Raw genomic sequence first — 111,967 nt, 5'->3', positions numbered from 1 at the left:
CCGCTCGCGTGATCGCCTCGACCGGTGCCGACGTCGCCGCGGCGCTGTCCGGTGCGGTCGGCGCGATGTCCGGCCCGCTGCACGGAGGCGCGCCGTCACGCGTGCTCGGCATGATCGGCGACGTCGAGAAGACCGACGACGCGCGCACGTACGTCAAGGGTCTGCTCGACTCCGGTGAACGTCTGATGGGCTTCGGGCACCGCGTCTACCGCGCCGAGGACCCGCGCGCCCGCGTGCTCCGCCGTACGGCGCGCGAGCTCAACGCTCCGCGCTATGCGGTGGCCGAGGCGCTGGAGGAGGCCGCGCTCGCTGAGCTGCGTGAGCGTCGCCCGGACCGGGTGCTAGAGACCAATGTGGAGTTCTGGGCGGCGATCGTCCTCGACTTCGCTGAGATTCCCCCGCACATGTTCACGTCGATGTTCACCTGCGCCCGGACCGCCGGGTGGAGCGCGCACATCCTCGAGCAGAAGCGTCGCGGCCGCCTGATCCGCCCGTCGGCGATCTACACCGGCCCGCCCTCGCGCCCTGCCGAGAGCGTCGACGGCTGGGACCCGGCCTGGGCGTAGTTGCCCTGTCCGCCCCCGCGATTTGACGCCTTGTCCACCCTCTCGACAGCCGCCGAGGTGGATAGGGCGTCAAATCGCGGGGCTGCGGTCGAACCATCTGGCCCACATCACATTGAAGACGGGCGCAGGGCCGTCGTACCCGCGCTCCTGCAGCGCCCTGTGGACCCGCCACACCACCTGCCGAAGGCGCGGAAGGTCGTCATCGAGAACAACGATCACGATCCATCCGTCCCGCTCGAGGTTCTCACGGCGCGTACGGTCGTACGCGCGCTGTTTCCGCGAACGCTCGTGCCACGCGCCGTCGTACTCCACGACGACGCGGTAGGCCCAGTAGACGAGGTCGCACCGCCCGAGGAAGCGCCCGGCCGCGTCGCGTACGTCCGGGTTCGGTTCGGGCTCTGGCAGCCGGGCGAACACCAGCGCGAGGCGCACCAGAGTCTCCATCGGGCTCTCGACGTGCTCGCGCACGAGCGCGAAGGCACGCCGCGCGCGCAGGACGCCGTCGATGTGCGTCCGCTCGAGATACGCCTTCATCTCGTCGTACGACGTGTGTGCCGCGTGCAGGAGATGCTCGGCGGCCTGGACGAGTTCGACGATGCCGACGATCGTCGCGCAATCGACGTAGGTCCGATCCGGGCCGAGGCACGGAACACCGAAGCGGAAGAGCACGTTGAGCCGTCCGCGTCGCCGATGGAGCCTGAGGTCGCGGCGTCGCCGATGACGCGTCGTGTTCGTCGAGAAGTGGAGGGGGAACAGCGCGCGCAGCTCGAGGCCGTACAACCTCAGCGCGGTGAGGTGGCTCGCCGCGGCGTCGCTGGGAAGCAGCAGGAGTGCCGCACTGATCCAGCAGAGCAGGTCGGGTTCGACATCGGCAGGGATGTACACACCGCGAAACAAGCGGCGAAAGCCCGGGCCTTCAAGCCGGCGAGCACTGATGCCCGCGTCGCGACCCTGGGCTGCGGTGAACGGCAGCATCCCCGCAGGGTGACGGGTTTCGCGCCGGCGCCGTCAGCGCTGTCCACAGGCCCCGCGGCGCCCCCCGATTTGACGCCGCATCCACCTCACCAAGGCGGAATCGGGTGGGGCAGGCGTCAAATCGTGGGGCGACGGTCGTACGCGGCGAGGATCGCGTCAGCGGCACTCGTGGCCGGCATGTCGCCCGCAAGAACCCCGGCACGCACCTCGTCGAGGACGCCGCGTACGGAGTCCGAGCGGCGCAGGCGCTGGTCGAGCTCGTCGCGCACCAGCGCCCACATGAACTCCAGCTGCTGACCAGCACGCTTCTCGCGCAGGCCGACGGCGCCGAGGAACTCGCGATGCCGCAGCACCCGCAGCCACACCGTGTCGACCTCGGTGCCCTCGAGCCCCGAGCACGTGAGCACCGGCGGTACCCAGCCGGTCGTCCCGGCGTGCACGAGGCGGATCGCGCCGGCGAGGTCTCGGGCGGCGACGCGCGCCTCGGGCTCACGGTCGCCGTCGGCCTTGTTGACGGCGATGACGTCGGCGATCTCGAGGATGCCCTTCTTGATGCCTTGGAGCTGGTCGCCGGTCCGCGCGAGCGTGAGGAACAAGAACGTGTCGACCATCCCTGCCACTGTCACCTCGGACTGGCCGACTCCGACGGTCTCGACGAGCACGACGTCGAACCCGGCCGCCTCGAGCACGAGGATCGCCTGCGTGGTCGCGCGGGCGACGCCGCCGAGAGTGCCGGCCGACGGCGACGGACGGATGTACGCCTTGGGGTCCGCGGCCAGCTCCGGCATCCGGGTCTTGTCCCCGAGCACCGACCCGCCCGTACGCACGGACGAGGGGTCGACCGCGAGCACGCCGACCTTGTGGCCCGTCCCGGTCAGGTACGTGCCGAGCGACTCGATGAAGGTCGACTTGCCGACGCCGGGGACGCCTGAGATGCCGACCCGCACCGCGCCCCCCGCATGCGGGGTCAGCAGGGCGAGCAGCTCACGCGCCGCTTCGCGGTGATCGTCGCGACGCGACTCGACGAGCGTGATGGCACGTGCCACGGCAGCGCGCTCACCAGCCCGGACGCGCTCAGCGAGATCCGCGACGTCGACCATCAGTGCTGCAACGTCGCCCGGAGCTTGTCCAGCAGCTCCAGCGCCGACTCGGCGATGACCGTGCCCGGCAGGAACACCGAGGCCGCCCCCATCTCCTTGAGCGTCGCCACATCGTCCGGCGGGATCACGCCGCCGACGACGACGAGCACGTCCGGGCGCCCGAGCTCGGCCAGCGCGTCGCGCAGCGCGGGCACGAGCGTGAGGTGGCCAGCGGCCAGCGACGACACGCCCACCACGTGGACGTCCGCGTCGACGGCCTGCTGCGCCACCTCTTCGGGCGTGGAGAACAGCGGGCCCACGTCGACGTCGAAGCCCATGTCGGCGAAGGCCGACACGATGACCTTCTGGCCGCGGTCGTGCCCGTCCTGGCCCATCTTGGCGACCAGGATGCGTGGACGACGGCCCTCTGCTTCCTCGAAGGCGTCGGTCGCCGCGATCACGCGCTCGACGTTCTCGGCCTTGCCGGCCTCGGATCGGTACACACCAGAGATCGTACGGATGACCGCCTTGTGGCGTCCGTAGACCTTCTCCAGCGCGTCGGAGATCTCACCGACGGTCGCCTTGGCGCGGGCGGCGTCGACCGCGAGCGCGAGAAGGTTGCCGTCGAGCGAGCCGTCCTTGCTCGCGCCGCGACCCGCCGACTCAGTCAGCGCGTGCAGCGTACGGCGGACCTCGTCGCCGTCACGCTCGGCGCGGAGCCGCTCCAGCTTGGCCACCTGCGCGGCGTACACGGCACGGTTGTCGACCTTGAGGACCTCGAACGGCTCCTCGGTGTCGACGCGGTAGGTGTTGACACCGATCACGGCCTGCTGGCCGGAGTCGATCCGCGCCTGCGTACGGGCGGCCGCCTCCTCGACCCGCATCTTCGGGATACCCGCCTCGATCGCCTTGGCCATGCCGCCGGCCTTCTCGACCTCCTGGATATGGCCCCAGGCGCGCCGAGCGAGGTCGTGCGTGAGCTTCTCGACGTAGTACGAGCCGCCCCACGGGTCGATCGTCGCCGTCGTGCCGGACTCCTGCTGGAGCAGCAGCTGCGTGTTGCGCGCGATGCGGGCCGAGAAGTCGGTCGGCAGCGCGATCGCCTCGTCGAGCGCGTTGGTGTGCAGCGACTGGGTGTGCCCCTGGGTCGCGGCCATCGCCTCGATCGCGGTGCGCTGCACGTTGTTGAAGACGTCCTGCGCGGTCAGCGACCAGCCAGAGGTCTGCGAGTGCGTCCGCAGAGAGCTCGACTTCGGGTTCTTCGGGTCGAACTCGGCCACCAGCCGTGACCAGAGTGCGCGCGCCGCACGCATCTTGGCGATCTCCATGAAGAAGTTCATCCCGATCGCCCAGAAGAACGACAGCCGCGGCGCGAACGCGTCGATGTCGAGCCCGACGTCGAGGCCGGCGCGGATGTACTCGACGCCGTCGGCCAGCGTGTACGCGAGCTCGAGGTCGTTCGTCGCCCCGGCCTCCTGGATGTGGTAGCCGGAGATCGAGATCGAGTTGAACTTCGGCATCCGCTGCGCGGTGTAGGCGAAGATGTCGGAGATGATCCGCATCGACGGCGCCGGCGGATAGATGTAGGTGTTGCGGACCATGAACTCCTTGAGGATGTCGTTCTGGATGGTCCCCGCGAGCTGCTCCGGCTTCACCCCCTGCTCCTCGGCCGCGACGATGTAGAGCGCGAGCACCGGGAGCACCGCGCCGTTCATCGTCATCGAGACGCTCATCTTGTCCAGCGGGATGCCGTCGAAGAGCGTACGCGTGTCATAGATCGAGTCGATCGCGACGCCCGCCATGCCGACGTCGCCGACCACGCGTGGGTTGTCGGAGTCGTACCCGCGATGCGTCGCGAGGTCGAAGGCAACCGACAGGCCCTTCTGACCCGCCGCGAGGTTTCGGCGGTAGAACGCGTTGGACTCCTCGGCGGTCGAGAACCCCGCGTACTGGCGGATGGTCCACGGCTGCGTCGTGTACATCGTCGGGTACGGCCCGCGCAGGAACGGCGCGAGTCCCGGGTAGGTGTCGAGCGCGTCGAGACCGCTCAGGTCCGCGGCGGTGTAGAGCGGAGCAACGTCGATGCCCTCGGGTGCGGGCCACGGCTCGGCGCCGTCGGTGGCGCGGTCGTACGCGGCACGGTCGGCCTCGTACGGGGCCTCCGGGTCGAGCGGCAGTCCGGCGAAGGACTCGGGGATGCTCATGCGTCGGCTCCGTTCTCACCAGCGGCCGCGGTGGCCACCGATCCCGCGCCGAGGCGGCCGCGGGTCTCGTGCAGGAAGGTCAGCGCGTCGACGCCCATGGCTGCGGTGCCGTCGACCTCGAGCCCGTCGACCGGCTTGCCCGCGAGGATCACCCACTGCGCTCCGGCCTCGCGCAGCGCCGTCACGAGGTCAGCACCCCATGCGGCGTAGGCGGAGTCAGGCCCCGCCAGGCAGACCACCGGCGCGCCGTCGTACGCGGCGAGGACCTCGTCGACGCTGCTCGTCGCACCGGCGGCGACGGTCTCGATACCGCCTGCGGCCAGCAGGTTCGCGATGAACGTGACGCGGGCGGTATGCGCCGAGACCGGCCCCATCGTCGCGAGGAAGACCGGCGTGGCGACCGGGTTGTCGCGCAGCGCCTCGAAGGCGGCACCCCAGCGCTGGAGCGGCTCGGCGCCTTCGGGGTACGGGGTGCGCTCGGGCAGCACCTCGCGCAGGTTCGGGAACTCCGAGAGGCCGGTCATCGGACGCTCGCGGCGGGCGATCTGCGCTTCGCGCTCGCGTGCGACCGCAGCGTGGCGGGCGGTCAGCGAGCCGTCCTCGATCGCGTCCCGCACGCCGCCGACGGCCTCGATGCGGCCGAGCTCCTCCCACCCGGCACGCGCGAGGTCGTCGGTGATCCGCTCGACCGCGTACGCACCGCCGGCCGGGTCGGTCACGGCGGCGACGTGGGACTCGGCGATGAGCAGCGACGAGGTGTTGCGCGCGATCCGGCGGCTGAAGCCGTCGGGGAGACCGAGCGGGGCGTCGAACGGCAGCACCGTCACCGAGGCCGCGCCGCCGACACCGGCCGCGAACGCCGCCACCGTCGTCCGGAGCATGTTCACCCACGGGTCGTACTTGCTGAGCATCACGCGCGACGTGACCGCGTGCTGCACCTGGCCTCGGGAGACGTCGGCGGCACCGGACAGCTCCGTGAGCCGGTTCCACGTGCGCCGGGCGGCCCGGAGCTTCGCGATGGTGGTGAACTGCTCGTCGGTCGCCGCGAACCGGAACTCGACCAGCGCGAGCGCCTCGTCGACCGAGAATCCGGCGCCTGCGAGGATCCGCAGGTACGCAGCACCGACGGCGAGGGCGTACCCGATCTCCTGGGCGTCGGACGCTCCCGCGTCGTGCGCGGCGGTGGCGTCGACGACGAACGCAGCGATCCCCCGCCCGGCCGCCTTGCGGGCACCCTCGACGACGACGGTCTCGAGGTGCAGCCCGCTGCCGTACCCGCGCAGCGTCGCGCCGATCGGGTCGAGGCCGAGGTTCGTGCCGGGTGCCGGGGTGACGGCACGCTCATCGAGGTAGCGGCAGAACGCGTCGGCGGCGCCGAGGGCGTCGGCACGACCTTCGATGACGACAGGCGCCAGGTCGACGAAGACACGGTCGAGCACGGTGGCGAGTGCGGCCGGGTCGAGCGCCTCGGGCCCCAGCCGCAGCCAGAGCGAGGTCGCGCCGTTCTCGAGATCGGTGAGGATCGCCTCGGCGGCCTTGGTCGCGTCGGGATCCTCGTGGAGCACGCGCACGTCCCACGCTCCGTCGGTTCGGCGGGCCTGCGCCCCCCGGACGTACGGGGCCTGGCCGGGCAGCCCGGGATCGGCGACGTCGGCCACCAGCTCGGGCGTGCCGAGCGGCGTCACCGCGATGTCGTCGAGCGTGCGAGTCGCCAAGGCGTCCCACACGGCCGCGTCTGGCTGGTCTTCTTTCAGCCTCCCGGACTTGCGGAGGACGGCGGCCGCGGACTTCTCCCAGGCTTCACGGGAGTAGGTCGCGTCGCCGCTCAACGACAACTCGCTCATGGTGCGCATCGTACGGATGACGCTGGTGTCACAGCCACCCGTCGGAGTACGGTGTGACATTCCGCACCCCGACGGGTGGCATGACTCAGATCGTGCGCTTGACCTTCCAGATGCCGACCCACAGGCCGACGGCGCAGGTCGCGAACGCCGCGAGGAGGCCCCATGCGACGGTGGAGTCCCACATCGTGCCAGCGAACAGCGTCCGCTCGGCGTCGACGATGTAGGTGAGCGGGTTGAACTTCGAGACCGCCTGCATCCACTCCGGCCCGGCCTCGAGCGGCAGCATCATGCCGGCGAGCAGCAGCAGCGGGAAGATCAGCGACTGCTGCACACCCCAGAAGACCCACTCGCGGTTCTTCGAGGCCAGCCCGAGGGCGTACGACAGCGAGCCGAGCCCGATGCCGAAGATGCCCAGGATCAGCAGCCCGAGGAGCACGTGCGCCGGGTAGAACGACAGTCCGAACGGGATCGCGACGACGGTGATCAGCAGTGCCTGTACGACCAGCGGCGCGAACTCCTTGAGCGCACGCCCCACCAGGATCGAGGAGCGGTCGAGCGGGGTCGCGAGGATCCGCTCGTACGCGCCGGTCATCAGCTCGTACAGGAGGTTGCCGCCGACCATGCCCGTGCCGAAGATCGCGATCATCACGAGCACGCCCGGGAGGAACCACTGCAGCGCTGACTCGCCCTCGATGGACCCCTCGCCGAGCATCCCGTCGAGCAGCGGGCCGAACAGTCCGAGGAAGACCAGCGGTTGCAGCAGCGAGAAGATCAGCGTGAACGGATCGCGCAGGGTCACGAGGATCTCGCGGACGAACACCACGGTGGTGTCGTGGACCCACTTCGCGGCCCGCGTCCGCTGCGGAAGCGGGCTGGCGGTCGGGGAGAGAGTCTCGGTCGTGGCGGTCATGCTGCCTCCTCGCGCAGGCTCCGGCCGGTCAGGTTGAGGAAGACGTCGTCGAGCGACGCCTGCTTGACGTCCGCGGAGCCAACGGTGACGCCGACCGCCTCCAGCGCGCGGAGCACGGGCGGGACGAGATCGGGTCCGTGATTGGTGGCCAGCACCAGGCGTACGGAGCCGTCGGCGTCGACCTGGTCCTCGACCCGGCTGACGTCGCCGGGGAGCACCGAGCGCGCCTTCTCGAGGACGACCGCGGCGGTGTCCACTCCGGTGGCGAGCCCGAGCGTCACCACGTCGTCGGCGAACTCACGCTTGAGCTGCGTCGGTGTCGCATCGGCGATGACCGTCCCGTGGTCGATGAGCACGATGCGCTCGGCCATCGAGTCGGCCTCGTCGAGGTAGTGCGTCGTGAGCAGCATCGTCATCTTGTTCTCGACGCGCAGGCGCGTGATGTGCTCCCAGAGGTTCGCCCGGGCGTGCGGGTCGAGGCCGGTGGTCGGCTCGTCGAGGAACAGCAGCCGGGGATGGTTCATCAGCCCCATCGCGACGTCGAGCCGTCGGCGTTGGCCGCCGGACATCGAGAGGACGGTGCGCTTCTCCATCCCCGAGAGCTCGAGCGCCTCGAGGAGGTCGGCCGCCCGTTTGCGTGCCACGTCGGCCGGCACCGAGTAGAAGCGACCTTGGTTCATCAGCTCGTCGCCCACCCGGTACGAGTAGCCGCCCGCGTTGCCCTGCCCGATGTAACCGATGCGCGCCCGCACCTCGGCGGGGTCGCGGACCACGTCGTACCCGGCGACCGTGGCAGTCCCGGACGTGGGTCGCAGCAGCGAGGTGAGCATGCGCAGCGTCGTGGACTTGCCGGCACCGTTCGGGCCCAGGAAAGCCACGAGCTCGCCGTCGGCGACGTCGAGGTCGACCTCCTTGACGGCCTCGACGACCTCCTTCTTGCGCCTGAAGGTCTTCGTGAGACCCCGCGCGGCGACCATACTTGTCGTACGGCGTACTGAATCTGTCATGCTCGTAACGGTACGCTGTACGATAAAACGTGGCAACCCCTTTTCGAGGAGAGCGATGACGCACGAAGAACCGGACGCGGCACCCGGTCGCCCCGAGTCCGACCCTGAGCCCCCGCAGCACCGCTATGCCTCGCTCTGGAGTCCGCCTGTCATCTCGACCCGAGGCCGACCGGCTCGAGTGAGCCGTGCCGAGGTCGTCGACGCCGCCGTCGCGATCGCCGATGCCGACGGGCGCGACGCGGTCTCGATGCGCTCGGTCGCCCGTGCGCTCGGCGTGGGCGCCATGACGCTCTACTCCCACGTCCCCGGACGTGACGAGCTCGTGGACGCGATGGTCGACCGCGGGTATGCCGACTTCGACCTGCCTGACCCCGGTCTGCCGTGGCGGCCCGCACTCGAGCTCTATGCGCGGGGCTACTGGTCACTTCTGCGTCAGCACCCGTGGCTGCTGGACGTGAACCCGTGGCGCCTCCCGCTGGCGCCGCACGTGTTCACGGTCCAAGAGGCGGGATACCGGATCCTCGTCGACACCGGCCTCACCGCGAGCCAGGTCATCGAGACGCTCGACATCGTCAACAACATGGTGGCCGGGTCAGCCCGGTCGGCCGCCGCCGAGGATGCCGACCGGCGCACCCAGGGGACCGACTACGCCGCCTACTGGGAGGCGACGGGCGACTTCTGGGAGCGTACGTTCGACCCCACACGGTTCCCCACCATGACCCGGCTGTGGAGCGTCGGCGCGTTCGACACCGCCTCCACTCCCTTCGAACCGCAGGTCAAAGGCCTGCTCGACACGCTCGAGCTGCTGATCGAGCGTGCCCAGTCCGAGGGGGGCGCGACGATCCCCACGTTCGAGGAGTGCATGGACAGGTACGACGAGGCCGTCGCCCAGCAGCTGGGCGACGCTCAGTCGTGAGCGAGCACCTCGCGCAGCGTCGCGGCGAACGCGTCCGGCTCCCCGGTCTGTCCGTACTCGCCGCCGAGAAAGCCGGCGTGGTCGCCCGGAAACACCGTGACGCTCGTACCGAGCTGCTCGGCGAGCCCACGGGTGGCCCTGCACGCGAGCTGCTCTCCCGAGCCCGCTCCGACCGCCAGCACCAGACGCGCCGGGCTCGCCCGCAGCGCGTCGAGGTCGGGTTCGTAGTGCGTGCACGTGAGCAGGTTCTGCCCGAGCAGCACGTCGGCGCGTGACCCGTCGTCCTCGTCCGGCAGCCCAAAGGTCTGCGGGTCTGGCGCGGGCGTGTCCGTGAACCCGTCGGGGACCGGCCCCTCGTGGGTCACGAGAAGGATGAAGCGCACCATCGCGGCGCCGAGTCCCTCGGCGTCGTAGATGCGGCCGATCTGCTGGCACGCGGCGAGCGCTTGCTCGCGGTCCGGGACCAGCCTTGCGAGCGGAGGCTCGTGCGCGACCAGCGTGCGGACGTCGTCTGGGTAGCGGCTCACCAGTGCCAACGCGTTCACGGCACCTCCGCTGCTGGCCATGAGGTCGACCGGCCCGCCGACGGTCTCGATGAGCCGGTGCAGGTCGTCGGCATGCTCGTCCGGCGTCGTCTCGGTGGAGGGGTCGTCCTTGCTGCTGCGCTCCACCCCGCGCGGGTCGTACGTGATCACCGGCCGGTCGGTGAAGTGTCCCGCCAGCGTGCCGAAGCCCGCCGCCCCCATCGGCGACCCGATGACCAGCAGCGGCGTCAGGTCGCTGTCCGGTACGGGCCGCACGTCGTACGCCAGCGTGGCACCCGATACGTCCAGGCGGTCCTTCTCGATCTCGGTCTCGGTCATCGCCGTCTCCTCGTCATGGGCAGCCTTTGCACCCCCCGACCGTGTCGTACGCGAGAGCTCATTGCACCTCGCCCCGCCGCGTGGCTCGGGCAGCAGCAAGAATGAGTCCCGTGCAGATCCCGAAGAAGCTCCTCCCGTCCGACGGCCGGTTCGGCTCCGGGCCGTCCAAGGTCCCCCACGACGCCATGCAGGCCCTCGCCACGTCGCCGCTGATCGGCACGTCGCACCGCCAGGCGCCCGTACGCTCTCTGGTCGGCTCGATCCGTGAGCAGCTTCGTACGCTCTACTCGCTGCCCGACGACTACGAGGTCGTGCTCGGCGTCGGCGGGTCCACCGCGTTCTTCGACGCCGCGACCTTCGGGCTGATCCGCGAGCGCAGCCAGCACCTCTCGTTCGGCGAGTTCGGGGCGAAGTTCGCCAAGGCCGCCGCCCGTGCCCCGTTCCTCGAAGAGCCGACCGTGCTCGCCAGCGACCCGGGCACGCACTCCGACGCGGAGGCCGAGCCAGGCATCGACGTGTACGCCTGGGCCCACAACGAGACCTCGACAGGGGTCACGGCGCCCGTCCGCCGTGTCGAGGGAGCCGACGACGACGCGCTGGTCGTCATCGACGGGACGTCGGCGGCGGCGGGCATCCCGGTCGACATCACCCAGTGCGACGTCTACTTCTTCGCTCCGCAGAAGGCGCTGGCCTCCGACGCCGGGGTGTGGTTCGCCGTCATGTCTCCCGCGGCGCTCGCGCGGGTGGAGGAGATCGCTGCCAGCGGGCGCTGGATCCCCGCGTTCTTGGATCTCGCCGCGGCGGTCGAGCACTCCCGCAAGGACCAGACCTACAACACGCCGCCGCTCGCGTCGCTGGTCTGGACCGACCACCAGCTGCGGTGGATCCACGAGAACGGCGGGCTCCCGTGGGCAGTCGCACGCTGCGAGGACTCGTCGTCACGCCTGTACGGGTGGGCCGAGCAGACCTCGTACGCGACGCCGTTCGTCGCCGATCCCGGCAAGCAGTCACCGACGGTCGTGACGATCGACCTCGAGGGAGTCGACGCCAAGGCGGTGACCGCCGTCCTGCGCGAGAACGGCATCGTCGACATCGACGGCTACCGCGGCCTCGGCCGCAACCAGCTGCGCATCGCGACCTTCCCGGCGATCGAGCCCGACGACATCTCGCTGCTCACGCGGTGCCTCGACCACGTCGTCGAGCACCTCGCTTAACGCCTCGCGAGTCGCTCCGGCGCGGCACGCGCGGGTGGTCGCCGGCGACCCTCAGTCGAGGTCGATGACACCGCTCGCCGGCGCGAGCATCGCGGCACGCTGGTCCTCGGGCAGCGTCACGCGGCGGATCGGCGAGGGGAGCCCTTCGCTGCCGATGAGCACCGAGGTGCCGTCGGGCTCGACGGCGAGCGACTCGCTCTGGCCGGTCTCGGGGACCGTCGACGACCAGGTCTCCCCCCACGTCGCGGCGTCGAGGACGTGGACGCCGAGGTAGGTCCGCAGGACGATGCCGGCGCCGTCGGGGAGATAGTCGCCGTCGGTCACCAGCGCGGGCACCTGAGCATCGGCGACGGGCTCGGCGACATTCACCTTCTTGGGGTCGAGCGTCTCGGGCAGGTGGTAGAGCTGTCCGCCGAGCAGACCCTTGGAGACGATCGACATGCCGCCTGCGGGGTCGGCGAGCAAGGCCTCGGCATCGGTGTTCCCGTCGGCATAACGGACCCGGTAGCGCTTCGGCTTGACCTGCTTCGTCCCGACCACCGGCTCGGTGAGCGCATAGAGCGCCACGGTGGACCGTACGGCGTCGTTGTCACCGATGTCGGCAACCCAGAGCCTGCCCGTACGGTCGATGGCCAGCGCCTCCACGTCGACGACGTTGAACCCCACGAGCCGCGTGGACCCGACGACCTCGCCCGAGGCCACCTCGATCGTGAACACCACCGGCTCGTTGCCGGAGTCGTTGACGGTGTAGGCGAGCGACGGGTCGCGCTTGCTGATGACGAGGGCGCTCGACTCCCGCAGACGGGCGTCAGTGATCGTGCTGACCTGCTCGATCGGCGGCTCGTCTGCGCGCGCCTCGCGCGCCAGCGCGGTCACGAGGACGATCACGAGGAGGACGACGAGAAGGCCAGGGATCAAGGCCCTGCGGTGTCGCGGATTCATCGACTCGGGGTCACTCCTGCTCGTGCTCACCACTTCGGAACAAGCCACTACCCCCGACGAACGAGAATAGCCCCTGGGCCGCCCCTCCGTACAGCCGCCGCGAGGTGCCCCGGCGTCATGTCCCGGCCTCGGCGAAGCGTCCTTCGAGCTCCTTGAGCAGGTCCTTGCGCCCGTCGAGCACGAAATCGGCCGGCCCCCTCCCCCACAGCCAGAGGTAGACCGCGTGCGGCGAGCCCTCGAGGCTCAGGTCGACCGGTGCGTCGTCATCCTTGCGGACCACGACCTCGTGATGGGAGAGAGCGAGCGTCCAGGCCCGGTCGTCCGCCACGATCCGGATCCGCGCGTCGACGGGGAAGCCCGTGAGCTCCTCGTCGTCGTCCCACCAGGGACCACCGACGAAGATGGTCAGGAACTCGTCGATGCCGTCGAGCGCGACCTCAGGCTCTATCGGTGTCACCTCGGTGCCCGCCGCCTGCTCGGCGTCGACGCGATGGACCGTGGCCTCCAGGGCCATCCGTCGGAACCAGAACCCGTTGGACCGGTCGTCGGGGAACCACGTGTGCCGGACCTCTCGGGGGCCGCGCTGCTGGAGCTCGGCGAGCAGCGTCGCGGTCTCCTCCACAAGCAGGCGGCGTACGTCGCTCGTGTCGAGGCCGGTCAGCGGCCAGGGCGGCTCGCTCGCGGTACGCATCGACTCGACCTTGTGCCGGAAGACCAGCCCGATGTGCTCGAAGAGATCGCGCGCCGTCCAGCCAGGACACCCCGGCACCGCGGCGTCGAGGTCGTCGGTCACCTCGAGGGCGCGGTCGACCTCGATGCGGATCACCGCGAGGTAGAGGTCCCAGGGAAGGCGGTTCTCGGCGTCGTGCTGCCTCGGAGCCATGCCTCCAGCGTGCCACGCCGCTCGCGAGGCACCAGCCTTTCTCGCGTGCTGGTCAACGACGCGCGGAGCTCGCAGGCAACACGTCCGGTGCCGGATGGGGATCGTCCGCGGGCGCGGGCGGGCTCCCCGCCTCTCCGGCCTCGAGACGGCCGGCCTCGTCCAGCGCCTCGACCGCGTCCGTCGTACGGACGGCCGCACGGGGGTCGCGCGGGACGACGAGGATGCGGGGCCTGTGACGCAGGTCGACGTGTAGCTGCATGCCGGCGCGGAGCAGGTAGAAAGCGGTGGCCGCGAGGATGCCGACTCCGGCGACGAGCCCGCCGAGGATCAGCGTCCAGCGGGCACCAAAGGTCTCGCCGATCCATCCGATCACCGGGGCACCGAACGGCGTGCCACCCATGAACACCATGAGATAGAGCGCCGCGACCCGACCCCGCATCTGCGGGGTGACCGTGAGCTGGATGTAGGCGTTGGCCGCGGTGATCATCGTGAGGGCGCTCAGCCCGAGCAGGGGAAGGACGAGCGCGAACGCGAGGTACGTGGGCATGAGGCCGGAGGCGACCTCCACGACCACGAAGACGAGCGCAGCACCGACGACGAGACGGCGGGTCGGACGCTCGCGGCGGGCGGCCACCAGCGCACCGGCCAGCGAGCCGATCGCCATGATCGAGCCGAGCACCCCGTACGCCTGCGCGCCCTTGCCGAAGACCTCGGTCGCCATCAGCGCCGACGTCATCTGGAAGTTCATGCCGAAGGTCCCCACGAAGAACACCGTGGTGAGGATCAGGACGAGATCGGGTCTCGACCGTACGTAGCGGACGCCTGCACGCACGGCTCCCCTCCCGCGGGACGCGGGGGTCACCGGCCGCAGGTCACGGACCCGCAGGGCGACGAGCGAGAGGAAGACCGCGAAGTAGCTGATCGCGTTGAGCAGGATCACCCAGCCGGTCGCGACGACGCCCGAGCCCAGAGCGGCGATCATGAGGCCCGCGATCGCGGGGCCGATCATGCGGCCGGAGTTGAACGAGGCGCTGTTGAGGCCGACCGCGTTGGCGAGGTCCTCCTTGCCGACCATCTCGACGACGAACGACTGGCGCGCCGGTGCGTCGAAGGCCGTGCCGACGCCGAAGAGGAACGCGAGGACGTACACGTGCCACGCCTCGGCGACCCCGGTGATGGCCAGGATGCCGAGCAGCGCGGCCGGGACCGCCATCATGGCCTGGGTGATCATGAGGACGCGCCGCTTGGGGAAGCGGTCCGCGACGAGCCCCGCCACCGGCGAGAACAGCAGAGCCGGCAGGAGCTGCAGCCCGGTGGTGATCCCGAGCGCGGTGGCGCTGCCCGTGAGCGCGAGCACGAGCCAGTCCTGGGCGACACGCTGCATCCACGTACCGACGTTGGACACGAGGGCACCGCTGGCGTAGATGCGGTAGTTGCGGACGGACAGCGAGCGGAACGTGGGGCTCACTCGCTCACCACCAGCTTCTCGAGGAGCACGGTGGCATCGCGGAGAACCGCCCGCTCCTCGGTGGTGAGGGTGGAGAGACGGGCAGCCAGCCAGGAGTCGCGACGCGCACGCTCGGCGTCCAGCACGGCGACGCCTTCGGCGCTCAGGGACACGACGACCTGACGGCGGTCGGTCGGATGGGCCTGGCGCTCGGCCAGCCCCTTTTCGACGAGGCAGTTGAGGGTGCGGGTGGCCGATGGTGGCTGGACCTGCTCGATCGAGGCGATCGCCCCCGGGCTCAGCGGTCCGTGCTTGTGGAGCGTCGCCAGCACGGCCATCTGGTTCGGGGTGAGCTCGGAGTGCCGCTCCTGTCGGAGCCTGCGGTTCAGACGGGCCACCGAGGACGCAAGCTTCTGGGCATCGGTAGGCATACGACCATGATAGGTCGTTAGCGATGTTAATTAAACACGTTAACGAATGACCCTCCTCACGTACCATCCCCCGAACCACCCCGTCGGTGCGCGGGCGGCGCGGCCGACGAGGTGGTGCGGGTGGACGAGGGTCAGCTGATCCAGCGCGTGATCGGGTCGATCGCGAAGTAGAGCAGGAACATCGCCGCGACGATCCACATCAGCAGGTGGACCTCACGCGCCTTGCCTCGCACGACCTTGATCAGCACGAAGGTCAGGAACCCGGCGCCGATGCCGACCGTGATCGAGTACGTGAACGGCATCAGGGCGATCGTCAGGAATGCCGGGATCGCGAGCTCGACGTCCTTCCACGGGATGTCGATCACTTGCTGCATCATCAAGAAGCCCACGAGGACGAGAGCCGGCACGGCCGCCTCGTTCGGGATGTGCGCGACGACCGGCGAGAAGATCGTGGCCAGCAGGAACAGCACGCCGGTCACGATGGCCGCAAGGCCCGTACGCGCGCCGTCGCCGACTCCCGACGCCGACTCCACGTACGCGGTGTTGCTCGAGACGCTGGCAGCGCCGCCGGCGACCGCACCGAGCGAGTCGACGACGAGGATGCGCTGAGCGTTCTCGGGAGTGCCCTCCTCGTCGTTGAGCCCCGCCTCGGCACCGATCGCCGTCATGGTGCCCATCGTGTCGAAGAAGTCGGCGAGCAGGAGCGTGAAGATCAGCAGCACCGCGGTGATGGCGCCGACCTGCTCGAACGAGCCGAGCAGCGAGAAGTTGCCCAGCAGCGAGAAGTCAGGCAGATCGATGAACGAGTCGGGCATGCTCGGGACGTTGAGGTTCCAGCCCTTCGAGGTCGGGTCGCCGCCGGAGCCGCCGGTCTCGGTGATCGACTCGACGACGACCGCGATGACCGTCGTGACGAGGATGCCGATGAGGATCGCGCCGCGGACGCCGCGTGCATACAGGCCGATCATGAGGAGCAGGCCGATGCAGAACACCAGGACCGGCCAGCCCGAGAGCGTGCCGCCGACGCCGAGGCCGATCGGGGGCGAGGCGTTGCCGGTCGTACGGACGACGCCGGCGTTGACGAGTCCGACGAGGGCGATGAAGAGGCCGATGCCGACCGAGATCGCCGTCTTCAGCGGCAGCGGCACCGCGTCGAAGACCGCCTTGCGGAAACCTGTCAGCACGAGGAGCAGGATGATGAGGCCCTCGAGCACGACGAGGCCCATCGCATCGGCCCACGTCATCTGGCTGGCGATCGAGTACGCGACGAACGCGTTGAGCCCGAGCCCCGCCGCCATCGCGAGCGGGAAGTTCGCGACGGCACCCATGAGGATGCTCATCACGCCGGCGACGAGCGCCGTACCGGCCGCGACGAGCGCGAACGCCTGGGCCTGCGAGCCGCCACCGAGGTAGTTGCCCTCGGCGTCCTGGACCCCGGCGATGATGATCGGGTTGAGCACGATGATGTACGCCATCGTGAAGAAGGTGACGACGCCGCCGCGGATCTCGCGGCCGACGCTCGACCCTCTCTGCGAGATCTTGAAAAACCGGTCCAAGGTTCCGGTCGCGGTCTGGGTGGACATGACGCTCCTGACGGTACGAAGTAGGACTGTTCCCCCAGGGGGGTACTGTAAAGGCGTGGCTTCAGGCAAGCGAAAGTTGACATCGGACGCGTCATCGAAGCGTGGCCGTGGTCACAATGAGTCCCGCCGGGCCGGGGGCCGCCGCGCCGATCGTCCCGTGCCCGACGCCTCTCCCGCAACTCCTCCCGAGACGGTGGCGGTGACCCCGCCCAAGCCGGTGGCGGCGACTCCGCGCGTCGAGGCGCGCGAAGAGCGCGAATCCGCTCCACGCCGCCGCACCCGCGGCCTCGACAAACCTCAGGTCACTGAGCTCGAGATCGGGAGCACGGTCCACAAGGTCGTGCCCGATCCAAAGCCGCTGGACGTCGACGGCATCCGCACGATGACGGTCGGCTCGATCCTGTGGCTCGCGGCGCTGCTCGGGCTGCTCCCCTTCCTCGGCACGCTGCAGCGCAACGGTGACGTGTGGTGGCTGTGGACCTGTCTGGCCGGTTTCGGCCTGGGCCTCATCGGCGTCGAATACTGCCGCCGCCGCAAGGTCGCGCTCGACTCCGATACCGAGGCCGACGCCGACGCTGAGTTCGACCGCTCCTGACGCGGCACCGTCCGCACCCGCACCCCCGACACAACGAAGGGCCGCTCCCGTGCTCGGGAGCGGCCCTTCGTACGGCGTGCGTCAGGCGACTGGCTCGCGCTCGCGCTCGGCGTCCACCGGCTCCTCCTTGCGGAGCGTGGTCCGCAGCGGGACCTCCTTGATGAACGAAACCGCGATGAGCGCGATCACGGCGACACCGGCGGCCACGAGGAAGATCTCGCCCGTCGCGTCGCCGTACGCCATCCGTACGACGTCGGCGATCGGCTCGGGCATGTGGGCGAGGTCGAGCGTGCCGCTCGCGGCGGACTCCGACGCAGGGATGCCCAGCTGGTGCAGTCCGGCGGCGATCTTCTCCTTCACGCTCGAGGCGAGGATCGCTCCGAGGACGGAGACGCCGATCGTGCCGCCGAGGGAGCGGAAGAACGCCACCGCACCCGACGTCATCCCGACCTCGGTGATGTCGACCGTGTTCTGCACCGCGAGCACGAGGTTCTGCATGAGCATGCCCATGCCGAGGCCCATCAGCGTCATGAAGATCCACATCTGCCACAGCGGCGTCGCGTGGTCGATCGTGCCGAGCAGGCCGAGTCCGCCGATCAGCAGCGCGGCACCCGAGACGAGGAAGATCTTCCACTTCCCGTGCCGGACGATGAGCTGGCCCGACCCGATCGTGCCGACCAGCGATCCGAGCATGATCGGGATCGTGATGAGGCCTGCCTCGGTCGGCGAGTAGCTGCGCGCGACCTGGAGGTACTGGCCGAGGAAGACCGAGCTGCCGAACATCCCGATGCCGACCGCGATGCTCGCGACGATCGCGAGCGTCGTGGTCCGGTCGGTGAAGACCTTGAGCGGGACGAGCGGCTCGCGGACCTTCGACTCGACGAGGACGAACGCGGCGGCCGCGACGAGCGTCCCACCGACGAACAGGGCACTCTGCCAGGAGACCCACTCGTACGAGTTGCCCGCGAAGGTCACCCACAGCAGCGGGAGGCTGGCGGCGATGGCGATGAGGACGGCACCGACGTAGTCGACGCTCACGTCCTTCACCAAGGTCGTCAGCTTGAGGTAGCGCTGGAGCACGAAGAGGCTCACCACGGCGAACGGGACGCACACGAAGAACGTCCATCGCCAACCGAGGGAGGAGTCGACGATCACGCCACCGACGAGAGGGCCGCTGACCGTGGCGAGGGTCATGACCGCACCCATGTAGCCGCTGTAGCGACCGCGCTCACGCGGCGGGATGATCGAGCCGATGATGGCCTGCGCGAGCGCCGTGAGACCACCCATCGCCAGACCCTGGAGACCGCGTGCGACGAGAAGCGTCGGCACGTCGTGGGCAAAGCCCGCGAGGACCGAGCCGACGACGAAGGCGATCAGCGCGATCTGGACCAGGAGCTTCTTGTTGAGCAGGTCCGAAAGCTTCGCCCAGATCGGCGTACTGACCGTCATCGCCAGCAGCGAGGTCGTGACGACCCACGTGTACTGCGACTGGGTGCCGTCGAGGTCGCCGATGATCGTCGGCAGCGCGTTCGCGACGATCGTGCTGCTGAGCATGGCGGTGAAGAGCGCGGCCAGCAGGCCGACCATCACCTCCATGATGGCGCGGTGGTCGAGCTCGTCTGGACTCTTGGGTGGAGCGGTGGTCACGAGGTGCGGTTCCTCTCGTTCGTACGGTCGAAGGCCGCAGCGGCGGACGCCACGACCGGGTCAGTGTCGAGGTGTCCCTCGAAGTGCTCGAGATCTAAGGCCAACCGATCCGCGAACTCGTTGATCAGGTCGGCCATGCGCGCGGCCTCGGCGTCGTCCCAGTCGGCGAAGACCGACCTGACGAAGCCGGCGTACCTGCGCGTGGCGTCCTCGAGGCGAGCGCTGCCGTGGTCGGACAGGCGGATCAGGCCGACGCGCGCGTCGGCGGGGTCGCTCCTTCTCTCGACCAGGCCTTCCTGCTCGAGGGCGGCGATCTGGCGGCTGATGACCGACGCGGTCACGCACTGCGCATCCGCGAGGTCGCTCATGCGCTGCTCGCCGTGACGCTGGAGTCGTCGCAGCACGGTGTGATCCTGGCGTCGCATGCCGCCGTTGAGCCGCTCCCAGCGGTGGCTGGACGACCGCAGCGCCCGGCTGAGCTTGCCGAGGACGCCGACCATCCGTTCTGCCGTCTCGGTCGTGAGCATGCAGGGCCCGCCTCAAGGTTAGTTGGTTTTGCTATGCAACCTTAAAACGAATGCTTTCAGCACACAACTAATGAGGGCGCGATTCGTGTCACACCGACCCTGGCGGGCCGGAACGGACGAGGGGTCAGACGGGCTCGACGTCCGAGACGTCGTCGACGGTCACGGTGTCGTGCACCGGCGCCGGCCCGGGGCCAGTCTGGCGCTTTACGCGCGCCTCTGAGTGGGCACCGCAGCCGTGGTCGAACGACACGACCTGGCCGTCGTCGTTCGCCATGGCGTTGGCGCACACCCCGAACAACGATCCGAGCGGGGGGCTCAGCCAGACCATGAAGCCGCACGTGCGGCAGCGTCCGGGCGCCTGCTGGGTCAGGAGTGTGTCGGGGCCTCGAGAGCCGTCGTACCAGCGCTGAGCGGCAGCGTCGCGACCCTCGAGCGAGAGCACCTCGACGCGGCCGAGCCCGACCTCGTCCGCGATCGGGCGCACCGACGTCGGATCGACCTCGGCGTCGACCGCGTCGTCGCCCACGAACCATGCCGGCGCGAGGCGAGGATCGTTCTCCTCGGGCGGCAGGAGGTCACCGGGGTTCATGTCACCCGACCGCACGCGGTCCTTGTAGGGCGTCCAGACCGGCGAGACGATCGCGTCCTCACCCGGGAGGAGGACCACCTCGTCGACAGTGATCTTCTTCTGGCGCAGGGCGCGCGCCACCGTCACCGACCAGTGCCAGCCCCGGTAGCCGGGCATCGCGGCCGCGAACAGGTGCGTGACCACCCGGTCACCCTCGGCACGAGCACCGAGGTGCTCACCGACCTGCTTCTCCCCCACCTCGTCGACGAGCGCGGCACGCGCGACGTCGATCGCACCCGCCGCGACCGCGTCGAGCTTCGGCGCGCGGGCCGAGGACGCACGGGTTGGCGCAGTATGAGGGGCAGACATATGACCATTCTTCCGTACGTGGCAAGCCACCACCACGCAGGGTCGCCGGGCTGGGGTCAGGTCGCGAGCTCGTCGGCGAGCGCCCTCAGGAGCGCCGCCGTCTGTTTGGCCGTACGGCTCTCGGGGTGGCGGCCGGCACGGTACGTCTCGCCGACCCCGTCGAGGAGCCGGATCGTGTCCTCGACGATGACCGCCATGTCCTCGGCGGGCTTGCGGCGCGCCTTGGCCTGCTGCTTGGAGACCGAGGGCGTCGGGTCGAGCACGCGGACCTGAAGCGCCTGGTCGCCACGGCGTCCGGCGACGATGCCGAACTCCACGCGGGTGCCTGGCTTGAGCGTGGTCGCTCCCGCGGGCAGCGCGTCGGCACGGACGAAGACGTCCTCGCCGCCCTCGCGGCTCAGGAATCCGAACCCCTTCTCAGGGTCGTACCACTTGACCTTGCCAACAGGCACGGCTTGACCTCACCTTCGTCGCGCGTGGGCGGCGGTGCCGCGGGGACCAGGCCAAGCCTAGGCCACCTCGGTCGCAGGCCACACCGCGTCCAGATGGTCGGGCAGCTCGAGGAGCGTGGCGAGCACGATGGCCGCCCCTGCGGCGCCGAGCTCGTCGCGCGAGCACGGTCCGGTCGTGACGCCGACACCAGGGATCCCGACGAGCTCCGCCGCCTCCATGTCGTGCACGTGGTCGCCGATGTAGGCGACCGCTCCGAGCTCACGCAGGGCGTCTGCCTTGCCCGTACGCCACGCCCTCCCCCGGACCTCGTCGGCCTCGAGCCCGAGGTGGTCGAGGTGCCGCTGTGCGTCGGCAGAGTTCTTGGCGGTGATGACGGCGACCCGGCCGCCGCGTTGGCGGACCGCGTCGAACGCCTCGCGTGCTCCACCGAGGGGGGCGATCCGCGCCACGGCGATGTCGGCGTAGAGTGCACGATAGAGATCGGCCATCGCCGGGACGTCCGCGTCGGGGAACCAGTGCGCGAGCTCAGACTCGACGGGTGGACCGAGCCGCGAGACGACCAGGTCGGAGTCGAGGGGCACGCCGGTCCGCGCGGAGAGCTCGTCATAGACGGCCTTGATCCCCGGACGCGAGTCGATCAGCGTCATGTCGAGGTCGAAGCCGAGGAGCGGGGAGGTCCCGAGATCGTGAGTGGGCACCCCCGCAGGCTACGCGGCCCTGCGCGCCATCACGACGACGCTAGCCTCACGACGAAGACTTGGGCTCCCTGCCCGCCGTGCGTTCCAGGCCGCTGGCAGTCGCGCGCCTGAGCGCGACGAGCTGGGCGATCCGGAGCCGTGCGGCCCGTCTTTGGCGTTCTGCAAGATCGATGTGCGACATCAGTGCCCCCTACACCTTGTGCCGTACCTTGTGACCACTGTAGACGTCGGTGCTACTCAGAATGTTTCCGTTCTCCGGTAACGGTTGCGTAACAGTGGGTGACGGGCTAGTGACTTCCAGCGTCATTGCGCGAGCCTCCGGGTGAGCGGAACTCGGCCGCGGGTGACGATCGCCGATGCCCCTGCGGCGATCAGCGGGACCACGAAGACGAGGGTCGCGAGGATCCCCCAAGGAATGTCGATGACCGGCCCGCTGCCGGTTCCCTCAAGCGCTCCCCACCGCTCGGAGGTCAGCGGCCAGGCCGCCGCGAGCCCGGGCGCGAAGCCCACGAGGACGCCGAGCAGTGCCCCGAGAACGCCGAGCACCACTGCCTGGGCGGCAGCGACTCCCCGACGAGTCCGAGGCCCGGCACCGACCGCCGCGAGCGTCGCGAAGTCCGGACGGGCGTCGGCGAGCGCCAGCCCGGTCGCGCTGAGCGTGCCGATGAGAACCGCGATGCCTCCGGCGCCGATCAGGAGCAGCAGCTGCACGGTGAACGTCCCGCCGAACCCCTGCTCGGTCCATGTGCTCTGCTCCCCGGGCAGCTCACGCAGGGCCGCACGGACGTCGCGGAGCTGCTGGTCCGAGAGGATGGAGTCGGCGATCGCCCTGCTCCGCTCGTACGGGACGGCCTGGGCCTGCGCGGTCTGCGGGGCGATCACGGCGAGCGCGACGACCGGCTCGCGCCCCTGCGGCACCGCCCCCATGCCGAGGTCGGCGGGAGAGGCATCGAGCGAGACCGTGCGCGAGTGGCCCGATGTCCCGTCGGCTGGTTGCTCGTCTACCGCAACCCTGACCCGCCCGCCCGCATCGAGCACGGAGGGTCCTGCGACCAGCGCGCCTCCCGTACGAAGGGTCTCGATCTGATCGGGCGTCAGCTCGACACCCCACGCAGCAAGCTCCTCGGCTGTCGCGACGGCGACCGACGTCGTCGCCCAGGGACCCCACTCCTCGGTCTCCACCGCGACGTCGGTCCACCAACCCTCGCCGGCCCTCTCGTCCCCGACTCGCCCTGCTGTCCCGATCGGTGTGAAGGCGACCCCCGCGGCTTCGCCGGCAGCTCGCGCTACCGCGTCGATCGGTCTCCCACCTTCGCTGAGCACCGTCGTCCCGACCGGATAGGTGAACTCGTACGACCGGCGGTCGTGCTCGAAGTCGCTCGCGTTCGCGATCGCGAGCGCGGTGAGACCGGCGACGGTCGCCATCACGGCCGCGATGGCAGGCGTGCTGCGGGATCGCTGTCGGGCAGTGTCGCGCACCGCCAGGCGAAGCGTCAGCGGCAGGCGTCCACCGACCCTGCCCACCAGCCCGATGACCAACGGCGTGAGGAACACGGTGCCGAGGACGATCGCGACCGTGCTGGCGGCGACCGCCGTCTCGCCACCAGGCTGGATCCCTGCGGTGAAGCAGACACCCAGCCCGACGGCCACCAGCGCGAGACCGACGAGCGGCCACCCGTTGCGCCGGCTCGGCGCCGCGCGGTGGCCGACGAGGGCGGCGGTGACGTCCTGGTTCGCGACCTGTCGCGCCGGGACCAGTGCCGCGAGCAGCGAGGCCACCACGCCAAGGACGACCGCCGCGGCAACCGCCGGCCACATCACGTCGTACGGCCCGAACCCCTCGTCGAACCATCGCGGCAGGACCGCGACAACGAGCGGAGACGCCGCGAGCCCGAGCGCGGCACCGACGACGGACGAGCCCGCGCCCAGTACCGCCGCCTGAGCGAGCACCGTACGGCGGACGTCGGCCGGCGTCCCGCCCGCAGCGGCCAGGAGCGCGAGGTCGCGGCGCTGGCGTCGCACTCCGACAGCGAACGCCGGACCCGCGAGCAGCACGACCTGCAGGAGCACCGCGGTCACGATGATCACGAGGACGGCTTGCTCGGTTGTGTCCTGCCCCGCGTTCCACGCGTCGAGGTCGTACCGGGCCGACGCGGGCGGCGGGTTCTCGAGGACGTGCCGCGAGATGACCCAGAAGCCTTCGCTGTTGAGGCGCTTGACGTCCTCCCAGGTGACGGGCGCGTCGCGGTCGACGAGGTACTCGTTCTCCACGCCGTTGCCCTCGCCGAGGTCGAACGTGCCGGGGAACCCGACGGCGCCGGACGCAAGGGGATACGGGTCGACCGACCCGAACGTCCCCACGCCGACCACGGTCACGTCCCGGCCGGCGACGTCGACCGTCGCGCCGAGCGCGGCGTCGAGGCGGTCGCGCAGGTGCGGCGTCAGGACGACCTCGCCGACACGCTCCGGCGTACGCCCGTCGGTGAGGTCGACGAGGCCGTCGGCCATCGGAGGTGTGGTGTCGACCTCGCGGAGCGGGCCGTCGGCGCGCCCGACGAAGGTGACGAACCTCGACCGCACCTCGAGGACCTCGGCTCCCGGCAGGACCGCGCGGACGCCGTCCGGGCCCGGGTCGGGCTCAGGGGCGCGGTCCTCGGCGCTCGAGCCGCCACCGTCTTGGCCGTCCGGCGACTGCTGGACGGGGAAGCCTTTCCACCACAGTTGCGCCTCGGACGATCCAAGCTGTGCGGGCATGGCCTCCAGCGGCGTCACGTCGTCGGTCGCATAGAGCGTGGACAGCATCACCGCGAGCATCACCGGCGTCCCGACCATCACCGCGACGAGAGCGCTGCGGCCCTTGGAGCGACGGACGTCGCGACGCGCCATGCGCAGCGCGAGCCGCCAGCGGGCGAGGGCGCTCATGCGGGGGCCACTTCACCGAGACCGGCCAGACGGTCGCGCGCGGCGCCGTCGTCGACGACCAGTCCGTCACGCAGGAAGACGACCCGGTCCGCCCACGCGGCATGGCGTGGCTCGTGGGTGACGAGAAGCCCGCCCGCGCCTGCGTCGACGCGGCGGCGGAGCACGGCGAGCACCTCCTCGCCGGTCTCGGAGTCGAGCGCCCCGGTCGGCTCGTCCGCGAGGAGGACACGGCGCGGCCCGACGAGCGCACGCGCGATCGCGACCCGCTGCTGCTGGCCGCCGGACATCTCATCCGGGAAGCGGTCGGCAAGGTGGGGCGTACCGACGTCGTCGAGGGAGCGCAGCGCCTCCGTACGGGCCTCGCGTGCGCGGACGCCGTCGAGCTCGAGCGGAAGCGCCACGTTCTCCGCGGCCGTCAGGGTCGGGATGAGGTTGAGGTCCTGGAAGACGAACCCAAGCCGGCGTCGACGTACGCGGGCGAGCTCGCTGCGGCCGTACGAGCGGAGCGCCCGCCCCTCGACGACGACCTCGCCGGAGGTCGGCGAGTCGAGACCACCGGCGATGTTGAGCAGTGTCGACTTGCCGGAGCCCGACGGCCCCATGACAGCGACCAGCTCGCCGGCACGCAGCGTCAGGTCGACGCCGCGCAGCGCGTGGACGGCGGCGGGCCCCTCGCCGTGGGTGCGGTCGACGCCGCGCAGCTCGAGCAGGACCTCCGGGTCCAGGGGTGCGGTCATCGCGCGGTCTCCTCTACGGGGTTGGTCGTACGGCGGCGGGCCCGGCGGATCCGGGCCTCCATGTGGTCGAGCCAGCGCACCTGGGCCTCGGTGGCGAAGATGGAGCGCTCGAGGACCAGCTCGCGGGCGAGGTCCTCCTTATCGAGGGCATCGCGCTTGAGGCGCGTGAGGGCTTGGAGGTGGCGCAGCGAGTCGGCCCGTTGCGCCTGCACCACGGCGGTGACGTCGACGTCGGGGAGGCTGATGCCCATCGCGACCTTGATCGTCAGCTCGTCACGCGGTTCGGAGTCTGGCGAGACGGAGGAGGTGAACCACTCCCCCACGGCGGTCCGCCCTTGCGCGGTGAGGCGGTAGACGATCCTCCCCTCCTCGTCCGCCTCGCCCTCGGGCTCCACGAGCCCGTCGCGCTGCAGTCGGCCGAGTGTCGTGTAGACCTGGCCGACGTTCAGCGGCCACGTGCCGCCCGTACGTCGCTCGAACTCCGTACGCAACTGTGCGCCGTACATCGGCTCGTGCGACAGCAGCGCGAGCAGCCCTTGCCGGATCGACATCCGACCCCCTATACCGAGTATTCATCCTGGTAGAGAGATGTATACCGGGTATTGCACGGTCCGCGCAAGACGTGTGAGGCGTTCCCACCCGAAACGCCGCGATCCCGCCTCCGAGCGGAGACGGGATCGCGATACGTGAGGATCGTCAGGCTGCGGCCTGCGAGACCCCTTCGGCCGCCGGCTCCAACGCCTGGGCGACGATCTCGGCCACGTCCGTCATCGGACGGACGTCGATCGCCTCGCGGACCTCGACGGGGACCTCATCGAGATCGGGCTCGTTGCGATGCGGGACGAACACCGTCGTGAGCCCGGCCCGCTGAGCGGCGAGCAGCTTCTGCTTCACGCCGCCGATCGGCAGCACGCGCCCGTTGAGCGTGACCTCGCCAGTCATGCCGACCTCGGAGCGGACCTTGCGGCCCGTCGCGGCCGACACCAGCGCCGTCACCATCGTCACGCCCGCGGACGGACCGTCCTTGGGGATGGCCCCTGCCGGGACGTGGATGTGGACGTGGTGGTCGAAGAACGCCGGGTCGACCCCGAGCGCCTCGGCGTGCGAGCGGACGTAGGAGTGTGCGATCTGCGCCGACTCCTTCATCACGTCGCCGAGCTGGCCGGTGAGCGTGATGCCGGGCTTGCCGTCGGTCGGCGTCGCCTCGATGTAGAGGACGTCACCGCCGAACCCGGTGACCGCCAGGCCGGTCGCCACACCGGGCACCGCCGTACGCTCGTCGGACTCCGGCGTGAACCGCGGACGGCCAAGGTATTCCTTCAGGTCCGGCTCATCGACCACGACGGTCTCCTGCCCCGTCGCGCCTGCCAGCTTCGTCGCCACCTTGCGGAGAATCTTGGCCAGCAGCCGCTCGAGCTGCCGCACACCCGGCTCACGGGTGTAGTCGGCGACGATCTTCGCGAGCGCCGCGTCGGTCAGCGAGACCTCGTCGGCGTCGAGCGCAGCGCGCTCCAGCTGGCGGGGCCAGAGGAAGTCGCGAGCGATCGCGGCCTTGTCGTCGGCGGTGTAGCCGTCGAGGGTCACCAGCTCCATGCGGTCGAGCAGTGCCTGCGGGATCTGCTCGACAACGTTGGCCGTCGCGAGGAACAAGACGTCGGACAGGTCCAGGTCGAGATCGAGGTAGTGGTCGCGGAACGTGTGGTTCTGCGCCGGGTCCAGGACCTCGAGCAGCGCGGCCGACGGGTCACCCCGGAAGTCGGCGCCGAGCTTGTCGACCTCGTCGAGCAGCACGACCGGGTTCATCGAGCCGGCCTCGTTGATCGCACGGACGACACGGCCCGGGAGCGCCCCGACGTATGTCCGCCGGTGACCGCGGATCTCGGCCTCGTCGCGGACGCCACCGAGGGCGACGCGGACGAACTTCCGGCCGAGGGCGCGGGCGACGGACTCACCGAGCGACGTCTTGCCGACTCCGGGCGGCCCGGCGAGCACCATGACGGCACCCGAGCCGCGACCTCCGACGACCTGCAGACCACGCTGGGCGCGGCGCGCACGGACCGCGAGGTATTCGACGATGCGGTCCTTCACGTCGTCCAGGCCGTGGTGGTCGGCGTCGAGCACGGCGCGGGCGCCGTCGACGTCGTCGTTGTCGTCGGTCTTCACGTTCCAAGGGATCTCGAGGACCGTGTCGAGCCACGTACGGATGTAGCCGGTCTCCGGGTTCTGCTCGGAGGACCGCTCGAGCTTGTCGACCTCGCGCAGCGCCGCCGTACGGATGGTCTCAGGCAGGTCGGCGGCCTCGACGCGCTCGCGGTACGAGTCGGCGCCGTCGGGCTCGTCCTCACCGAGCTCCTTGCGGATCGCGGCGAGCTGCTGACGGAGCAGGAACTCGCGCTGCGTCTTGTCCATGCCTTCACGGACATCCTCGGCGATCTTCTCGGCGACGTCGGCCTCGGCGATGGCGTCCTTCGTCCAGGCGAGGAGCGTCTCGAGCCGCTCGGCCGTGTCCGGGGTCTCGAGGAGCTGACGCTTCTGGACCTCGGTGAAGTACGGGGCATAACCGGCCATGTCGGCCAGCGTCGAGGGATCAGTGACCTTGTTGACCATGTCGACGACCTGCCACGCGTCACGGCGCTGCAGGTTGGCGATCACAAGGGACTTGTACTCCTTGGCGAGCTCGGGGATGCGCTCGTCGTCGAGACCCTCGTCGACCTCCTCGGCCTCCACCCACAGGGCAGCGCCGGGGCCGGTGACGCCGGTGCCGATACGGGCACGACGGTGGGCCTTGAGGACGGCGGCGGACTCACCGGTCTGGGTCCGCCCGATCTGCACGATCTCGGCCACGACGCCGAACGAGGCGTAGCGGTCCTCGAGCCGGGGGGCGACCAGGAGCCGGTCGTCGGAGCTGGCACGCGCGGCATCCACCGCGGCGCGGGCGGCCTCGTCGAGCTCGATCGGGACGACCATGCCGGGAAGAAGGACGGGCTCGGTCAAGAACAGGACGGGCAGCTGCTGGGGGGCGTGAGCCTCAGTCATGAGCAACCTTTCAAAGTTGAGCGTGCTCTACTCAACTTCAATGAGGCTTGGCTTGTTCCCCTTCGGCGGTCGATTCCGTTCGCCGCGGGCGAACACGGTCGTGGCGCTCCGGACTCGGCGGCGGAAGCTCGACGCGGTGCCGCTCCTCGGGCCGGCCGAACATGACCCGGATCGACTCGAAGCCCTTGTGACGCTGCGCCTTGGCGTAGTCGGAGTATGCGCGCTGGTCGGCCTTGGTGAGGGTGACGTTGTCCGTGAACGGCGTGAGCAGCGCGCGCGGATAGAGGCGCTTGGTGCGGACGACGTTGATCTGGACCCCGATCATGGCCATCACGGCGCCGATGTAGATCAGTCCCATCATCCCGAGGACGACGGCGAAGACCTGGTTGAGGTTGTTGGAGCGGGCGATCACGTTCTGGACGTACGCAGTGCCGGCCAACTGCAGCCCCTGCCAGAGGATCGCCACCGCGAACGCGCCCGGTGCGGCCGACCGGAAGCTGTGCTTTCGCGCCGACGCCATGAGGAAGAGGACCGTGAAGGCGAGGCCGCTCAGCACCAGCGTGCCGCCACGCGCCAGCCACCCGGCCCATTCGTGCTCGTCGGAGAACCACGGGTTGGTCGACAAGAATGCCGTGAGGCCCGCGATCACGAGGATCGAGAAGCCGGCAAAGCCAAGCATCACCAGACTGCGCCCGCGGCCCACGAACGGGTTGGGGCGAGCGTTGCGCGGCACGGCCCACGCGACGTTCATGGCGAACTGCGAGGACTGACCGAGCCCCAGAACCCCGTACAGCGCAACGAGAGCACCGAAGATCACCGCCGTCGCGGAGCCCGTCAGCCCCTCGGTGCTCTCGATCTGGTCGCCGATGATCGGGAAGCTGCCGATCGCGGTGTCGAGGAGCTGCTCACGCAGAGCCTCATCGTTCTGGAGAAAGAAGCCGAGAATGCTCGACCCGATGAGCAGCAGAGGGAAGATCGCAACGAAGGCGTAGTAGGTGACGGCCGCCGCGAGGTAGTTGCTCGAGTCGTCGAAGAACTTGTAGACGACCGCGATGGGGAAGCCGACGAACGGGTGGGTCCGCTGGTAGCGGTCGATCCGGTCGGCAACTGACACTCCGCAAAACTACCCGCTCGGAGGATCGCGCGGGTTGACACCACCCCTTGGCCGCCGCTAGGACGCCGGCATGCAGGTGCAGAGACAGAACGGATGGCCCGCAGGATCGGCGTAGACACGGAAGTCCCGATCCTCCAGGCCGCTCGGCGGGGTGACCGGATCGAGCGGTGTCGCGCCGAGGGAGATCGCGAGCGCGTGCGGACCCTCGTACGCGTCGACGAAGAGGTCGAGGTGCGCCTGCTGCGGGGCTCCATCGGGCCACTGGGGCGGCTCGTGGTGGGCGACACGCTGGAAGGCCAGCCCCTTGCCCGGCCCGTCCAGCTCGACCCAGCCGTCGCCGGAGTCCGCGATGAACTCCGCCCCGAGGAGGCCGCCGTAGAAGGTCGCGAGCGCGCGCGGGTCTGCGCAGTCGAGCACGTACAGGCCGAGGCGGACGCCGGTCTCGATGTGCGCGCCGACGCTCATACGACGCATCCCCTCGCGCGCAGCGGCCGCGGCGCGCGTGCCGGGCTGACCCCCGCACGGCGGGCGTCCGTCGGAGCCGGTCGCTGAGCGACCGTGCGCCGCCGCTCGTCTCGCTCCAGGAAGTCCTTCGTGATCAGGTACGACGCCCAGGGATGCATGGTCTCCTCCTCGATCCAGTAACTCCTTAACTCACTTTGCCAGTTACGGGGTCAAGATGCAACCGTCTAACGCGTTATGCTGGTTTCATGAGCCCGTACGCGCAAGCAGCCGGCGATCCGGCCGACCGGGTCGTGGCCTTCCTCAACACGCTCGACGTCGAGGACGGGATCGACGACCTCGAATCCGTCGCGTCGTACGCCGCGTGGTCGGGCCGCGACCAGACTCGGACGACTCTCGACCAGGCGCGCCGCCTCCGCGACCAGCTGCGCACCCGGGCCGCGGGCGAGCCCCCCGTCGACGCCGTCACGATCGGGGTGGACGTGGTGCTCGACGACGAGGTCGCGCTGCGGGGGGACACCGTCGCTGCCGAGATCGCCATCGCCGTCGCGCAGCTCTCGATCGAGGGACGCCTCGGCAGGGTGAAGATCTGCCCGGCCGACGACTGCCGGTGGGCCTTCTACGACCACTCGCGCAACCAGTCGCGCCAGTGGTGCTCGATGCAGGTCTGCGGCAACCGCGCGAAGGTCCGCCAGCATCGCGAGCGGTCGGCGGCGCCGACGCACGGCTGACCGTACGAGAGGCCGTCTCAAAAGGCTGTTCGGGCTCGTACGGACAAAAGTCCGCGCACAGATCCGCTGACCGCTCAGCGCGCGTCAGCGTGCTGACGGACGCCCGCCACGACCTCGTCGAAGCGCGCCCGGTCCAGCACTGCGCCCTCGCGGCGCACGGCTGTGGCATCGACCGTGATCAGACGGTCGAGCCGCACCTCGCTGGGCCGGCCTTGCCGGTCCCAACCGCCGGACCCGATGTCGATCCAGTAGCGACCCCACCGCGCCTCGTCGGCGGCGTCACGGTCGTGGTCCTTGCTCGTGAGCATGACGCCGACGAGCGCGGCGCCGCGTCGGCCGACGAGCAGGACCGGCCGGTCCTTGCCCTGGCGCGGATCGTCCTCGTACGGGACCCACGTCCACACGATCTCGCCGGGATCGGGCCGGCCGTCGGGCTTCGGGTCGTACTGCATGACGAGGCCGGACGACCCCGGCGACGGACGACGGGAGGGAGCAAGCACCGACGCGAGCCGACCGAGAAGGTCGCGAGTCCTGGACATGACCGCACTGTAGTGCGGGGCGGCGCCCGCGCCCGGACTACCGTGGTACGGATGAGCGAGATCGACACCACCCCGCGTACGCTCGCCGACGACCTCCGGGCTCGCGGCGACGATGCGCTCGCGGTGCTGCTGCGGGCCCGCCCCGATCTCGCCACCCCGACGCCGTCCGACATCGGACAGCTCGCCTCACGGGCCGCGTCCCGACCGTCCGTCGCGTGGGCGCTCGACCGGCTCGACCTCGCTCACCTGTCGACCCTCGCGGCGATGTCCGCACTCGAGCCTCCCGTCACCCTCGCTGCGCTGCGCCGCCAGGTCGACGCCGACGACGCCCGCATCTCCGCGATCGTGGCGAGACTGCACGCGAGCGCGCTCGTGTGGGGCAGGCCTGGCGGCTGGCACGTGGTCCGCGAGGCGCGCGACGCGCTGAGGGTGCTCGGACCGCGAGGCCCGTACGACGGCCCGCCTGCGCTGCGGACCCGCGAGGTCGACGACCGGCGCATGCGGCACGCGAGCGCCGGCTCGGTCATGGAGCTGCTCCAGCGCGTCGAGCACCTGCTGGCGACCTGGGGCGAGCAGCCGCCTCCCGTGCTGCGCTCGGGCGGCCGCGGCGTACGCGACGTGCGCAACGCCGCTTCACTGCTCGGCGTCGGCACCGACGAGGTCGAGTTCCTGCTCGACCTGACCCAGGCGGCACGCCTCCTCGGCCGGGCCATCCATGCGGCCAACGGCGAGGTGTGGGCGCCGACGACGGTCTTCGACACGTGGCGGGAGAAGCCGCCGGCCGACCGCTGGATCGCCCTCACCTCGGCCTGGATGAGCCAACCGGGCCGTCGCGTGCGCGCGCAGGTGCTCCGGACGCTCGCCTCGGCCGACGGCGCCGCGTACACCGACGTCGAGGACGTCGTCGATGCCGTCGCGTGGCACCTCCCCCGCGCCGAAGAGGGCCGCGATGACCTCGTACGGCGCACGCTCGTCGAGGCCACGTGGCTCGGCGTGGTCGCACTGGACGCCCTCTCGCCCGCCGGGGCCGTCCTCGGACTGCCAGACGCACGCGACGTCGTCGATCGCCTCTTGCCCGGCTCCGTCACCCATGTCCTCGTCCAGGCCGACCTCACCGCGGTGGCCCCCGGCCCGCTCGAGCCCGCACTCCGCGCCCGGCTCGAGGACGTGGCGGTCGTGGAGTCGCGTGGCGGCGCCACTGTCTACCGGTTCACGACTGCCTCGCTGCGCCGCGCTCTCGACCTCGGCTGGCCGGCCAGCGAGATCCACGCGTTCCTCACAGAGATCTCGGCGACGCCGATCCCGCAGCCGCTCACCTACCTCGTCGACGACACCGCACGGCTGCACGGACGGCTCCGTCTCGGCGACGCCGCCTCCTACCTCCGCGCGGACGACCCCGCCGAGCTGGACGCGCTGCTCGCCGACCCGACGCTCGGCCCCACGCTCCACCGGATCGCCCCGACCGTGGTCGTCAGCACCGTCCGCGCCGAGCTCCTCGCCGAGCGTCTCGCCGCGGCGGGACGCCAGGCGGTGGCCGAAGAACCCGGCGGGGTCCTGCGCGTCCACCGCCGCGACCTCGTACGCGCCGAGGCCGTCGACGTCGGCCTGCGACCGCCGCCGGACCCAGCCGAGGCCGTCGCCGCCCTCCGGGCGGGAGAGATGGCCGCGTCACTGCGCCCCGCCGACGGCCACGACGATCAACGAGGCTCGCTCGCGACGATGGCGCAGCTGCGCGAGGCCGCCGAGGCCCAACAGCGGATGTGGGTCGCCTACATGGACCAGGCAGGCACCCGTACGGAGCGCGTGGTCGACCCCTTGCGGGTGGACGCGGGGTGGCTCACCGCCTTCGACCACCGCACGCAGAAGGTGCAGCGGTTCGCGGTCCACCGCATCGTCCAGGTAGCGTCCGCGCCGTGACCTCTGCCACCTCACCAGCCGCCGTCGCGCTCCCCGACCTCCCCGCCGACAGCTTCTACGAGCAGGTCGGCGACGCCAGCTTCCTCTCGACCGCGGCGACCGAGAGTCCCTGGGACGCCCGGGCACAGCACGGCGGCCCGCCTTCGGCGCTGCTCGGACGCTGTCTCGAGGCGAGCATCGGCGACGAACCCTTGACGGTTGGCAAGATCGACGTCGACTTCCTCGGCCCGATCCCTCAAGGGATGTGCGACGTCGAGGTGACGGTGCTCCGCCCGGGCAAGCGTGTCCGGCAGGTCCAGGCCACGATGAGCGCGGACGACCGCACGGTCGTCACCGCTCGCGCTTGGCTCGTGGCGTACGAGGAGGGCCGGGCGCCGAGGTCCGGAGTCGCGGTGCAGCCACCTGAGTTCCCTGACCCGCAGCCCCAGCTGACGGTCCCGGGCACTCCGGCCGCGTGGGGGTACGGCCGCGCGGTGGAGTGGCGGTTCGTCGAGGGGCGCCTCGGCGGAGGCGACGAGGAACGCGCGCGGGTCTGGGGACGTATCCGCGTGCCGCTGGTCGCGGGCGAGGAACCGACCGGGCTGCAGCGCCTGCTCACGCTGGCCGACTCGACGAACGGGATCAGCGCGCAGCTCGATGTGCGCGACTGGCTGTTCGTACCGCCGGGCATGGGGGTCACCCTCCAGCGGGTGCCTGCATCGGACTGGATGTACTTCGACGCCACGTCGCACGTGCAGCCGCGCGGCACCGGGGTGGCGCACGCCGTCGTGTCGGACGGGGATGGCCTGTGCGGCTACGTCAGTCAGCCGCTGCTGGTCGCTCCCCGCAGCTGACCTGACCTGGACAGACATCACCCTCGCCGCGCCGGGGGGAACAGCGGCGAGGGTGACGATGTGGGTAACAAGCATTGATCTTGCTACTGCTTACATCTTACCGACGGGGCCGTCATGTCCAAAGTGATCTACAGCGCTTACCGATCTCCGTCCCCCGGCTACCATGGCCGGATGGACTTTGTGGGCTACGCCGAGCGCGCGGCAATGCTCGCCAACGCGTCACTGGGCTCGGTGGACGACGTCCGCGACCACCTCGCCGAGCGCGAGTGGCTCGTCCCGCAGGTCACCGACCGCGACGTCCGCACCCTGCAACGGTTCCAGCGGCGCCTGCGACCGGTCTTCGAGCACGGTGGAGCGGGCAGGGCTGCGGACGTGGTGGTCGCCGTCAACACCCTGCTGGCCACCCACCGCATCACGCCGCTCATCGTCCCCACCGACATCGCCGCCACCGACACCGGCACGAGCCCGAGCGGGTGGCGTCTGCACGTCGCCGACCGTGCCGCCTCGGTCGCCGATCTGCTGGTCGCGGAGTCGCTGATGGGCATCGCGATCCTGGTCTGCGACCTCGACCCTGGACGCCTCGGCGTCTGCGCGGCGCACGGCTGCGCCAACACCTACGTCGACACCTCCCCCAACCGCTCGCGCCGCTACTGCTCCGATCGCTGCTCCTCCCGAGCAAACGTCGCGGCGTACCGTGCACGGAAGCGGGCAGGCGCCGCCGCAAACCCCCGAGGAGACGTATGAACGACGGTCCCCTGATCGTCCAGTCCGACAAGACGCTCCTCCTGGAGGTCGACCACGACCAGTCGGCCGCGTGCCGGCGCGCCATCGCACCCTTCGCTGAGCTCGAGCGGTCTCCGGAGCACATCCACACCTACCGCATCACGCCGCTCGGCCTGTGGAACGCGCGCGCCGCCGGCCACGACGCCGAGCAGGTCGTCGACGCGCTGATGGACTACTCGCGCTATCCCGTGCCGCACGCGCTCCTGGTCGACGTCGCCGAGACGATGTCGCGCTATGGGCGCCTGCGGCTCGAGAACACCCCGACCCACGGGCTCGTCCTCGCCACGACCGATCGGCCGGTTCTCGAGGAGGTGATCCGCTCCAAGCGCATCGCGCCGATGCTCGGGGCGCGGATCGACGACGACACGATCGTGGTGCACCCCTCCGAACGCGGCGCGCTCAAGCAGGCACTGCTCAAGGTCGGATGGCCCGCGGAGGATCTCGCCGGCTACGTCGACGGCGAGGCGCACGCGATCGCCCTGTCGGACGGCGAGTGGCACATGCGGCCGTACCAGGCCGAGGCTGTCGAGTCGTTCTGGCACGGCGGGTCCGGCGTCGTCGTCCTCCCGTGCGGTGCGGGCAAGACGATCGTTGGTGCTGGCGCCATGGCACAGGCGCAGGCGACCACCCTGATCCTCGTCACCAACACCGTCTCGGCACGTCAGTGGAAGGACGAGCTGCTGCGTCGTACGACGCTCACTGAGGACGAGATCGGCGAGTACAGCGGGGCCAAGAAGGAGATCCGACCCGTCACCATCGCCACGTACCAGGTGATGACGACGCGCCGGAAGGGCGTCTATCCGCACCTCGAGCTGTTCGACGCCCGTGACTGGGGCCTGATCGTGTACGACGAGGTCCACCTGCTGCCAGCGCCGATCTTCCGGATGACCGCCGATCTCCAGGCACGGCGCCGGATCGGCCTGACCGCCACCCTCGTGCGCGAGGACGGCCACGAGGGCGACGTGTTCAGCCTCATCGGGCCCAAGCGGTACGACGCGCCGTGGAAGGACATCGAGGCACAGGGCTACATCGCTCCCGCCGACTGCGTCGAGGTGCGCGTGACGTTGAGCGACTCCGAACGGATCGTGTACGCGACGGCGGAGGCCGACGTCCGCTACCGGCTCGCGGCGTCGACCGGCCGTAAGACCGAGGTGGTCCAGAGGCTGGTCGAGGAGCACAGGGGTGAGCCGACCCTGGTCATCGGCCAGTACATCGACCAGCTCGACGACCTCGCCGAGCGCCTCGACGCTCCCGTGATCAAGGGCGAGACGTCGGTCAAGGAGCGCGAGGCGCTGTTCGCGGCGTTCCGTACCGGCGAGATCGACCTGCTCGTGGTCTCCAAGGTGGCGAACTTCTCGGTCGACCTGCCGGAGGCGTCCGTCGCGATCCAGGTGTCGGGCTCGTTCGGGTCGCGCCAGGAGGAGGCGCAACGGCTCGGCCGGCTGCTGCGTCCCAAGGGCGACGGGCGTACGGCCCGCTTCTACGCGGTGGTCGCCCGCGACACCGTCGATGCGGAGTTCGCCCAGCACCGGCAGCGGTTCCTGGCCGAGCAGGGCTACGCCTACCGGATCGTCGACGCCGCCGACGTCTGAGTACACCCGCCGAACGTGAGGAGGGCTCGTGATCGAGAACGGTGACATCGAGGTCGTGGTGTTCGACGTCCTGGGGACGCTCGTCGACGAGCCCAGCGGCCTTCGCGCGGCGATCCGCGAGGCGGTGCCGTCGTCGGAGGCGACGGTCGACGCGCTCCTCGCCGCGTGGCAGCAACACATCGAGCGCGAGCAGGAGGGCATCACCCGAGGCGACCGCCCGTACGCCAGCACCGACGTCCTCGACTGCGAGGCCGCTCGGGTCGTGGCGGACCTGGCCGGTGTCACCGACGTGGCCACGCTCGCGCGGCTATCCACAGCCGGCCGGCGCCTCTCCCCGTGGGGCGACTCCGTCGCTGGGCTGGAGCGGCTCGCCGCCCACTACCCGCTGATCGGACTGTCCAACGCCAGTCGTACGACGCTCCTCCACCTCAACGCCCGCGCCGGACTGCGGTGGCACCAGGCACTCTCGTCCGAGACCGTCCAGGCGTACAAGCCGGCACCAGAGGTCTACGGGCTCGCCGTCGAGACCGCGGGCTGTGCCCCTGAGCGGATGCTGATGGTGGCCGCCCACGCCTGGGACCTTCGCGGAGCGCAGGCGATCGGGATGCGGACGGCCTTCGTCGAGCGGCCGGTCGGAGATCCGCCGACGAGCTCCGACACGTTTGACGGGCAGTTCGGCAGCCTCGACGACCTGGTCTTCGCACTCACACCGTCGACACCTCGATGAGTTCCTGCGTCGGTCGTGGTCTGACCTTCGACAGATCCGGACGACGAAAGGCCCCCGAATGCCTGACCTTCTCGATCTCGGCCCCTCGACCCGGCGGGTGGCAGCACTGCTCGACGGCGTCGGCGACGACGACCTGACCCGGCCGACCCCGTGCGACTACGACGTCGCGACCCTCCTCGAGCACCTCGACGGCCTCTCCCTCGCCTTCACGCTCGCGGCCCGCAAGTCCGACGACCCGATGCTCGGCGCCGCTCCCGCACCGTCCGGCGCCGCACTCTCCCCTGGATGGCGACAGCGGATCCCCGAGCGCCTCGACGCGCTCGCCGAGGCCTGGCGCTCGCCCGAGGCGTGGGAGGGCGAGGCGACCGCCGGAGGCGTCACGATGCCTGCCGACATCGCGGCGACGGTGGCGCTCGACGAGGTCGTGCTGCACGGCTGGGACCTGGCGCGCGCCACGGGGCAGCCGTACGAGGTCGACCCAGGCGATCTGGCCGTCGTGCACCGCTTCGTCGAGGAGTCCGCGAAGCCGGAGCAGGCGCAGGCCCGCGAAGGGCTGTTCGGACCCCCGCTGCCCGTGCCGGGGGACGCCCCTCTGCTCGACCGGGTCGTCGCGCTCGCCGGACGCTCGCCTTCCTGGCCGCACTGAAATCCGGCGCTGCGGACCTGATGAGAGGCCTCTCATCGGGGACTTATGCATGCCTCACGGTCCGAGGGTTACCTGAAGTCGTCACCCCGACGGTTTCGGACAAAGGAGACATCATGCCTCGCGCCACCGCGCGCCGTACCCTCGCACTCGGAGCCGCGTCCCTGCTCGGGATCGCCGGCATGGCTCCCACGACCGGCTCGGCCGAGGCCGCGCAGGCCGCCACCTGCGGGGGCCTGCGGGCCACGATCATCGTCACCCAGGGTGACGACAACCTGCGCGGGACCAGCGGACGGGACGTCATCGCCGGGCTCGGCGGCGAGGACGACATCGTGGGCCTCGGCGGCAACGACGTCATCTGCGGCGGGGCCGGAGAGGACGACATCGAAGGCGGCGCGGGCAACGACCGCATCCGCGGCGGCTCAGCCGGCGACGACATCGAGGGCAACGCCGGCAACGACCACATCTGGGGAGGGTCGGGCAACGACGACATCGAGGGCAACGCCGGCAACGACCACATCTGGGGCGGCTCCGGCAACGACGACCTCGAAGGCAACCGCGGTCGCGACCACCTGTGGGGCGGCCCGGGCAACGACACGCTCGTCGGCGGACCCGGCAGGGACATCCTGCGCGGTGGCCCGGGACGCGATCGCCTGTTCCAGGGTCAGGAGCCCGACGACGACTGAGCCTTCAGCCGACGTACGTCGTGAGGCCGTGCACCTCAAACTGCTCCCGAACCCGCGCCACGAGCTCGGGTGAGGGCGGCGTGACATCGGCGAGATCGTACGAGGCACCGAGCCGCTCCCACTTCTCGCGGCCCATCTGGTGGAACGGCAGCACCTCGACACGGCTGACGTTCGGCCAGCGCTCGACGATGCGGGCGACGTTCTCGACGTTCTCGTCCGCATCGGTGAGACCGGGGACGAGGACGAACCGCACCCACACCTCGGTCCCGCGCGCGGCGAGCCGGTCGCCGAAGTCGAGCGTGGGCTGGAGCGAACGGCCGGTCACCCGCCGGTAGGTCTCCTCGTCGCCCGACTTCACGTCGAGGAGGACGAGGTCGACGTCGTCGAGCATCTCGTCGGTCGCTGCGGTCCCGAGGAAGCCGGAGGTGTCGAGCGCGGTGCGGACGCCGAGCTCCTTGGCACCGCGCAGCACCTGCGCGACGAAGCGAGGCTGCATCAGCGGCTCGCCTCCCGACAGCGTGATGCCGCCGCCGGTCGCGGCGAACACCGGCCGGTAGCGGGCGATCCGCGCGACAAGGTCGTCGGCACGCACCTCCGTACCGTCGCGCATCCGCCACGTGTCGGGGTTCTGGCAGTACAGGCAGCGCAGCGGGCAGCCGGTGAGGAACGTCGTCATCCGCGTCCCCGGCCCGTCGACCGCGGTCACGAGCTCCCACGAGTGGACCGCCCCGACCTCGCCGGAGCGCATCGCCACCATCCGCTCCCCGCGGTCGAGGTCGGCCGCGGGGACGTCGGCGAGGAGGGCGGCGGTCATCAGACGGCTCCGTGGAACGTCCGCGAGAGCACGTCGAGCTGCTGCTCGCGGGTGAGGCGGACGAAGTTCACCGCATACCCGGAGACCCGTACGGTGAGCTGCGGGTAGTTCTCCGGGTGTTCCATCGCATCCTCCAGCGTCTCGCGGTTCAGGACGTTGACGTTCATGTGGTAGCCCTCGGAGCCGGTGTACGCGTCGAGCAGACCGACAAGGTTCGTCACCTGCTCGTCCTTCGTACGCCCGAGCCCGGACGGGACCACGGTGTTCGTCAGCGAGATGCCGTCCGGCGTGTTGCCGGTGGCCTTGCCGTAGACGACGTTCGACGTGATCGTGAGGACCGACTGGGTGTGCAGCGCATCGCGGTACGTCGGGTAGGCGCGCACCTTCTCCATGAACCGCTCGACGAGGTCGCGGGCGATGTCGTCCACGCGGTCGTCGTCGTTGCCGAACGTCGGGAAGTCGCCGGTGGTCTCGTAGTCCACGACGATCCCGCGCGCGTCGAAGACGGGCACCACCGTCGCATACTTGATGGCCGACAGCGAGTCCGCCGCCACGGACAGGCCCGCGATGCCGCACGCCATCGTCCGCAGCACGTCGGAGTCGTGCAGCGCCATCTCGAGCCGCTCGTAGGCGTACTTGTCGTGCATGTAGTGGATGACGTTGAGTGCCTCCACGTACGTCGCCGCGAGCCAGTCCATCTCGGCGTCGAAGCGGCGCATGACGTCGCCGTAGTCGAGCGGCCCCTCGCCGACCGGAGCGGTGGCCGGGCCGACCTGCTTGCCGGTGATCTCGTCACGGCCGCCGTTGATCGCGTAGAGCAGCGTCTTGGCGAGGTTCACCCGCGCGCCGAAGAACTGCATCTGTTTGCCGACCCGCATCGGGGACACGCAGCACGCGATCGCGGCGTCGTCGCCCCAGTGCTCGCGGATGTGGCGGTCCGACTCGTACTGGATCGCCGAGGTGTCGATAGAGACCTGCGCGGCGAACCGCTTGAAGCCCTCAGGGAGGCGGTCGCTCCAGAGCACCGTCAGGTTCGGCTCCGGCGCGGGACCGAGGTTGTAGAGGGTCTGCAGGTAGCGGAACGTCGTCTTGGTGACCAGCGGCCGCCCGTCGTCGCCCATGCCGGCGAGCGACTCCGTCACCCAGGTCGGGTCACCGCTGAAGAGCGCGTCGTACTCGGGCGTACGGAGGAAGCGCACGATGCGCAGCTTGATGACGAAGTCGTCGATCAGCTCCTGCGCCTGCGACTCGGTGAGGTCACCGCGGGCGAGGTCGCGCTCGAGGTAGATGTCGAGGAACGTGGCGGTGCGTCCGAGCGACATCGCGGCGCCGTTCTGCTCCTTGACCGCGCCGAGGTAGGCGAAGTAGGTCCACTGGACGGCCTCGCGGGCGCTCGTCGCGGGACCGGAGATGTCGAACCCGTACGAGGCGGCCATCTCCTTGAGCTCGTTCAGCGCGCGGATCTGCTCGCTGTTCTCCTCGCGTGCGCGGATGACGTCCTCGGAGGCAGGCTGCATGTCAAGGGCGGCACGGTCGTTGCGCTTGTCCGCGATGAGGGCGTCGACCCCGTACAGCGCCACGCGGCGGTAGTCGCCGATGATGCGGCCGCGGCCATACGCGTCGGGGAGCCCCGTGATGACGTGCGCCGAGCGGGCAGCGCGTACGGACGGCGGGTAGGCGTCGAACACGCCCTGGTTGTGCGTCTTGCGATATTCGGTGAAGACCTTCTTGAGCATCGGGTCGACCGGGTAGCCGTAGGTGTCGAGCGCGGTCTCCACCATGCGCCACCCACCGTTCGGCATCATCGCGCGCTTGAGCGGAGCATCGGTCTGGAGCCCGACGACGACCTCGTTCTCGCGGTCGATGTAGCCGGGCTCGTGGGCCGTGATGCCGGCCGGCGTCTGCCAGTCGACGTCGTAGACACCCTTCTCGCGCTCCTCGGGGAACATCGCGCTCAGACGCTGCCAGATCCGGGTCGTCCGCGCTGTCGGGCCGGCGAGGAACCCACTGTCGCCCTCGTACGGGGTGTAGTTGCGCTGGATGAAGTCCCGCACGTCGACGCGGTCCCGCCAGGGCCCGTCGGCGAAACCCACCCAGCCACGGGCGGCGCTCGTGTCGAGCCGTGAGTCGGTCGCGATGCTCATGTTCCCTACCCCTCGATGGAGACGATGCCTTCGCCTCCAGTCAACGCCTCATTTTTGTTGTTTGGGCCATCAAAGGGTGTCGTCTTGGCCACACTGCGCCCATGTCAACAACCGACACACGTCTCCCCTGCGCCTGCTTCCGACCCCCCGTAGGCTGGACAGAGTGCACCCCCGCATCCGGCTCGAGCTGGCGAAGCGCTGGTCAGAGCCACACCGCGAACATCACGACATCGATCACCTGTCCGAGGTGATCGGTGCGCTCGACACGCTCGCCGTTGAGGGCCTTGCGTTCGACGTCGAGCTCGCCCGCGCCGCGGCGTGGTTCCACGACGCCGTCTACGACGTGCACCGCGCCGACAGCGTCGAGCGCTCGGCGCTCCTCGCTCAACGGTGGCTCGGCCCGGGCTACGGCGACCGGGTCGCCGAGATCGTCCTCGCCACGCGCGACCACCTCGCCGCACCCGGCGACATCGAGGCGGCCGCAGTCTGCGACGCCGACCTCAGCATCCTCGGGCAGGACGAGGCGCGATACGACCGGTACGCCGCGGCGATCCGTACGGAGAACGACTACCTCCCGGCCGCGGACTACCGCCAGCTGCGCGCCATGGTGATGTCGCGCTACCAGAACCGTCCGCGGATCTTCGTCACCGAGCCCGGCTACCGACTGTGGGAGTCCAGCGCCCGCGCCAACATCACCCGCGAGCTGACCGCGCTCGGACGACCGGTGCCCGTGTGACGTCGGGCCGCGCGGCTTGCCCTCGACACTTACTCTGGACGCCGTGACGGAGTACCTCCTCGAGGCGCGCGCCCGCGTCCTGCATGACCTGGCCGCTTGCCGCATGGCCGACGCGACCGCGGTCTCCGTTCTCGAGGACGCGCTGAGCCAGCGCGGCTGGTGGGTCGCGCAGTGGCCGGACGGCGCGCCGTTCCTCGTCGGGCTCGTCGCTCAGGACGTCCAGGACGCCCTGCTCGACGCCGGCAGCCGCTGGCCGCGCTGCACGTCGTGCGAGGAGACCGCCGAGCACACCCTCGGCGTCGAGCCCGAGCTCGGCGACGCGCCACGCTGGGTGTGCACCGAGTCGGGCATCGACGTCGCACCCCTCGGCGCGCTTCGGGTGCATCCCACGCGCCCGTAGGGCGCGGATGATCTTTGACGACGTGGGAGTGACCTTCCCCGATTCCAGCCGCCCCAGGAATGGACGCAACGTGCAGGCTTCCCGTACGGGGTCGGTCGAGCCAGTCTCAACCAACGAGATCAATCAGGTCGGGCACTCACGCATGCGTTCCAATCGACCTGACCTGGTCCAAGTGACGGTCTCGATGGGGTCGTGACCTCAAGGGTGAGGAGGCGTTTAGTTGCTCGCGTTTGCGCGACGTAGAGGTCGCGGAGACCTGCCTCGTTGGCCGATCGGATGCCGACCGGGTCGATGATGATCACGGTGTCGAACTCCAGCCCGCGCGTGTCGGGCGCGGCGATGATCGTGGCGTCGGTCTCGCTGACCTCAGCGTCCAGTGTGGCGGAGCGGTGTGCGGTGGCGATGACGCCGATCAGTTCTCCCGGATGCGTCTGCCGGATGCGTGTGATGAGCTCGTTGAGAACGGAGACAACGTCTTCTCCAGCGACTGTGAGGGCGGTCGGTGGTTCGCCGTGTCGGATCGAGCGAGAGAGCCGCTGTTCGGGGGCGATGCGGGCGAGTAGGCCCGCTGTCGCCTGCAGGATCTCCGCGGTGGTGCGGTAGTTGACTGTGAGCGTGTGGTGGGCGAACCTCTCGTCGACGAATGGTTCCAATGCCTCACTCCACGTGCGGATGGTCGTGGTGGGACCGGCCTGGGCGAGGTCTCCCACGATGGTCATTGAGCGTTGCGGGCAGCGGCGCATCAGCCCCCGCCATTGCATTTCGGAGAGCTGCTGGGCCTCGTCGACGACGACGTGCCCGTACATGGTCTCGGGGAGGCCATCGATGAATGTGCGTGCTTCATCGAGCAGTGCAAGATCGGCGCTACTCCACCCCGTCTGGGCGAGGCCGACCAGTTGCGCGAGATCCTCCTCCGGCACATCGGGAAGCGCATGGGCGAGTGCGGCGTGGTCCCCGAGGAGACCTCGGACGACGTCCTCGGATCGAAGCCGGGGCCAGACTGTGGCAACAATCCGGTCGATTCCGGGATCGTCGAGAAACTCTTCACGGAGCTGATCCCAATCGATGTCCAGACCGTCCGCGGACACGTCAGCATCGTCGGAGCTGACGCGCCGTGGATTCCCCGCGAACATGCGATCGAGGTCGATGCCGAGGAACTCCTTGATCTCGGCTTCGAAGTCCGTGAGTTCCTTCGCGGTCTGCTGCTCCAGTTCGTTCACCAGCTCAGCGACGACGTGTTCGGTGAACAGTTCCCGGGCACGGTTGTGTCCGATGCCGCCCTGGAGGGCGCTGCGCCGCGCGGCGTCGACCCGGTCGGAATCAAGGACAACCGTGCCGTGCGCGGTCTGAAATTCGAGCGGTACGCCGTGAGGCTGACGTGCCTGCACCCAGCGTGCGAGCCCGTCAGCGAACTCCGCACGGCCTTTGAGGCGCGCGACTTCGTCTGGTTCGGTTTTCGTCGCTTCCGCGCCGATCAGGTCGGGCAGCGTCGCCAGCTGCACATCGTTCTCCCCGAGCGAGGGGAGCACTTCGGAAATGTAGGTGAGGAACCGTCTGTTCGGGCCGAACACGAGGACCCCACGATCAGCGATCTGGGAGAACGCATAGAGCACGTATGCCGCTCGGTGCAGGGCGACAATCGTCTTGCCGGTTCCTGGGCCGCCATCGACCACCATGATTCCGCGATGCGGTGACCTGACGATCTCGTCCTGCTCGGTCTGGAGAGTCGCCGCGGCCTCTCGCATCCGCCCCGTTCGTGTACCGCTCAGCGCAGAGACGAGAGGGCCATCGCCGACGACGTCCTCGGCGGTCGGTGTGGTTCCGTTAAGGATCTCGTCACTGACGTCGACGACCGTGCGGCCATCCGAGCGCAGATGTCGACGCCGGCGAAGACCCAGTGGCGAGGCCATCGTGGCCGAGTAGAACGGCCGTGCGGCCTCCGCCCGCCAGTCCACGAGCACCGGTTCTCCCGCGTCCGTGCGCAACCCGATCCGGCCGACATGCAACGATTCGCTCTGCTCGGCATTGTCGATGCGTCCGAAGCACAAGGACCGTTCTGCCGAACGGAGCTGGCGAATCTTGTCGGACAGCCGCGAGGCCTCAAGATCCCTTTCGTAGAGCTCTTCCGGCCCTTCAACGCGCGCGGCCATCGCCCGCGCATGTGCGGATAGGCTCCCGCTCAGGTCAGCGTCAAGACGCGCGTACATCGCATCAAGAGACCGCTGTTCTTCTTCGATCTGTTTCGCCTTGCTCGCACCCATATCCATGTGCATCGTTCTCCCTCATCCGGCGTCTACTATGGGGCGCAGGTTCGGCAAGAACAACTTTGACTTTCCGGGATAATTTTGGCCTTCCGAGAACCTGCGTCACACAGAAAGGCGATTGGGTGACGCAATGTCGCGTCAGATGTCACGCGGTCGGAAGCCACTCACCTCCCTGTTGGAAGAAGAAGCGGGAATGACCGTTTCGAACGGGCTGGCGTCGGTCCCGGCTGCTGGTCACGATTCGCTGTTGCCGGTGTCGTGAGTGCGACGGGCACTCGAAGGGATCGTGGTCGCGTGGAACACCGACGACGACGCCGTTCTCGCCGAGGGCAGACGGGTCCCCCACGCCGCTTCGACGGCGTCCAGGTCCTGGGCGTCGACGTCGGAGTGATCGTCGTCCCCGGCCACACGTGCGCGATCTCTAGCCAGGATGGGTACGCAGCGATCTGCGCTCAAGGATCCAGGTAACTGGCACCGCGATTCTCGCGCGAGATCCCGCGTGGTCCGGAGCATGTGCTCCGGACCGGACTCGCGTCAGCCCCTGCGCCGCCGCACGAGCCGCCAGACCACGAACCCGGCGACCGCGCCGACCGCGAGCCGCGCCCCATACCGCTTGAGCAGCACTGGGAGCACCGTGGCTCCGAGGTCGAGCTCGGCGGAGTCACCCGCCGGGCCTGCGGCCGAACCCCCGACCAGGCCCGGAGCGGGAGTCGGCACCGGCACCGGCTCAGCGAGAGGCGGCTCAGGTGCTTCCGCGGCGTGCCGCCCGCGCTCTGGCGGCGCCTCGGGCACGACGACCTCCTCCTCGACGCCCGGCGGAGGCGCCGACAACCGATCGCTGATGCACCCGACGAACTGCGACAACAGCTTGTCGCTCACGTCCTGGATCACCCCCCGTCCGAACTGTGCGGGCTTCCCAGTGATCGCGAGGTCGGTCACCACCTCCACACGGGTCCCCTCGCCGTCAGGGAAGAGCCGCGTGGTCACCTTCGCCCCCGCTGTGCCCTGGCCGCGCTTGTCCTTGCCCTTTGCATCGATGACGACCCGACGCTCGGCCTCGTCACGCTCGACGTACGTCCCCGACCCTCCGTACACCAGCGAGATCGGCCCGAGCTTGATCTTGATCGTGCCGGTGAAGTCGTTCTCGTCGACCACCTCCACCGTCGCCCCCGGCATACACGGCGCAATGGACTCCAGGTCGTTGAACGCGGCCCAGGTCGTCTCGATCGGTGCAGGGACGGTGAAGGTGTGCGAGAGATCCATCAGGCACCCGCCGCCCGGACCACGGCCCGCCGAGTCAGGACGCGCGCGAGGTGGCGTCGGTAGTCGGGCGAACCGTTCAGGTCGTCGGGTGGCGTGGTGCCGTCGGCGACCCCGGACACGGCGGCCTCGACCGCCTCGGCGACGGGCGAGACTCCGATGAGGGCCTGCTCGACCGCCTTCGGGCGTACGGGCGTCGAGCCCATGTTGGTGAGCCCGAGCCTTGCCTCGGCGATCGTGCCGCCTTCGAGCCGTACGGTCGCCGCGACCGCGACGATCGACCACTGCTGGGAGACGCGGACGAACTTCTCGTACGCCGCGCCCCACCCGGTGCGCTTGGGGATGCGGACGGCCGTGAGGATCTCGTCCTCGCCGACGGCCGTGGTGAAGAGATCGACGAAGAAGTCGGACGCCGGCACCGTACGGGAGCCGGACGGGCCGGTGATCTCGAACGACGCCCCGAGCGCCAACGCCGGAGCCGGCAGGTCACCCGCCGGGTCCGCGTGCACGAGCGCACCCCCGAGCGTGCCGCGGTGTCGCACCTGCGGGTCGGCGACCGTCGACGTCGCCTCGGCGATCAGCGCGGCGTGCTCGCGGACGAGTGCGCTCGCCGCGACCTCGTGGTGCGGCGTCATCGCGCCGATCACGAGGTCGTCGCCGTCCTCGCGGATGCCCCGCAGACCGTCGATGCGGCCCAGGTCGACGATCAGCTCGGGCCCGGCGAGCCTCATCTTGAGCACCGGGATCAGGCTCTGTCCGCCGGCGAGGACCTTCACGTCGTCGCCACCCTCGGCGAGCAGACGCACCGCGTCCTCGACCGTGTCCGGCGACTCGTACTCGAAAGATGTCGGAATCACTGTTCATCCCCCTGGGCCGTACCCGTCTGGACCGCGCCGGTCGACGCGATGTCGCGGTCAGCGACCTCGGGGCTGTTCACCGTCGGTGCGGCGGCGTCGGCCCCCCGGCCCTTCTCCGCTCCCTGCAGCGCCGCCCAGACTCGGCTGGGCGAGCATGGCATGAGGATGTCATCGACTCCGAGATGTCGCACGGCGTCGATCACGCCGTTGACGATCGCGGGGGTCGATGCGATGGTGCCTGCCTCGCCCACACCCTTGACGCCGAGGACGTTGGTAGTCGACGCCGTCTCCGTACGGTCGGTGACGAAGGACGGCAGGTCCGCCGCGCTCGGCACGAGGTAGTCCACGAACGAGCCGGTCACGAGGGTCCCGGACTCGTCGTGCACCGCTTCCTCGTACAGGGCCTGCGCGATGCCCTGCGCGAGCCCACCGTGGACCTGGCCCTCGACGATGAGCGGGTTGATGACGTTGCCGATGTCGTCGACGCAGACGTACTTTCGGAGGGTCACCTGCCCCGTCTCGGTGTCGACCTCGATCGCCGCGAGATGGGTGCCGTGCGGGAAGGAGAAGTTGTCCGGGTCGAACGTCGCGTCCGAGTCCAGGCTCGCCTCGACACCGTCGGGCAGGTCGTGCGCGGCGAAGACCGCGAGCGCGATGTCGCCGAGCGCCACGCCCTGGTCGGTGCCTCGTACGGTGAACGTGCCCTCGGCGAACTCGAGATCGTCCTCGGACGCCTCGAGCATGTGGGCCGCGATGACCTTCGCCTTCGCGATCACCTTGTCCGCCGCCGCGACGACCGCCATGCCACCGACGGCCAGCGAGCGAGAGCCGTACGTGTCGAGGCCACGCTGGGCGATCGCCGTGTCGCCGTGCAGCACCTCGACGTTCTCGAACGCGACTCCGAGCCGGTCGGCGACGATCTGGCTCCACGCCGTCTCGTGACCCTGGCCGTGCGGGCTGGTGCCCGTGACGACCTCGACGTTGCCGGTCGGGAGCATGCGCACCTGGGCGTATTCCCAGCCGCCCGCGCCGTAGTCGAGCGACCCGAGAACCCTCGAGGGCGCGAGACCACACATCTCGGTGAACGTCGAGATGCCGATCCCCAGCTGGACCGGGTCGCCCTCGTCGCGTCGCCGCTGCTGCTCGGCCCGCAGCTCGTCGTACCCGAACAGCCCGAGCGCCTTCGCCGTCGCCGCCTCGTAGTTGCCGCTGTCGTACTCGAGTCCACAGACGCTCGTGAACGGGAACTCCTCGTGCGGGATCCAGTTCTTGCGGCGCAGCTCGATCGGGTCCATGTCGAGCTCGGCGGCCAGGTCGTCCATGAGGCGCTCGATCGCGAACGTCGCCTCCGGTCGGCCGGCGCCGCGGTAGGCGTCGGTCCAGACCTTGTTGGTGAACAGGTTGGTGCACTCGAACCGGTACGACGGGAACTTGTAGATGGCCGGGAACATGAACGCCCCGAGGATCGGCACTCCCGAGGTCACGAGCCCGAGATAGGCGCCCATGTCGACGAGCAGCTGCACCTTGAGCCCGGTGACCTGACCGTCGCGCGTCGCGGACAACGAGAGCCGCTGGACCTGACCCCGGCCGTGATGGGCGGCCATCAGCGACTCGGAGCGGGTTTCGGTGTACTTGCAGGGCTTGCCCGTACGCCGCGCCACGATCATCGTGATGACCTCTTCGGGCGTGACCTGGAGCTTGCCGCCGAAGCCGCCGCCGACGTCCGGCGCGATCACGCGAACCTTGGACTCGGGGATGCTGAGCGTGAGCGCGAGCATCAGCCGGAGGATGTGCGGGACCTGGGTCGACGACCACATCGTGGTCTGCTCGCCGGTCGGATCCACGACGGTGGAGCGCGGTTCCATGGACGCCGGGATGAGGCGCTGCTGGTAGTACGTGCGTTCGACGAGGATCTCGTCGTCGGCCTCGCGTGCCTGCGACAGCGCCTCCTCGACGTTGCCACCGGTGCCTGCCTCGCCCGAGTCGAAGATCCAGAGGGCGGACCTGTTGGTGCCGAGGTCGGGATGCGCAAGGATCTCGTCCTTCTCCGCCTCCTCGAGGTCGAGCACGACCGGGAGCTCCTCATAGTCGACGTCGACCATGTCGGCCGCGTCCTGGGCCGCGGACTTGCTCCGAGCCACGACGACGGCGACGATCTCGCCGGCGAACGCGACGTGGTTGACGGCGATCGACGGGTGGTGCGGGGACTTCTGGTCCGGCGTGATGGGCCAGGCGTTCGGGAGCGTTCCGCAGAGATCCTGGATGTCGGCGCCCGAGAGGACGGCGACGACGCCGGGCGCCGCTGCGGCGTCGGAGGTGTCGAGGTTGGTGATGCGGGCGTGGGCGAACGGGCTGCGCACCATCGCCAGGTGCAGCATGCCCGGGAGCACGATGTTGTCGGTGAAGCGCGAGCGGCCGGTGATGAGGCGCTGGTCCTCCTTGCGGCGGCGTGGCGAGCCGATCTCGGTGACGGTCATGCCGCACCCGCCTCGGTCGACTCGGGCGTACCGGCCATCTCGCGTGCGCCGGCCTGCACGGCCTTGACGATGTTCTGGTAGCCGGTGCAGCGGCAGAGGTTGCCCTCGAGGTTCTCTCGTACGGTCGCCTCGTCGGGGTCGGGATGCTCGTTCACGAGATCGATGGACTGCATGATCATGCCCGGCGTACAGAACCCGCACTGCAGGGCGTGGGACTCGTGGAACGCCTTCTGCATCGGGTGCAGCGCGCCGTCCGCAGCCGTGATCCCCTCGATGGTGGTGACGTCGTGGCCGTCGGCCTGGACGGCGAACATCGTGCACGACTTGATGCTGCGGCCGTCGAGGTGGACGGTGCAGGCGCCGCAGTTCGTCGTGTCGCAGCCGACCAGCGTGCCGACCTTGCCGAGCTGCTCGCGGAGGTACTGGACGAGAAGCGTCCGGGGTTCGACATCGTCGGTGTACGTGACTCCGTCGACGGTGAGGGTGATCGGTTTCTTGGCCATGGACTTCACTCCGCTCGGCGTTGCACGTGCCCGACTGGTTGAAGCCTTTCCTACACCCGCGTGACGTAGATCACAACGCGATCGCAGAAGCTCGTACGGTTTGCCACGCCAACGTGGCTGCGATCGGTTGGCGCGGCGTGCCAGCCTCGCTAACAGAGGTCTCCCGCGCCAACGTGGCATCCAGTCTCCCGCCGTCGCCCACGCTGGCGTGGCACACCGTGCGGGGCGGCAGGGCGACGCCGAGGGTCACTCCGTCTCGTGGTGGATGCGTCCGTCGCGGGCGCTGAGGCGGTCGCCGCGGCCGCCCCACTGGAGAGCGATGATCTCCGCGGCGATCGACACCGCGGTCTCCTCGGGCGTACGGGCGCCGAGGTCGAGACCGATCGGGCTGGACAGCCGCGCGATCTCCTCCTCGCCGACCCCTGCCTCGCGCAGCCTCGCGAGGCGGTCGTCGTGCGTACGCCGCGAGCCCATCGCCCCGACGAACGCGGGGCGGTGCGGCGGATCGAGGCGCAGCGCGAGCTCGAGCAGCGGCACGTCGAACTTCGGGTCGTGGGTGAGCACGCAGATCACGGTGCGCTCGTCGATCGCGCCCGCCTCGACCTGCTTCTGGAGGTACTTGTGAGGCCACGAGACCACGACCTCACGCGCGTCGGGGAAACGCGCCGCCGTGGCGAAGACGGGCCGGGCGTCGCACACCGTCACCTGGTAGCCGAGGAACGCGCCCTGCCGCGCCACCGCCGCCGCGAAGTCGATCGCGCCGAACACAAGCATGCGTGGCTTCGGCGCGTACGAGGCCACGAAGACCCGCATCCCCTCGCCGCGCCGTTCTCCGTCGGGGCCGTACGTGAGCGTGGCCGTACGACCGGCCGCGAGCAGGCCACGCACGTCGTCGGCGATCGCGGCATCGGCGCGGCCAGAACCCAGCGAGCCGCCGAACGCGTCGGGGCGGACGATCGCACGGCGCCCGACCCACGAACCGTCCGGGTGCGCGATCACCGTCGCCACAGCCACCGGGCGGCCGGACTCGATGTCGGCGGCGACCTCACCGAGCTCGGGGAACGTCTCCTGCGACACCGGCTCCACGAACACGTCGAGGATGCCGCCGCAGGTCAGCCCGACGGCGAAGGCGTCGTCGTCGCTGACCCCGTACCGCTGGAGCACCGGGTCGCTAGCGCCGACGACCTCCTGGGCGAGCTCGTACACGGCGCCCTCGACGCAGCCGCCCGACACCGACCCGTACGCGCTCGCGTCCGGGGCGACGACCATCGACGCACCGGCCGGGCGCGGCGCCGAGCGGAAGGTGGCGACCACGGTGGCCACACCGGCGGTCTCCCCCGCCTTCCACGTCTCCATGAGCTCGTCGAGCACGTCACGCATGTGATCCAGACTACGTTCTGGCCGTACGGAGTGGCTGCGCCGGCAGGTCGCACGCCGTGCTGGAGGCACACCGCGGCGACCCTCAGCGCCCGACCTCGTCGAGAAGGGCCTGGAACGCGGCCAGCGAGTGACCGGCGACGAGCGCGTCGAGGTGCGGGTGGACCGCCGCGATCCCGCCCTGCACGGGCGCGTAGCCGGGTCGCCCACGGTGGGGGTTGGCCCACAGGACCCGGTACGCCAGCCGGCGCAGGCGCTCGACCTGGGCCCCGAGCAGCACAGGGTCGCCCCGCTCCCAGCCGTCCGACGCGATCACGACGACCGCGCCCCGCGCCATGCCCCGCTGCCCCCAGCGATCGGCGAACGCCCGCAGCACCTCACCGAGCCGCGTGCCGCCAGACCAGTCGGGCACCGTCGCCCCTGCCGCGGCGAGTGCCTCCTCGGGGTCGCGCAGCCGCATCGCCGCCGTGACCCGCGTCAGCCGCGTACCGAGCGTGAAGACCTCGACGTCCCGCGGGGACACGCTGACCAGGCGGTGCGCGAGCCGCAGCAGGCTGTCCGCGTACGCACTCATCGATCCGGAGACGTCGATCAGCAGCACGACTCGCCGGGGCCGTCGCCGTGGCGCGCGGTAGCGGAGCGGCCCCGGCTCCCCCGCCCGGCGCAGCTGGTCGCGCAGCGTCCTCGTCGGGTCGAGGTCACCCCGTCGGTGCGGCGTACGGCGTGGGCTGCGGCGCAGCGGCACCCGTACGGTCAAGCGGTCAAACATCCGCGCCACCTCGACCCGCTCGGTCGGCGACAGCGAGGCGACGTCGCGGTGTCGCAGCGTCTCCGCGCGGCTCGCGATCATCGCGACCTCCTGCGTGTCGTCGCTCGCGCCGACACCGCCGTCGTCGCCCTCGTCGAGCCCGGCCTGGACCACGACGCGGGGCGGCGGCTGTGTCCTCGTTCGCAGGCGCGGCTCGTCGGGACTGAACCACGCCGCGAACACCTGGTCGTACACCCCGAGGTCGTCGGGCTCCGCGCACAACGTCGCACGCCCCGCCCAGTAGACGTCGTGACGACGCTCGGGACCGAGCAGCGACACGGCCTCGACGAACGCCTGCGTACGGTCGGGCGTCACGCCGAGGCCCGCCTCGCGCAGGGCGTGGGCGAAGCCGACGAAGATCGCGACGTCCGCCACGGGTCAGGCCAGCATCGTCGAGAGCGCCTCGCGGACGCGGTCGATGTCCTCGCGGTACTTGCAGACGGCGCCGATCGTCGCGGCGGCAGTCATGAGGTCGAGCTCGTCACGGCCGAGACGGTCGAGCGCGGCCGTCCAGTCGAGCGTCTCCGCCACGCCCGGCGGCTTGAGCAGGTCACCACGGGCACGCAGCTCCTGCACGACCCCGACCACCTGCTCGGCCAGTCGCTGCGAGACCTCCGGCATCCGGGTCCGGACGATCTCGACCTCGCCGGCCATGCCCGGGTGCTCGATCCAGTGATAGAGGCAACGTCGCTTGAGCGCGTCGTGGAGCTCGCGCGTGCGGTTGGAGGTCAGGACGACGATCGGCGGCTCCACGGCGCGGATGGTCCCGAGCTCGGGGATCGTGACCTGGTTTGTCGACAGGACCTCGAGCAGGAACGCCTCGAACTCGTCGTCGGCGCGATCGATCTCGTCGACGAGCAGCACCGCCGGCGCCTCGCGCAGCGCCCGCAGGATCGGGCGCGCCAGGAGGAACCGCTCGTCGAACAGCGACTGCTCCACCGCATCGGCGTCGACCGGTCGGCCCGGATCGGTGATCGCCTCGACGGTCCGCAGGTGGAGGATCTGGCGCGGGAAGTCCCAGTCGTACAGCGCCTGGGTCGCGTCGATCCCCTCGTAGCACTGCAGGCGGATCAGCGGGACCTCGTACGCGGCCGCGAGCGCCTCCGCCAATGCGGTCTTGCCCGTCCCCGGCTCGCCTTCGAGGAGGAGTGGTCGGCGCATCGCGAGCGACAGGTACGCGATGGTCGCGAGCCCGTCGTCGGCGAGATAGCCGACCCCGTCGAGGTCGCGGACGAGGTCGTCGCTGGTCTGCGGCTGCTTCACGCGCTCAGCCTATGCCGGTCCTGAGGTGCCGGGCGGCGTGTCCTGATCTCGCCCGGCCGCGAGGTCGCCGCACTCGATCGCGGTCGCGTCGTGCGCGTCGAGGTAGCGGCGACCGCCTTCGTCTCCCGACAGCGTCGCCGCCATCGCCGCCCAGTGCCCACGCCCGACGAGCACGGGATGGCCGGGGCGTCCGTCGTACGTCGCCCGCGCAAGCACGTCCTGTGCGGCGCCGGCGCCGTCGGCGTGGTCGAGCACCCGGCGTACGACCGGTGCGCCGACGTCCGGCAGGTCGACGAGCATGATCAGCGCCGCGTCAGCCCTCTCACCTGCCCCGGCCGCCAACGCCTCGAGGCCCGCCCGCAGCGACGCCCCCATCCCCGAAGCCCAGTCCTGCGCGAGGACGAACGACACGGGCGGACCCTCGTACGAGGCCCGGACCCGCCGCTCCTCGGCACCGACGACGACCAGGAGGTCGGTGCACCCAGCGGCCGCGATCTCCCGTACGGTCCGAGCCAGCCAGGTCGAGCCGTCCCCCGCGTCGACGAGGGCCTTCGGCATGCCCATCCGCCTGCCCTGGCCGGCGGCGAGGACCACTCCCGTCACCCGTGCGCACGTCGTCATGTCGCCAGATCCTGCCACCTGGACCCGGCGGCGAACCGGTGACGCACACTGGTGGCGTGACTGCTGTGCCCGACGCCGCCACCGTCCTCGCCCATCTCGATGAGGACGCCATCGCGGCCGACCTTGCGGAGCTCGTGGCCCTGGCGCCTGTCGACGGCACGGTCGGCGAGATCGCCGCCAGCCACTGGGCGGCCGATCGCCTCGCCCGCCTGGGGGCCGACGTGGACCACTGGGAGATCGACCTGCCGGTCCTTCGCCAGGAGCCCGAGTTCCCGGGGATGGAGGTCGAGCGGTCGGAGGCCTGGGGAACCGTCGGGATCTTCGGGGCAGGCTCTGGCGACGTCCCCGCGCTCGCCTTCAACGGACACCTCGACGTGGTACCGGCGGGCGACCCGTTTCTGTGGGCCGACAACGACCCGTTCACCGTCCGCCAGCGCGACGGCCGCTGGTACGGACGCGGCGTGTGCGACATGCTCGGCGGCGTCGCCGCCCTCTTCGGCGCGGTCCAGGCGCTGCGCGCCTCGGGAGTCACGCTCGCCCGTCCGCTCGCGATCCACGCCGTCATCGGCGAGGAGGACGGCGGCCTCGGCGCGTACGCGACGCTGCGACGTGGACACACCGCGGACGCCTGCGTGATCGGAGAGCCGACCGCCCGGCAGGTCGTCACCGACAACGCGGGGTCGCTGACCTTCCGGCTCGTCGTCCGCGGACGCGCGGCGCACGGCTCGATGCGGTCGAGCGGGATCAGTGCCCTCGACGCCTTCGACACCGTACGGGAGGCACTGCGAGAGCTCGAGCGTGCGCGCAACGTCGATCCCGGCGAGCGGTTCGCGCACCTCGTGATCCCGTACCCGCTCTCGATCGGCACCGTCCACGCCGGCGACTGGGCGAGCACCGTGCCGGACCTCTGCATCGCCGAAGGCCGGTACGGGGTACGCCCGGGCGAGTCCGTGGCGGATGCACGTGCGGCTCTGATCGCGGCCGTCGGCGAGGCGTCTCGTGCGGACCTGTGGCTGCGCGACCACCCTGTCGAGGTGACGTTCCCCGGCGGCGTGTTCGCCCCGGGGCGGCTCCCCGACGACCACGAGCTGCTCGGCGTGGTGTGCCAGGCGGCAGCCGAGGCGGGCGCCCCGCGGCCGGTGCCGATCGGTGCCCCGTACGGCTCAGACCTGCGGCTCTACGCGGCCGCGGGCGTCCCGACGCTCCAGTACGGGCCAGGCAGCATCGGCGACGCGCACGCGGTCGACGAGCACGTCGAGATCGCCGACGTGATGGGCTGCGCGAGGGCGTACGCACTGACGGCACTTCGGCTGTGCGGCTGAGCACCTGTGCGGGTGAGCGCCGTCAGGAGGTGAGCTCGATCGACAGGAACGGCCGTGACTGCGCCCCGGCACCGATCGGCTGCAGCGAGAGCTCGGCCTCGAGCCCGCCCGCGAGGACCGCGTCCGACCAGCGGGTGCCCGCCGCGGTGCCGAGGCCGATCGGGCGTGCGCCCAGCGCGTCGGCCCAGCCCTGGACGACTGCCACCGCGTCCTCGGTCGGCATCGCCCGGTCGCTGAGCTGCACCGACGTGACCTGGTCCCCGTCGGCCCACAGCGTCGCCGTATAGACGTCGGTCGCGAACCGGGAGCCGTCGGGCAGCACCAGCGCGACCCGGTCGGAGTCGTACTCGAACGCGCCGGGGAACCCGGGCATCTCCTCCTTGTCGAGCGAGGCGACCGTGACCGGCTCCCTGACGTCGAGGCGCAGCGTCCCGGGATCGCCGGAGAGCCGCGCCCAGACGACCGTCGCGATCACGGTGACTGCCACGGCGACGAGCACACCCCCGCCCGACCAGAGCAGGGAGGTGGAGCCGCGGCGCTGGCGCGCGAGCACACCGGCGACGACGAGGGCGAGGCCGATGGCGGCGAGCGCGGCCAGCCCGAGAAGCGCGAGGACCACGAAGATCCCCGCGGCGAGACCGGAGGCCCCCATAGGGACTAGCGGTCGCCCTTGCGACGCTCGAGCATCCGGCGCACGCGGGCCTCGTCCTGTCCGAGCACCTTCGACAGGAGCTGGACGCGATAGACGTAGGCAAGGACGACGATCCCGATGATGATCAACAGCCACAGCATGTGCTCAGCGTACGGGGCGCCGCGCAACGTGGGCAGTCTCAGCGTCGGGCGAGCTCGATCTTCCAGGCGATGAGCGACAGAGCCCCGAGGACGAGCGGGACACCCAACGAGATCACGCGCCAGATCAGGAACGCCGCGACGAGCTCTGGTTCGAGGCTCCTGTCGACGTCGACGTGGTAGAGCAGCGTCGCGATCACCACCGCGTCGAGCACGCCGAGGCCGGAGAAGAACAGCGCAGTCAGCGGATAGGCCACGAGGAACGCCGTCAGCACGGGGACAGCCGAGAGCTGGTCGGCGGGAACCCCGACGAATCGGATCGACAGCACGATCAGGCCCGCGTCGACGACGACCATCGCGACGAGCGCGAGAAGGGAGCGCGGGAGCGCCGAGCTGACGCGCCGGTACGCCGCGTGGCGGAACGCGACGACCGAGTCCCGCCACGCGTCGATGTCGATCCCCCGCTTGAACCTGCCCACCACCCGCGCGGCCCAGCCGCCGATCGAGGCAGCGAGCCGCTCGTCTCGGAAGCCGAGCCAGATCGCCAGCAGGATGGCGACGCTGATCAACGCGCTGAGGAGTGCCGGCACGATCTCCGCGGAGTCGTACATCCCGGTGACGATCATGACGAGGACGCCGAGGAGCGGGGCGCCAAAGCGGATCACGTAGAAGCTCAGGGTGTTCATCACGGCACCGGCGGTCGCCGCGGGCAACGCGATGCCCCACGAGCCGAACATCGCCATTCGTGTCACGTAGTCCGCCGGCGGGGGTGCAACGGCGTACATCACGGCCGAGGCCTGGTCGTTCTGGAAGGCACGCGGCACGCTGCATCCGTCGATGAACCACACGAGGGGCAGGCAGTTGAGGAGCTGCCTCATCAGCAGCCCGAGCACAAGGACGGCGAGCTGCCACCAGTGCAGGGTGGTGAGCGTCTCCCACACCTCCGCCCACTCCAGCCCTTGCGCGAGGGTGACGAGGACGACCAGGATCAGGGCGGTCAGGATCCACGGACCGACGGTGCGGACCGTACGACGCCACCTAGGCTGCGACGGATCGGCGGTGTCGCCGACACCGTCCGGGAGGGGGCGAGCCGACCCCGATCGTCCGGCGTCCGCGGCTGGCATGCCCACAGCGTGCCAGATCGGGCGGTGTCCGCACGGCACACGCGACGGCGACCTCGCGATCCGGGTAGCCTCCCAGGATGCGCTTCTCGCCCGCGTTCGTGGTCGCCTGCGTCGGCGCTGCCCTCGTCGCAGCTCCTGCCCAGGCTCCGCAGACGAGACCGACGGCGAGCGTCCAGATCGGCGCGGCCATCGTCCCGGCCGCCTTGACCGTCGTCCCGGCCGCCGCCGCTGCACCGCTTGCGGGCCGGACGATCGTGATCGACCCCGGCCATCAGCTCGGCAACTCCCGGTTCCCGCGCAAGATCAACCGGCAGGTGAACGCGGGCGGTCTGCGCAAGGCCTGCAACACCACGGGCACCGCGACGGCCTCCGGATATCCCGAGGCGACGTTCACCTGGCGCGTCGCCGTCCGGCTCCGTTCACAGCTGGAGGCGCTGGGCGCGACGGTCGTCATGACCCGAAGCCGCAACAGCCGGCGCCTGTGGGGGCCGTGCGTCGACGTCCGCGGCAAGCTCGGCAACGCGGGCTACCGCGGACGCGAACGAGCCGCCGACCTCAAGATCAGCATCCACGGCGACGGTGCGACCCGGTCGGGACGCGGGTTCCACGTGATCACCACGAAGCGTCGCGGCGCGGTCGTACGCTCCGCCCGGTTCGGCCGCGAGGTGCGCGCGGCGCTCGAGCAGCGTGGCTTCCACCGCTCGACGTACACGGCCGGCGGTCGTGGTCTGGTGCGTCGCGGCGATCTCGGCACCCTCAACCTCAGCCGCATCCCGACCGTGATGGTCGAGCTGGGCAATATGCGCAACCGCCGCGACGCCCGCACGATGCGCTCGGCGGCCGGGCAGCGCCGCTACGCCCGGGCACTCATGACGGCGGCCGTCGAGCACCTTCGGTGACCTAGGCTGCGTGGGGTGCCGACCACGCATCGCCTCCTCCACCTCTCCGACACCCACGTGAGCCGTACCGGTCCTGACGAGGACGGTGTCGACGCGGTCACCGCGCTCGAAGGGCTGCTCCACGACGCACGCCACGTCCCCGCCCTCGACCTCGTCCTCGTGACGGGCGACATCGCTGACGACGGCTCGTACGAAGGATGCGTCGCCGTCCGCGAGATGGTGGGCGCGTTCGCCGCGGAGCGCGGCATCCCGCACGTCTACACGACCGGAAACCACGACGACCGCGGTGCGTTCACGCGGGCGCTCGGCTCGGGGCACCTCGACGCCGACGGACGCGACGTGGGGCGGCTCGCCGGCGGCTCAGCCGGCAAGCGCGCCGCCGTGAGCGACGTCGGCGGCCTGCGGGTGATCACGCTCGACAGCCTCGTGCCCGGCGCCGTCCACGGCGAGCTGAGCGGCGGCGAGCTCGCGTGGCTGCGGGGCCAGCTCGCGACGCCCGCGCCGTACGGGACGATCGTCGCGCTCCACCATCCCCCGCTCTCCCTCGACTCGTCGCTGATCATGAAGGACGTCGGGCTGCACGATCGCGACCTTTTGGCCGACGCGGTCGCAGGGACAGACGTCCAGGCGGTGCTGTGCGGGCACTTCCACCACCAGCTGTCGGGCACGATGCGCGGGGTCCCCGTCTGGGTGACCCCGGGTGTGGTGACCCGCATCGACCTCACCGCACCGCCGTCGCGCACGCGCGCCGTGCTCGGTGCCGGAGCCACGGTGGTCGACCTCGGGGGGCCGTTCTCGCCGGCTTTCCACGTGCTGCAGGCGCGGGAGCCGCGCGCGGGTGAGCTCGTCTACCTGGTCGATGCCGTGTCGTGGGCCGACGTCGACGAGGAGTGAGCTGACATCGCGTCGGCGACCGCGCGCGGCTCGGCACCACCCTCTGCCCGCATCCCGGCGATCACCCCGGCCTGATCGGCGGCCGAACGGTTCTGGCTGAGCTTGGCCTTGGCCTCGACAGAGGTGACCGCGATCTCGATCCCGACGATCCCCCGCAGCTGCCCCTCGACGAACGGCTCGGGCGCATCCGTCACCGCCCACGGCTCCGCACGCGGCTGCTCGTGGAGATCGGTCAGCCGGGTGACGGCGGCGCGGAGCCATGAGGCGTCGCGGTGCACACGGACCGTGCCGCGCAGCTCGACCCGCGTGTAGTTCCAGGTCGGGACGACACGTCCATGCTCGGCCTTGGCCGCATACCAGGACGGCGACACGTACGCCTGCGGTCCCGTGACCACGATCAGCGCGGGCGCATCGTCGGCAAGGGTGCGCCAGTGTGGGTTCGCGAGCGCCATGTGCGCGATCACGCGGTCCTCGTCGCGCAGCCAGACCAGCGGCAGCGCGTCGCGTACGGGATGCCGTCGGCGTCCGCGGTCACGAGATCGCCGGCAGCGACCGTACGGATCAGCGTGTCGATCGCGGCGTCGTCGTCGAGGGCGTTGAAGCGGGGCACGTACACCTCGCCACCGTACGACCCTGCGGCAGCTTTCTCGGAACGCGAGTGAACCGATCTTGCGCCCGCTAGCGTCCCTAGGATCATGACCCCCCAAGAGCGCGACGCCTTTGAAGCGTTCGTCACCGCGCGCTGGACGCCGATGTTCCGGCTCGCACACGCCTTGACCGGCAACCGCGACGACGCTGAGGACGTGGTGCAGTCCGCGTTCGCGAAGGCGTTCACAGCATGGCAGCGAGTCCGAGCCGCCGACAGCCCCGACGCGTACGTGCGACGCATGATCGTCAACGAGGTGCGCGACGGGTGGCGCCGGCGCTGGCGCCACGTGGAGCGGTCGGTGCCGGACGTGCCCGAGCGAGCCAGCGGCGGACACGATGACGCGGTCGCAACCTCCGACATCGTGTGGCGCTGTCTGCAACGGCTCCCCGCCAAGCAGCGCGCCGTCGTCGTTCTCCGCTACTTCGAGGACCTGAGCGAGCGCGAGGTCGCCGCTGTCCTCAAGATCCCACCGGGCACGGTCAAGAGCCGGACGAGCGCGGCGATGCGGATGCTGCGCACCGAGCTCGCCGCGCGCGGCCACGGCCTCGACCCAGATCCCGACCAAGGCGACACCCCGCGATCCACGATCGACCTCGGCAGGAGCCCGGCATGAACCTCGAGACCCTCGTCCGCGACTCCGTCGCCGACCACACCTCTGGCCCCGTACCGGAGCCTGACATGGTGGCGCTCACGCGTCGCCACCTTGCACGTTCTCGACCGCGGGCCGGCATGCTCGTCCCCGCCGTGGCCTTGGCCGCCGCCGGGGCCATCGCCGTCGGCAGCATCCTCGTCCGACCGCTGATCGCCGACGACCAGGCGCCGCTGGCCGTACAGCCGACCGACGGCCTCCACGTCTATCTCGCCGCAGCCACGCAGGTGGCGATGGACGGCACCCTGCACACGCGCACCCACGGCGGCCCCAAAGGCATGGCAGTGGCCACCCCCGAGGGAGTCGTCTATCTGGGCGACGACCGCCGGCCGTACCTGATGACGCCAGAGGGAGAGGAGACGCCGATCGGCGACCTGGTCAGCGACGATCCCGACTGGTCCCCGAGCCTGGCCGCGGACGTGGCGTCGTCGACGGTCGCCTGGACGAGCCGAGCCGACGGTCGTACGACCGTCCACGTGTACGACCTCGTCGACGGCAAGGAGCAGCGGCGACGTATCCCGCTCCAGAAGTCCGACACCGACACACCTGCGAGCGACGGGGTCATCCACGGTGTCGCGACCGGGATCGTGGTGATCGCGATGCGGTCGGACGCCGGCACCGAGTACCGGATCTGGAACACGATGACCGACGCCGGGTTCTTCGAACCCGAGGTGACCGGCGACCTGATGGTCTCGGGTGTCGCCGGCCGAACGATCCTGACCTACGGGCCGGGCGAGCTCGGCCGAGGTGGACCAGGTGGCGGTCTCGACGGTTGGGCGGTCGTACGCCTGGAGGGCGAGCACGACGGTGAGCAGCAGTACCTCTCCCCTGACGGGCGGCTGAGGCTGATCGCCGGGAACTCGGTGCACCAGGACGGTCGCCCCGGCGATCCCGTCGTCGTGGAGGACGTCGCGACGAAGCAGCGCACCGAGCTTCGGATCGAGGAGGATCGGCGCGACATTCCCCAAGTCTCCTTCGACACCGACGGGAGTCCGATGGTGCTCACGAAGCTAGAGGGGCGGAAGGGCTGGACCTTGTACGACTGCGAGGTCCCCGAGGAGGGCGAGGAGTCGTTGCCGTGCCACGTGCAGGCAACCGAGATCCGCCAGGCGTCCTTCCCCGGAGAGGACACCTTCTGAGGACCACGTGACGCGACGGCGCCCCGCCGGTCCGAGGACCGACGGGGCGCCGCGTGGTGCTGAGCCGAGCTCAGACGGTGGGTTCTGAGATCAGAAGCCCATGCCGCCCATGTCGCCCATGTCGCCGCCCGGCATGGCCGGAGCGTTCTTCTCGGGCTTGTCGGCGACGACGGCCTCGGTGGTGAGGAAGAGCGCCGCGATCGAGGCTGCGTTCTGCAGCGCCGAGCGGGTCACCTTGGCCGGGTCGAGGATGCCTGCAGCGATGAGGTCGACGTACTCGCCGGTCGCGGCGTTGAGGCCGTGACCCAGGGGAAGCCCCTGAACCTTCTCCGCCACGACGCCGCCCTCGAGGCCGGCGTTCACGGCGATCTGCTTGAGCGGAGCGGTCGAGGCCGACTTGACGATGGCCGCGCCGGTCGCCTCGTCACCCTCGAGCTCGAGCTTCTCGAACGCCGCAGCGGTGGCCTGGACGAGTGCCACGCCGCCACCGGCGACGATGCCCTCCTCGACGGCCGCCTTCGCGTTGCGCACGGCATCCTCGATGCGGTGCTTGCGCTCCTTGAGCTCGACCTCGGTGGCCGCGCCGACCTTGATGACCGCAACACCGCCGGCGAGCTTCGCCAGGCGCTCCTGCAGCTTCTCGCGGTCGTAGTCAGAGTCGGAGTTCTCGATCTCGGCACGGATCTGGTTGACCCGTCCGGTGATCTGGTCCTCCGAGCCGCCACCGTCGACGATGGTGGTCTCGTCCTTGGTGACGACGACCTTGCGCGCGGTGCCGAGCAGCGAGATGTCGGCGTTCTCGAGCTTGAGACCGACCTCCTCGCTGATGACCTCGCCACCGGTGAGGATCGCGATGTCGGTCAGCATGGCCTTGCGGCGGTCACCGAAGCCCGGAGCCTTGACGGCAACGGACTTGAAGGTGCCCTTGACCTTGTTGACGATCAGGGTGGCCAGCGCCTCGCCCTCGATGTCCTCGGCGATGATCAGCAGGGGCTTGCCCGACTGCATGACCTTCTCGAGGACGGGGACGAGATCCTTGACCGAGGTGATCTTGGAGTTCGCGATGAGGATGTACGGGTCGTCCAGCACCGCCTCCATGCGCTCAGGATCGGTGTAGAAGTACTGCGAGATGTAGCCCTTGTCGAAGCGCATGCCCTCGGTGAGCTCGAGCTCGAGCCCGAAGGTGTTGCTCTCCTCGACGGTGATGACGCCTTCCTTGCCGACCTTGTCCATCGCCTCGGCGATGATCTCGCCGACGATGGGGTCAGCAGCGGAGATCGCGGCCGTCGAAGCGATCTGCTCCTTGGTCTCGATGTCCTTGGCCATCGAGAGCAGCTGGGCGGAGACGGCCTCGACGGCCTTCTCGATGCCACGCTTGAGCGCGATCGGGTTGGCGCCGGCCGCGACGTTGCGCAGGCCCTCGCGCACGAGCGCCTGAGCGAGCACCGTGGCGGTGGTGGTGCCGTCGCCCGCGACGTCGTCAGTTTTCTTGGCGACCTCCTTGACGAGCTCGGCGCCGATCTTCTCGTAGGGATCCTCGAGCTCGATCTCCTTGGCGATGCTCACACCATCGTTGGTGATGGTCGGAGCGCCCCACTTCTTCTCGAGGACGACGTTGCGGCCCTTGGGGCCGAGGGTCACCTTCACCGCGTCGGCGAGGACGTTCATCCCTCGCTCGAGGCCGCGGCGGGCTTCCTCGTTGAATGCAATGGTCTTAGGCATATCTCCCGCGATTCCTCCGCGTAGAGGTGGATGGTTCAGGGCGATGCCCGCGACGGACGGCCCGCGTCCGCGGCGATCCCTTCTCGCCGTGACCTTCGAACCTCATCGACCTGTCCCGTTCGTACGTTGGCACTCGTACGAGACGAGTGCTAACGCCCTTTCTAGCACTCGGGCCCAGCGAGTGCAAAGACTGGGGCACGCGATGAGTTCCCCAGGGACGGCCGGTCCCCCCTTCCGATCCCGACCGAAGGACCTGCCCATGGCGACCTCGCTCTACCACTCCACGGCCTCGCTCGACGGCTTCATCACGGGCCCCGACGAGGAGATCGGCTTCCTCGTCGAGCCCGCGATGGGCGACAACGCCCTCGTCGACGCGCTCACGGCCCGCCCGTACGGCGGTGCGTGGGAGGGGCCGATCGTCGTGCACACCCACGACCCGGACGAGCCTCCCGCCGAAGGGATCGTCTTCGTCACCGGCACGGTCGAGGACGCCTACGCGGTCGCGGCGGAGGCGGCCGGCGACAAGTACGTGGTCGTGCTCGGTGCGGTCACCGCGAGGCGTCTTCTGGAGGCGGGCCTGCTGGACGAGGTGATGCTGCACGTCGTGCCCCGGTTCGTCGGCGCCGGCACCCCGGTCCTCGACGCCCCCGAAGGTCTCCCGGTGAGGCTGGACTGGATCAGCCGCTCGACGTCCGGCGAGATCCAGAACCTCTGGGCGCGCGTCATCGGCTGACGCGCGCGGCGAGCTCGCCGGCCACCACCTCGAGGTCACTCAGCACGGTTCGGACCGCTGCACGCTCGGCACGGTCGGGTCGCGCCAGCGCGAAGACGTGCCTGCCCGCTCGCACACCGTCGAGCCCGAGCAGCCGGACGTCCCGCGGCTGTGCCGCCGTCGCCCACAGGCGCGGGAGGAGCGCGATCCCCTGCCCCGACGCGACGAACGCCGCGACGACGTGGTTGTCGAGGAACCGCTGGACGACCTGGGGCGCCTGTCCGTCGACGGCGAGCATCGGGAGGAGCAGGTCGAACGGGTGCCCCTCCGGCACGCCGATCCACGGCTCGCCGGCGAGGTCCTCGGGGCGCACCCGCTCCTGCGTCGCGAGCCGGTGGCCCTCCGCGACGGCGACGTCGAGCGGCTCACGCAGGAGCGGCGTGACGTGCAGGCCCGTCGTACGGGCGTCGGGCACCGCCACGACGGAGTGGCCGATGACGACGTCGTGGTCGGCGGTCGCCGCCGCGAGGTCGTGCTCGGCGAGGTCGAGGTCGCTGAGCCGTACGGTGACGCCAGGCGCGTGGGCGGCCAGACGAGGGACGAGCGGCGCGAGCAGCATCTCGGCGCCGCTCGGGAACGCCGCCACGGCGACCTCGCCGCGCACGTCACCACGGAACTCCTCGAACCGTGCCCGGGTCCGTGCCACCACCTGCGCGATCTCGACGGCTCCCTCCGCCAGGAGGTGGCCCGCCTCGGTGAGCCGTACGCCGCGGCCGTCGCGCTCGACGAGCACCGCCCCCAGCTCGCGCTCGAGCGCCTTGAGGGCCTGGGAGATCGCCGACGGCGTCCGGTACGTCGCGGCGGCGACCGCCGTGATGCTCCCGCGCTCGGCGAGCTCGCGCAGAACCGCGAGCTTGTCGACGTCGAGTCCGTCTCCATTCATTGAAGCAACGCTACAAGGTGACAAGAGAAATAGTCGCTTGTGCTACATCCAAGAAGGCCCGCACGCTGGGACGCGTGACCTCCCGTGACCGTTCCCTCGCCGTGCTCGTCGCGGTCACCTGGGGGCTGAACTTCCTCGCCATCCACGCCTCGCTCGAGCACTTCCCGCCGATGTTCTGCGTAGCGCTGCGGTTCGGCCTGATGGCGATCCCGACGATCCTGCTCGTCCCGCGGCCGGACGTGGAGCTGCGCTGGCTGATCGGGTACGGGGCAGGGTTCGGGATCGCGCAGTTCGTCTTCCTCTACGCCGGGATGAACGCCGGCATGCCTGCCGGGCTCGCCTCGCTGGTCCTCCAGGCGTCCGCCCCGTTCACCGTCGTCCTCGCCGGCGTCCTGCTCCGCGAGCGCCTGAGCGGCCGTCAGGTCCTCGGGATCCTCCTCGCGATCGCCGGGCTCGCCGGAGTCGCGTGGCACCGGTCGCAGACGGCGGCGCTCCTCCCCGTCGTACTGACCCTGCTCGGCGCCCTCGGATGGGCCTTCGGCAACCTCGCGAACCGGCAGGCCCGTCCGTCGAACCCGTTGCACCTAACCCTCTGGATGTCGGTCGTCCCGCCGATCCCGATGCTCGCCCTGGCACTGCTCGTCGAGGGCCCCGGGCGCGTCGGCACCTCGATCACGACCGCGTTCACCGCCGAGGCGCTCCCAGCAGTCCTCGGTATCGCCTACACGATCGTGATCGGCACGGTCGTCGGCTCGGGGCTGTGGACGATGCTGATGACCCGCTATCCGTCGAGCACGGTCGCGCCGTTCTCGATGCTCGTCCCGGTGGTCGGCATGAGCACGAGCGCCGTCGTCCTCGGGGAACGCCTCCACCCGTTCGAGCTGGCCTCGGGGGCGGTCGTCATCGCCGGTGTCCTTCTCGGGTCGACCCGGCGCAAGACGACGACAAGCGATCAAGCCGGGACGACTTCGCGCGCCTCGCGACCCTTGGGGCCGTCCGAGATCTCGAAGACCACGGCCTGACCGTCCTCGAGGGTCTGGGGTCAGCAGCCGCCGGCGACCGCCGGGATGATCGAGACCTGCTGGCCGGCCGGGACCGAGGTCTCGAGGCCCTCGGCGAAGCGCACGTCCTCGGTGCCGACGTACACGTTCACGAACCGCCGGATCGCGCCGGTCTCGTCGACCACGCGCGCCTTGATCCCCGGGAAGGAGGCCTCGAGCGAGTCGATGACGGCGGCGACGGTCTCGCCGTCGACGTTCACCTCGGAGTCACCCTTGGTGTAGGTGCGCAGGATCGTCGGGATGCGGACGGAGACGCTCATGGGTGTCCTCTCGGATCAGACGAGGTTGGCGGCGGTGAACGCCGTGTAGGTCGGGTCGATGGTCGCGGCCGGGCCGACCCGGTCCGCGATGGCATCGAGGGTCTTGAGCCCGTCGCCGGTGTTGAAGACGACCGTCTCCGCCTCCGGGTCGAGCTGCCCGCTCGCGAGGAGCTTCTTGAGCGTCGCGATCGTGACGCCGCCGGCGGTCTCCGCGAAGATGCCCTCCGTACGGGCGAGGAGCTGGATGCCGTCGCGCACCTCGTCGTCGGAGACGTCCTCGACCGCACCGCCCGTACGGCGGCAGGTGTCGAGCACGTACGGACCGTCGGCGGGGTTGCCGATCGCGAGCGACTTGGCGATCGTGTCCGGCTTGACCGGGCGGACGACGTCGTGGCCCTCGCGGAACGCCTGTGCGACGGGCGAGCAGCCGGTGGCCTGGGCGCCGAAGATCTTGTAGGGCGTCGCGTCGACGAGACCGAGCTTGCCGAGCTCGGTGAAACCCTTGTCGACCTTGGTGAGCTGCGAGCCGGACGCGACCGGGATGACGACCTGCTCCGGGATGCGCCACCCGAGCTGCTCGGCGGTCTCGTACGCCAGCGTCTTGGAGCCCTCGGCGTAGTAGGGCCGGACGTTGACGTTGACGAACGCCCACCCGTCCTCCTCGCCGGCGATCTCGCTGGCGAGCTTGTTGACGTCGTCGTAGTTGCCGCGGACGGCGACCAGCGTGCCGCCGTACACCGCGGTCGTGAGGATCTTGGGCCGCTCGAGGTTCTCCGGGATGAAGACGACGCTCTTGATGCCGGCGCGGGCGGCGGCCGCGGCGACGGCGTTGGCGAGGTTGCCCGTCGAGGGGCACGCGAGGACCTTCAGGCCGAGCTCGCGAGCCGCTGACAGTGCGACGGCGACGACGCGGTCCTTGAAGGAGTGCGTCGGGTTGCCCGAGTCGTCCTTGATCCACAGCGTCTTGATGCCGAGCTCGCGGGCCAGGTTGTCGGCCTTCACGAGGCGGGTGAAGCCGGGATCGGTGTTGGGGATCGCGGCGATGTCGGCCGGCACCGGCAGCAGCGGCTGGTAGCGCCAGATGCTCTTGGGCCCCGCCTCGATCTGCTCGCGGGTGATCGCCGGGAAGTCGTACGCCACCTCGAGCGGGCCGAAACACTCGAGACAGGCGTAGTGGGGACCGAGCTCCTGGTGGGCGCCGCACGCGCGGCACACCAGGCCGGTCGCGTTGCCGAAGGCGCCCTCGCGAGGCTGTCCTGAGCCCGTCGAAGGGCCGGTCGTACGGTCAGGGTTTTGCAGCGTGCTCGCGCTCACGAGGCCTCCTCGTCATCTTCCCTGCACGCGACTTTCGCCACAGGACGGACTTGGCACCATGCCTGGCGGCGGCCTCGCGGGATCGCGAGTTCACGTCAGCTGGTTGCCGGGGCTTCGTCGGGCCGTGTCCCTCCGCCCCTCGTGATGAGCTGCGTTCAGCCTACGTGTCCGTCTCACATACCGTCCACTCATTCCACCATGTGGACAGCCCTGGCCCCGCACCTCAGCGGACCCCGCGCAGCCTCTCGCGCAGCGCCTCCACGCGCTCGTCGTCCCAGTCGGCCTGCGGCAGCATCGCTCGCCAGGCGTCCAGCGGCTGCGTCCCGTACAGGTGACCGTTGCCCTCGTCGAAATCGTTGCCGCCCGCCATATCGAGCGCGAGCGCGAAGAACGTGCCCGTGGGCCACCACCGCAGGTACGGGGAGACCGCGGGGTCGCGACGCTCCTGCATCCAGTCCGGCTCGCCCCACGCCAGCGACGGCTCCCACCAGACGATCGGGTCGTCCGCGTTCTGCAGGTACGTGACGCGCGGCGAGGCGCCGTCGAGGTCGCTGATGCGGTTCGCGAAGCGGATCGTGCCGCCGTCGCCGACCACCGGCGCGACCTGCCGCGAGCCGCGGACGCGCTCACGCTCGGCCGTCCGACGAAGCTCGGTGAAGGCGGGCGACCCCACCCACAGGGCGCGGTCGACCTGCGCCGTCATCGCGTCGAGGTCCGCGAAGGCACCCTGCCCTCCGTACGCGCCGAGGCTCTCGCCGGTGACCACCAGCAGCGGACGCTCGGCCTCCGGGACCGCGGCGAGCCGCTCACGCACGGCGTCGAGCATCGCGCGCGCGGTGACGATCGCGGCGTCCTGCTCCATGAGGTAGGCGATCGGGCTCGGCAGGTGGGAGTACTGGATGCCGACCACTGCGGAGTCGCCGTCGTAGAAGTACTCGAGCGGCACGAACAGCTGCTCGTTCATCCAGCCGGTGCCCGTCGGGACGTTCACGACGACCACGCTCCGCGTCCAGGCGTCCGTACGGTCCATCTCCTCCAGCAGCACGTCGACGCGCTCGTCGACGCTGTCGGCGGTGCCGCGCCCGACGTACAGCCGGATCGGCTCGGCCGCCGGCTCCCCCGTCAGCTCGGTGATGCGCTCGGCCGACGGCCGCCGTCCGAGGAACGTACGGCCCTGGTCGCCGAGCCCGTCCCACGCGACGTCGGAGCCGGGACCGGACGTCACGTACGAGGTCTGCGGCGGGTCGGGGTCGAACGGGGTGAGCACGGTGTCCGACAAGGACATCGAGCTGTTGAGCCCGTCGATCGTGCGCTGATAGGCCCACGTGTTGAGCGCCGCGATCACCACCACCGCCGTCAGCACCGTCGCGAGGACCGACGCGACCACCGGGCCGAGGAACCGACGCCCCCGCCGCGCGAGCACGTTGCGGACCGCGCGGAGCGCCAGCGCCACGCCGACGACCACGAGCAGCACCAGCGCCGCCACGAGCGGCACTCCTAGCAGCGGCCACCCGGGCTCGTCGACGCCCAGACGCTCGTACGTCCACGCCTGACGGTCGAGGCTCTCGCCGTACGTCAGGACGACGACCACGGCGGCGAGCGCGGGGAGCCACAGGCGCATGTGCCGGCTGCGCAGCACGACGACCGCTCCGGGGCGCACCCGCGCGAGGACCGTGCGGACCACCAGGCCGATCAGCGCACCCAGCCCGTAGCCGATCGCGGTCAGGAGGCCGCTGAGCACCCCTTGCAGCACCCACGTCCGCGGGAGCAGCGACGGCTGAAGAGAGAACCAGAAGAACGCCGCCGCGAGCAGGAGACCGGCCGGGCTGCGTCGCAAGACCCAGGACGCGACCGCGCGGGCCGCCCGCTCAGCAGCCGAGCGCATCGGCGAGCCGCTCGAGCCAGCCGGCAAGCTCCTCGGGACCGTGGACGACGAGGTCGGCGCGCGGCATGAGCGCACGTTGCTCGTCGGAGGCGACGGCGATGAGCATGACCTCGGCCGCGCCGTGAGCCCGCATGCTCTTCAGCGCCGCGTACGCAGGGAGGTCGCCCAGGTCGTCGCCGGCGTACACGATCGTCCGCGTGCCGGTCTCGGTGACGAGGGCCCTCAGCGCCGCGCCCTTGTCGACGGACGAGTCGCGGACCTCAACGACGTAGCGACCGTGCTCGGCCGACAACCCGTGGAGGCGGGCGAGCTCGGCGAGCGGCTCGGCCAGCAGGTCCTGCGCCGATGCGGGGTCGGCGAGGCCACGCGTGTGGACCACGACGGCCCGACCTTTGTCCTCGAGCCGAGCCTCTTCGATGCCCAGGCGTGCGAGCAGCGCCGGGATCTCGGCGCGGACGAGCGCGACGGCCTCCGGCGGTGGGGGTACGGAGGACTCGCGCGTCTCGGCGTCCCAGCGCTCGGCGCCGTACTGACCGAGGATCGTCATCCGCGACAGTCCCTCGCGGTCGGCGAACCCGCCCAGCCGCAGCGCCGTCTCGACCGGCCGTCCGGTGACGACGGCGATCTTGCCGACGCACGGACCGATCCGTTCCAGCGCGTCGACGGACCGGGCGCTCGCGTGCGCGTGCTCCGGGTCGTCGACGATCGGGGCGAGCGTGCCGTCGAAGTCGAACGCGAGCATCGCCTGCTCGGGATCGGCCAGCAGCGACGCCAGCGCCGAGGCGCCTGCGTCGGTGCGCGGATGCGGCTCGAGGACCGCGGGGAGGGACATGCTTCCCATCCTTCCAGGCGTTCAACGCCGGCGGTGCGGGAGTCGTGAACCCTACGATGGTCCCGTGACCCGGGGCCGTTCGTACGCCGTCGTCGTCGGCGCGATCGTCGTCACCGGCGCGCTCCTCGCCGTCCTGCCGCTCGCGGTGTCCACGATCGTCGCCGTCGCGGCGACCCTCGTCTTCCTCGGTCTCGCGCGGCGGCTCCTCCTGACGGCCGACGACCTCGGCCTCGCGCGCGGCCACCTCGGGTCCGGCGCGCGATGGGCAGCGGCCTCCGCCGGCGGGTTCGCGCTGGTCTACGCAGTCGCCCTCGTGGTCCCCGCGACGCACGACCTGCTCGTGGACGACCGGAGCCCCGACTCGCTCGCGGACCTCGCCGTACGGGTGCTGCTCGTGATCCCGCTGCACACGGTGGTGCTCGAGGAGCTCGTGTTCCGCGGCGTGGTGCAGGGGATGGTCCGGCGCGACCGCGGCGTCCGTACGGCGACGGTCGTGTCCTCGCTGCTGTTCGGGTTGTGGCACCTGGGCTCGGCCTCATCCGCGCTCGCCGGCAACCAGGCCGTGTCGGAGACCCTCGGCGCCTCGCCGCTGGTCACCTTCGCCGGCATGGTCGCGATCGTCTCCGGCACCGCGCTGGCCGGGGTCGTGCTCGCCTACGCCCGCGAGCGCAGCGGCAGCCTGCTCGCGCCGATGGGCCTGCACTGGGCCGCGAACGCCGCAGGCACGATCGCTACGTACGTCGCGACCCGCTGAGGCGGCGCTACGGTCGCTCGTCCTGCGTCACCAGCGCGCGCAGCTGCTGCGACTTCTCGGTCGACCAGTCCGGCGTCCGCAGGATCGTCGCCCACGCGTCGACGTGCTCGCCCGCGTAGTTGTGCCCGTACCCCGGCGGCACCTCCGTACCGAGCGCCATGTCGGCGGTGACCTGCCAGAACGTGACGAGCGGGATCCACTGCACCGACGGCAGCACCTCCGGGCCGCGCTCCTCGCGCAGCCAGTCCGGCCGGGTCATGAGGAGCTGGGTGTTCCACCACACGATGGGGTCGGACGCGTGCTGGAGATAGAGGACCCGAGTGCCGTCCCACGGCTCGCCTGCAGGCGCGATCGGTTCAGAGGTACGCCGCGCGAACCGCACCGTACGACCGTCCTGATAGACCGGCAGCACCTCCGGCGTGCCTGCGTCGCGGTCGCCGACGAAGCGGCTCCACAACGGGTTGAAGCTCGGCGGCCCGACGAAGAGCGCGCCGTCTGTGCGGTTGGCGACGTCGTACGCGCCCGAGAACGCGGCCTCTCCCCCGAACGACCCGAGGCTCTCCCCGAACACGTACAGCTCCGGACGCGCGTCGACGGGCATCGCCGACCAGTGCGCGAACACCGCGTCGAACAGCTCACGACCGGAGTTCTGCGCCTGCTCCTGGTCGACGAGGTAGGAGATCCACGACGGGAACGACGAGTACTGCATGCCGACCACGGCGGAGTCGCCGTCCGCGAGGTACTCGAAGCTCGACGCCGACGTCTCCTCCACCCACCCCGAGCCCGTCGTGGTGACGACGAGGAGCCGCTGGCGCGCGAACCCTCCCGCGCGCACGAGGTCCTCGACGGCGAGTGCCGCCCGCTGCGAGAAGTCGTCGCCCGACTCCAGTCCCGCGAAGACCCGCACCGGCTCGCGGGCAGGGCGGCCCGTGTACGCCGCGATGTCGTCGGCCCGTGGACCTGACGCGGCGAACACCCGGCCCTCACGGCCGAGTGTCTCCCAGGCGACCAGCGAGTCCGGGCTCCCGGAGCGCTCCGGGTTGGTCGGCTGCTCGACCCCGTCCGGCGTGATCGTGTTGCGGTACGAGAAGACGTCGTCCGCCGTGGCGCGCAACCGGTCGAACAGCACGCCGTCGATCGCACCGACCAGGAGCCAGGCGACGACGAGGAGGCCGAGCGCCTTGGCGGCCCGCTCACCCAGCGCACGGTCGAGCAGCCGGACGAGCTTGTGGTAGAGCCACCGAAGGCCGCGACCGAGCTGGATGAGCAGCAGCGCGACGAGTGCCCAGGCCAGCGGGATGGTCAGCAGCCACGGCCACGGCTCGCGGTCCATGCCCATCAGCGCGCGGATCTCGTCCTGCCACAGCCGGCCGGCCACCAGCGAGGCAGCGACGGCCACGGTCGCGATCGCGGCGAAGACCGCCCAAGAGCGGCGCTGTGCCGGATGGGTGTCCCGATCGACGAGCTCGCGCCAGACGTACGCGGCGAGCACCCCGAGCCCATACCCGAGCGCCGAGCTCACCCCGGCGACGAGGCCCTGGAACACCGCGGGCCGTGGCAGCAGCGACGGCGTGAAGGCCAGGCACCCGAGGAGGACGGCACCGTACGCACCAGGGAGCGTGTAGAGGGAGAGGCGGCGCACGCGCCTGAGCGTAGTGGCCCCCGTGGCGTCAGCCCTCGGTGAGACTCAGCCCTCAGTAAGGATGAGCGTCAGACGGTCGAATTTCATCGGCTCGATCGCCGGCTTGACCCGGTCGATCTTGAGGTCGGCGGCGAGCCGCTTGGCCTGGTCCTCGAGCTTCTTGGGGTAGTAGACGGTCGACTCGGGGATCTTGCCGTACCAGTTGTCGACGCCGACGACCTTCCAGCCGGCGTCCTCGATACGCGCCGCGGTGGCGTCGGCCAGGCCGCTGACCTTCGAGTTGTTGTAGACCTCGACGAACGCGCGCGGGACCTCGGCAGTCGTCGGGGCCGCCGTCGTCGGGGCAGGGGTGGCGACCGGTTCAGGTGTCGGCGCGGCGGTCGTCGCCGTCGGGGTGGGCGCTGCGGCGGGCGCCTCTTCGGGGTCGTTGCTCACGAGCAGCCCGAGGGTCGCGAGAGCGAGGACGACCAGCGCGCCGACGACGGCGACCGACGGGACCGCTCGGGGTGAGATCCTCGTACGCTGCGTGACCCGGCGTCGTTCGTTCACGGCTTGCCTCCTACGCGTCGGCGTCCAGGCGCCGCGCCGAGCGGGTGCGACGACGCGCCGTGCGCATTCTCCGCAGCCGCTTCACGAGCAGCGGGTCGTGCGCGAGCGCGGGCTCGCGGTCGATCAGGGCGTTGAGAACCTGGTAGTAGCGGGTGGCCGACAGTCCGAACTCCGCGCGGATCGCCTGCTCCTTGATGCCGGCGTACTTCCACCAGGTCCGCTCGAACGCCAGGATCGCCCGCTCACGCTCGGTGAGGTCGGAGGCCTTCTCCGGTCGCGACGACGCGGTCGGTGACGGCGACTCGGTGGCGGCATCCATGTGTCCATCGTAGGCGGGCGAATCACCTCCGTGTCATTCGCTGCCTCCCGGCGTGGCGCGCACGGTTCGCGGGCGCGAGGATGGCGGACATGACATCCGACACCTCGCCGGTCGAGCCTGGCCCCTCGCCGGTCGAGCCTGTCGAGACCCGCTGGGGCATCCTCGCCACCGGCGACATCGCCCACTCGTTCGCGCGGGACCTCGCCCTGCTCGACGATGCCGTCCTGCACGCCGTCGGCTCGCGCTCGCTGTCGTCGGCCCGCGCGTTCGCCGACGAGTACACGACCGGCGACACCCGCCCGCGTGCTTACGGGTCGTACGAGAGCCTCCTCGCCGACCCCGACGTGGACGTCGTGTACGTCGCGACGCCCCACGGACGTCACACCGAGGACGTGCTCGCGTGCTTCGACGCCGGCAAGCCGGTGCTGTGCGAGAAGGCGCTCACCCTCGAGGCCGCGTCGGCGCAGCACCTGGTCGACGAGGCGCGCAGACGCGGACTGTTCTTCGCCGAGGCGATGTGGATGCGCCTCAATCCGAACATCGTCCGGATGCGTGAGATGGTCGCCGAGGGCGCGTGCGGGGAGGTGCGCCAGGTTCGTGCCGACCTCGGATTCGTGGCCCCGACCGACAAGGCACGCCTGTGGGACCCCACCCTCGGAGCGAGCGCGCTGCTCGACGTCGGCATCTATCCGCTGACGTTCGCCTATCTTTTCCTCGGCAAGCCTGCCCACGTCAGCGCCGCGGCGACGCTCAGCGACGCCGGTGTCGACCTGAACGGCGGCGCGACGCTGCGGTACGACGACGGCGCCGTGGCGTCGCTGTCGTGGACCCAGGTCGCCTGGTCCGACGGGCGGGCGTCGATCGCCGGTGACGGGGGACGGATCGAGGTCGCGGGCCGGATGAACAACCCGCGCGGCTTCACGTACGCCCGCTACTGGGAGTCCGACGAGATCACGGTGCCCGTCCTCGGCGAGGGGTACGCCCACGAGATCGTCGAGGTCGGCCGCTGCCTGCGTGAGGGCCTCACCGAGTCTGCGCTGCTGCCGCTCGACGAGACCGTCGAGATCCTCGCGATCATGGACGAGATCCGCGCACAGGTGGGCTCGACGACGGGCTGAGGTCCGCCGCCCGCTGACTCCGTCTCCGTTCGCGGATAGGGTCGATCCCATGAGCGACGTACGCAGGTCCGACACGGTCACCAAGAGCCTGCGAGGGCACGAGGGGTCCGCGTCGTTCGTGGTCGCAGCCAACCGTCTCCCTGTCGATCGCGCGCAGTTGCCGGACGGGTCGACGACGTGGCGCACCTCGCCTGGCGGGCTCGTCACCGCGCTCGAGCCCGTGCTGCGCAAGCAGGGCGGCGCGTGGATCGGGTGGACCGGCGCCGCTGACGAGGAACTGGCGCCGTTCGACCACGAGGGCATGCAGCTGGTGCCGATCCCGATCCACGAGCAAGAGGTCGAGGAGTACTACGAGGGCTTCTCCAACGCGACCCTCTGGCCGCTCTACCACGACGTGATCGCGACGCCGGAGTTCCACCGCGAGTGGTGGGACTCCTATGTCGCGGTCAACCGCCGCTTCGCCCAGTACGCCGCCGCGATCGCCGAGCCGTCGGCCGTGGTGTGGGTCCAGGACTACCAGCTCCAGCTCGTCCCGCAGATGCTGCGCGAGATGCGTCCCGACCTGCGGATCGGCTACTTCCTGCACGTGCCGTTCCCGCCGGCCGAGCTCTTCACCCAGCTCCCGTGGCGCCGACGCATCCTCGAGGGCCTGCTCGGCGCGGACCTGATCGGCTTCCAGACGACCGGGGCCGCCCAGAACTTCGTCCGCCTCGTACGCCTGCGCGTCGGCAACAAGACGCACCGCGACACCATCTATCTCGAGGACGGTCGTACGGTCGTCGCCAAGGCGTTCCCGATCTCGATCGACTCGCACTCGTTCGAGCAGCTGGCGCGTCAGCCCGAGACGCAGACGCGGGCCGCCGAGATCCGCGAGAGCCTCGGCAACCCCAAGTTCGTCCTGCTCGGCGTGGACCGCCTCGACTACACCAAGGGCATGCCGCAACGCTTGCGTGCGTTCGGCGAGCTCGCCCAGGAAGGGCTCCTCGATCCGGCCGACGCCGTGTTCGTCCAGGTTGCGCCGCCGTCGCGCGAGCGGGTCGACCAGTACCGCCGCCTGCGCGACGAGATCGACCGCCTCGTCGGGCGCATCAACGGCGACGTCGGCCGGATCGGACAGCCGCCGATCACCTACCTGCACTCCTCTTACCCGCGCAGCGAGATGGCCGCCCTCTACCGTGCCGCCGACGTGATGGTCGTGACGCCGCTGCGCGACGGGATGAACCTCGTCGCCAAGGAGTACGTCGCGTGCCGCTACGAGGAGACCGGGGCGCTGGTGCTGAGCGAGTTCGCGGGGGCCGCCGCGGAGCTCAAGCAGGCCTACCTGGTCAACCCATACGACATCAACGGCATGAAGGCCACGATGCTCAAGGCCATCACCGATCCGCCCAAGGAGAAGGCCAAGCGGATGCGCGCCATGCGCCGCCAGGTGATGGAGCACGACATCGACAAGTGGGCGCAGAGCTTCCTCGAGGAGCTCGAGCTGATCCGCGAGCCGCACGGCAAGCGGACCCGCCCCATCGACTGAGGCATCCCGCCCGACGCGCTTTTGGGTCCCGTTAGGGTCGAGCGCATGCGACCGAGTCAGTGGTACGAAGCCCAGGACATGTTCGGCGATCACATCACCCTCACGCAGCTGCGCCCGCACCACGCGGAGGGCGTGCTCGCAGCGTCGGAGGACGACTCCGTGTTCCAGTGGATGTCATTCGACCGTCCGACGACCCTCACCGAGGCCGAGGCCGTCGTGGGGCGCTACCTCGCGATGCCGGACACCAACGCCTGGGCGCAGGTCGATACGAAGTCTGGCGAGGTCGCCGGCATCACCACGTTCTACGAGATCAACCCCGAGCGCCGTTCACTCATCATCGGCGGCACCTGGCTGGGCGAGCGGTTCCAGCGCACCGGTGTGAACACGGAGTCGAAGCTCCTGCTGCTCACCCACGCCTTCGGCACCCTCGGCGCTGTCCGCGTCGCGTGGGAGACCGACGAGCACAACATGCAGTCGCAGACTGCGATCGAGCGGCTCGGCGCCACGAAGGAGGGCCTGCTGCGCAAGCACAAACCGCGCAAGGACGGGTCGTACCGGACGACGGTGCTCTACAGCGTCACCGACGACGAGTGGCCGCAGGTCCGCGACGGTCTCCGTACCGCCCTCTCCCGCTGAGGGCCCGTCAGCGCTGAGGGGCGCGGCTGAGGGTGCGCTGCGCGACGAGGGCCATGATCAGGGCCAGCCACGCGGCCGTGACGGTGACACCGAACGCAGGCCCGTAGCCGCCCGCGTCGGCGAGCCGCCCCGCGGTCGTCGACCCCACGGCGTAGCCGATCCCGGTCGCGCCTGCCAGCAGGGTCATCGCCGCACCGACCCGGCTCAGCGGCACGATGCGCTCCCCGAGCGTGAAGTTGCTGATCATGTACGGGGCGACAGCGAAGCCGAGCACCAGCACGACAGCGACGAGCGCGGGCAGGCTGTGCACGAGCACCAGCGGCGAGGACAGCACCGCCAGCGCGGCTGCGGCGACGAGGATGCGTCGCTCGAAGCCGATCCGTGCAGGCACCCACGCCATCGACAGCCCGGCGACCACCGAGCCCACACCGAGCATCGCGTGCACGAGTCCGGAGAGCCCCGGCGTCCCCTCGGCGGTGGCGAGCGCTGTCGCGCCGGTCTGCACCGACCCGAACAGCACACCCACGAGAAGCTGGGCGACGACGATGAACGCGAAGGCCTTCGTGAAGATGCGTCCCTTGACGGCGTTCGCGACGTGGGTGAGACGGGTGAGCGTCGCCGTCGGGTGGAGCCCGAACCATCCGCCGAACACCACGAGCAGGGCGGCCGCGACCAGCAGCGACCCCGCCGGGTCGACGAGCACGGCGACCGCGCCGACGAGGGCGGGTCCGAGCACGAACGAGGCCTCGTCCGCGGCACCCTCGTACGAGAAGGCGGCGTCGACGAGCTGCGGCGACTCACGTCCCGCCCGCCCCGTGATCGGGCGCCAGCGCACCCGGGCCAACGGGCCGACCTGTGGCATCGCGGCACCGGTGAGCGCGGCGATGGCGATCAGCCACCCGTCAGCAGCACCGGCCTGGGCGAGCAGGACCAGCACCGCGAGTCCGGCGCCACCGGCGAAGGACTGGACGAGGACCACGGGCCGCTGTCCGGTCCGGTCGGCGATCGCACCTGCGATGGGAGAGACGACCGCGTTGGCGATCGCGAGCGCGCCGGCAGCCAGACCGCCCGTCGTGTAGGAACCGGTCGTGGACGAGACGAGCAGGAGCGTGCCCATCTGGCTCATGGCCAGCGGGAGTCGCCCGAGAAAGGCGACAACGACGTACGCAGGGCCGACCATCGCGAAGAGTCGGCGGTACGAGGCAAGGGGTGACACAGAGGTCCTCAGGGTAGGCGTCATTGGCGCGCCTACCCTCCACCAGAACGCGCCAGGAACCCTGTGCCCGTCCAGTGTATCCGGCGTCGCGGAACGGCCGGACGCCTTCGCGTCGCTAGCCTCCGACGCGCTCCACCCGCACGACGGTCCCGACATCGACGACAGCTCCCGGCGCCGGGGTCACCCGCAGCTTGCCGGAGCCCCTCGTACCGACGCTCGTCCGGATCTGCGCCCCGAGCCCGACGCGCTCGAGACGCGCCTCCATCTCGCGCACGCTCGGCAGCGCGGCGTACCCCTTCTTGCCTCCGCTCACGCCGAGCGTCAGCTGAGGCACGGTCACCTCGTCAGCCGGCAGCAGCCGCAACGTCCTTACCACGGCGTCGACCGCCTCGGGCGATCCCTTCACGATGAGGCGTACGTCCTCCGAGGGCACGACGATCACGTCCCGCGTCACCCCGTCGACGATGCTGCGTTCCTGCCCGTACGCGACCCCGTTGAGCGAGCTGTCTGTCAGCGTCGGATCGCCCTCGACCTGCCCGGTCGCGGCGAGCGAGTCGATGCGCAGGGTCGTGATGGTGGTCGAGCTCGGGGACGCGCACGCCTTGAAGACGCCGACCGTGAAGAAATAGGCGCTGTGGACCGGCTCGTCGCACTGAGGTGTCTCCCAGCGCCATGTCTCGGGCACCGACACCACGATCCGTCCGCGACCGACTTCGCGCAGCGCGGCCCCGGGAGCGCCGAGGATCTGCGACACGCTCGTGTCGTCACCGCGACCCGCCACGCGGGCGCTGTCTGACGGCGCCTCGGTGGTCGCGGAAGGCGCGGTGGCCTGCGGGGCGTCACGCGGCACGTCGTCGCCGAGGCCGGAAAGCCCGACCCCGGCGACGACCAGCACCGCTGCCGCGGCAAGGACCGCGGCGACGGGCGCCACCCGACGCGACACCACCCCCGTGTGTCGCGTGCGGGAAGCCGCCTCCCACCGTTCGCGGAGCTCGTCGCCCTCGGGCGCGTACGCCGCGAGGTCGTCGAGACGCCGCCGAATCTCGTCGTCATTCATGGCGTGCTCTCCTCGAACGGGTCGGTCAGGTCCTCACGCAGCCGTGCGATGCCCCGCGACAAGAGACTGCGTACGGTCGCGGGGCGACAGCCGAGCGCCTCGGCGATCGCCGCATCGTCGAGGTCGACCCAGAAGCGGAGCACGATCGCGCGCCGCTGGCGGTCGGACAGGGCGTCGAGCCCCTGCCGGAGCGCGTCGACCTCCTCGTAGGCGAGGCCGCTGGGCGCATCGGCGTGCACCGCCGGTTCGTACGGCACCTCTCGCAGCTTCTTGCGTCTCCAACGGCTGCGCTGGAGGTTGGCCATGATCGTCGCGACGTAGGCCTTCGGATCCTCGGCGGTGGAGACGCTCGGCCAGGACTTCCACACCCGGGTGCAGGTCTCCTGAGCGAGATCCAGGGCATCCTCGCGACTCCCGACGAGCAGGTAGGCCAGACGGGACAGCCACGTGGCGTGCTCGCGCACGAACGCGTCGGCGTCAGCCAGCTGCCCGGAGTCGGTCATGGTCACACATCATGGACGCAGGTGGGGGTCCTCGTGTTGCACGCGCGTTCGAGTGGCGCGTCACATCGAGCGCCCCGCCGTGCCACACTCACCGCATGAGCAACGTCCAGCTCGTCCTCGCCAACGAGCGCACCTACCTCGCGTACATCCGCACTGCTCTCGCGCTCATGGCCGCGGGCGTGGCGATCATCCAGTTCGGTGACAACCTGGGCGGAAAGGTCAGCACCCGCGCCGTCGGAGGCGTCATCCTCGGGAGCGGCATCGTGCTGGCGTACCTGGGCTACTCCCGGTGGCGCGACAACGACCGGCAGATCGCGGAGACCCAGCCGCTCCACGCGACACGAGCCCCTTTCCTGCTCGCGCTCAGTGTCGCCGCGTTCGGGATCGCGGTGCTGGCCCTCTCCCTCTTCTGACGCGGCAGGAGTGACTCGCGAGTGCGCGGAGAGCGACTCGCTACGCTGACGGGCGTGCCTGCCCCGCTGAGCCAGCTCGTCGCCCCCGACTGGGCCGAGGCCCTCGCGCCCGTCACCGACCACGTGACGGCGATGGGCGACTTCCTCCGCGCCGAGGTCGCCGCCGGCCGGACCTACCTCCCCGAGGGCGGCCACGTGCTCCGTGCGTTCACCGAGCCGTTGGGCGCGGTCAAGGTGCTCGTCGTCGGCCAGGACCCCTACCCGACCCCGGGCCATGCCGTCGGCCTGTCCTTCTCGGTCGCCCCGCACGTCCGGCCCGTCCCGCGGAGCCTGAGGAACATCTTTGCCGAGATGTGCACCGACCTCGGCGTGACCGAGCCGACGTCGGGCGACCTCACGCCGTGGGCGAAGCAGGGCGTCCTCCTGCTCAACCGCGTCCTCACCGTCCAGCCGGGCAAGCCCGCCAGCCATCGCGGCAAAGGCTGGGAGCCGGTCACCGAACAGGCGATCAAGGCGCTCGTCGCGCGCGACCGGCCGTTGGTCGCCCTGCTCTGGGGCCGTGACGCCCAGTCCTTGCAGCCGTGGCTCGGCGACACCCCGGTCATCGCCTCTCCTCATCCGAGCCCGCTGTCGGCATCTCGGGGGTTCTTCGGCTCCCGTCCGTTCACGCGGGTCAACGAGGCACTCGTCGCCCAGGGCAGCACCCCTGTCGACTGGCGCCTCCCCTGAGAACATTGACCGATGCCCTAGCCTCGGTCGCGTGACCCGAGAACGCTCCGCCGTCCTGGCCAGTGGCTTCAGCAAGCTCGCGCGCTGGTCCTGGCAGCTCATCGCCATCGCTGCCGGCCTGTTCGTCCTCGGCTGGATCATCGGCAAGTTCTGGATGATCGGCTACCCCGTGATGCTCGCCCTCGTGGTGACCACGCTGCTCGGTCCGCCGGCGGCATGGCTCCGCGCACGCGGCGTGCCGGCCGCGCTGGCGGCCACCATCACGGTCGTCGGGTTCCTCGCGACGCTCTCCGGCGTGGTCGCCGTCCTGGCTCCGCAGATCACTGGCCAGGCGGGCGAGATCGCGGCCGAGGCCGCACGAGGACTGCAGGTCCTCCAGGACTGGGTCCAGGACGGACCGCTCGGCGTCACCGACACCCAGCTCGAAAACGCAGTGAACGCCGTCGAGGACTGGCTCCGCAACAGCGCCGCGTCGATCAGCGCGGGCGCGATCTCGACGATCGGAGCCGCCACCGGCGTCCTCATCAACACCGTCCTCGTGCTCATGCTGACGTTCTTCTTCGTCAAGGACGGGCACAAGTTCCTCCCGTGGATTCGCCGTACCCTCGGCGGCAGCGCCGGTGTCCACGTCAGCGAGGCGAGCAGCCGTGCATGGGACACGCTCGGTGGCTTCATCCGTACGCAGGCCCTGGTGTCGTTCGTCGACGCGGTCTTCATCGGCATCGCCCTGGTGGTGCTCGACGTGCCGCTGGCGATCCCGCTGGCCGTGATCGTCTTCTTCGGTGGCTTCATCCCGATCGTCGGTGCTTTCGTCACCGGAGCGCTGGCCGTCCTGGTCACGCTCGTCACCAACGACTTCGGCGACGCGGTGATCATGCTCATCGTGATCGTCGCCGTCCAGCAGCTCGAGGGCAACGTGCTGTCGCCGTGGCTGCAGGGCAAGGCGATGAACATCCAGGCCGCCGTCGTGCTGCTCGCCATCACGGCCGGCAGCTCGATGTTCGGGATCACCGGCGCGTTCCTCGCGGTGCCCGTCGTCGCGACCGTCGCGGCGGTCTTCCGCTACGTCAACGAGCAGATCGCCATCGCGGCCGGCGATGCGCCGCCGGAGGGCGGGGTCGCTCCTCCCGGCCAACCCGTCCCCGAGCCGGACGAGGACGGCGCCACCGCAGGAAAGCAGCCGCCGGAGAAGGTGTGACGATGCGCCCAACGGGTACCTCACGCGAGGACTGACCTTCTCGTGCCCAGGAGCTGTCGATGCACCTTCCCGCCGCCCGCGGTCCCCTCAGCGAACGGCTCATCCACCTGCTGCGACGAGATCAGGACGGCGACTCGGGCCGGCTGGCGAGCGCCGCGGTGTCCGAGGTCACGGACGAGGATCCCTCGCCGCTGACGGACGCGGACCATCAGCTCAGCCTCTGGATGCTGTACGAGTTGAGCTTCCGTGGGTTCGACGACGTCGACGACCGGTGGGAGTGGGCGCCCGAGGTGGCCGGCCTGCGCGCGGTCCTCGAGGCGCCGTTCGAGCGGGCGCTGCGCGAGGCCGCCGCGGACTGGCTCACCCGAGCCGAGGCGTACGAGGGCGGAGTCGCGGAGCAGATCTTCACGCTCACCGAAGACTTCGACGAGGGGCCCGACCTCTCCCGGTTCATCCGCCGGGAAGCGACGCCCGAGCAGGTGCGTGACTTTCTGCGCGAGCGCAGCGTCTACCACCTCAAGGAGTCCGACCCCCACACGTTCGTCATCCCGCGCCTGAGCGGCCCCGCGAAGGCGCACCTCGTCGAGCTGCAGTACGACGAGTACGGCGGCGGCCGCGTCGGGCGCCTCCACCACGAGCTCTTCGCCGCGACCCTGCGCGCCTCCGGGCTGGACGACGCGTACGGCGCCTACGTCGACGACGCAGGCGCGTCGACCCTCGCCGGGTCGAACGCCATGTCGCTGTTCTGCCTGCACCGCCGGCTGCGTGGTGCTGCGATGGGACACCTCGCCGCCTTCGAGGCGACCAGCTCGATCCCCTGCCGTCGGATCGCCGCCGGGCTCCGGCGCGTCGGGTTCGGCGAGGAGGCGGCGCACTACTACGACGAGCACGTCGAGGCCGATGCCGTGCACGAGCAGCTCGCCGCTCGGGAGATCTGCGGCACGCTCGTGTCGTCCGGCGACGTCGACCCCGCGGAGGTCCTGTTCGGCGCCGTCACCTGCCTCACCCTCGACGCCCGTCAGTCGGAGGCGCTGACCGGCAGGTGGAGCGACGCTGAGGCGCGCGACGAGGCCGTACCGGCAGGAGCCGGCGCATGACGCGCCGTACCGACCGTGAAGCGCCGGTCGAGGTCGTCCTCTGTCCCGACGGGCCAGCCCTCGTACGCGGCACGGCGTCCCCTGTGGACGTCGTCGTCCCCGACGGCGCGGCGGCGAACGCCCGCCCCGTCAGCGCACTCTGTCGTTGTGGTCGTACCGGCCGCGACCCGTGGTGCGACGGCACACACAAACTCGCCGGCCGTCGCCGCCGCGCCTCGACCGATCGCGAGAACGGGAAGGACGAGACATGAGAGCAGTGACCTGGCAAGGCCGTCGCGACGTCCGCGTCGAGACCGTGCCCGACCCCCAGATCCACGAGCCGACCGACGCCGTCATCCGCGTCACCAGCTCCGGCCTGTGCGGGTCGGACCTGCACCTGTACGAGGTCCTCACCCCGTACATGACGCCGGGCGACGTGCTCGGTCATGAACCGATCGGGATCGTCGAGGAGGTCGGCAGCGCGGTCGACCGCCTCGCCGTCGGCGACCGCGTGGTCGTCCCCTTCCAGATCAGCTGCGAGGCCTGCTGGATGTGCGAGCGCGGGCTGCAGAGCCAGTGCGAGACGACGCAGGTGCGCGCGACCGGCAAGGGTGCCGCCCTGTTCGGCTACAGCTCCCTCTACGGGCAGGTGCCAGGGGGCCAGGCCGAGCTGCTCCGGGTCCCGCTCGCGGACACCACCGCCGTACGGGTCGAGCACGGACCGCCTGACGACCGGTACGTGTACCTCTCGGACGTGCTTCCCACCGCCTACCAGGGCCTGGAGTACGCCGCCGTCCCCGACGGAGGGACGCTGGTCGTCCTCGGCCTCGGCCCGATCGGGCAGATGGTGGCACGCCTCGCCGTGCATCGCCAGATCCGGACGGTCGGTGTCGATCTCGTCCCCGACCGACTCGCCCGCGCCGCCCAGCACGGTGCCGAGGTGCTCGACGCGACCGACGGCGGAGTGGCCGAGCGCATCCTCGAGCTGACGGCTGGTCGTGGGCCCGAGAGCGTCGTCGACGCCGTCGGGATGGAGGCGCACGGCTCGCCGGTCACCAAGGCCGCCCAGACCGTCGTGGGGCTCCTGCCCGACGTGCTGGCGAGACCGCTGATGGACCACGTCGGCATGGACCGCCTCTCCGCCCTCGTGACGGCGATCGAGATCGTCCAGCGCGGAGGGACGATCAGCCTGTCCGGCGTGTACGGCGGTGCCGCCGATCCCCTCCCCATGCTCGACCTCTTCGACAAGCAGGTGCGGCTGCACATGGGACAGGCGAACGTTCGCCGGTGGATCCCGGAGCTCCTCCCGCTCGTGGAGGACTCGGGCGACCCCCTCGGCGTCGAAAGCTTCGCAAGCCACCACCTGTCCTTGGACGAGGCTCCCGAGGCGTACGCGACGTTCCAGCGCAAGGACGACGGCATGCAGAAGGTCCTGTTCCGGCCATGAGCCGAACGGAGGGACCGCGCCCACTGCCCGCCGTACCGTTGACGCATGCCTGACCCGGCGCTGCATCCCGAAGAATCGCGGGACGCGCGGCTGACCCGCAACTGGAACGAGCTGCTCCAGGAGCTGCGCGTCGCACAGACCGGTGTCCAGATCCTGACGGCCTTCTTGCTCACGCTTCCGTTCACCTCCCGCTTCGAGGAGCTCAGCGACGCACAGGAAGGTGTCTATCTCGCCGTGCTGTCGGGCTCGGTGGCCGCGACCGCCCTGCTCGTGGCCCCGGTCGCGATGCACCGCGCCCTCTTCCGCAAGGGGCAGCGGCCCTGGCTCGTGACGGCCGCGCACCTGTGCGCGATTCTCGGGCTCGTGGCGCTGGCGCTGACGGTTTCTGGAGTGATGTGGCTCGTCTTCGACGTCGTCGTCGGCCCGCCGGGGACGTGGATCGCCTTCGTCATCACCCTCGCGCTGTTCGGAAGCCTCTGGATCGGGCTGCCGCAGCTCAATCGCCGCACACGGTGACTAGGTGATCGGCGGCAGAGTACGGGTAGAGACGAGCATCTCGGCGACGGTCCGTAGCTTGAGGTTGTGATGCTGCGAGTAGCGTCGAAGCACCTCGAAGGCCCGCGTGTCGTCCAGATCGAACCGCTCCATGAGGATCCCCTGCGCCTGGCCGATCAGCTTGCGGGCGTCGAGGGCATAGCCGAGGTTCGCCTGGTGCTCCGCCTTGGCGATCGCGAGTGCGGCGTGCCGGGCGAACATGTGCGCGAGCGCCGCGTCGTCCTCGTCGAAGAACCGGCGCTCCGTGGAGTAGAGGGACACCACGCCGATCCGCTTGTTGTCGGGAGCGAGGCTCACCCCGAGAAGACTCGTGTGGCCGAGATCCGCGACCGCGCTCGCCCACCTCGGCCACCGCTTCTCCTCGCCCAGGTCACCCGAGCGCAGGGTCTGGTCCCAAGAGTCGGACAGGCACGGGCCCTCGCCGAGCTCGATCTGCAGCTCGTCCGCCTTGACGGCGACGTCTCCGGTCGCCGCGACCGTCTCGAGCCTGCCACGGCCACGGATCATCGTCACGGCCGCATGGTCCATCTCGAGGATCTCGCACAAGTACTTGATGACCTGCTCGGCCGTCTCCTGCGGGGAGTCCGCCGTGTGGAGCTCTTCGACGATCTCCAGCAGCTGCTCGTGTTGTTCGAGGCGTTCGTCGTTCACGGGTTGTGCCCTCCTGATGCGCGTCGAGGGCTGTCCTCTTCTGAGACGAGCGTAGTCCCCCCTCGGGCGCGCGAATACCACGGAGTGGTAGTTCCTGCACGCCCGACGTTAAACCGTGTGCTGGCTCACGCCTGCCTTGCTCGGTGTTCGAGTCCCGGCAGTCCGCGTTCGGAGACGAGGTCGAGGATGCGGGCCTGGGTCTCGGTGTCGGAGCCGACGGTCCGGCGCCGCGCCATCGCCCGAGGCAGGCGGAGTACGGCGTCGAGGACGCCGAGGGCGCTCCCACTCCCCTGTCGCACGTGCCGCCATGCCCTCCGCAATGCCACCCGCACAGGACGACGCATCACCGCGGTCAGGACCTCGTTGCGCGCCAGCCGACGCGTCAAGGCACCGCCGGCGCACTCGCGGGATGCAGGGTCGTGGCGCGCCACCACGTCGTGCAGGTAGCAGAGCCGGCGACCGCTGTCCGCCATGTCGAGGGCCACCCGCTCCTCCTCTCCGCCGAGCTCCAGCACGGCATCGAAGCCGCCCACGTCGAGGAGAGCCGACCTACGGACGACCACGGCACCCGCCCTGAAGTCGAGGACGCTGGTCCCGGGGACGTCGGGAAAGCGCGGCAACGGCGACCGTCCCACCGCCTCGCAGAACGGGTCGAGGTGCGCGTCCACCCCGACCAGCACGCGTGCCGCGATCACCCCGATCTCAGGGTGGGTATCGAGGACGTCGGCCGCGAGGTCGAGCGAGCACGGCGCCCACCAGGAGTCGTCGGCAGCGAAGGCGACGTACGGCGTCTCTGCCGCTTGCGCTCCGATGTTGCGGGCGACCGCACCGACATCGTCGGCGAGCTCGATCACCTGCGCGTGCGGGGCGATCGTACGGACGAGATCAGCGGATCCGTCGGTCGAGGCGTTGTCGACGACGATGAGCGGGGCGGCGTGCTGCGGGACGGTCCGTGCGAGGCGTTCCCGGCCGTCGTGGGTGATGACGACGGTCGTCACGCGCTCGGTGGACTTCGATGAAGGAAAGCTCGTCGTGGGGGTCGTCATGCACTGTCGGTGCCCACGTGACGCGCTGTCATTCGGACGGGGCCGGCCGACGCCGTGCTCGCGTGCGGAGGACTGCCGGTGAGGGTCACTCGCCCGGCCACTCGCCGGTGAACCGCTCGAACCCCTTCGCGCCGGCGCGGTCGATGACGGCCTTGATGACCGCATAGATCATGCCCTGGATCGCGGCTGCCGCGAGCAGCTCTCGCCAGCCGTAGTCGGACGCGAGCGGGTTCGGTGTCTGGTCCTCGTCCGAGACGCGCTTCCACACGCGCTTGAAGATCATCCCGGCGATCAGGCCACCGGCCATGCCGGAGATGAGTCCGACGGGACGGTATGCGAGCTTGGCTGCCTTCGGCATGTCAGTTCTTCCTCTCGTCGCCGTGCTCGGGCCGATCGTGCTCGGGCTCATCCGGCTCCGGTTCGTTCGGCTGAGGGGTCTCGGGATGGACACGCGGGTCGGTGTCGGGATCCGTGACGGGATCGTCGTGCGTGGGCTCGGTCCTGCCAGGGGTCTCACCACCGGCCTGTACCTTCTCGATCACCGTCTTCGTCATGGCCGACGGGTGCCCAGGTGGCGTACGTTCATGCGTCAGCGGTCGTCGGACAGCAGCGTGAGCACCGCGCGCTCGACCGCGGCTCGCCCGTCGGGCCGGTCCGCGCGCGCACCCATCCTCTGCAGGGCGGGTGCGATCGTGACGCCGTCGTCGAACAGCTCCACGACGCGCGGGTTCACGTACGACGCGTGCGACGGCCGGGGTGTTCCCGAGCTCGGCAGCGACCGCGCGCATCGCGTCGGCCACAGCGCGGCTGCGGGCGCGCGGCGTGCAGGCCTCGTCCACGACGCGCGCGAGCGCCACCGAGGCGTCCACGGTGGCGTGCCACGTCCGGAAGTCCTTGGCCGTCATGTCGTCGCTGACGACATGGCGCAAGTAGTCGTTGACGTCCGCGCTGCGGATCTCGTGCCACGCGCCGGCCTCGCGGTACGCGAGCAACGACTCGCCGCCACGCCGTCGGCGCATCGCGGCGACGGCCTCGTACGCCAACCGGTCCTCGATCACGACGCGCTGGGAGACGGCGCCCTTGCCGTCGAACGAGAACTCCATCGAGGGCGGGTCACGGTGCAGCACCACATGGTCACGCCGAAGCGTGGCGAGACCGTACCCACCATCCTCGTCGACGTACTCGACGTTGCCGACGCGGAACAACCCGCGGTCGAGAAGCCGGAAGGTCGTCGCGAGTGCCCGTACGCGCGACAGCCCTTCCGTACGCAGGTGCGCCCTCACCCGCCGCCGCGCGCGCGGGAGCTCGGCGGCGACCTCGAGAACCCGTTCGTGCTTGCGCTCCTCCATGAGGGCGCGCCAGCGCGGGTGGTAGAGGTACTGGACGCGACCTGCCGCGTCCCGGCCGGTCGCCTGCAGGTGGCCTGACGGCCAGCGGCAGATCCACACCTCTTCCCAAGCGGGCGGGATCGCGAGCGCGACGCAGCGGGCGCGGTCGTCGGCCTCCAGCACCTTCCCGTGCTCGTCGAGGTAACGAAAGCCTCGACCCGCCCGCTTGCGCGTCCACCCGGGCTCCTCGCGGGAGACCGTACGGAACCTCATGTGCGCTACGCCGCGAGGACCCCGTCGCCGAGCTCCTCGCGAAGCTGCCTCGTGATGCGGCTGAGGATCCTCGAGACCTGCATCTGGGTCACGCCCAGACGCCCGGCGATCTGCTCCTGCGTCCACCCGTTGAAGAACCGCAGTGCGAGGGCCTCACGGTCGCGCGGGCACAGATTGCGTACGAGCGGCGCCAGCGCGACCCGCTGCTCGGTGCGGTCAAAGGCATCGTCGCACTCGCCGAGGACGTCGGAGAGGGTCGACTCGCCGACCGTGCCAGGCGACTCCAGCGACGAGGGCTGGTAACACCCGTCGGCGGCCATCGCCTCGCGCACCTCGGTGACATCGAGCCCGAGCCGCTCGGCGAGGATCTCGGGCGACGGCGGCTCGCCCAGCTCCTGCAGCAGCTCCTCGGTGCATGCCGAGATCTGCGCTCGTGCCTCCTGGATACGGCGCGAGGGGCGAACCATCCAGCAGCTGTCGCGGAACCACCGACGGACCTCGCCGCGGATGGTCGGGACGGCGTAGGTCAAGAAGTCGTAGCCGCGCTCGGGGTCAAACCCGTGGGCGGCCTTCGCCAGCCCGACGTAGGCGACCTGCTCGAGATCTTCGACGGCTTCGCCACGGTGGCGGTAGTGGGCGGCGACCGCCCTGGCCACGCCCATGTTGGCCTCGATCAGGCGCTCGACGATCTCGGCGCGCTGCATCTCGTCGGCGTCGACGAGAGCCTCGCACAGCTCGTCGGTGACGGTACGACGCTCAGCCCGGCTGAGGTCGTGCGTGGGATCGAGAGGTCGGACGGCGATTGTGCTCGTGCTCGTGAAACCAGACATTGCCACGCTCCATCGTTCGATGGCGAGTCGTGGCACACTGTTTGACCACTCGAAGTCGTACTACCCATTCCTAGCACGCGGCGGACGAGCCTGTCGAACCGCCGGAGGGCCAGGAGGCCCTATGGGCGGGCGATGCTCGCCGTCGCGCGCGCCCGCTCGGCGGCCTCACGCATCGATCCCGACCACGCCGGGCCGTGGCCGGGGAACAGCGTGCCGGCGTCCACCTCGGCGATCTCCTCGAGGGAGTCCACGGTGGCGCGCCGGTCGTGCGAGAAGCCGCGCGGGATCAGCTGAGGGCCGTGCAGGCTCGAGACCGCGTGACCGGTGATGAGCGCGTCGCCGCTGACGAGCACGCCCGACCCCGGCAGGTGGAACGCGGTGTGGCCGTCGGTGTGCCCCGGCGTCGGGACGGGGACGGGAGCACCCGGCAGGTCGAGGCCGGTCTGGGGGTACGCACGTGCCTGCGGGATGCCTTCACGGTCGGTCCCGTCGAGCCGCATGATGTCGGAGAGCCAGGCGAGGGCGCCGTGACGCCACAGCAGCAGCGGGATGCGGGCGGGGCCGAGCTGCTGGAGGTAGTCGCGGTGGGCGTGCGGCACCTCGACCGGCCCCGTCCAGACGTCGATGTCGTAGGTCGGCGCGAGACGCGCGAGCGCGCCGAGGTGATCGACGTGGGCGTGGGTGAGGAGCGCGCCGCGCACGTCGCTCATCTGGTGCCCGATCTCGCGGACGGAGCGTTCGACGTCGGCAACGTTCGCCGGGTAGCCGCCGTCGATGAGCGTCAGATCGTGCCCGTCCTCGACGAGCACCCAGTTCACGTGCGCTGTCGAAACGAGGTAGGCGTCCCCGACACGCGTCATGGTGTACGGCGTCGTCATCCCTGCTCCGTTCGTTGTGCCTTCGTCCTCGACACTGGCACGTCTGCGGCGTCCGGCGTGGGCTCCTTGCGCGAACGCACCGCCTCGTATCGCGCGAGGCACCACGCCCAGCCCTCGCGCAGCCACGACGGCGACGCCGGGTCGGTGGCGCAGACACGCATGGAACCCGCCGTGCGCATCGCTGACCAGAAGCACACCGGCAGCGGGCCGAACGCGACCGCGAGGACGACGAGCACCAGCCCGATCACCGTCCCCGCCGCGGCGTCACCCATCAGCAGGACAGGGGCCAGCCACAGGGCGACCGCGACGACCCCGCAGCTCACGAGCGCGATCTCGGCCCGGGTCCACCGACCCTGCACGCGGGTGACGAGCAACGCCACGCCCGAGAGGGACACGACCCCCACCAGGAGCGGCGCCGGGTGGAAAGCCAGCGGGACCAGCAGCACCACGAACGACGTGCCCGCGACGTAGAGCGAGGAGATGAGAACGGCCAGCCCCCATGCGGGTCCGACCACGGCGCCGGCGAACGCCAGGATCTCGAGGAGCGTGAGAGGTGCGTTGGTTCGCACGGGACCCACCGACCGCCTCCGTCCCCCTGAGAATCCACTCCGGGCGGGCCGCGCCGACCACCCGTGGACGCCGAGAACCTAGTGGCTCGCGAGGCCGACCGTCAACTTGATGTCGAGGGTTCTGGACGCTCGGGAAAGTCGCCCGCGGAGGCGCGGAGACGTCGCAGCAGGTCGAAGGCCTGGTCCTGCTCCGCAGGCGACAGTCCGGTGATCGCGAACTCGATAGACGTGAGCGCCTTGGTCGCCTCACCGACGAGGGCGCGACCCTCGTCGGTGATTCGCGCGCGGGTGCGTCGCCGGTCGTCGGGATCGGGCTCACGGCGGACCAGCCCCTGTGCCTCGAGGCGGTCGATCGCGTTGGTGACGGAGGTCGGGTGGACCATCAGGCGCTCGCCGATCTTGCTGAGCGGGAGATAGCCCTCACGGCTGAACGTGAGCAGCACGAGCGCCTCGTAGCGGGCGAAGGTGATGTCGTACGGCTTCAACGCCGCGTCGAGCTCGGCGAGGAGGAGCTGCTGGACCCGCATGATCGAGGTCGCCAACCGCATCGCGGTCGCGTCGCCGAAGTGCTCGGTCCACAACGCCCCGGCACGCTCGATGGGGTCGAACGGCAGGCGAGGCTGAGTTGTTGCCTGGGCTGGCATGGCGCTCACCCTAACCGACTCTCGACAATACTTGGACGTCCGACTATTTTAGATCCTATGGATTCAGAGGATGCACTCCGCGTACGCGTCGTCACTGCCTCGAGCCTCTTCGACGGCCACGACGCCTCCATCAACATCATGCGGAGGATCCTGCAGTCGCAGGGGTGCGAGGTGATCCACCTCGGGCACAACCGCTCCGTCTCGGAGGTCGTCGACGCGGCGATCGAGGAGGACGCGCACGGTGTCGCCGTGTCCTCGTACCAGGGCGGTCACGTCGAGTACTTCGAGTACCTCGTCCAGCTGCTCGCCGAGCGCGGCGCCGGGCACGTGAAGGTCTTCGGCGGCGGCGGTGGAGTGATCGTGCCCGCCGAGATCGCCCGGCTGCGCGAGAGCGGCGTGCTCATCTACTCGCCCGAGGACGGTCAACGCCTCGGCCTGCCGGGGATGATCTCCGAGGTCGTCGAGGCCTGCCGCGCCGACCTGTGGGCACTGCACCAGCCCGACGCCGACGCCGTGCTCGCCGGTGACCGGGTCGCGCTCGCCCGCGCGATCACCGGCGCCGAGCAGGGCCGCCTCGACGGCGCGCTCGGCGAGGCCGTACGCGCGGCGGCCGACGTGTCGCCCGCCCCCGTCCTCGGCATCACCGGCACCGGCGGCTCGGGCAAGTCGTCGCTGACCGACGAGCTCGTACGACGCCTGCGCACCGACCAGCAGGACAAGCTGCGCATCGCCGTCCTCGCGGTCGACCCGACGCGCCGTCGCGGCGGCGGAGCGCTGCTCGGCGACCGGATCCGCATGAACGCCCTCGACGGCGTCCACACGTTCTTCCGCTCGCTCGCGACCCGTGGCGCCCACGAGCTTCCCGAGACGCTGAGCGACGTCCTCGCCGTCGTAAAGGCAGCCGGCTACGACCTCGTCGTGCTCGAGACCCCCGGCATCGGCCAGGGCGACGCCGCGGTCGTCCCGTACGTCGACGCGTCGCTCTACGTGATGACGCCCGAGTTCGGTGCCGCCTCGCAGCTGGAGAAGATCGACATGCTCGATCTCGCCGACGTCGTCGCGATCAACAAGTTCGAGCGCCGCGGAGCCGCCGACGCGTTGCGCGACGTCGGCCGACAGCTGGTCCGCAACCGCGAGGCGTTCGGCGCCCGGCCCGAGGACATGCCCGTGTTCGGCACGTCGGCGGCGACGTTCAACGACGACGGCGTCACCGCGCTCTACCAGGAGCTGGCGCGGCTGCTGGGCAAGCACGGTCTCGCGCTCGAAGACGGCGCGCTGGCCCGTGTGGACGTGCGGCACTCGACGCGGTTCGCGCAGGTCGTGCCGGCCGCGCGCGTGCGCTACCTGTCCGAGATCGCCGACACGGTCCGCGACTACCACGCCGCGACCGAGCAGATCGCCGGCGCCGCCCGGCAGGCGCAGTCCGCCGCCGACGTCGCCCACGCCCTCCCCGACGACGACACCGTGGCGTCATACGCTGCGAGGGTCCAGGGCCACGTCCCGGATGACGTCCGGGAGCGGATCCTCGGGTGGCCCGAGGTCGTCGCGTCGTACGCCGAGCACACCCGCGAGTCGCTGTCGGGCATCTCGGTCCCCCGCGTCGCGCTCCCCCGTACGACCGACCACGGCGACCTCGTGCGCTACTGGCGTCGCGAGAACCTCCCCGGTCACTTCCCGTACACCGCCGGTGTCTTCCCGTTCAAGCGCGAGGGCGAGGACCCCGCACGGATGTTCGCCGGGGAGGGCGACCCCTTCCGTACGAACCGGCGCTTCAAGCTGCTCTCCGCCGACGGTGAGGCCACGCGGCTGTCGACGGCGTTCGACTCGGTCACGCTGTACGGTCGCGACCCCGACGAGCGCCCCGACATCTACGGCAAGGTCGGCACCTCCGGCGTCTCGGTCGCGACTCTGGACGACATGAAGGCGCTGTACGACGGGTTCGACCTGCTCGCGCCGACGACCAGTGTCTCGATGACGATCAACGGCCCGGCGCCGACCGTGCTCGCGTTCTTCCTCAACACCGTGATCGACCAGGCGCGCGAGCGCGGGGTCTCTCCCGAGGAGGCACTGCGCACGGTCCGCGGGACGGTGCAGGCCGACATCCTCAAAGAGGACCAGGGCCAGAACACCTGCCTGTTCTCGACCGAGTTCAGCCTGCGGATGATGGCCGACGTGCAGGAGTGGTTCATCCAGAACGAGGTGCGCAACTTCTACTCGGTGTCGATCTCCGGATACCACATCGCCGAGGCCGGGGCCAACCCGCTGAGCCAGCTCGCGTTCACGCTCGCCAACGGCTTCACGTACGTCGAGTCCTACCTCGCGCGCGGCATGGACATCGACGACTTCGCCCCCAACCTGTCGTTCTTCTTCTCCAACGGCATGGACCCTGAGTACTCCGTGATCGGCCGTGTCGCCCGCCGCATCTGGGCGGTCGCCATGCGCGAGCGGTACGGCGCGAACGCGCGCTCGCAGAAGCTGAAGTATCACGTCCAGACCTCCGGCCGCTCGCTGCACGCGCAGGAGATGAGCTTCAACGACATCCGCACGACGCTCCAGGCGCTGATCGCGATCTACGACAACGCCAACAGCCTGCACACCAACGCGTACGACGAGGCCGTGACGACCCCGACCGAGGAGTCCGTACGCCGTGCGCTGGCGATCCAGATGATCATCAACAAGGAGTGGGGCCTCGCCAAGAACGAGAACCCGCAGCAGGGGTCGTACCTCATCGACGAGCTGACCGACCTCGTCGAGGCGGCCGTGCTCGCCGAGTTCGACAAGATCACCGAGCGCGGGGGCGTCCTCGGGGCGATGGAGACGGGCTACCAGCGCGGCAGGATCCAGGACGAGTCGATGCTGTACGAGCACCTCAAGCACGACGGGAGGCTCCCGATCATCGGTGTCAACACCTTCCGAAACCCGCGGGCCGAGGAGGAGCACGGGCCTGTCGAGCTGGCGCGCGCGACCGAGGACGAGAAGAGGTCCCAGCTCGCCCGGGTCCACGCGTTCCAGGAGGCGCACCGGGAGGAGGCGCAGGCGGCGCTGGCTCGGCTGAAGGCCGCGGCCGCCTCTGACGACAACGCGTTCGCGGTGCTGATGGACGCCGCGCGGGTGTGCTCGTTGGAGCAGGTGACCGAAGCGTTCTTCGAGGTCGGGGGCCAGTACAGGCGCAACGTCTGAGCGTGACCTGCTCGCATGGGCCCGAGCGAAGTGGGTACTGCCCCTGGTACGAATGGCCGCACCCCCGAGCGGCCACGCATGCGAGGAGTCTCGACATGAACGACATCCCGTGGTGGGTGTGGGTCATCATCGCCGTCGTCGTCGTGGTGGTGATCGCGCTCGCGATCATCGCTGCCACGCGCAAGGACCGGGAGCGCAAGGTCGCTCGCCGGCGCGAGGAGGCGAACGCGCTCCGCGAGCAGGCCCAGGAGACGCGCCTGGAGGCCAGTCAGCGCGAGGCCGAGGCGGCGCGTGCCCGTGCAGATGCAGAGGAGGCGCGGGTGGCGGCCGAGCAGCGCGAGCGTGAGGCGCGCGAGCACCAGGAGCACGCGCAGCGCACCCGCTCCGAGGTCGACGAGCAGCTCGCGAAGGCCGACCGTCTTGACCCTGAGGGGCGCCCCGCCGGCGACCGTACCGACGACGTGCGCCGCGAGGATGTGCGCCGCGAGGATGTGCGCCGCGACGACGTGCGCCGCGACGACGTATCCCCTACCGACGTCGAGGACGACCCGCGTCACCGCGACCCCGACAGTGGCCGACGTCAAGACTGAGACACCGGTCGCCGGCGTGCGCGACGACCTCGGAGTCTCGGTCGTCGCCACCCGGCCGGTCCGCCGGGTGGTGTCGCTGGTGCCGTCGCTCACGGAGGCGATCGCGTCGGTTGACGCAGGTCTGCTCGTGGGTGCGACCGACTGGTGCACGCACCCGGCCGATCTCGACGTCGCTCGCGTACGCGGGACCAAGAATCCCGACATACGGGCGATCCTCGACCTCGCGCCCGATCTCGTCGTCGCCAACCAGGAGGAGAACCGCGAGCTCGACGTCCGACGGCTCCGCGAGGCCGGTCTCCCGGTCTGGGTGACCCGGATCGAGACCGTCGACGGCGCGTTCGCCTCGATGCGCCGGCTCTTCTCCGAGGCACTCGGACGCGACGTCCCCGGGTGGCTCGCAGAGGCCGAGCGCCTGTGGGCCGAGCCTGCGCAGTCCGTACGAGGCCGGGTCGCGGTCGCGATCTGGCGCGACCCGTGGATGGTCGTGGGGCGCGACACCTTCACCGGCGACCTCGTGTCGCGGGTCGGGTGGGAGCACGCGTACGCCGATGCCGACGACCGCTACCCGCACGTCGCTCTCGCCGACCTCGACCGCGCCGACCTCGACCTGGTCCTGCTCCCGGACGAGCCGTACGTGTTCACGGCCGAGGACGGTCCCGAGTCGTTCACGAAGGTGCGCACGGCACTGGTCTCCGGGCGGCTTCTCACCTGGTACGGACCCTCGCTGCTCGAGGCACGCGCATTGCTCGGCCGCTGATCCCCGCCGCTGCTACGGTCGTCGCGTGTCAGATCTGGTGGTCGACGGCGACGCGCTGCAGGAGGTCCGTACGCGTCTGCGTGGGGTCGCCGCCCTGCTCGAGCCACCCGCCAAGGGGCTGCGCGGCATCGACGCCACCGGCCACGGGACGCCCTACCTCGACCGGCAGATCGCGACCTTCGCCACCGACTGGGCGCAGGCGGTGACAGAGTTCGGGACGCTCGCCTCGTCGCTCGTGACCGCGCTCCAGGACGTGGAGCAGACCATCGACGACACCGACGCTGACCTCGCCGCCGACCTCGAACGGGCCAAAAGCTCCCGTCCCGGCGGGAACTGACGACATGGTCGCACCCACGGAGGCGTCCTATCCCGCGCTCGGCTTCGATCCGACCCCGGGCGACGCCGACGCGGTCGAGGCCACGGCGGCCACCCTCAAGCAGGCAGCCGGCAGTCTCTCGTCGGCCGCCGACCAGCTCTGGGGCGCAGCCGAGGGTGAGTGGCGCGGCACGACTGCGACCGAGTTCCGCACCCTGCTCGACACCGACCTGCGGCCACCCGTCGTCGATGCCTCCGGCGCCCTCGACGCGGCCGCGACCACGCTCAGCGGCTGGGCCGGCGACCTCGAGGAGTTCCAACGCCGCGCGCGTGGCCTCGAGAAGGAGGCCGCGCAAGCCGAGGCCGACAGCGCTGCCGCGCAGGGCACCCTCGACGGGCTGCCGCAGCCCCGCCCCTCGTGGGAGGCCCCACCGACCGAAGAGGCGGACCGCCGCGCCGAGCGCGACGACGCGCGCTCGCGCAGCGATGCGCAGAAGGCGAAGAACGGCGCCGACGGTCGGCTCGCCGACTGTCGCCGTCGGGCGAGGCTGCTCCACGATGAGTACGAGGCCGCCGCCCGCACTGCCGGCAACACGCTCAAGAAGTCACGGACCACCACGCCGCCGGCCCGGCTCGGCGACGTGGACGACGATCTCGCCGGGACACCACCGCTGCCCTACCCCTACAACCTCGCGTTCCTCACACCCGAGCAGCTCGACGAGTACGCGCGCAAGCACCCCTCGCGCGCCGCCGACGTCATCGAGTACAGGCTGCGCTCCGAAGGCCTGCTCGTCGGCCCCGAGCCCGGCGGTCTCTACCGCCGTTGGCTCGAGAACGCGGCACGCCGCGGGGTCTCGCCGAGCACGATGGTCGATGTCGCCCGGACGCACGACATCGACCCGGAGGACTTCACGGTGCTCGACGGTCTGGAGGAGGTGCGCGACGGCGACCAGTCCTACTTCCTCCTGCCGACCACGATCACCGCCGATCAGGCGCGGGCCGCGGTGCTCATGACCTACATCCTCAATGCCGGCAGCAACTACGGCCTGGAGCCGGGGGTCCCCCACGACTTCCCTCCCACGCCGTTCTCGTCCGCCGAGATCCAGCGCATCATCGACCGTCAGAAAGCCAACTCGTGGTCGTACGACGACGACGTCGAGTTCGTGAACGGCAACGGCGGCCGCTTGGCGACGACACCCAACGGGATGCTGATGGGTCTGGGCGGCAACTGGCTCCAGGACGCCTTCAGCTTTTCGGGCGGTACGGCCTGGGGGGACACGTTCATGTTCAACATCGACTCGCCCGAGGGCGATGACGCCGCCGAGCAGCTGCGCAAGATCATCGTTTCGGGCCACAGCTGGGGCGAGAACGACGACGGGCCGTTCGAGGGGCAGCTCGACCTCGACCGCCTCCTCCATCACGAGGAACGCCACTCGCAGCAGTGGGCCGAGATGGGCCACCTGCCGTTCCTCGACCGCTACCTCGGCGAAGGACTCGTCGAGTGGGTGCGGGACTGGAGCCCGCTCGAGGACAAACCTCACCCGTTCGAGGAGGACGCCGGCCTGGGCGACGGCGGCTACCACTGATGCACGGACGCCTCGCACGTCGAGCGATCGTGGCGGCCGCGCTCGCCCCGGTCCTCGGCGGACTCACCGCGTGCGACCCGGCGGGCGCCCCGCTGCCGGAGCTGCCGAAGGTCGCTGCGCTGCGAGCACCAGCGAGCGCGCTGGAGGTCCTGACCGGTCCCCCCTGCGAGGGCGTCACCCGCATCCGCCTGATGTTCACGTCCGACGACGGCGTGATCGTCCGTACGGTCGCCGAGTCGGTGCAGCCTCATACCGTGGAGCAGCTCACGGTCGGCACCGCACCAGAGGGGTTCACGGTCACCGAGCCGCTCCCCGCCGGGTTCGACTGGCGCGAGTTCGACGAGCTATCGGTCGACGTGGGTCCGGGCGAGGGCTGGGTCGGCCATGCGACAGTGCCGCTCGGCGAGGTCGCGGCGGAGGGAGGCGCGCACGCCGACGACGGCGCCACGTACGTCCCGGACGCGGGGTGGCTGAGCGCCGACGAGATCACGGCGCGCGACGGCGAGGAGTTCCTCATGCTCTGCACGCCCGAGCCCGAGCGCAGCTGACTTTCACGCGCGCCTCGTGCTCGACGCGCCGACCTGGCGGTGCGGCACTAGTTTCGGCGCATGGATGATTCGACGCTGCGTCCCAAGGTCTCAGGATTGATGCCGCAGATCCGCGACGATCTCGAGGCCATGGTCGCCCTCCCATCCTGCGCATTCCCGGGCTTCCCGTCCGAGCCTGTGCATGCCATGTCCCAGTATGTCGTCGACGCGTTCGGCCGGTACGGGGTCACTGCCGAGATCACCGAGATCCCTGACGGCTATCCCGCCGTCACGGCAGAGATCCCGGCGCCCGACGGCAAGCCGACGGTGCTGCTCTATGCGCACTACGACGTGCAGCCCGCACCGAAGGAGCAGGGCTGGGACACCGAGCCGTTCACCCCGACGTGGAAGGACGGCCGGCTCTTCGGCCGCGGCGCCGCCGATGACAAGTCCGGCATCGCGATCCACCTGGCGACGCTTGCGGCGTTCGACGGCAAGCCTCCAGTCGGCGTCAAGATCGTCATCGAGGGCGAGGAGGAGACGATCAGCCACCTCGAGTCGTGGGTCGAAGCGAACCCGGACCGTGTCCAGGCCGACGTCATGGTCGTCGCCGACATGGGCAACCTGACGGTCGGCGAGCCGGTGCTCAGCATCGGGCTGCGCGGCCACGTGAAAGCGGTCGTCGAGGTCCGTACGCTCGCGCAACCGGTCCACTCCGGGCTGTTCGGCGGCGCGGCGCCCGATGCCCAGATGGCACTCATCAAGTTGCTGTCGACGCTCATCGACGACGACGGCAACTGCCTCGTGGAGGGCATCGCGTCCGGTGAATGGGAAGGCCCCGACTACTCCGAGGAGATGCTGCGCGCCAACGCCGGCGTCCTCGACGGCGTGGACCTCGTCGGCACGGGCTCGATCGCCTCGCGGCTGTGGTCGAAGCCGTCGATCAGCGTGCTCGGCATGGACGCCACCCCGGTGGCCGAGGCGTCGAACGTGCTCCAGCCAACGGCGCGCGCGGTCGTCGCGATGCGGATCCCGCCCGGACAGAATCCGCGCGACGCGGTCGAGAAGCTGATGAACCACCTCCGCTCCGTCGCCCCGTGGCACGTCCAGATCGACGTTCACGAGGACAAGGTCAGCCCGCCGTTCTCGCAGGAGACGGACGGGAGGGCCTTCGGCCTGATGCGCGACGCGCTCGCCACCGCGTACGGCAAGCAGGTGGAGACGGTCGGCTCGGGCGGGTCGATCCCGCTGCTCGACACGCTGCGTGACGCCGCGCCCTCCGCCGACTTCGTCCTCGTCGGCGCCGAGGACGCGGCGAAGGCCAACATCCACGGCCCGAACGAATCCGTCGACCCTTCCGAGATCGAGAACATGGCACTCGCTCAGGCACTCCTCATCCAGGCGCTCGCCGAGTAGCACTTCCTTCCCCCATCCCCCGGTTTGCCGGGCTACCGAGAGGTACGCGCGTGGACACCTTCCTGCTGATCCTGCAGGCCCTTGTCGTCGTCGGCGCCATCTACATGGGCGTCAAGATCGGCGGCGTCGGTCTCGGTCTCTGGGGCGCCGTCGGCGTCCTGATCCTCGTCTTCATCTTCGGGGCGCCGCCAGGCAGCATCCCGAGTGACGCGATCATGGTGATCATCGCCGTGATCACGGCGGCGTCGGCGATGCAGGCGGCGGGCGGCATCGACTACCTGGTGTTCCTCGCGGAGAAGGTCATCCGCGCACGGCCGAAGCTCGTGAACTACCTGGCACCGCTGATCACCTTCGCGTTCTGCGCCGGAGCAGGCACCGGCAACATCATCTTCCCGTTGCTTCCGGTCATCTACGAGGTCGCGTACGAGCGCGGCATCCGCCCGGAGCGTCCGCTCGCGACGTCGGTGGCGGTCTCGGGCTTCGCGCTCGCGGCGAGCCCGGTCGCGGCGGCGATGGCCGCGTTCGTGGGCCTCACCGGGGGCCAGGACGATGCGCTCAGCCTCGGCGAGATCCTCGTCATCACGTTCCCGGCGGTCCTGCTCGGCACCATCGTCGCGGCGGTGATCCAGAGCCGCGTCGGACACGACCTGAAGGACGACCCCGAGTTCCAGCGACGTCTCGCCGCAGGCCTGATCCATCCGCCCGCCGCCGACACCGGCGAGGTCAAGGGCGCCCACGTCCCGGTCACGGCGAAGCGCGCTGCAGGTGTCTTCTTCGCCGGCGTCCTCGTGGTCGTCATCCTCGGCGCCTTCGACGAGCTGTTGCCGACGTACGAGGTGGACGGCAAGACCGAGACGCTGTCGCTGACGACGCTGCTCATCATGGTGATGCTGGTCGTCGCTCTGGCCGTGATGTACGTCGGCAAGGTCAAGCCGGGCGCGGTGCTCGACGCCCCGCTCACGAAGTCGGGCCTCACCGCGATCATCGCCCTGCTCGGCATCGCCTGGCTCGCGAACACGTTCATCGCCGGCAACGAGGAGACCGTGATCGGCGGTCTCACCGACATCGCGAAGGAAGCACCGTGGTTCCTCGCGATCGGCCTGTTCCTGGTCGCGGCCGCGACCACGAGCCAGTCCGCAGCGGTCAACACGATGATCCCGCTCGGCATCAGCCTCGGTATCGCGACGCCTACCCTCGCTGCGTACCTCCCGGCCATGGGCGGCGTCATGACCCTCCCGGCAAACGGCTCGCAGCTCGCGGCGGTCGAGATCGACCAGACGGGCTCGACCAAGATCGGCAAGTACGTCCTGAACCACTCGTTCATGCTGCCGACGCTCGTGATGGCGATCGTCTCGGTGCCGACGGCGCTGCTGATCTCGCGGCTGTTCATCTGAGACTGTCCGTCTCAGGACGTCTCAGCGTGAGGTATCGAGCGCGGCTCGCGCCTCCGCGAGCAGGCGCTGCGCCTCGGGGAGACCACCGTCGCGCGCCGGCGCCGTGACCGGAGCCAGCGGCGTGGCGCCCCGCAGGGCAGTGCCGAGCACCGGTTGCTCGAGCGCGGACGGCCCGGGCGGTGGGGCGAGCAGAATCGTCGCCTCCAGCTTCAGCAGACGTACACCGAGCAGCCGCGCCACGACGTAAGCCCTGACGACGGCGCCGTCGGCCAGCGTCGGAGCGCCGTCATCGCGTGCGTGCGCCCGTGCCATCCGGGTCGCCGTACTGTTCGAGACGTCTGCCCGCACGCTTGGCGGCAGCGACGATCTGCTCGTAGCGCTCGTGACCGGCACGCGTCCCGAGGACGTAGCCGATGCCGAAGACGGCCAGGGTCCGCAGCCTCACGACGGACGCTGCTTGTCACGGATCGCGCTCACGGCGGCGCTGACGGCCGAAAGACCGATCAGGCCCGCCGCGGTGAGAGCACCGCCGCGCAGGGCACTTCCTCCCGGAACCTTTTCGACGGCGCGCTGCCATGGCGACTTGCGGTGGAAGAGCTTCACATGAATCACTCCGTTCAGGCTCGACTGCGAGACGAGCGGCGGATGGCGTTGACGAGCTGGGACTTGTTCTTGTTGGAGGTGTCCGAAACTCCTAGCGAAGCCGCCATGTCGAGCAGCTCTGCCTTCGTCCGACGAGACAGGTTCGTCGTGGCGGGTTCCTGCTGCTCGGCACGGACCGCCCGCGCCGCGCTCCTCGTGACGGCATCACGCGCCTCGGTGGCGCGCTGGCGAGTGGCATCGGCCTCGCCTGCCTGCTCCTCCGCCTTGGCGACGAGACGGTCGGCCTCTTCGCGCGCCTTCCGGGCCGCCTCGTCGGCAGCCTCCGTCGCCTCGTCGGCGAGCTGGCGTGCCTCGCTCATCGCGGCGTGCGCGGCGTCGATGCGCTGCTGGGCGTTGCGGGCAGCCTCGTCGGCGTCAGCCCGACGCTTCTCGACCTCCCGCTCGACGTCGCCGCGGACGTCCTCGAGACGGGCCTGCGCCTCACCGTCAGCCTCGCGGCGCTCCGCCTCGACCTGCTCGTCGGCACGTCGTCGTGCCTCCCGCACGCGCTGCTCGACATAGTCGTGCGCCTCCTTCTGCGCGGCGCGGAGGCGTTCGCGACCGTCCTTCTCGGCCGCGCTGGCCTCGTCCGCACGCTGCTTGGCCTCCTGCGCATGGGCTAGCGCGTCCCGCTCCTCCGCACGTGCCCGCTCGACCGCAGCGTGAGCGCGCGTGAGCCGTGTCTCGACCGAGTCGATCCCCGGGACCTTGTCGGCGACGACCGCAGTCGCACGGCGCACCTGGTCGACGACACCGTTCTTGGACTGCGACGCGGCATGCGTCGCGCCCTCCTGGGCGCCGTCCACGTTGACGGCCTTCGAGACGAGCCATGCGGTGTTGCGCGGAAGGTCCTTGAGCCCTCCGACAACGCGCTTGGACGCTCGCCACATCGTTCCTTGAGTGGCCATATGTCCCTACCCCCTACGTACGAGTCACTCACCCGATACCCAGCGGGAGCACCCTCATGCGGAATCAGAGGCCCCCAAACAATTAGTGCCCTAATCGTTCGTACACTGAATGTCATGGAGATCGACGACTCGCTCGCCCTCGAGCACCAGGTGTGCTTCGCGCTCGCGGTCGCCGCCCGCAGTGTCGTCGCCGCGTACCGGCCGGTCCTGGAGCCGCTGGGGTTGAGTCACCCGCAGTACCTCGTGATGCTCGCCCTGTGGGAGACCGACGGCCAGTCGCTCAAGGACCTCAGCGCCGCCCTGCACCTCGAGCCCGCCACCGCCTCCCCGCTGGTGAAGCGGCTCGAAGCCCTCGGCCTGATCGCGCGGGAGCGGTCGAGCAGCGACGAGCGCACGCTGACGATCTCGCTCACCGACGACGGGCGCGACCTGCGCGACCGCGCGCTCAAGGTGCCCGTCACGATGCTCGAGCGCCTCGGCATGACGGCCAACGAGCTCGTCGAGGCGAACGCCTTCCTCCACCGACTGATCTCCGCCGCCCAGAAGGCGACCGAGCCCGTCCCCACCAGGAGCCCTGCATGACCGAGAGCACGACCCCGACGCCGCCACGTCCGACCGCGCCACGCAAGACCCGCGAGCAGCGGGAGGCCGAGCTCGCGGCGCTGCGCAAGGTCCAGCGCCGCGTGGCAGCGATCGGCTTCTTCGCGATCACCGTTCACGGAGTCCTCGGCTGCATCGGCCTGGCCTTCGTCCTCGACGGGCAGGGCCGCCACGGCGACGCGATCGCGATCACGCTCATGTCGGGTGTGATCGCGGCTATCACGTTCGTCGGCGTGCGGCTCATCCTCAAGCGCTCGCTGTGGTCCCCGATGTGGATCCCGATCGCGGCCGCACCGACCGTCGTCGCACTGGTGACGCTGCTCTCACGCTGAGGCTCTCGCGCTGGGACTCACTGCGAGCGCCGCCCGCAAATCAGCACCGACCGACGTCGCTTCGTGTGAGACTTCATCGTCGTGAGGAACCCCCTGCGTCGTCGCCGTCCGCGCTCCCCTGGCCTCGCAGCCGTCGCCGCGCTGCTCCTCACCTCCGCCTGCGGGCAGGATCTGGCCCCTGGGACGTACGAGGGCCCGCTGAGCGCGACGGGCAAGCGCGGCGCTGCCGGGCATGTGGTCGAGTGCACCGGTCCCGCGGAGGGCGGCAACAATTACCCCGGCGCGTACGACAACGGCGCCCTCTCCGACGACGCCGAGGAGGCGATCCGCACCGCCTTCGACGAGGCCCTGGTCTTCGGTGCGCGCGGGGGCTACGTCCGCGTACGCGAGGACGACGGCCGCGCGTTGTACACGTTGACCCACGACGGCGGGGTGCGTCAGGCGCTGATCGTGCGCGACGGTCAGGACGGCTGGTACGTGGAGTCGTGGGCGCGCTGCGACTACTCCGAGCTGCCGGACGAGGTCGCCGAGGAGGCGGGGTACGAGATCTGGTCCGACGCAGACGGACGGGTCTCGACCCGCCGCGTCCAGTCGTACGCCGGTCCCGCGCACTGCTCCTGGGACGACATGACGTTCCTCGAGATTGACGAGGCCGAGTACGTCCGCGCGCCGGAACCCGACCCGCACGTCGCGACCCTGCTCTCCGGAGCTTACGAGGCGGCGGTCGCGCTCCCTCCTGACGCCCGCGACACAGGATTCCACCGGGGCGAGGACCACCTGTGGCTGTCCGCCGACGGCGCCTGGGCATTCGTCGGCGACGGTGAGCGCGTAGAGAGGTGGCCCCGCGCCGTCGGCAAGCTTGGTTGCATGTGACACCCGCATGGCCCGCCGCCGACCGGGTACGGGGACGGCATGACCAACATCGAGTCCGACGTCGCCCGCAACGCCGAGCTTCTCCTCAACGACTCCGGCGCCTTCCCCCGCCAGCAACAGGAGCCACCAGGCTCGACCACGGCCATGTCCCCCGTCCCCGACCACGGCGAGGAGTCGTACGTCGGGTCCGGACGACTGGCCGGCCTGCGTGCACTGATCACGGGTGGTGACTCCGGGATCGGGCGCGCGGTCGCGATCGCGTACGCCCGAGAAGGGGCGGACGTCGCCCTCTCATACCTGCCCGAGGAGCAGGACGACGCCGAGGACACGGCCTCGTGGGTCGAGCGCGAGGGACGCAAGGTCGCCCTCCTGCCCGGCGACATCACCGATCGTCACACCGCGCAGTCGCTGCCGTCGCAGGTCGTCGGCGAGCTCGGCGGCCTCGACGTGCTCGTCAACAACGCCGGCTATCAGATGGCGCGCGGCGACGGGCTGGCCTCGATCTCGCCCGAGCGGCTGGACCGCGTGATGCGGACCAACCTCTATGCGCTGTTCTGGATCACGCAGGCCGCCGTCCCCCTGATGCGGCGAGGGGCGAGCGTCGTCAACTGCACGTCGATCCAGGCGTACGACCCGTCGCCGACGCTGCTCGACTACGCCGCGACGAAGGCCGCGATCAACAACGTCACCGCCAACCTCGCGGCGATGCTCGGACCCGAGGGCATCCGGGTCAACGCCGTCGCGCCGGGTCCGATCTGGACTCCGCTCCAGCCGGCGACGCAGCCGGAGGAGAAGATCGAGGCCTTCGGCAAGGACACGCCGCTCGGACGGGCCGGGCAGCCGGCCGAGGTCGCACCCGCGTTCGTGTTCCTCGCGTCCCCGAGCGATGCCAGCTACGTCACGGGCACCGTGATCGGCGTGACCGGAGGAAAGCCGGTCTTCTGACGGCGGCGCTCCGAGTGCGTCATCGTGGGCCGAGGCGGGAGCGCACTCCGTCGACCGGCACGGCGTGCGCCACCTGACCGCCGAACCCACGCGTCGTCGTGGCCGCCAGCACCGAGTTGAGCAGGGCCTCCTCGACCGCGTCCATGGTCGCGCCGAACAGCGGATCGAGCTGGGCGTCCTCCGCCGGCCGCTCCTCGGCCACCGTGAACGCCAGGGCGTAGTCGCCGCTGCCGTGCGAGAAGCTCGCCCCGACCCGGCCCATCGCGAAGACGGCGCGGCGCGAGACCCGGTCGAGCTGACGCGCGTCGGCCGGAGCGTCGGTAGCGACGACGATCATGCACGAGTTGCCCGGCGACTCGACGCCTGCGTGGCCGAGCAGCTCCTCGGCGGGCATCGGCACGCCGTCGACGGTGAGGACGCCTCCGAAGTTCGACTGGACGAGCACCCCGACGGTCACGGCGTGCGCTCCGACATCGACGAGGCGCGACGACGTGCCGATGCCGCCCTTGTAGCCGAGCGCGGTCGTCCCCGTCCCCGCGCCGACGCACCCCTCCTCCACCGCGCCACTGTGTGCCGACACGAGCGCGTGCACGACGTGGTCGGCCGTGACGCTGCGGGCACGGATGTTCGAGAGGAACCCGTCGTTCGTCTCGCCGACGATCGGGTTGAGCGTCGTGACGTCCTCGTACCCGCTCCACGACAGGACGTGCCCGACGAGCGCGTCCGCGACCCGGAACGCCGACAGTGTGCTGGTCAGCAGGACCGGCGTCTCGATCGCGCCGAGCTCGACGACCTGTGTCGCGCCGATGAGCTTGCCGTAGCCGTTGCCCACGAACAGGCCCGCCGGCAGCGCGCGCCGACGGGGGCCCAGGGTGTCGGGGACGACGGCGGTGACCCCCGTACGGAGGTCGCCCTCTGCGATCGTCGCGTGCCCGACCCGGACGCCGGGGACGTCGGTGATCGCGTTGGCGGCGCCGCGCGGGTACGGACCGAGGGTGAGGGGGAGCTCGTCGACACGCACCCGACGACGCTATCGGGTCAGAGCGCCGTGACGTCCAGGTCGAGGGTGGTCCGGTCGCGTGCGGCGACGAGGTCGAGCTTCGGCGCGATCGTCGGCAGCTCGTACGTGAAGAAGTAGCGCGCGGCCAGCCGCTTGCCGTCGTACGGGGCACCGTCGCGCCCCGCCGCCGCGAGGAGCTGCTCAAGCCAGAGCCACGCGACGACGACGTGGCCCGCCGCCTCGAGGTACGCGGTGGCGTTGGCCAGCGCGACGGCGGGATCGCCGTCTGACCACGCGAGGCCCGTGACCTCGATGAGGCGGGCGAGCGCGGCCTCGAGCGCGGCGGCGTACGTGGCCGCCTCGCCCCCGCCCTTGCGCGCACGGACGACGGTCTCGGTGATCGTCTCGGCGAGCAGCACGAGCCCGGCGCCGCCTCCCGCGACCATCTTGCGGCCGAGCAGGTCGAGCCCCTGGATCCCCTGCGTCCCCTCGTGGATCGGGTTGAGCCGGTTGTCACGGTAGAGCCGCTCGACTGGGTAGTCGCGCGTGTAGCCGTACCCGCCGTGCACCTGGATCGCCAGGTCGTTGGCCGCGAGGCACCACTGTGACGGCCATGCCTTCGCGATCGGGGTGAGCACGTCGAGCAGTCGCGCCGCGCGCTCGCTGTCGTCGGGCTCGGGCGCGGTCGCCTGGTCGTCGACGAGGCGCGCGCAATAGAGGATGAGCGCGAGCCCGCCCTCGACGTACGACTTCTGCGCGAGCAGCATGCGCCGCACATCGGGGTGCTCGATGATCGGGACCGGCGGCGTCGACGGGTCCTTCGCATCGAGCGGACGCCCCTGGGTGCGGGTCTTGGCGTAGTCGAGCGCGTGCAGATAGCCGGTGTAGCCCAGCGCCACCGCGCCTGCGCCGACGCCGATGCGTGCCTCGTTCATCATCGTGAACATGGCCGCGAGGCCACGCCCCTCCTCGCCCACGAGGAACCCGACCGCTCCTCGCTCGCCGCCCGGCGTCGCGAATCCCTCGCCGAAGTTGAGCAGCGTGTTCGTCGTGCCGCGGAAGCCCATCTTGTGGTTGAGGCCGACGAGCGCGACGTCGTTGCGCTCCCCCGGCGCGCCGTCGGAGTCGGGGAGGAGCTTGGGCACGATGAAGAGGGACAGGCCCTTGGTCCCAGGCGGCGCGTCCGGGGTCTTGGCGAGGACGAGGTGCACGATGTTCTCGCCGAGCTCGTGGTCGCCCGCGGAGATCCACATCTTGGTGCCGGACACACGGTACGACCCGTCGTCCTGGCGTACGGCACGGGTCGTGAGGTCGGCGAGCGACGATCCGGCCTCGGGCTCGGACAGGCACATCGTCCCGTACCAGCGCCCTTCGACGACCGGCTCGGCGTAGGTCGCGATCTGCTCCGGCGTCCCGTGGGTGAGGAGCAGGTGGGCGTTGCCGGCAGCCAACGATGGGTACGCGTGCGCGCCGACGCTCGCGGCCTGGAAGAAGAGCGACGCCGCGCGCTGGACGGCGAACGGCAGCGGGAACCCGCCGTGCTCGGAGGGGAAGGACATGCCCGGCAGGCCTGCCTCGTTGTACGCCGCGAGCGCCTCGGCGACCTCGGGAAGCAGCACGACCTTGCCGTCGTCGCCGATGCGCGGCTCGTCGACGTCGAGGGCTGCGGCCAGCGGCGCGAACTTCTCGGCCGCGAGGCGCTCGGACACATCGAGCACACCGTCGAACGTCGTGCGGTCGTGGTCGTCATAGCGCTCCCGACTCGTCAATGCCTCGACGTCCAGCCACTCGAAGAGCAGGAAGTCGAGGTCGCGGCGCGAGACGAGGCGAGAGGAGTCCATGAGGGGAATACTAAGCGCTTGCTTACCTCGACTGCCAGGGCGTACGTTCCACGCGCTGTGACCGAAACAACGCGCCTGGGGGTGACATGGCGGGTTCTCGCACGGCTTCCGGTTGCGATCCCTCATACTGACGCGGGTGTCCAGTGGAAAGGCCTGTCCGTGATCAACCTGATCGACACGAGCGGCACCGTCTATCACGGGGTCCAGGAGCAGATCTGGGGGACGATCTCCCGTCATCTCCCGCGCCGGTCGTGGACGTCTTCTCCTCGGGAGTACCTCCCGGGTGCGCTGAACTTCTCGCTGTTCATCAACCTCGACTCCGACGTGGTCATGTCGCACGGTGTCGCGGACAAGAACTACCTCTGGCGCAAGTCCGACGACGGCGAGCGCGCCCTGACTCGCGGCCACCGCACGGACGTACTCGTCCCCGGCCCCATGCTCCAGCGCCGAGTCACCAAGTCGAAGGTCCTCGAGATCGACGGCGATCACATCCACTCGGTGGGCTGGCCGCGCCTCGACCTGCTGCTCGCCCGCCAGGCGCAGCTGCGGACGCGACTGCGTCGCAACCGCCGCAAGCGCCTTCGGGTGCTATGGGCCCCCACGCACGACTTCGTGAAAAAGGGCGACGAGCAGGTCACGCTGTCGAGCTATCCGGCGTTCGAGGAGTACCTCGAGCCGCTGCGCAAGCACTTCGACGTCGAGGTCTCCGAGCACCCTCGCAACCGCGGCAAGGGCAACAGCAAGCGCCCCACGACGGACCTGCTCGTCGACGCCGACGTCGTCGTCTCCGACTTCGGGACGATGGTGTACGAGGCGTGGGCCCTCGGCAAGCAGGTGATCTTCCCGCACTGGATCAACGGCGAGGCACTCACCCGCGCGCACCGGCGGGCCGCGGAGAGCAAGATCTACACCCAGCGCCTGGGCCTCCATGCCGACAGCTTCGACGAGCTGGTCGACATGATCCAAGAGCGCCGCGAGCCCGACGAGCGGCTCAGGACCTTCCTCGACGACTACCTCGACCCTCGCTACCGAGGCACGAGCGGCAAGCGGATCGCCGACCTCCTCCTGCAGCTCGACCGCGAGCGCAACGGCTGAGTCCACCGCCCACGCACGTACGAGACGGACATCACACGCTCGACGCGAGGCTGGTGCCCCCTCGGTGACCCTCGGCGGCCACCACACTGTGACTCCACACGACCCCTGCGGACGGCGTGGGGGGTGACCACAGGGGGACGACTCATGACCGATCCGGGGATCACCGGCACTGGCTACGCGGTTCCGAAGCGGGTGCGCGACGACACCGACCCGGTCTACGCGGCGCTCGACCGCATGCCAGGACCAGCAGGCGTGGCGGAGGCCGACCTGTTCACCGGCGCAGGTCAGCGCCGGGTCCTCGGAGCGGACGAGGAGATCGAGAGCTTCATGGTTGACGCCTGCCAGCAGGCGCTCGACGAGGCGGGGATCGACGCGACCGACGTCGACCGGATCTACGGGTACGCGTCGGTCCCGACGTACTTCACGCCCAACTCCCTGTACGAGGTGCACGCCCGCCTCGGCATGCGCCAGGACAGCCTGGTTGTGCCGCTCAACAGCGACTTCAGCAACTTCCTCCTCGGGCTCGTGCACGGCCACGAGGCGATCGTCGCCGGTGGCTGCGCGCGTGCGCTCGTCGTCACCGGATCCAACTGGACCCGCCACGTCGACTACCGGCGCGGGCACGCGCAGGCGATCGGTGACGGCGCAGGGGCGGCGGTGCTCTCCGCGGGCGGGTCGCTGCGCCTGGTGGACCACCACACACGGACCTTCGGCTGGGCGTACACGTCGATGACCATGGCCGTACGTCCCCGTCACGCGGTCGACTGGGCAGGGATCCCGGTCGGCAAGGACGGCAACCCGGCCCCGACGTACCTCCTCGAGTCCGACGCCGGCGTCGAGGTCTACCAGACGATCATGCGCGACGGCCTCCCCGATCTGGTCGGCGAGCTGCTCGCCCGTCACGGCCTCAGCGGTGCCGACGTCTCGCTGATCACGCACCAGGGCTCGCGTGCGCTGCTCGACCACTGGGCGGGACGGCTGCGGCCCGCCGCATACCTGGAGACGCTGGAGACGTTCGGCAACCTGACCCACTCGACGTACCCGGTCAACCTCGCCCTGCACGCCGGCCAGGTCGAGACCCCGTACGTGGTCATCGCCGCGGTCGGCACGGGCTTCCACGTCACGGCGCTGCTGCTGCGCGTGACCTGACGGCTACGTCTTCGCCAGCGCCAGGAGCTTCGCCGGACCGAGGCCGTCGAGGTACGCCGAGCCGAGCGCGACGCCGATTTTCGGCAGTGCGGCCTCGTCCGGGAAGACCATGTAGAGCCGCAGGACGGCTCCACCCCTCGCCATGAGCCCAGGCTGGCACCCGCCGTCCCTGTGAGCGACGCCGAGCCGCGGAGGTGCGCCGACTCCGAGAGAGACGGATGCTGGGACGGCGGAGAGGAGCGCAGATGGCCGAGCGAGCGAGCCCGTTGGACGCCGACCACGTGCGCGCGGCGTTCTTGGAGTTCCAGCGCGAGCGCGGCCACGCGATCCTGTTCACCGGCAGCGGGATGCAGCCGCTGCTGCGCTATCTCGAGGGCGCCGACCACCCCGACGGACCACGGCTCACCGACTCCCAGCCGTGCCTGCGCAGCCAGGACCTCGAGGAGGTCGGGGACGACCGTCATACGACGTTCTTCGAGATGCTCGGCAACTGGAGCTTCGGCGGCGAGGTCGGCAACTCGTACTTCATGTCGTACCAGCGCACCGCCGCCGCCGTGATCGACAGTCCCGACGTGTTCCGCAGCAGCCTGCTGTGGCCGCTCGTCGCACAGCCGGAGAAGCTGCGCGGGAGACGGTACCCGGAGGTGGCGCAGCGCCGCGACCAGGTCGACGACCTCGTCCGCGAGCAGCGCGAGCGCTCCCGTGCGGCAACGAAAAAGGAGCACCGGTGACCCAGAACTTCCGGGAGTACCTCGAACAGCTGATCCGCGAGGGCTACACCGTCCGGCACGACGAGCACGGCTCCGACCCCGATCTCATCGACCCCTTGGGCAACCCGATCGAGACGTGGCGCGACGACTACCCGTACGACACACGGATGGACCGCGACCGCTACGAGCGCGAGAAGTACCGCCTCCAGGTGGAGCTGCTGAAGTTCCAGTACTGGGCGCAGGACACCGACACCAAGTACGTCATCCTCTTCGAGGGACGCGACGCCGCCGGCAAGGGCGGGACGATCAAACGGTTCACCGAGCACCTCAACCCGCGCTCGGCCCGCGTTGTCGCGCTGACGAAGCCGACCGAGACCGAGCGCGGTGAGTGGTACTTCCAGCGCTACGTCCGGCGGCTGCCGACGTACGGGGAGATCGTGCTGTTCGACCGGTCCTGGTACAACCGCGCCGGCGTCGAGCGCGTGATGGGCTTCTGCACCGACGTCGAGTACGAGCGGTTCATGCACCAGGCGCCGCTGTTCGAGGACATGCTCATCGACAGCGGGCTGAACCTCACGAAGCTGTGGTTCTCGGTGACCCAGCTCGAGCAGCGCACACGGTTCGCCGTGCGCCAGATCGACCCGGTACGACGGTGGAAGCTGTCGCCGATGGACATCGAGTCCCTCGACCGGTGGGACGCCTACACCGACGCGAAGGAGGCGATGATGCTCCACACGGACACCGACATCTCACCGTGGACGGCGATCAAGAGCAACGACAAGAAGCGGGCACGCCTCAACGCGATGCGGTTCTTCCTCAGCCAGTACGACTACGAGGGCAAAGATCCCGAGATCGTCGGGTACGCCGACCCCAAGCTCGTCCGCCGCGGCCGCGACTCGGTCGGTGACTGACGAGCGCGGCTCGCCCTCGCAGGCGCAAAGAGGGGTCCGTCCGAAAGTGGCGTACGCCGTACTAGTACGGCGTACGCCA

At 70.4% G+C, this 111,967-nt stretch carries 115 protein-coding genes, 1 pseudogene and 1 riboswitch (1 of these 117 cut by a window edge); of the genes and pseudogenes, 48 read left to right on the top strand and 68 right to left on the bottom strand.

Translation table 11 applies throughout. From position 1 onward, the window contains the following. Positions 1-566, top strand: partial view of a citrate synthase 2 gene (locus tag ACFSDF_RS08835; RefSeq protein WP_167001600.1) — the 3' portion only. Its footprint begins 553 nt before the window's first position; the window shows 566 of its 1,119 coding nt (coding positions 554-1,119); the start codon falls outside the window, past its left edge; its stop codon occupies positions 564-566. A 69-nt stretch (positions 567-635) separates the two neighbouring features. Here ACFSDF_RS08835 and ACFSDF_RS08830 read toward each other — a convergent pair whose 3' ends face one another. The 6 genes and pseudogenes from ACFSDF_RS08830 to ACFSDF_RS08805 form a co-directional block, all read right to left on the bottom strand. Then, positions 636-1,541: a DUF559 domain-containing protein gene (locus ACFSDF_RS08830; RefSeq protein ID WP_377157150.1), complete on the bottom strand. Its 906-nt coding sequence runs from the start codon at positions 1,539-1,541 to the stop codon at positions 636-638. Between the two features lie 116 nt (positions 1,542-1,657). Beyond that, complete coding sequence (meaB, locus tag ACFSDF_RS08825; protein WP_167001598.1) at positions 1,658-2,641, bottom strand: methylmalonyl Co-A mutase-associated GTPase MeaB; 984 nt, start codon at positions 2,639-2,641, stop codon at positions 1,658-1,660. Beyond that, a pseudogene (scpA, locus tag ACFSDF_RS08820) lies at positions 2,641-4,734 on the bottom strand (methylmalonyl-CoA mutase); the annotation flags it as partial. The gene meaB and the pseudogene scpA, both read right to left, overlap by 1 nt. 86 nt (positions 4,735-4,820) lie before the next feature. After that, positions 4,821-6,668 (bottom strand): methylmalonyl-CoA mutase family protein, encoded by a 1,848-nt coding sequence (locus tag ACFSDF_RS08815; protein ID WP_377157148.1) that lies wholly within the window; start codon positions 6,666-6,668, stop codon positions 4,821-4,823. Between the two features lie 85 nt (positions 6,669-6,753). Next, complete coding sequence (locus tag ACFSDF_RS08810) at positions 6,754-7,578, bottom strand: ABC transporter permease (RefSeq protein ID WP_167001595.1); 825 nt, start codon at positions 7,576-7,578, stop codon at positions 6,754-6,756. Continuing rightward, on the bottom strand, positions 7,575-8,585 hold the full coding sequence (locus ACFSDF_RS08805; RefSeq protein ID WP_377157146.1) for an ABC transporter ATP-binding protein: 1,011 nt from the start codon (positions 8,583-8,585) through the stop codon (positions 7,575-7,577). Before ACFSDF_RS08805 ends, ACFSDF_RS08810 begins: the two co-directional genes overlap by 4 nt. Positions 8,586-8,640: 55 nt before the next feature. Here ACFSDF_RS08805 and ACFSDF_RS08800 point away from each other — a divergent pair, with 55 nt between their 5' ends. Then, the gene (locus ACFSDF_RS08800) at positions 8,641-9,501 is read left to right on the top strand and encodes a TetR/AcrR family transcriptional regulator (protein WP_167248979.1); all 861 of its coding nucleotides are present in this window, start codon (positions 8,641-8,643) and stop codon (positions 9,499-9,501) included. Here the strand turns inward: ACFSDF_RS08800 and ACFSDF_RS08795 are convergent. Continuing rightward, positions 9,492-10,364, bottom strand: coding sequence for an alpha/beta fold hydrolase (locus ACFSDF_RS08795; protein ID WP_167001593.1), 873 nt, complete (start codon positions 10,362-10,364; stop codon positions 9,492-9,494). The two genes, ACFSDF_RS08800 and ACFSDF_RS08795, sit on opposite strands and share 10 nt — an antisense overlap. A 101-nt stretch (positions 10,365-10,465) precedes the next feature. Here ACFSDF_RS08795 and serC point away from each other — a divergent pair, with 101 nt between their 5' ends. After that, complete coding sequence (serC, locus tag ACFSDF_RS08790; protein WP_167001592.1) at positions 10,466-11,578, top strand: phosphoserine transaminase; 1,113 nt, start codon at positions 10,466-10,468, stop codon at positions 11,576-11,578. Positions 11,579-11,629: 51 nt separating this feature from the next. Here serC and ACFSDF_RS08785 read toward each other — a convergent pair whose 3' ends face one another. The 5 genes from ACFSDF_RS08785 to ACFSDF_RS08765 all read right to left on the bottom strand — a co-directional run bounded on the left by ACFSDF_RS08785 (position 11,630) and on the right by ACFSDF_RS08765 (position 16,864). Continuing rightward, on the bottom strand, positions 11,630-12,520 hold the full coding sequence (locus ACFSDF_RS08785) for a hypothetical protein (protein WP_167001591.1): 891 nt from the start codon (positions 12,518-12,520) through the stop codon (positions 11,630-11,632). Positions 12,521-12,635: 115 nt separating this feature from the next. Beyond that, the gene (locus ACFSDF_RS08780; RefSeq protein WP_377157142.1) at positions 12,636-13,403 is read right to left on the bottom strand and encodes a maleylpyruvate isomerase family mycothiol-dependent enzyme; all 768 of its coding nucleotides are present in this window, start codon (positions 13,401-13,403) and stop codon (positions 12,636-12,638) included. A 52-nt stretch (positions 13,404-13,455) separates the two neighbouring features. Continuing rightward, positions 13,456-14,871: an MFS transporter gene (locus ACFSDF_RS08775; protein ID WP_167001589.1), complete on the bottom strand. Its 1,416-nt coding sequence runs from the start codon at positions 14,869-14,871 to the stop codon at positions 13,456-13,458. Then, positions 14,868-15,281, bottom strand: a complete 414-nt coding sequence (locus ACFSDF_RS08770) for a MarR family winged helix-turn-helix transcriptional regulator (protein WP_167001588.1) — start codon at positions 15,279-15,281, stop codon at positions 14,868-14,870. The genes ACFSDF_RS08775 and ACFSDF_RS08770 overlap by 4 nt, the downstream gene beginning before the upstream one ends. Before the next feature lie 131 nt (positions 15,282-15,412). Continuing rightward, positions 15,413-16,864 (bottom strand): NCS2 family permease, encoded by a 1,452-nt coding sequence (locus tag ACFSDF_RS08765; protein ID WP_377157140.1) that lies wholly within the window; start codon positions 16,862-16,864, stop codon positions 15,413-15,415. A 199-nt stretch (positions 16,865-17,063) separates the two neighbouring features. Between ACFSDF_RS08765 and ACFSDF_RS08760 the strand changes: the two genes are divergently transcribed. Further along, on the top strand, positions 17,064-17,459 hold the full coding sequence (locus ACFSDF_RS08760) for a DUF2530 domain-containing protein (RefSeq protein ID WP_243842881.1): 396 nt from the start codon (positions 17,064-17,066) through the stop codon (positions 17,457-17,459). A gap of 81 nt (positions 17,460-17,540) precedes the next feature. On the opposite strand, the gene ACFSDF_RS08755 is transcribed toward ACFSDF_RS08760, so the two are convergent. The 12 genes from ACFSDF_RS08755 to ACFSDF_RS08700 all read right to left on the bottom strand — a co-directional run bounded on the left by ACFSDF_RS08755 (position 17,541) and on the right by ACFSDF_RS08700 (position 30,153). After that, positions 17,541-19,106, bottom strand: coding sequence for an MFS transporter (locus tag ACFSDF_RS08755; RefSeq protein WP_243842880.1), 1,566 nt, complete (start codon positions 19,104-19,106; stop codon positions 17,541-17,543). Next, on the bottom strand, positions 19,103-19,633 hold the full coding sequence (locus tag ACFSDF_RS08750) for a MarR family winged helix-turn-helix transcriptional regulator (RefSeq protein ID WP_167001586.1): 531 nt from the start codon (positions 19,631-19,633) through the stop codon (positions 19,103-19,105). The genes ACFSDF_RS08755 and ACFSDF_RS08750 overlap by 4 nt, the downstream gene beginning before the upstream one ends. A gap of 124 nt (positions 19,634-19,757) precedes the next feature. Beyond that, positions 19,758-20,570 carry a DUF3027 domain-containing protein gene (locus tag ACFSDF_RS08745; RefSeq protein ID WP_377157137.1) on the bottom strand — a complete coding sequence of 271 codons (813 nt, stop codon included), beginning with the start codon at positions 20,568-20,570 and terminating at the stop codon, positions 19,758-19,760. Between the two features lie 56 nt (positions 20,571-20,626). Beyond that, a complete protein-coding gene (locus ACFSDF_RS08740) occupies positions 20,627-21,022 on the bottom strand; it encodes a cold-shock protein (protein WP_167001584.1) in 396 nt (131 codons plus the stop codon). A 57-nt stretch (positions 21,023-21,079) separates the two neighbouring features. Further along, entirely contained in the window at positions 21,080-21,721 is a 642-nt protein-coding gene (locus tag ACFSDF_RS08735) for an HAD family hydrolase (RefSeq protein WP_243845021.1), read from the bottom strand. A 303-nt stretch (positions 21,722-22,024) separates the two neighbouring features. Next, on the bottom strand, positions 22,025-24,643 hold the full coding sequence (locus ACFSDF_RS08730) for an FtsX-like permease family protein (protein ID WP_377157134.1): 2,619 nt from the start codon (positions 24,641-24,643) through the stop codon (positions 22,025-22,027). Beyond that, the gene (locus ACFSDF_RS08725) at positions 24,640-25,380 is read right to left on the bottom strand and encodes an ABC transporter ATP-binding protein (RefSeq protein WP_377157132.1); all 741 of its coding nucleotides are present in this window, start codon (positions 25,378-25,380) and stop codon (positions 24,640-24,642) included. Before ACFSDF_RS08725 ends, ACFSDF_RS08730 begins: the two co-directional genes overlap by 4 nt. Further along, positions 25,377-25,931: a PadR family transcriptional regulator gene (locus ACFSDF_RS08720; protein WP_167001582.1), complete on the bottom strand. Its 555-nt coding sequence runs from the start codon at positions 25,929-25,931 to the stop codon at positions 25,377-25,379. Before ACFSDF_RS08720 ends, ACFSDF_RS08725 begins: the two co-directional genes overlap by 4 nt. Positions 25,932-26,076: 145 nt before the next feature. Next, the gene (lon, locus tag ACFSDF_RS08715; RefSeq protein WP_167001581.1) at positions 26,077-28,416 is read right to left on the bottom strand and encodes an endopeptidase La; all 2,340 of its coding nucleotides are present in this window, start codon (positions 28,414-28,416) and stop codon (positions 26,077-26,079) included. A 37-nt stretch (positions 28,417-28,453) separates the two neighbouring features. Continuing rightward, positions 28,454-29,530, bottom strand: coding sequence for a YihY/virulence factor BrkB family protein (locus tag ACFSDF_RS08710; RefSeq protein ID WP_167001580.1), 1,077 nt, complete (start codon positions 29,528-29,530; stop codon positions 28,454-28,456). A 57-nt stretch (positions 29,531-29,587) separates the two neighbouring features. Further along, the gene (locus ACFSDF_RS08705) at positions 29,588-29,995 is read right to left on the bottom strand and encodes a VOC family protein (protein ID WP_167001579.1); all 408 of its coding nucleotides are present in this window, start codon (positions 29,993-29,995) and stop codon (positions 29,588-29,590) included. Further along, positions 29,992-30,153: a hypothetical protein gene (locus ACFSDF_RS08700; RefSeq protein ID WP_167001578.1), complete on the bottom strand. Its 162-nt coding sequence runs from the start codon at positions 30,151-30,153 to the stop codon at positions 29,992-29,994. Before ACFSDF_RS08700 ends, ACFSDF_RS08705 begins: the two co-directional genes overlap by 4 nt. A gap of 87 nt (positions 30,154-30,240) precedes the next feature. On the opposite strand from ACFSDF_RS08700, the gene ACFSDF_RS08695 reads away from it, so the two are divergent. After that, entirely contained in the window at positions 30,241-30,723 is a 483-nt protein-coding gene (locus tag ACFSDF_RS08695) for a CGNR zinc finger domain-containing protein (protein ID WP_377157129.1), read from the top strand. 74 nt (positions 30,724-30,797) lie between these two features. Here ACFSDF_RS08695 and ACFSDF_RS08690 read toward each other — a convergent pair whose 3' ends face one another. Continuing rightward, entirely contained in the window at positions 30,798-31,262 is a 465-nt protein-coding gene (locus ACFSDF_RS08690; protein ID WP_377157127.1) for a type II toxin-antitoxin system PemK/MazF family toxin, read from the bottom strand. A 51-nt stretch (positions 31,263-31,313) separates the two neighbouring features. Between ACFSDF_RS08690 and ACFSDF_RS08685 the strand changes: the two genes are divergently transcribed. The 7 genes from ACFSDF_RS08685 to ACFSDF_RS08655 all read left to right on the top strand — a co-directional run bounded on the left by ACFSDF_RS08685 (position 31,314) and on the right by ACFSDF_RS08655 (position 38,443). Then, positions 31,314-33,179 carry a helicase-associated domain-containing protein gene (locus ACFSDF_RS08685; protein ID WP_377157125.1) on the top strand — a complete coding sequence of 622 codons (1,866 nt, stop codon included), beginning with the start codon at positions 31,314-31,316 and terminating at the stop codon, positions 33,177-33,179. After that, positions 33,176-34,012 (top strand): thioesterase family protein, encoded by an 837-nt coding sequence (locus ACFSDF_RS08680; protein ID WP_377157124.1) that lies wholly within the window; start codon positions 33,176-33,178, stop codon positions 34,010-34,012. The genes ACFSDF_RS08685 and ACFSDF_RS08680 overlap by 4 nt, the downstream gene beginning before the upstream one ends. 171 nt (positions 34,013-34,183) lie before the next feature. Further along, a complete protein-coding gene (locus ACFSDF_RS08675; protein WP_167001575.1) occupies positions 34,184-34,756 on the top strand; it encodes a CGNR zinc finger domain-containing protein in 573 nt (190 codons plus the stop codon). Further along, positions 34,753-36,387, top strand: coding sequence for a DNA repair helicase XPB (locus tag ACFSDF_RS08670; RefSeq protein ID WP_167001574.1), 1,635 nt, complete (start codon positions 34,753-34,755; stop codon positions 36,385-36,387). Before ACFSDF_RS08675 ends, ACFSDF_RS08670 begins: the two co-directional genes overlap by 4 nt. Positions 36,388-36,415: 28 nt before the next feature. Then, on the top strand, positions 36,416-37,114 hold the full coding sequence (locus ACFSDF_RS08665; protein ID WP_377157121.1) for a haloacid dehalogenase type II: 699 nt from the start codon (positions 36,416-36,418) through the stop codon (positions 37,112-37,114). A gap of 58 nt (positions 37,115-37,172) precedes the next feature. Beyond that, a complete protein-coding gene (locus tag ACFSDF_RS08660) occupies positions 37,173-37,760 on the top strand; it encodes a TIGR03086 family metal-binding protein (protein WP_167001572.1) in 588 nt (195 codons plus the stop codon). 113 nt (positions 37,761-37,873) lie between these two features. Beyond that, positions 37,874-38,443: a calcium-binding protein gene (locus ACFSDF_RS08655; protein WP_377157119.1), complete on the top strand. Its 570-nt coding sequence runs from the start codon at positions 37,874-37,876 to the stop codon at positions 38,441-38,443. A 4-nt stretch (positions 38,444-38,447) separates the two neighbouring features. Here the strand turns inward: ACFSDF_RS08655 and pflA are convergent, their stop codons facing one another. Continuing rightward, positions 38,448-39,257: a pyruvate formate-lyase-activating protein gene (pflA, locus tag ACFSDF_RS08650; RefSeq protein WP_377157117.1), complete on the bottom strand. Its 810-nt coding sequence runs from the start codon at positions 39,255-39,257 to the stop codon at positions 38,448-38,450. Next, a complete protein-coding gene (locus tag ACFSDF_RS08645) occupies positions 39,257-41,401 on the bottom strand; it encodes a formate acetyltransferase (protein ID WP_377157115.1) in 2,145 nt (714 codons plus the stop codon). The genes pflA and ACFSDF_RS08645 overlap by 1 nt, the downstream gene beginning before the upstream one ends. 163 nt (positions 41,402-41,564) lie before the next feature. On the opposite strand from ACFSDF_RS08645, the gene ACFSDF_RS08640 reads away from it, so the two are divergent. Together ACFSDF_RS08640 and ACFSDF_RS08635 are read left to right on the top strand one after the other, a co-directional pair. Continuing rightward, positions 41,565-42,137, top strand: a complete 573-nt coding sequence (locus ACFSDF_RS08640) for an HD domain-containing protein (RefSeq protein WP_167001568.1) — start codon at positions 41,565-41,567, stop codon at positions 42,135-42,137. A 43-nt stretch (positions 42,138-42,180) separates the two neighbouring features. Beyond that, a complete protein-coding gene (locus ACFSDF_RS08635) occupies positions 42,181-42,537 on the top strand; it encodes a hypothetical protein (protein WP_182397140.1) in 357 nt (118 codons plus the stop codon). A 119-nt stretch (positions 42,538-42,656) separates the two neighbouring features. Here the strand turns inward: ACFSDF_RS08635 and ACFSDF_RS08630 are convergent, their stop codons facing one another. From ACFSDF_RS08630 to ACFSDF_RS08590, 9 genes are all read right to left on the bottom strand, one after another. After that, a complete protein-coding gene (locus ACFSDF_RS08630) occupies positions 42,657-44,810 on the bottom strand; it encodes a HelD family protein (protein ID WP_377157113.1) in 2,154 nt (717 codons plus the stop codon). A 525-nt stretch (positions 44,811-45,335) separates the two neighbouring features. Next, positions 45,336-46,064: an SRPBCC family protein gene (locus ACFSDF_RS08625; protein WP_167001566.1), complete on the bottom strand. Its 729-nt coding sequence runs from the start codon at positions 46,062-46,064 to the stop codon at positions 45,336-45,338. Further along, on the bottom strand, positions 46,064-46,918 hold the full coding sequence (locus ACFSDF_RS08620; protein WP_167001565.1) for an FAD binding domain-containing protein: 855 nt from the start codon (positions 46,916-46,918) through the stop codon (positions 46,064-46,066). Before ACFSDF_RS08620 ends, ACFSDF_RS08625 begins: the two co-directional genes overlap by 1 nt. Further along, positions 46,915-49,395 carry a xanthine dehydrogenase family protein molybdopterin-binding subunit gene (locus ACFSDF_RS08615; protein ID WP_377157110.1) on the bottom strand — a complete coding sequence of 827 codons (2,481 nt, stop codon included), beginning with the start codon at positions 49,393-49,395 and terminating at the stop codon, positions 46,915-46,917. The genes ACFSDF_RS08620 and ACFSDF_RS08615 overlap by 4 nt, the downstream gene beginning before the upstream one ends. Further along, the gene (locus ACFSDF_RS08610) at positions 49,392-49,898 is read right to left on the bottom strand and encodes a (2Fe-2S)-binding protein (protein ID WP_167001563.1); all 507 of its coding nucleotides are present in this window, start codon (positions 49,896-49,898) and stop codon (positions 49,392-49,394) included. Before ACFSDF_RS08610 ends, ACFSDF_RS08615 begins: the two co-directional genes overlap by 4 nt. A gap of 246 nt (positions 49,899-50,144) precedes the next feature. After that, positions 50,145-51,278, bottom strand: a complete 1,134-nt coding sequence (locus tag ACFSDF_RS08605) for an XdhC family protein (RefSeq protein ID WP_167248998.1) — start codon at positions 51,276-51,278, stop codon at positions 50,145-50,147. Positions 51,279-51,360: 82 nt separating this feature from the next. Further along, the gene (locus ACFSDF_RS08600) at positions 51,361-52,458 is read right to left on the bottom strand and encodes a vWA domain-containing protein (RefSeq protein ID WP_377157108.1); all 1,098 of its coding nucleotides are present in this window, start codon (positions 52,456-52,458) and stop codon (positions 51,361-51,363) included. A gap of 3 nt (positions 52,459-52,461) precedes the next feature. Beyond that, entirely contained in the window at positions 52,462-53,346 is an 885-nt protein-coding gene (locus tag ACFSDF_RS08595) for an AAA family ATPase (RefSeq protein WP_377157106.1), read from the bottom strand. A gap of 9 nt (positions 53,347-53,355) precedes the next feature. Then, positions 53,356-53,967, bottom strand: a complete 612-nt coding sequence (locus ACFSDF_RS08590) for a nucleotidyltransferase family protein (RefSeq protein WP_167001560.1) — start codon at positions 53,965-53,967, stop codon at positions 53,356-53,358. A 56-nt stretch (positions 53,968-54,023) separates the two neighbouring features. On the opposite strand from ACFSDF_RS08590, the gene ACFSDF_RS08585 reads away from it, so the two are divergent. Then, positions 54,024-55,289 carry an ArgE/DapE family deacylase gene (locus ACFSDF_RS08585; protein WP_377157104.1) on the top strand — a complete coding sequence of 422 codons (1,266 nt, stop codon included), beginning with the start codon at positions 54,024-54,026 and terminating at the stop codon, positions 55,287-55,289. Between the two features lie 22 nt (positions 55,290-55,311). Here ACFSDF_RS08585 and ACFSDF_RS08580 read toward each other — a convergent pair whose 3' ends face one another. The 3 genes from ACFSDF_RS08580 to ACFSDF_RS08570 are packed head-to-tail and all read right to left on the bottom strand — an operon-like array spanning position 55,312 to position 57,202. After that, positions 55,312-55,941, bottom strand: coding sequence for a hypothetical protein (locus ACFSDF_RS08580; protein ID WP_167001558.1), 630 nt, complete (start codon positions 55,939-55,941; stop codon positions 55,312-55,314). Between the two features lie 5 nt (positions 55,942-55,946). After that, positions 55,947-56,081, bottom strand: coding sequence for a hypothetical protein (locus tag ACFSDF_RS08575; protein WP_279587724.1), 135 nt, complete (start codon positions 56,079-56,081; stop codon positions 55,947-55,949). A gap of 38 nt (positions 56,082-56,119) precedes the next feature. Next, positions 56,120-57,202 carry a hypothetical protein gene (locus tag ACFSDF_RS08570; protein ID WP_377157102.1) on the bottom strand — a complete coding sequence of 361 codons (1,083 nt, stop codon included), beginning with the start codon at positions 57,200-57,202 and terminating at the stop codon, positions 56,120-56,122. Between the two features lie 77 nt (positions 57,203-57,279). Between ACFSDF_RS08570 and ACFSDF_RS08565 the strand changes: the two genes are divergently transcribed. Then, the gene (locus ACFSDF_RS08565; RefSeq protein ID WP_377157100.1) at positions 57,280-58,101 is read left to right on the top strand and encodes an N-acetylmuramoyl-L-alanine amidase family protein; all 822 of its coding nucleotides are present in this window, start codon (positions 57,280-57,282) and stop codon (positions 58,099-58,101) included. Positions 58,102-58,116: 15 nt separating this feature from the next. Continuing rightward, positions 58,117-58,995 (top strand): metallophosphoesterase family protein, encoded by an 879-nt coding sequence (locus ACFSDF_RS08560; protein ID WP_377157098.1) that lies wholly within the window; start codon positions 58,117-58,119, stop codon positions 58,993-58,995. On the opposite strand, the gene ACFSDF_RS08555 is transcribed toward ACFSDF_RS08560, so the two are convergent. Together ACFSDF_RS08555 and ACFSDF_RS08550 are read right to left on the bottom strand one after the other, a co-directional pair. Continuing rightward, on the bottom strand, positions 58,950-59,459 hold the full coding sequence (locus ACFSDF_RS08555) for an FMN-binding negative transcriptional regulator (RefSeq protein WP_377157096.1): 510 nt from the start codon (positions 59,457-59,459) through the stop codon (positions 58,950-58,952). The genes ACFSDF_RS08560 and ACFSDF_RS08555 overlap by 46 nt on opposite strands. Continuing rightward, a complete protein-coding gene (locus tag ACFSDF_RS08550) occupies positions 59,456-59,611 on the bottom strand; it encodes a hypothetical protein (protein WP_377157094.1) in 156 nt (51 codons plus the stop codon). The genes ACFSDF_RS08555 and ACFSDF_RS08550 overlap by 4 nt, the downstream gene beginning before the upstream one ends. Positions 59,612-59,690: 79 nt before the next feature. On the opposite strand from ACFSDF_RS08550, the gene ACFSDF_RS08545 reads away from it, so the two are divergent. Both ACFSDF_RS08545 and ACFSDF_RS08540 read left to right on the top strand, forming a co-directional pair. Next, positions 59,691-60,257 (top strand): SigE family RNA polymerase sigma factor, encoded by a 567-nt coding sequence (locus ACFSDF_RS08545; protein WP_167001553.1) that lies wholly within the window; start codon positions 59,691-59,693, stop codon positions 60,255-60,257. Further along, positions 60,254-61,432, top strand: coding sequence for a hypothetical protein (locus ACFSDF_RS08540; RefSeq protein ID WP_377157092.1), 1,179 nt, complete (start codon positions 60,254-60,256; stop codon positions 61,430-61,432). Before ACFSDF_RS08545 ends, ACFSDF_RS08540 begins: the two co-directional genes overlap by 4 nt. Positions 61,433-61,522: 90 nt before the next feature. Here ACFSDF_RS08540 and groL read toward each other — a convergent pair whose 3' ends face one another. Then, a complete protein-coding gene (gene groL / locus ACFSDF_RS08535) occupies positions 61,523-63,154 on the bottom strand; it encodes a chaperonin GroEL (protein ID WP_167001551.1) in 1,632 nt (543 codons plus the stop codon). 259 nt (positions 63,155-63,413) lie between these two features. On the opposite strand from groL, the gene ACFSDF_RS08530 reads away from it, so the two are divergent. Beyond that, on the top strand, positions 63,414-63,887 hold the full coding sequence (locus ACFSDF_RS08530; protein WP_167001550.1) for a dihydrofolate reductase family protein: 474 nt from the start codon (positions 63,414-63,416) through the stop codon (positions 63,885-63,887). Here the strand turns inward: ACFSDF_RS08530 and ACFSDF_RS08525 are convergent. Then, entirely contained in the window at positions 63,877-64,809 is a 933-nt protein-coding gene (locus ACFSDF_RS08525) for a LysR family transcriptional regulator (protein ID WP_167001549.1), read from the bottom strand. The genes ACFSDF_RS08530 and ACFSDF_RS08525 overlap by 11 nt on opposite strands. Positions 64,810-64,883: 74 nt before the next feature. Here ACFSDF_RS08525 and ACFSDF_RS08520 point away from each other — a divergent pair, with 74 nt between their 5' ends. After that, entirely contained in the window at positions 64,884-65,831 is a 948-nt protein-coding gene (locus tag ACFSDF_RS08520; protein ID WP_182397139.1) for an EamA family transporter, read from the top strand. A 20-nt stretch (positions 65,832-65,851) separates the two neighbouring features. On the opposite strand, the gene ACFSDF_RS08515 is transcribed toward ACFSDF_RS08520, so the two are convergent. The 4 genes from ACFSDF_RS08515 to otsB all read right to left on the bottom strand — a co-directional run bounded on the left by ACFSDF_RS08515 (position 65,852) and on the right by otsB (position 70,161). Further along, positions 65,852-66,130: a MoaD/ThiS family protein gene (locus tag ACFSDF_RS08515; protein WP_167001548.1), complete on the bottom strand. Its 279-nt coding sequence runs from the start codon at positions 66,128-66,130 to the stop codon at positions 65,852-65,854. A gap of 15 nt (positions 66,131-66,145) precedes the next feature. Further along, on the bottom strand, positions 66,146-67,429 hold the full coding sequence (gene thrC, locus ACFSDF_RS08510; protein ID WP_167002345.1) for a threonine synthase: 1,284 nt from the start codon (positions 67,427-67,429) through the stop codon (positions 66,146-66,148). A gap of 24 nt (positions 67,430-67,453) precedes the next feature. Next, positions 67,454-67,595: riboswitch (SAM riboswitch) on the bottom strand. Between the two features lie 72 nt (positions 67,596-67,667). Then, complete coding sequence (locus ACFSDF_RS08505; RefSeq protein ID WP_167249016.1) at positions 67,668-69,329, bottom strand: alpha/beta-hydrolase family protein; 1,662 nt, start codon at positions 69,327-69,329, stop codon at positions 67,668-67,670. Further along, entirely contained in the window at positions 69,313-70,161 is an 849-nt protein-coding gene (gene otsB / locus ACFSDF_RS08500) for a trehalose-phosphatase (RefSeq protein ID WP_208322265.1), read from the bottom strand. The genes ACFSDF_RS08505 and otsB overlap by 17 nt, the downstream gene beginning before the upstream one ends. Before the next feature lie 64 nt (positions 70,162-70,225). Here otsB and ACFSDF_RS08495 point away from each other — a divergent pair, with 64 nt between their 5' ends. Then, positions 70,226-70,915 carry a CPBP family intramembrane glutamic endopeptidase gene (locus tag ACFSDF_RS08495; RefSeq protein WP_377157088.1) on the top strand — a complete coding sequence of 230 codons (690 nt, stop codon included), beginning with the start codon at positions 70,226-70,228 and terminating at the stop codon, positions 70,913-70,915. 7 nt (positions 70,916-70,922) lie between these two features. Here ACFSDF_RS08495 and ACFSDF_RS08490 read toward each other — a convergent pair whose 3' ends face one another. The 3 genes from ACFSDF_RS08490 to ACFSDF_RS08480 are packed head-to-tail and all read right to left on the bottom strand — an operon-like array spanning position 70,923 to position 73,425. Then, the gene (locus ACFSDF_RS08490; protein ID WP_167001544.1) at positions 70,923-72,557 is read right to left on the bottom strand and encodes an alpha/beta hydrolase; all 1,635 of its coding nucleotides are present in this window, start codon (positions 72,555-72,557) and stop codon (positions 70,923-70,925) included. A 45-nt stretch (positions 72,558-72,602) separates the two neighbouring features. Beyond that, positions 72,603-73,106: a LytR C-terminal domain-containing protein gene (locus ACFSDF_RS08485; protein WP_167001543.1), complete on the bottom strand. Its 504-nt coding sequence runs from the start codon at positions 73,104-73,106 to the stop codon at positions 72,603-72,605. Positions 73,107-73,116: 10 nt separating this feature from the next. Beyond that, positions 73,117-73,425, bottom strand: a complete 309-nt coding sequence (locus tag ACFSDF_RS08480) for a DUF3263 domain-containing protein (protein ID WP_167001542.1) — start codon at positions 73,423-73,425, stop codon at positions 73,117-73,119. A gap of 89 nt (positions 73,426-73,514) precedes the next feature. On the opposite strand from ACFSDF_RS08480, the gene ACFSDF_RS08475 reads away from it, so the two are divergent. The 3 genes from ACFSDF_RS08475 to ACFSDF_RS08465 are packed head-to-tail and all read left to right on the top strand — an operon-like array spanning position 73,515 to position 76,704. Next, positions 73,515-74,543, top strand: a complete 1,029-nt coding sequence (locus ACFSDF_RS08475; RefSeq protein WP_377157085.1) for a Gfo/Idh/MocA family protein — start codon at positions 73,515-73,517, stop codon at positions 74,541-74,543. Positions 74,544-74,592: 49 nt separating this feature from the next. Further along, positions 74,593-76,068 (top strand): alpha,alpha-trehalose-phosphate synthase (UDP-forming), encoded by a 1,476-nt coding sequence (locus ACFSDF_RS08470; RefSeq protein WP_167001540.1) that lies wholly within the window; start codon positions 74,593-74,595, stop codon positions 76,066-76,068. A 45-nt stretch (positions 76,069-76,113) separates the two neighbouring features. Further along, positions 76,114-76,704 carry a GNAT family N-acetyltransferase gene (locus ACFSDF_RS08465; protein ID WP_377157083.1) on the top strand — a complete coding sequence of 197 codons (591 nt, stop codon included), beginning with the start codon at positions 76,114-76,116 and terminating at the stop codon, positions 76,702-76,704. Positions 76,705-76,711: 7 nt separating this feature from the next. Here the strand turns inward: ACFSDF_RS08465 and ACFSDF_RS08460 are convergent, their stop codons facing one another. The 3 genes from ACFSDF_RS08460 to ACFSDF_RS08450 all read right to left on the bottom strand — a co-directional run bounded on the left by ACFSDF_RS08460 (position 76,712) and on the right by ACFSDF_RS08450 (position 79,480). Further along, positions 76,712-77,920, bottom strand: coding sequence for an MFS transporter (locus ACFSDF_RS08460; protein ID WP_167001539.1), 1,209 nt, complete (start codon positions 77,918-77,920; stop codon positions 76,712-76,714). Between the two features lie 115 nt (positions 77,921-78,035). Next, positions 78,036-78,977 (bottom strand): hypothetical protein, encoded by a 942-nt coding sequence (locus tag ACFSDF_RS08455; RefSeq protein ID WP_167001538.1) that lies wholly within the window; start codon positions 78,975-78,977, stop codon positions 78,036-78,038. Then, complete coding sequence (locus ACFSDF_RS08450) at positions 78,974-79,480, bottom strand: SigE family RNA polymerase sigma factor (protein ID WP_167001537.1); 507 nt, start codon at positions 79,478-79,480, stop codon at positions 78,974-78,976. Before ACFSDF_RS08450 ends, ACFSDF_RS08455 begins: the two co-directional genes overlap by 4 nt. A gap of 95 nt (positions 79,481-79,575) precedes the next feature. Between ACFSDF_RS08450 and ACFSDF_RS08445 the strand changes: the two genes are divergently transcribed. From ACFSDF_RS08445 to ACFSDF_RS08415, 7 genes are read left to right on the top strand one after another with little or no spacing between them, the layout of a single operon-like run. Further along, positions 79,576-79,893: a YidH family protein gene (locus tag ACFSDF_RS08445; RefSeq protein WP_167001536.1), complete on the top strand. Its 318-nt coding sequence runs from the start codon at positions 79,576-79,578 to the stop codon at positions 79,891-79,893. Between the two features lie 21 nt (positions 79,894-79,914). Then, positions 79,915-80,622, top strand: coding sequence for a uracil-DNA glycosylase (locus ACFSDF_RS08440; RefSeq protein ID WP_465264192.1), 708 nt, complete (start codon positions 79,915-79,917; stop codon positions 80,620-80,622). A 31-nt stretch (positions 80,623-80,653) separates the two neighbouring features. Further along, positions 80,654-81,820 carry an AI-2E family transporter gene (locus ACFSDF_RS08435; RefSeq protein WP_243842875.1) on the top strand — a complete coding sequence of 389 codons (1,167 nt, stop codon included), beginning with the start codon at positions 80,654-80,656 and terminating at the stop codon, positions 81,818-81,820. 59 nt (positions 81,821-81,879) lie between these two features. After that, positions 81,880-82,917 carry an iron-containing redox enzyme family protein gene (locus ACFSDF_RS08430; RefSeq protein ID WP_167001535.1) on the top strand — a complete coding sequence of 346 codons (1,038 nt, stop codon included), beginning with the start codon at positions 81,880-81,882 and terminating at the stop codon, positions 82,915-82,917. Beyond that, positions 82,914-83,168 (top strand): CDGSH iron-sulfur domain-containing protein, encoded by a 255-nt coding sequence (locus tag ACFSDF_RS08425; RefSeq protein ID WP_167001534.1) that lies wholly within the window; start codon positions 82,914-82,916, stop codon positions 83,166-83,168. Before ACFSDF_RS08430 ends, ACFSDF_RS08425 begins: the two co-directional genes overlap by 4 nt. After that, positions 83,165-84,343: an alcohol dehydrogenase catalytic domain-containing protein gene (locus ACFSDF_RS08420; protein ID WP_167249023.1), complete on the top strand. Its 1,179-nt coding sequence runs from the start codon at positions 83,165-83,167 to the stop codon at positions 84,341-84,343. Before ACFSDF_RS08425 ends, ACFSDF_RS08420 begins: the two co-directional genes overlap by 4 nt. Positions 84,344-84,388: 45 nt before the next feature. Further along, positions 84,389-84,859 carry a DUF6328 family protein gene (locus ACFSDF_RS08415; protein WP_167001532.1) on the top strand — a complete coding sequence of 157 codons (471 nt, stop codon included), beginning with the start codon at positions 84,389-84,391 and terminating at the stop codon, positions 84,857-84,859. Here the strand turns inward: ACFSDF_RS08415 and ACFSDF_RS08410 are convergent, their stop codons facing one another. From ACFSDF_RS08410 to ACFSDF_RS08375, 8 genes are all read right to left on the bottom strand, one after another. Then, positions 84,860-85,549 carry a GAF and ANTAR domain-containing protein gene (locus ACFSDF_RS08410; protein ID WP_167001531.1) on the bottom strand — a complete coding sequence of 230 codons (690 nt, stop codon included), beginning with the start codon at positions 85,547-85,549 and terminating at the stop codon, positions 84,860-84,862. Positions 85,550-85,674: 125 nt separating this feature from the next. Beyond that, complete coding sequence (locus tag ACFSDF_RS08405; RefSeq protein WP_377157076.1) at positions 85,675-86,595, bottom strand: glycosyltransferase family 2 protein; 921 nt, start codon at positions 86,593-86,595, stop codon at positions 85,675-85,677. 85 nt (positions 86,596-86,680) lie between these two features. After that, complete coding sequence (locus tag ACFSDF_RS08400; protein WP_167001529.1) at positions 86,681-86,953, bottom strand: DUF4235 domain-containing protein; 273 nt, start codon at positions 86,951-86,953, stop codon at positions 86,681-86,683. Between the two features lies 1 nt (position 86,954). Continuing rightward, positions 86,955-88,196, bottom strand: coding sequence for a DNA topoisomerase IB (locus ACFSDF_RS08395; RefSeq protein ID WP_377157074.1), 1,242 nt, complete (start codon positions 88,194-88,196; stop codon positions 86,955-86,957). Positions 88,197-88,201: 5 nt separating this feature from the next. Further along, entirely contained in the window at positions 88,202-89,026 is an 825-nt protein-coding gene (locus ACFSDF_RS08390) for a sigma-70 family RNA polymerase sigma factor (protein WP_167002340.1), read from the bottom strand. 119 nt (positions 89,027-89,145) lie between these two features. Further along, positions 89,146-89,904: an MBL fold metallo-hydrolase gene (locus ACFSDF_RS08385; RefSeq protein ID WP_167001526.1), complete on the bottom strand. Its 759-nt coding sequence runs from the start codon at positions 89,902-89,904 to the stop codon at positions 89,146-89,148. After that, a complete protein-coding gene (locus ACFSDF_RS08380) occupies positions 89,901-90,482 on the bottom strand; it encodes a hypothetical protein (protein ID WP_167001525.1) in 582 nt (193 codons plus the stop codon). Before ACFSDF_RS08380 ends, ACFSDF_RS08385 begins: the two co-directional genes overlap by 4 nt. A 92-nt stretch (positions 90,483-90,574) precedes the next feature. Then, a complete protein-coding gene (locus ACFSDF_RS08375; protein WP_167001524.1) occupies positions 90,575-91,117 on the bottom strand; it encodes a MarR family winged helix-turn-helix transcriptional regulator in 543 nt (180 codons plus the stop codon). Positions 91,118-91,174: 57 nt separating this feature from the next. Here ACFSDF_RS08375 and icmF point away from each other — a divergent pair, with 57 nt between their 5' ends. From icmF to ACFSDF_RS08335, 8 genes are all read left to right on the top strand, one after another. After that, a complete protein-coding gene (icmF, locus tag ACFSDF_RS08370) occupies positions 91,175-94,297 on the top strand; it encodes a fused isobutyryl-CoA mutase/GTPase IcmF (protein ID WP_167001523.1) in 3,123 nt (1,040 codons plus the stop codon). A 95-nt stretch (positions 94,298-94,392) separates the two neighbouring features. Further along, positions 94,393-94,887 (top strand): hypothetical protein, encoded by a 495-nt coding sequence (locus tag ACFSDF_RS08365; RefSeq protein ID WP_377157070.1) that lies wholly within the window; start codon positions 94,393-94,395, stop codon positions 94,885-94,887. Positions 94,888-94,903: 16 nt separating this feature from the next. Further along, entirely contained in the window at positions 94,904-95,644 is a 741-nt protein-coding gene (locus tag ACFSDF_RS08360; protein WP_377159035.1) for a helical backbone metal receptor, read from the top strand. A 25-nt stretch (positions 95,645-95,669) separates the two neighbouring features. Then, positions 95,670-95,981: a hypothetical protein gene (locus tag ACFSDF_RS08355; protein ID WP_167001521.1), complete on the top strand. Its 312-nt coding sequence runs from the start codon at positions 95,670-95,672 to the stop codon at positions 95,979-95,981. Positions 95,982-95,985: 4 nt separating this feature from the next. Then, positions 95,986-97,545, top strand: a complete 1,560-nt coding sequence (locus tag ACFSDF_RS08350) for a WXG100 family type VII secretion target (RefSeq protein WP_377157068.1) — start codon at positions 95,986-95,988, stop codon at positions 97,543-97,545. Further along, the gene (locus tag ACFSDF_RS08345) at positions 97,545-98,093 is read left to right on the top strand and encodes a hypothetical protein (RefSeq protein ID WP_167249030.1); all 549 of its coding nucleotides are present in this window, start codon (positions 97,545-97,547) and stop codon (positions 98,091-98,093) included. Before ACFSDF_RS08350 ends, ACFSDF_RS08345 begins: the two co-directional genes overlap by 1 nt. Before the next feature lie 60 nt (positions 98,094-98,153). Further along, positions 98,154-99,488 (top strand): M20/M25/M40 family metallo-hydrolase, encoded by a 1,335-nt coding sequence (locus tag ACFSDF_RS08340; RefSeq protein ID WP_167249031.1) that lies wholly within the window; start codon positions 98,154-98,156, stop codon positions 99,486-99,488. A gap of 50 nt (positions 99,489-99,538) precedes the next feature. Continuing rightward, entirely contained in the window at positions 99,539-100,882 is a 1,344-nt protein-coding gene (locus tag ACFSDF_RS08335) for an anaerobic C4-dicarboxylate transporter family protein (RefSeq protein ID WP_167001518.1), read from the top strand. Between the two features lie 21 nt (positions 100,883-100,903). Here ACFSDF_RS08335 and ACFSDF_RS08330 read toward each other — a convergent pair whose 3' ends face one another. From ACFSDF_RS08330 to ACFSDF_RS08315, 4 genes are read right to left on the bottom strand one after another with little or no spacing between them, the layout of a single operon-like run. After that, positions 100,904-101,194, bottom strand: a complete 291-nt coding sequence (locus tag ACFSDF_RS08330) for a hypothetical protein (protein ID WP_167249033.1) — start codon at positions 101,192-101,194, stop codon at positions 100,904-100,906. Next, complete coding sequence (locus tag ACFSDF_RS08325; RefSeq protein ID WP_167249035.1) at positions 101,169-101,327, bottom strand: hypothetical protein; 159 nt, start codon at positions 101,325-101,327, stop codon at positions 101,169-101,171. Before ACFSDF_RS08325 ends, ACFSDF_RS08330 begins: the two co-directional genes overlap by 26 nt. After that, on the bottom strand, positions 101,324-101,485 hold the full coding sequence (locus ACFSDF_RS08320) for a hypothetical protein (RefSeq protein ID WP_182397137.1): 162 nt from the start codon (positions 101,483-101,485) through the stop codon (positions 101,324-101,326). Before ACFSDF_RS08320 ends, ACFSDF_RS08325 begins: the two co-directional genes overlap by 4 nt. Before the next feature lie 14 nt (positions 101,486-101,499). Further along, positions 101,500-102,414: a coiled-coil domain-containing protein gene (locus ACFSDF_RS08315; protein ID WP_167249037.1), complete on the bottom strand. Its 915-nt coding sequence runs from the start codon at positions 102,412-102,414 to the stop codon at positions 101,500-101,502. Positions 102,415-102,546: 132 nt separating this feature from the next. On the opposite strand from ACFSDF_RS08315, the gene ACFSDF_RS08310 reads away from it, so the two are divergent. The 4 genes from ACFSDF_RS08310 (at position 102,547) to ACFSDF_RS08295 (ending at position 105,182) form a co-directional block, all read left to right on the top strand. Next, a complete protein-coding gene (locus ACFSDF_RS08310) occupies positions 102,547-103,014 on the top strand; it encodes a MarR family winged helix-turn-helix transcriptional regulator (RefSeq protein ID WP_167249039.1) in 468 nt (155 codons plus the stop codon). Beyond that, positions 103,011-103,364 (top strand): hypothetical protein, encoded by a 354-nt coding sequence (locus ACFSDF_RS08305; protein ID WP_167001512.1) that lies wholly within the window; start codon positions 103,011-103,013, stop codon positions 103,362-103,364. Before ACFSDF_RS08310 ends, ACFSDF_RS08305 begins: the two co-directional genes overlap by 4 nt. Positions 103,365-103,445: 81 nt before the next feature. Continuing rightward, entirely contained in the window at positions 103,446-104,237 is a 792-nt protein-coding gene (locus ACFSDF_RS08300) for a hypothetical protein (RefSeq protein WP_377157063.1), read from the top strand. A 39-nt stretch (positions 104,238-104,276) separates the two neighbouring features. Next, positions 104,277-105,182, top strand: a complete 906-nt coding sequence (locus tag ACFSDF_RS08295; RefSeq protein WP_167001510.1) for an SDR family oxidoreductase — start codon at positions 104,277-104,279, stop codon at positions 105,180-105,182. 19 nt (positions 105,183-105,201) lie between these two features. Here ACFSDF_RS08295 and ACFSDF_RS08290 read toward each other — a convergent pair whose 3' ends face one another. Then, on the bottom strand, positions 105,202-106,203 hold the full coding sequence (locus tag ACFSDF_RS08290; protein ID WP_167001509.1) for a P1 family peptidase: 1,002 nt from the start codon (positions 106,201-106,203) through the stop codon (positions 105,202-105,204). Between the two features lie 17 nt (positions 106,204-106,220). Continuing rightward, positions 106,221-108,023, bottom strand: coding sequence for an acyl-CoA dehydrogenase (locus ACFSDF_RS08285; RefSeq protein WP_377157060.1), 1,803 nt, complete (start codon positions 108,021-108,023; stop codon positions 106,221-106,223). A gap of 159 nt (positions 108,024-108,182) precedes the next feature. On the opposite strand from ACFSDF_RS08285, the gene ACFSDF_RS08280 reads away from it, so the two are divergent. Next, entirely contained in the window at positions 108,183-109,118 is a 936-nt protein-coding gene (locus ACFSDF_RS08280) for a CDP-glycerol glycerophosphotransferase family protein (RefSeq protein WP_167001507.1), read from the top strand. Between the two features lie 144 nt (positions 109,119-109,262). After that, positions 109,263-110,267: a beta-ketoacyl-[acyl-carrier-protein] synthase family protein gene (locus ACFSDF_RS08275; protein WP_167001506.1), complete on the top strand. Its 1,005-nt coding sequence runs from the start codon at positions 109,263-109,265 to the stop codon at positions 110,265-110,267. Positions 110,268-110,270: 3 nt separating this feature from the next. Here ACFSDF_RS08275 and ACFSDF_RS08270 read toward each other — a convergent pair whose 3' ends face one another. Next, a complete protein-coding gene (locus ACFSDF_RS08270; RefSeq protein WP_167001505.1) occupies positions 110,271-110,411 on the bottom strand; it encodes a hypothetical protein in 141 nt (46 codons plus the stop codon). A gap of 101 nt (positions 110,412-110,512) precedes the next feature. Between ACFSDF_RS08270 and ACFSDF_RS08265 the strand changes: the two genes are divergently transcribed. Together ACFSDF_RS08265 and ppk2 are read left to right on the top strand one after the other, a co-directional pair. Next, positions 110,513-110,998: an alanine--tRNA ligase-related protein gene (locus ACFSDF_RS08265; RefSeq protein WP_377157058.1), complete on the top strand. Its 486-nt coding sequence runs from the start codon at positions 110,513-110,515 to the stop codon at positions 110,996-110,998. Then, entirely contained in the window at positions 110,995-111,888 is an 894-nt protein-coding gene (ppk2, locus tag ACFSDF_RS08260) for a polyphosphate kinase 2 (protein ID WP_377157056.1), read from the top strand. The genes ACFSDF_RS08265 and ppk2 overlap by 4 nt, the downstream gene beginning before the upstream one ends. The last annotated feature ends 79 nt before the right edge of the window (positions 111,889-111,967 follow it).

The organism is Mumia zhuanghuii, assembly GCF_042681565.1.
GTDB lineage: Bacteria > Actinomycetota > Actinomycetes > Propionibacteriales > Nocardioidaceae > Mumia.
The sequence above is the reverse complement of the archived record's forward strand: the minus strand, read 5'-3'. Positions and strand labels throughout refer to the sequence as shown.

Coding starts and splice junctions, on each gene's coding strand:
- ACFSDF_RS08345 (WP_167249030.1), top strand. CDS start 97,545: ATGCACGGACGCCTCGCACGTCGAGCGATCGTGGCGGCCGCGCTCGCC.
- ACFSDF_RS08810 (WP_167001595.1), bottom strand. CDS start 7,578: ATGACCGCCACGACCGAGACTCTCTCCCCGACCGCCAGCCCGCTTCCG.
- ACFSDF_RS08570 (WP_377157102.1), bottom strand. CDS start 57,202: ATGCCAGCCGCGGACGCCGGACGATCGGGGTCGGCTCGCCCCCTCCCG.
- ACFSDF_RS08400 (WP_167001529.1), bottom strand. CDS start 86,953: ATGCCGAAGGCAGCCAAGCTCGCATACCGTCCCGTCGGACTCATCTCC.
- ACFSDF_RS08645 (WP_377157115.1), bottom strand. CDS start 41,401: ATGAGCATCGCGACCGACTCACGGCTCGACACGAGCGCCGCCCGTGGC.
- ACFSDF_RS08830 (WP_377157150.1), bottom strand. CDS start 1,541: ATGCTGCCGTTCACCGCAGCCCAGGGTCGCGACGCGGGCATCAGTGCT.
- ACFSDF_RS08795 (WP_167001593.1), bottom strand. CDS start 10,364: ATGACCGAGACCGAGATCGAGAAGGACCGCCTGGACGTATCGGGTGCC.
- ACFSDF_RS08660 (WP_167001572.1), top strand. CDS start 37,173: ATGCCTGACCTTCTCGATCTCGGCCCCTCGACCCGGCGGGTGGCAGCA.
- ACFSDF_RS08310 (WP_167249039.1), top strand. CDS start 102,547: ATGGAGATCGACGACTCGCTCGCCCTCGAGCACCAGGTGTGCTTCGCG.
- serC (WP_167001592.1), top strand. CDS start 10,466: ATGAGTCCCGTGCAGATCCCGAAGAAGCTCCTCCCGTCCGACGGCCGG.
- otsB (WP_208322265.1), bottom strand. CDS start 70,161: ATGTCCCTCCCCGCGGTCCTCGAGCCGCATCCGCGCACCGACGCAGGC.
- ACFSDF_RS08800 (WP_167248979.1), top strand. CDS start 8,641: ATGACGCACGAAGAACCGGACGCGGCACCCGGTCGCCCCGAGTCCGAC.
- ACFSDF_RS08515 (WP_167001548.1), bottom strand. CDS start 66,130: ATGAGCGTCTCCGTCCGCATCCCGACGATCCTGCGCACCTACACCAAG.
- ACFSDF_RS08385 (WP_167001526.1), bottom strand. CDS start 89,904: ATGACGACGCCGTACACCATGACGCGTGTCGGGGACGCCTACCTCGTT.
- ACFSDF_RS08540 (WP_377157092.1), top strand. CDS start 60,254: ATGAACCTCGAGACCCTCGTCCGCGACTCCGTCGCCGACCACACCTCT.
- ACFSDF_RS08625 (WP_167001566.1), bottom strand. CDS start 46,064: ATGGATCTCTCGCACACCTTCACCGTCCCTGCACCGATCGAGACGACC.
- ACFSDF_RS08580 (WP_167001558.1), bottom strand. CDS start 55,941: ATGGGGGCCTCCGGTCTCGCCGCGGGGATCTTCGTGGTCCTCGCGCTT.
- ACFSDF_RS08695 (WP_377157129.1), top strand. CDS start 30,241: ATGAGCCCGTACGCGCAAGCAGCCGGCGATCCGGCCGACCGGGTCGTG.
- ACFSDF_RS08615 (WP_377157110.1), bottom strand. CDS start 49,395: ATGACCGTCACCGAGATCGGCTCGCCACGCCGCCGCAAGGAGGACCAG.
- ACFSDF_RS08610 (WP_167001563.1), bottom strand. CDS start 49,898: ATGGCCAAGAAACCGATCACCCTCACCGTCGACGGAGTCACGTACACC.
- ACFSDF_RS08805 (WP_377157146.1), bottom strand. CDS start 8,585: ATGACAGATTCAGTACGCCGTACGACAAGTATGGTCGCCGCGCGGGGT.
- ACFSDF_RS08330 (WP_167249033.1), bottom strand. CDS start 101,194: ATGGCACGGGCGCACGCACGCGATGACGGCGCTCCGACGCTGGCCGAC.
- ACFSDF_RS08530 (WP_167001550.1), top strand. CDS start 63,414: ATGGCGACCTCGCTCTACCACTCCACGGCCTCGCTCGACGGCTTCATC.
- ACFSDF_RS08575 (WP_279587724.1), bottom strand. CDS start 56,081: ATGCTGTGGCTGTTGATCATCATCGGGATCGTCGTCCTTGCCTACGTC.
- ACFSDF_RS08340 (WP_167249031.1), top strand. CDS start 98,154: ATGGATGATTCGACGCTGCGTCCCAAGGTCTCAGGATTGATGCCGCAG.
- ACFSDF_RS08375 (WP_167001524.1), bottom strand. CDS start 91,117: ATGCCAGCCCAGGCAACAACTCAGCCTCGCCTGCCGTTCGACCCCATC.
- ACFSDF_RS08630 (WP_377157113.1), bottom strand. CDS start 44,810: ATGCACATGGATATGGGTGCGAGCAAGGCGAAACAGATCGAAGAAGAA.
- ACFSDF_RS08815 (WP_377157148.1), bottom strand. CDS start 6,668: ATGAGCGAGTTGTCGTTGAGCGGCGACGCGACCTACTCCCGTGAAGCC.
- ACFSDF_RS08465 (WP_377157083.1), top strand. CDS start 76,114: ATGCGACCGAGTCAGTGGTACGAAGCCCAGGACATGTTCGGCGATCAC.
- lon (WP_167001581.1), bottom strand. CDS start 28,416: ATGACTGAGGCTCACGCCCCCCAGCAGCTGCCCGTCCTGTTCTTGACC.
- ACFSDF_RS08655 (WP_377157119.1), top strand. CDS start 37,874: ATGCCTCGCGCCACCGCGCGCCGTACCCTCGCACTCGGAGCCGCGTCC.
- ACFSDF_RS08275 (WP_167001506.1), top strand. CDS start 109,263: ATGACCGATCCGGGGATCACCGGCACTGGCTACGCGGTTCCGAAGCGG.
- ACFSDF_RS08770 (WP_167001588.1), bottom strand. CDS start 15,281: ATGCCTACCGATGCCCAGAAGCTTGCGTCCTCGGTGGCCCGTCTGAAC.
- ACFSDF_RS08315 (WP_167249037.1), bottom strand. CDS start 102,414: ATGTGGCGAGCGTCCAAGCGCGTTGTCGGAGGGCTCAAGGACCTTCCG.
- ACFSDF_RS08565 (WP_377157100.1), top strand. CDS start 57,280: ATGCGCTTCTCGCCCGCGTTCGTGGTCGCCTGCGTCGGCGCTGCCCTC.
- ACFSDF_RS08470 (WP_167001540.1), top strand. CDS start 74,593: ATGAGCGACGTACGCAGGTCCGACACGGTCACCAAGAGCCTGCGAGGG.
- ACFSDF_RS08785 (WP_167001591.1), bottom strand. CDS start 12,520: ATGAATCCGCGACACCGCAGGGCCTTGATCCCTGGCCTTCTCGTCGTC.
- ACFSDF_RS08675 (WP_167001575.1), top strand. CDS start 34,184: ATGGACTTTGTGGGCTACGCCGAGCGCGCGGCAATGCTCGCCAACGCG.
- ACFSDF_RS08690 (WP_377157127.1), bottom strand. CDS start 31,262: ATGTCCAGGACTCGCGACCTTCTCGGTCGGCTCGCGTCGGTGCTTGCT.
- ACFSDF_RS08350 (WP_377157068.1), top strand. CDS start 95,986: ATGGTCGCACCCACGGAGGCGTCCTATCCCGCGCTCGGCTTCGATCCG.
- ACFSDF_RS08395 (WP_377157074.1), bottom strand. CDS start 88,196: ATGAGGTTCCGTACGGTCTCCCGCGAGGAGCCCGGGTGGACGCGCAAG.
- ACFSDF_RS08525 (WP_167001549.1), bottom strand. CDS start 64,809: ATGAATGGAGACGGACTCGACGTCGACAAGCTCGCGGTTCTGCGCGAG.
- ACFSDF_RS08730 (WP_377157134.1), bottom strand. CDS start 24,643: ATGAGCGCCCTCGCCCGCTGGCGGCTCGCGCTGCGCATGGCGCGTCGC.
- ACFSDF_RS08415 (WP_167001532.1), top strand. CDS start 84,389: ATGCCTGACCCGGCGCTGCATCCCGAAGAATCGCGGGACGCGCGGCTG.
- ACFSDF_RS08725 (WP_377157132.1), bottom strand. CDS start 25,380: ATGACCGCACCCCTGGACCCGGAGGTCCTGCTCGAGCTGCGCGGCGTC.
- ACFSDF_RS08505 (WP_167249016.1), bottom strand. CDS start 69,329: ATGCGCTCGGCTGCTGAGCGGGCGGCCCGCGCGGTCGCGTCCTGGGTC.
- ACFSDF_RS08705 (WP_167001579.1), bottom strand. CDS start 29,995: ATGAGCGTCGGCGCGCACATCGAGACCGGCGTCCGCCTCGGCCTGTAC.
- ACFSDF_RS08455 (WP_167001538.1), bottom strand. CDS start 78,977: ATGAATGACGACGAGATTCGGCGGCGTCTCGACGACCTCGCGGCGTAC.
- ACFSDF_RS08390 (WP_167002340.1), bottom strand. CDS start 89,026: ATGTCTGGTTTCACGAGCACGAGCACAATCGCCGTCCGACCTCTCGAT.
- ACFSDF_RS08605 (WP_167248998.1), bottom strand. CDS start 51,278: ATGCGTGACGTGCTCGACGAGCTCATGGAGACGTGGAAGGCGGGGGAG.
- ACFSDF_RS08430 (WP_167001535.1), top strand. CDS start 81,880: ATGCACCTTCCCGCCGCCCGCGGTCCCCTCAGCGAACGGCTCATCCAC.
- ACFSDF_RS08305 (WP_167001512.1), top strand. CDS start 103,011: ATGACCGAGAGCACGACCCCGACGCCGCCACGTCCGACCGCGCCACGC.
- ACFSDF_RS08685 (WP_377157125.1), top strand. CDS start 31,314: ATGAGCGAGATCGACACCACCCCGCGTACGCTCGCCGACGACCTCCGG.
- ACFSDF_RS08765 (WP_377157140.1), bottom strand. CDS start 16,864: ATGTCCACCCAGACCGCGACCGGAACCTTGGACCGGTTTTTCAAGATC.
- icmF (WP_167001523.1), top strand. CDS start 91,175: ATGGATTCAGAGGATGCACTCCGCGTACGCGTCGTCACTGCCTCGAGC.
- ACFSDF_RS08475 (WP_377157085.1), top strand. CDS start 73,515: ATGACATCCGACACCTCGCCGGTCGAGCCTGGCCCCTCGCCGGTCGAG.
- ACFSDF_RS08670 (WP_167001574.1), top strand. CDS start 34,753: ATGAACGACGGTCCCCTGATCGTCCAGTCCGACAAGACGCTCCTCCTG.
- meaB (WP_167001598.1), bottom strand. CDS start 2,641: ATGGTCGACGTCGCGGATCTCGCTGAGCGCGTCCGGGCTGGTGAGCGC.
- ACFSDF_RS08450 (WP_167001537.1), bottom strand. CDS start 79,480: ATGACCGACTCCGGGCAGCTGGCTGACGCCGACGCGTTCGTGCGCGAG.
- ACFSDF_RS08590 (WP_167001560.1), bottom strand. CDS start 53,967: ATGACGACGTGCGCACGGGTGACGGGAGTGGTCCTCGCCGCCGGCCAG.
- pflA (WP_377157117.1), bottom strand. CDS start 39,257: ATGACCGCCGCCCTCCTCGCCGACGTCCCCGCGGCCGACCTCGACCGC.
- groL (WP_167001551.1), bottom strand. CDS start 63,154: ATGCCTAAGACCATTGCATTCAACGAGGAAGCCCGCCGCGGCCTCGAG.
- ACFSDF_RS08285 (WP_377157060.1), bottom strand. CDS start 108,023: ATGGACTCCTCTCGCCTCGTCTCGCGCCGCGACCTCGACTTCCTGCTC.
- ACFSDF_RS08445 (WP_167001536.1), top strand. CDS start 79,576: ATGAGCAACGTCCAGCTCGTCCTCGCCAACGAGCGCACCTACCTCGCG.
- ACFSDF_RS08480 (WP_167001542.1), bottom strand. CDS start 73,425: ATGGATGCCGCCACCGAGTCGCCGTCACCGACCGCGTCGTCGCGACCG.
- ACFSDF_RS08365 (WP_377157070.1), top strand. CDS start 94,393: ATGAACGACATCCCGTGGTGGGTGTGGGTCATCATCGCCGTCGTCGTC.
- ACFSDF_RS08720 (WP_167001582.1), bottom strand. CDS start 25,931: ATGTCGATCCGGCAAGGGCTGCTCGCGCTGCTGTCGCACGAGCCGATG.
- ACFSDF_RS08700 (WP_167001578.1), bottom strand. CDS start 30,153: ATGCATCCCTGGGCGTCGTACCTGATCACGAAGGACTTCCTGGAGCGA.
- ACFSDF_RS08265 (WP_377157058.1), top strand. CDS start 110,513: ATGGCCGAGCGAGCGAGCCCGTTGGACGCCGACCACGTGCGCGCGGCG.
- ACFSDF_RS08545 (WP_167001553.1), top strand. CDS start 59,691: ATGACCCCCCAAGAGCGCGACGCCTTTGAAGCGTTCGTCACCGCGCGC.
- ACFSDF_RS08405 (WP_377157076.1), bottom strand. CDS start 86,595: ATGACGACCCCCACGACGAGCTTTCCTTCATCGAAGTCCACCGAGCGC.
- ACFSDF_RS08425 (WP_167001534.1), top strand. CDS start 82,914: ATGACGCGCCGTACCGACCGTGAAGCGCCGGTCGAGGTCGTCCTCTGT.
- ACFSDF_RS08780 (WP_377157142.1), bottom strand. CDS start 13,403: ATGGCTCCGAGGCAGCACGACGCCGAGAACCGCCTTCCCTGGGACCTC.
- ACFSDF_RS08420 (WP_167249023.1), top strand. CDS start 83,165: ATGAGAGCAGTGACCTGGCAAGGCCGTCGCGACGTCCGCGTCGAGACC.
- ACFSDF_RS08270 (WP_167001505.1), bottom strand. CDS start 110,411: ATGGCGAGGGGTGGAGCCGTCCTGCGGCTCTACATGGTCTTCCCGGAC.
- ACFSDF_RS08745 (WP_377157137.1), bottom strand. CDS start 20,570: ATGTCTGCCCCTCATACTGCGCCAACCCGTGCGTCCTCGGCCCGCGCG.
- ACFSDF_RS08295 (WP_167001510.1), top strand. CDS start 104,277: ATGACCAACATCGAGTCCGACGTCGCCCGCAACGCCGAGCTTCTCCTC.
- ACFSDF_RS08750 (WP_167001586.1), bottom strand. CDS start 19,633: ATGCTCACGACCGAGACGGCAGAACGGATGGTCGGCGTCCTCGGCAAG.